110 protein-coding genes, 1 tRNA gene and 27 pseudogenes (2 of these 138 cut by a window edge) are annotated in these 105384 nt (G+C 72.9%); 79 read left to right on the top strand and 59 right to left on the bottom strand.

The window, feature by feature from the left end:
• The 10 genes and pseudogenes from ACQ86J_RS26540 to ACQ86J_RS26495 form a co-directional block, all read left to right on the top strand.
• A protein-coding gene (locus ACQ86J_RS26540) for a polyketide synthase dehydratase domain-containing protein (protein WP_431267886.1) crosses the window boundary here: on the top strand, window positions 1–703 show its end. It extends 1124 nt beyond the left edge of the window; the window shows 703 of its 1827 coding nt (coding positions 1125–1827); its start codon lies off the left edge, out of view; it ends in the stop codon at window positions 701–703.
• A complete protein-coding gene (locus ACQ86J_RS26535) occupies window positions 700–1155 on the top strand; it encodes an alcohol dehydrogenase catalytic domain-containing protein (protein ID WP_431267885.1) in 456 nt (151 codons plus the stop codon). Before ACQ86J_RS26540 ends, ACQ86J_RS26535 begins: the two co-directional genes overlap by 4 nt.
• Before the next feature lie 5 nt (window positions 1156–1160).
• Window positions 1161–2279: pseudogene (locus tag ACQ86J_RS26530) on the top strand (SDR family NAD(P)-dependent oxidoreductase); the annotation flags it as partial.
• 407 nt (window positions 2280–2686) lie between these two features.
• Window positions 2687–2776, top strand: a pseudogene (locus ACQ86J_RS26525) (phosphopantetheine-binding protein); the annotation flags it as partial.
• Window positions 2777–2779: 3 nt separating this feature from the next.
• The gene (locus ACQ86J_RS26520; RefSeq protein ID WP_431272751.1) at window positions 2780–2944 is read left to right on the top strand and encodes a hypothetical protein; all 165 of its coding nucleotides are present in this window, start codon (window positions 2780–2782) and stop codon (window positions 2942–2944) included.
• Window positions 2945–3187: 243 nt separating this feature from the next.
• Window positions 3188–4237, top strand: coding sequence for an aminotransferase class I/II-fold pyridoxal phosphate-dependent enzyme (locus ACQ86J_RS26515; protein WP_431267884.1), 1050 nt, complete (start codon window positions 3188–3190; stop codon window positions 4235–4237).
• A 482-nt stretch (window positions 4238–4719) separates the two neighbouring features.
• Window positions 4720–4815 (top strand): annotated as a pseudogene (locus tag ACQ86J_RS26510) (hypothetical protein); the annotation flags it as partial.
• A 62-nt stretch (window positions 4816–4877) separates the two neighbouring features.
• Window positions 4878–5228, top strand: a complete 351-nt coding sequence (locus ACQ86J_RS26505) for a hypothetical protein (protein WP_431272750.1) — start codon at window positions 4878–4880, stop codon at window positions 5226–5228.
• A 61-nt stretch (window positions 5229–5289) separates the two neighbouring features.
• Window positions 5290–5610 carry a hypothetical protein gene (locus ACQ86J_RS26500; protein ID WP_431272749.1) on the top strand — a complete coding sequence of 107 codons (321 nt, stop codon included), beginning with the start codon at window positions 5290–5292 and terminating at the stop codon, window positions 5608–5610.
• A complete protein-coding gene (locus ACQ86J_RS26495; RefSeq protein ID WP_431267883.1) occupies window positions 5607–6539 on the top strand; it encodes a capsule biosynthesis protein in 933 nt (310 codons plus the stop codon). The genes ACQ86J_RS26500 and ACQ86J_RS26495 overlap by 4 nt, the downstream gene beginning before the upstream one ends.
• A gap of 2 nt (window positions 6540–6541) precedes the next feature.
• On the opposite strand, the gene ACQ86J_RS26490 is transcribed toward ACQ86J_RS26495, so the two are convergent.
• Together ACQ86J_RS26490 and ACQ86J_RS26485 are read right to left on the bottom strand one after the other, a co-directional pair.
• A complete protein-coding gene (locus ACQ86J_RS26490) occupies window positions 6542–6754 on the bottom strand; it encodes a hypothetical protein (protein WP_431267882.1) in 213 nt (70 codons plus the stop codon).
• Between the two features lie 2 nt (window positions 6755–6756).
• A pseudogene (locus tag ACQ86J_RS26485) lies at window positions 6757–7586 on the bottom strand (aldo/keto reductase).
• A 36-nt stretch (window positions 7587–7622) separates the two neighbouring features.
• Between ACQ86J_RS26485 and ACQ86J_RS26480 the strand changes: the two are divergent.
• The 5 genes from ACQ86J_RS26480 (at window position 7623) to ACQ86J_RS26460 (ending at window position 10363) form a co-directional block, all read left to right on the top strand.
• Complete coding sequence (locus ACQ86J_RS26480; protein ID WP_431267881.1) at window positions 7623–8240, top strand: hypothetical protein; 618 nt, start codon at window positions 7623–7625, stop codon at window positions 8238–8240.
• A gap of 4 nt (window positions 8241–8244) precedes the next feature.
• Window positions 8245–8784 (top strand): sigma-70 family RNA polymerase sigma factor, encoded by a 540-nt coding sequence (locus ACQ86J_RS26475; protein WP_431267880.1) that lies wholly within the window; start codon window positions 8245–8247, stop codon window positions 8782–8784.
• Window positions 8781–9344 carry an anti-sigma factor gene (locus ACQ86J_RS26470; protein ID WP_431267879.1) on the top strand — a complete coding sequence of 188 codons (564 nt, stop codon included), beginning with the start codon at window positions 8781–8783 and terminating at the stop codon, window positions 9342–9344. Before ACQ86J_RS26475 ends, ACQ86J_RS26470 begins: the two co-directional genes overlap by 4 nt.
• A gap of 2 nt (window positions 9345–9346) precedes the next feature.
• Window positions 9347–9484, top strand: coding sequence for a hypothetical protein (locus ACQ86J_RS26465; protein WP_431267878.1), 138 nt, complete (start codon window positions 9347–9349; stop codon window positions 9482–9484).
• A gap of 99 nt (window positions 9485–9583) precedes the next feature.
• Window positions 9584–10363 (top strand): DUF4394 domain-containing protein, encoded by a 780-nt coding sequence (locus tag ACQ86J_RS26460; RefSeq protein ID WP_431267877.1) that lies wholly within the window; start codon window positions 9584–9586, stop codon window positions 10361–10363.
• Window positions 10364–10439: 76 nt separating this feature from the next.
• On the opposite strand, the gene ACQ86J_RS26455 is transcribed toward ACQ86J_RS26460, so the two are convergent.
• The 5 genes and pseudogenes from ACQ86J_RS26455 to ACQ86J_RS26435 form a co-directional block, all read right to left on the bottom strand.
• Window positions 10440–11366 (bottom strand): 3-keto-5-aminohexanoate cleavage protein, encoded by a 927-nt coding sequence (locus tag ACQ86J_RS26455; protein WP_431267876.1) that lies wholly within the window; start codon window positions 11364–11366, stop codon window positions 10440–10442.
• Between the two features lie 97 nt (window positions 11367–11463).
• On the bottom strand, window positions 11464–13728 hold the full coding sequence (locus ACQ86J_RS26450; RefSeq protein ID WP_431267875.1) for a xanthine dehydrogenase family protein molybdopterin-binding subunit: 2265 nt from the start codon (window positions 13726–13728) through the stop codon (window positions 11464–11466).
• Entirely contained in the window at window positions 13728–14090 is a 363-nt protein-coding gene (locus tag ACQ86J_RS26445; RefSeq protein ID WP_431272540.1) for a hypothetical protein, read from the bottom strand. Before ACQ86J_RS26445 ends, ACQ86J_RS26450 begins: the two co-directional genes overlap by 1 nt.
• 33 nt (window positions 14091–14123) lie before the next feature.
• Window positions 14124–14614, bottom strand: a pseudogene (locus tag ACQ86J_RS26440) (FAD binding domain-containing protein); the annotation flags it as partial.
• A gap of 133 nt (window positions 14615–14747) precedes the next feature.
• On the bottom strand, window positions 14748–15218 hold the full coding sequence (locus ACQ86J_RS26435) for a (2Fe-2S)-binding protein (protein ID WP_431267874.1): 471 nt from the start codon (window positions 15216–15218) through the stop codon (window positions 14748–14750).
• Between the two features lie 304 nt (window positions 15219–15522).
• On the opposite strand from ACQ86J_RS26435, the gene ACQ86J_RS26430 reads away from it, so the two are divergent.
• The 3 genes and pseudogenes from ACQ86J_RS26430 to ACQ86J_RS26420 all read left to right on the top strand — a co-directional run bounded on the left by ACQ86J_RS26430 (window position 15523) and on the right by ACQ86J_RS26420 (window position 17656).
• The gene (locus tag ACQ86J_RS26430; protein ID WP_431267873.1) at window positions 15523–16284 is read left to right on the top strand and encodes a TSUP family transporter; all 762 of its coding nucleotides are present in this window, start codon (window positions 15523–15525) and stop codon (window positions 16282–16284) included.
• 6 nt (window positions 16285–16290) lie between these two features.
• Window positions 16291–16797, top strand: a pseudogene (locus ACQ86J_RS26425) (amidase family protein); the annotation flags it as partial.
• Between the two features lie 58 nt (window positions 16798–16855).
• Window positions 16856–17656: an amidase family protein gene (locus ACQ86J_RS26420; RefSeq protein ID WP_431267872.1), complete on the top strand. Its 801-nt coding sequence runs from the start codon at window positions 16856–16858 to the stop codon at window positions 17654–17656.
• Between the two features lie 35 nt (window positions 17657–17691).
• Here the strand turns inward: ACQ86J_RS26420 and ACQ86J_RS26415 are convergent, their stop codons facing one another.
• The 3 genes and pseudogenes from ACQ86J_RS26415 to ACQ86J_RS26405 form a co-directional block, all read right to left on the bottom strand.
• Entirely contained in the window at window positions 17692–18150 is a 459-nt protein-coding gene (locus ACQ86J_RS26415; protein ID WP_431267871.1) for a hypothetical protein, read from the bottom strand.
• Window positions 18045–18923: a hypothetical protein gene (locus ACQ86J_RS26410; protein ID WP_431267870.1), complete on the bottom strand. Its 879-nt coding sequence runs from the start codon at window positions 18921–18923 to the stop codon at window positions 18045–18047. Before ACQ86J_RS26410 ends, ACQ86J_RS26415 begins: the two co-directional genes overlap by 106 nt.
• A 154-nt stretch (window positions 18924–19077) precedes the next feature.
• A pseudogene (locus tag ACQ86J_RS26405) lies at window positions 19078–19584 on the bottom strand (hypothetical protein); the annotation flags it as partial.
• Window positions 19585–19773: 189 nt separating this feature from the next.
• On the opposite strand from ACQ86J_RS26405, the gene ACQ86J_RS26400 reads away from it, so the two are divergent.
• Window positions 19774–20316, top strand: a complete 543-nt coding sequence (locus ACQ86J_RS26400) for a peptidoglycan-binding domain-containing protein (protein ID WP_431267869.1) — start codon at window positions 19774–19776, stop codon at window positions 20314–20316.
• A 69-nt stretch (window positions 20317–20385) separates the two neighbouring features.
• Here the strand turns inward: ACQ86J_RS26400 and ACQ86J_RS26395 are convergent.
• The 4 genes and pseudogenes from ACQ86J_RS26395 to sdhC all read right to left on the bottom strand — a co-directional run bounded on the left by ACQ86J_RS26395 (window position 20386) and on the right by sdhC (window position 23873).
• Window positions 20386–21167 (bottom strand): annotated as a pseudogene (locus ACQ86J_RS26395) (succinate dehydrogenase iron-sulfur subunit).
• A gap of 14 nt (window positions 21168–21181) precedes the next feature.
• A pseudogene (sdhA, locus tag ACQ86J_RS26390) lies at window positions 21182–22992 on the bottom strand (succinate dehydrogenase flavoprotein subunit).
• A gap of 20 nt (window positions 22993–23012) precedes the next feature.
• A pseudogene (gene sdhD / locus ACQ86J_RS26385) lies at window positions 23013–23410 on the bottom strand (succinate dehydrogenase, hydrophobic membrane anchor protein).
• Window positions 23400–23873, bottom strand: coding sequence for a succinate dehydrogenase, cytochrome b556 subunit (gene sdhC / locus ACQ86J_RS26380; protein ID WP_431267868.1), 474 nt, complete (start codon window positions 23871–23873; stop codon window positions 23400–23402). The pseudogene sdhD and the gene sdhC overlap by 11 nt, the downstream one beginning before the upstream one ends.
• A gap of 147 nt (window positions 23874–24020) precedes the next feature.
• Here sdhC and ACQ86J_RS26375 point away from each other — a divergent pair, with 147 nt between their 5' ends.
• Window positions 24021–24155 carry a hypothetical protein gene (locus ACQ86J_RS26375; RefSeq protein ID WP_431267867.1) on the top strand — a complete coding sequence of 45 codons (135 nt, stop codon included), beginning with the start codon at window positions 24021–24023 and terminating at the stop codon, window positions 24153–24155.
• An 89-nt stretch (window positions 24156–24244) separates the two neighbouring features.
• Here the strand turns inward: ACQ86J_RS26375 and ACQ86J_RS26370 are convergent, their stop codons facing one another.
• Window positions 24245–25558 (bottom strand): SMR family transporter, encoded by a 1314-nt coding sequence (locus tag ACQ86J_RS26370; protein ID WP_431267866.1) that lies wholly within the window; start codon window positions 25556–25558, stop codon window positions 24245–24247.
• Between the two features lie 74 nt (window positions 25559–25632).
• Here ACQ86J_RS26370 and ACQ86J_RS26365 point away from each other — a divergent pair, with 74 nt between their 5' ends.
• Window positions 25633–25872: a hypothetical protein gene (locus tag ACQ86J_RS26365; protein ID WP_431267865.1), complete on the top strand. Its 240-nt coding sequence runs from the start codon at window positions 25633–25635 to the stop codon at window positions 25870–25872.
• Window positions 25818–26495, top strand: coding sequence for an EamA family transporter (locus ACQ86J_RS26360; protein ID WP_431267864.1), 678 nt, complete (start codon window positions 25818–25820; stop codon window positions 26493–26495). Before ACQ86J_RS26365 ends, ACQ86J_RS26360 begins: the two co-directional genes overlap by 55 nt.
• 104 nt (window positions 26496–26599) lie before the next feature.
• Here the strand turns inward: ACQ86J_RS26360 and ACQ86J_RS26355 are convergent.
• The 5 genes and pseudogenes from ACQ86J_RS26355 to ACQ86J_RS26335 all read right to left on the bottom strand — a co-directional run bounded on the left by ACQ86J_RS26355 (window position 26600) and on the right by ACQ86J_RS26335 (window position 31322).
• A pseudogene (locus ACQ86J_RS26355) lies at window positions 26600–28371 on the bottom strand (ABC transporter ATP-binding protein).
• Window positions 28332–29607, bottom strand: a pseudogene (locus tag ACQ86J_RS26350) (CCA tRNA nucleotidyltransferase). Before ACQ86J_RS26350 ends, ACQ86J_RS26355 begins: the two co-directional pseudogenes overlap by 40 nt.
• A gap of 62 nt (window positions 29608–29669) precedes the next feature.
• On the bottom strand, window positions 29670–29921 hold the full coding sequence (locus ACQ86J_RS26345; protein ID WP_431267863.1) for a hypothetical protein: 252 nt from the start codon (window positions 29919–29921) through the stop codon (window positions 29670–29672).
• A 78-nt stretch (window positions 29922–29999) separates the two neighbouring features.
• Window positions 30000–30566 (bottom strand): NUDIX hydrolase, encoded by a 567-nt coding sequence (locus ACQ86J_RS26340; protein ID WP_431267862.1) that lies wholly within the window; start codon window positions 30564–30566, stop codon window positions 30000–30002.
• Window positions 30567–30741: 175 nt separating this feature from the next.
• Window positions 30742–31322 (bottom strand): annotated as a pseudogene (locus ACQ86J_RS26335) (DUF1285 domain-containing protein).
• A gap of 203 nt (window positions 31323–31525) precedes the next feature.
• On the opposite strand from ACQ86J_RS26335, the pseudogene ACQ86J_RS26330 reads away from it, so the two are divergent.
• The 11 genes and pseudogenes from ACQ86J_RS26330 (at window position 31526) to ACQ86J_RS26280 (ending at window position 39516) form a co-directional block, all read left to right on the top strand.
• Window positions 31526–32546 (top strand): annotated as a pseudogene (locus ACQ86J_RS26330) (AAA family ATPase).
• Window positions 32547–32632: 86 nt separating this feature from the next.
• Window positions 32633–32914, top strand: a complete 282-nt coding sequence (locus tag ACQ86J_RS26325; protein ID WP_431267861.1) for a DUF58 domain-containing protein — start codon at window positions 32633–32635, stop codon at window positions 32912–32914.
• Entirely contained in the window at window positions 32863–33456 is a 594-nt protein-coding gene (locus ACQ86J_RS26320) for a hypothetical protein (RefSeq protein WP_431267860.1), read from the top strand. Before ACQ86J_RS26325 ends, ACQ86J_RS26320 begins: the two co-directional genes overlap by 52 nt.
• A gap of 121 nt (window positions 33457–33577) precedes the next feature.
• Window positions 33578–34735, top strand: coding sequence for a BatA domain-containing protein (locus ACQ86J_RS26315; protein ID WP_431267859.1), 1158 nt, complete (start codon window positions 33578–33580; stop codon window positions 34733–34735).
• Complete coding sequence (locus tag ACQ86J_RS26310) at window positions 34681–34974, top strand: hypothetical protein (protein WP_431267858.1); 294 nt, start codon at window positions 34681–34683, stop codon at window positions 34972–34974. Before ACQ86J_RS26315 ends, ACQ86J_RS26310 begins: the two co-directional genes overlap by 55 nt.
• A gap of 72 nt (window positions 34975–35046) precedes the next feature.
• Window positions 35047–35364 carry a hypothetical protein gene (locus ACQ86J_RS26305; protein ID WP_431267857.1) on the top strand — a complete coding sequence of 106 codons (318 nt, stop codon included), beginning with the start codon at window positions 35047–35049 and terminating at the stop codon, window positions 35362–35364.
• Window positions 35365–35441: 77 nt separating this feature from the next.
• Window positions 35442–36341 (top strand): DUF4159 domain-containing protein, encoded by a 900-nt coding sequence (locus tag ACQ86J_RS26300; protein ID WP_431267856.1) that lies wholly within the window; start codon window positions 35442–35444, stop codon window positions 36339–36341.
• Window positions 36342–37190, top strand: coding sequence for a hypothetical protein (locus ACQ86J_RS26295; protein WP_431267855.1), 849 nt, complete (start codon window positions 36342–36344; stop codon window positions 37188–37190). It begins immediately after the preceding gene.
• Window positions 37082–38455 (top strand): hypothetical protein, encoded by a 1374-nt coding sequence (locus ACQ86J_RS26290; RefSeq protein ID WP_431267854.1) that lies wholly within the window; start codon window positions 37082–37084, stop codon window positions 38453–38455. Before ACQ86J_RS26295 ends, ACQ86J_RS26290 begins: the two co-directional genes overlap by 109 nt.
• Window positions 38455–38802, top strand: coding sequence for a hypothetical protein (locus ACQ86J_RS26285; protein ID WP_431267853.1), 348 nt, complete (start codon window positions 38455–38457; stop codon window positions 38800–38802). Before ACQ86J_RS26290 ends, ACQ86J_RS26285 begins: the two co-directional genes overlap by 1 nt.
• Before the next feature lie 36 nt (window positions 38803–38838).
• Window positions 38839–39516 carry a hypothetical protein gene (locus ACQ86J_RS26280; protein WP_431267852.1) on the top strand — a complete coding sequence of 226 codons (678 nt, stop codon included), beginning with the start codon at window positions 38839–38841 and terminating at the stop codon, window positions 39514–39516.
• A 54-nt stretch (window positions 39517–39570) separates the two neighbouring features.
• On the opposite strand, the gene ACQ86J_RS26275 is transcribed toward ACQ86J_RS26280, so the two are convergent.
• Window positions 39571–40149, bottom strand: coding sequence for a TIGR04282 family arsenosugar biosynthesis glycosyltransferase (locus tag ACQ86J_RS26275; RefSeq protein WP_431267851.1), 579 nt, complete (start codon window positions 40147–40149; stop codon window positions 39571–39573).
• Between the two features lie 81 nt (window positions 40150–40230).
• Window positions 40231–40971 (bottom strand): TIGR04283 family arsenosugar biosynthesis glycosyltransferase, encoded by a 741-nt coding sequence (locus ACQ86J_RS26270; protein WP_431267850.1) that lies wholly within the window; start codon window positions 40969–40971, stop codon window positions 40231–40233.
• A 427-nt stretch (window positions 40972–41398) separates the two neighbouring features.
• On the opposite strand from ACQ86J_RS26270, the gene ACQ86J_RS26265 reads away from it, so the two are divergent.
• Window positions 41399–42169, top strand: a complete 771-nt coding sequence (locus ACQ86J_RS26265) for a radical SAM protein (RefSeq protein ID WP_431267849.1) — start codon at window positions 41399–41401, stop codon at window positions 42167–42169.
• Here ACQ86J_RS26265 and ACQ86J_RS26260 read toward each other — a convergent pair.
• Together ACQ86J_RS26260 and ACQ86J_RS26255 are read right to left on the bottom strand one after the other, a co-directional pair.
• Window positions 42166–42606, bottom strand: coding sequence for a nuclear transport factor 2 family protein (locus ACQ86J_RS26260; RefSeq protein WP_431267848.1), 441 nt, complete (start codon window positions 42604–42606; stop codon window positions 42166–42168). The genes ACQ86J_RS26265 and ACQ86J_RS26260 overlap by 4 nt on opposite strands.
• Window positions 42603–43019 carry a cupin domain-containing protein gene (locus tag ACQ86J_RS26255; RefSeq protein ID WP_431267847.1) on the bottom strand — a complete coding sequence of 139 codons (417 nt, stop codon included), beginning with the start codon at window positions 43017–43019 and terminating at the stop codon, window positions 42603–42605. Before ACQ86J_RS26255 ends, ACQ86J_RS26260 begins: the two co-directional genes overlap by 4 nt.
• Before the next feature lie 143 nt (window positions 43020–43162).
• Between ACQ86J_RS26255 and ACQ86J_RS26250 the strand changes: the two genes are divergently transcribed.
• From ACQ86J_RS26250 to ACQ86J_RS26240, 3 genes are all read left to right on the top strand, one after another.
• Window positions 43163–43579 (top strand): cupin domain-containing protein, encoded by a 417-nt coding sequence (locus tag ACQ86J_RS26250; RefSeq protein ID WP_431267846.1) that lies wholly within the window; start codon window positions 43163–43165, stop codon window positions 43577–43579.
• Complete coding sequence (locus tag ACQ86J_RS26245; protein WP_431267845.1) at window positions 43580–44206, top strand: ribonuclease HII; 627 nt, start codon at window positions 43580–43582, stop codon at window positions 44204–44206.
• Between the two features lie 152 nt (window positions 44207–44358).
• Window positions 44359–45456, top strand: coding sequence for a site-specific DNA-methyltransferase (locus ACQ86J_RS26240; RefSeq protein ID WP_431267844.1), 1098 nt, complete (start codon window positions 44359–44361; stop codon window positions 45454–45456).
• Window positions 45457–45588: 132 nt separating this feature from the next.
• On the opposite strand, the gene ACQ86J_RS26235 is transcribed toward ACQ86J_RS26240, so the two are convergent.
• Complete coding sequence (locus tag ACQ86J_RS26235; RefSeq protein ID WP_431267843.1) at window positions 45589–46152, bottom strand: hypothetical protein; 564 nt, start codon at window positions 46150–46152, stop codon at window positions 45589–45591.
• Between the two features lie 174 nt (window positions 46153–46326).
• Here ACQ86J_RS26235 and ACQ86J_RS26230 point away from each other — a divergent pair, with 174 nt between their 5' ends.
• The 4 genes and pseudogenes from ACQ86J_RS26230 (at window position 46327) to ACQ86J_RS26215 (ending at window position 48814) form a co-directional block, all read left to right on the top strand.
• On the top strand, window positions 46327–46911 hold the full coding sequence (locus tag ACQ86J_RS26230; RefSeq protein WP_431267842.1) for an NAD(P)H-dependent oxidoreductase: 585 nt from the start codon (window positions 46327–46329) through the stop codon (window positions 46909–46911).
• Window positions 46912–46914: 3 nt separating this feature from the next.
• Window positions 46915–47106 (top strand): hypothetical protein, encoded by a 192-nt coding sequence (locus tag ACQ86J_RS26225; RefSeq protein ID WP_431267841.1) that lies wholly within the window; start codon window positions 46915–46917, stop codon window positions 47104–47106.
• A pseudogene (locus ACQ86J_RS26220) lies at window positions 47106–48013 on the top strand (cation:proton antiporter); the annotation flags it as partial. The gene ACQ86J_RS26225 and the pseudogene ACQ86J_RS26220, both read left to right, overlap by 1 nt.
• 36 nt (window positions 48014–48049) lie before the next feature.
• Window positions 48050–48814, top strand: coding sequence for an NAD-binding protein (locus ACQ86J_RS26215; protein ID WP_431272539.1), 765 nt, complete (start codon window positions 48050–48052; stop codon window positions 48812–48814).
• A 197-nt stretch (window positions 48815–49011) separates the two neighbouring features.
• Here the strand turns inward: ACQ86J_RS26215 and ACQ86J_RS26210 are convergent, their stop codons facing one another.
• Window positions 49012–49275, bottom strand: coding sequence for a hypothetical protein (locus tag ACQ86J_RS26210; RefSeq protein ID WP_431267840.1), 264 nt, complete (start codon window positions 49273–49275; stop codon window positions 49012–49014).
• Between the two features lie 36 nt (window positions 49276–49311).
• On the opposite strand from ACQ86J_RS26210, the gene ACQ86J_RS26205 reads away from it, so the two are divergent.
• Window positions 49312–49827: a hypothetical protein gene (locus tag ACQ86J_RS26205; RefSeq protein WP_431267839.1), complete on the top strand. Its 516-nt coding sequence runs from the start codon at window positions 49312–49314 to the stop codon at window positions 49825–49827.
• Window positions 49824–50477 (top strand): HWE histidine kinase domain-containing protein, encoded by a 654-nt coding sequence (locus ACQ86J_RS26200; RefSeq protein ID WP_431267838.1) that lies wholly within the window; start codon window positions 49824–49826, stop codon window positions 50475–50477. The genes ACQ86J_RS26205 and ACQ86J_RS26200 overlap by 4 nt, the downstream gene beginning before the upstream one ends.
• Here the strand turns inward: ACQ86J_RS26200 and ACQ86J_RS26195 are convergent.
• From ACQ86J_RS26195 to ACQ86J_RS26165, 7 genes and pseudogenes are all read right to left on the bottom strand, one after another.
• Entirely contained in the window at window positions 50474–50731 is a 258-nt protein-coding gene (locus ACQ86J_RS26195) for a hypothetical protein (protein ID WP_431272748.1), read from the bottom strand. The genes ACQ86J_RS26200 and ACQ86J_RS26195 overlap by 4 nt on opposite strands.
• Window positions 50728–51210 (bottom strand): enoyl-CoA hydratase/isomerase family protein, encoded by a 483-nt coding sequence (locus tag ACQ86J_RS26190; protein ID WP_431267837.1) that lies wholly within the window; start codon window positions 51208–51210, stop codon window positions 50728–50730. The genes ACQ86J_RS26195 and ACQ86J_RS26190 overlap by 4 nt, the downstream gene beginning before the upstream one ends.
• Window positions 51207–51293, bottom strand: coding sequence for a DUF4387 family protein (locus ACQ86J_RS26185; protein ID WP_431272538.1), 87 nt, complete (start codon window positions 51291–51293; stop codon window positions 51207–51209). The genes ACQ86J_RS26190 and ACQ86J_RS26185 overlap by 4 nt, the downstream gene beginning before the upstream one ends.
• A 107-nt stretch (window positions 51294–51400) precedes the next feature.
• A pseudogene (locus ACQ86J_RS26180) lies at window positions 51401–51517 on the bottom strand (DUF4387 family protein); the annotation flags it as partial.
• A gap of 3 nt (window positions 51518–51520) precedes the next feature.
• A complete protein-coding gene (locus ACQ86J_RS26175; protein ID WP_431267836.1) occupies window positions 51521–52879 on the bottom strand; it encodes an acyclic terpene utilization AtuA family protein in 1359 nt (452 codons plus the stop codon).
• A gap of 393 nt (window positions 52880–53272) precedes the next feature.
• Window positions 53273–53800: an LLM class flavin-dependent oxidoreductase gene (locus ACQ86J_RS26170; RefSeq protein ID WP_431272537.1), complete on the bottom strand. Its 528-nt coding sequence runs from the start codon at window positions 53798–53800 to the stop codon at window positions 53273–53275.
• Between the two features lie 43 nt (window positions 53801–53843).
• Window positions 53844–54143 (bottom strand): annotated as a pseudogene (locus ACQ86J_RS26165) (LLM class flavin-dependent oxidoreductase); the annotation flags it as partial.
• Window positions 54144–54399: 256 nt separating this feature from the next.
• On the opposite strand from ACQ86J_RS26165, the gene ACQ86J_RS26160 reads away from it, so the two are divergent.
• Genes ACQ86J_RS26160 through ACQ86J_RS26150 form a run of 3 tightly spaced genes read left to right on the top strand, consistent with a single transcriptional unit; the run spans window position 54400 to window position 57491 of the window.
• Window positions 54400–54897 (top strand): MarR family transcriptional regulator, encoded by a 498-nt coding sequence (locus ACQ86J_RS26160; protein ID WP_431267835.1) that lies wholly within the window; start codon window positions 54400–54402, stop codon window positions 54895–54897.
• Window positions 54878–56011: an HlyD family secretion protein gene (locus tag ACQ86J_RS26155; RefSeq protein ID WP_431267834.1), complete on the top strand. Its 1134-nt coding sequence runs from the start codon at window positions 54878–54880 to the stop codon at window positions 56009–56011. The genes ACQ86J_RS26160 and ACQ86J_RS26155 overlap by 20 nt, the downstream gene beginning before the upstream one ends.
• Entirely contained in the window at window positions 56004–57491 is a 1488-nt protein-coding gene (locus ACQ86J_RS26150) for a DHA2 family efflux MFS transporter permease subunit (RefSeq protein WP_431267833.1), read from the top strand. The genes ACQ86J_RS26155 and ACQ86J_RS26150 overlap by 8 nt, the downstream gene beginning before the upstream one ends.
• A 54-nt stretch (window positions 57492–57545) precedes the next feature.
• Here the strand turns inward: ACQ86J_RS26150 and ACQ86J_RS26145 are convergent, their stop codons facing one another.
• Window positions 57546–60002: a heme-binding protein gene (locus ACQ86J_RS26145; RefSeq protein WP_431267832.1), complete on the bottom strand. Its 2457-nt coding sequence runs from the start codon at window positions 60000–60002 to the stop codon at window positions 57546–57548.
• Between the two features lie 74 nt (window positions 60003–60076).
• Here ACQ86J_RS26145 and ACQ86J_RS26140 point away from each other — a divergent pair, with 74 nt between their 5' ends.
• Window positions 60077–60760, top strand: a complete 684-nt coding sequence (locus ACQ86J_RS26140) for a M20/M25/M40 family metallo-hydrolase (protein ID WP_431267831.1) — start codon at window positions 60077–60079, stop codon at window positions 60758–60760.
• Window positions 60655–61293: a peptidase dimerization domain-containing protein gene (locus ACQ86J_RS26135; protein WP_431272536.1), complete on the top strand. Its 639-nt coding sequence runs from the start codon at window positions 60655–60657 to the stop codon at window positions 61291–61293. Before ACQ86J_RS26140 ends, ACQ86J_RS26135 begins: the two co-directional genes overlap by 106 nt.
• Before the next feature lie 110 nt (window positions 61294–61403).
• On the opposite strand, the gene ACQ86J_RS26130 is transcribed toward ACQ86J_RS26135, so the two are convergent.
• Window positions 61404–61700 carry a hypothetical protein gene (locus ACQ86J_RS26130; protein WP_431267830.1) on the bottom strand — a complete coding sequence of 99 codons (297 nt, stop codon included), beginning with the start codon at window positions 61698–61700 and terminating at the stop codon, window positions 61404–61406.
• Complete coding sequence (locus tag ACQ86J_RS26125) at window positions 61667–62794, bottom strand: glycosyltransferase family 39 protein (protein ID WP_431267829.1); 1128 nt, start codon at window positions 62792–62794, stop codon at window positions 61667–61669. The genes ACQ86J_RS26130 and ACQ86J_RS26125 overlap by 34 nt, the downstream gene beginning before the upstream one ends.
• A gap of 449 nt (window positions 62795–63243) precedes the next feature.
• On the opposite strand from ACQ86J_RS26125, the gene ACQ86J_RS26120 reads away from it, so the two are divergent.
• Complete coding sequence (locus ACQ86J_RS26120; RefSeq protein ID WP_431267828.1) at window positions 63244–63741, top strand: DMT family transporter; 498 nt, start codon at window positions 63244–63246, stop codon at window positions 63739–63741.
• Here ACQ86J_RS26120 and ACQ86J_RS26115 read toward each other — a convergent pair.
• Window positions 63733–64692, bottom strand: a complete 960-nt coding sequence (locus ACQ86J_RS26115; protein WP_431267827.1) for an A/G-specific adenine glycosylase — start codon at window positions 64690–64692, stop codon at window positions 63733–63735. The genes ACQ86J_RS26120 and ACQ86J_RS26115 overlap by 9 nt on opposite strands.
• A gap of 56 nt (window positions 64693–64748) precedes the next feature.
• On the opposite strand from ACQ86J_RS26115, the gene ACQ86J_RS26110 reads away from it, so the two are divergent.
• The 7 genes and pseudogenes from ACQ86J_RS26110 to ACQ86J_RS26080 form a co-directional block, all read left to right on the top strand.
• Window positions 64749–65402, top strand: a complete 654-nt coding sequence (locus tag ACQ86J_RS26110; RefSeq protein WP_431267826.1) for a DciA family protein — start codon at window positions 64749–64751, stop codon at window positions 65400–65402.
• Window positions 65399–65524 (top strand): annotated as a pseudogene (locus tag ACQ86J_RS26105) (thioredoxin domain-containing protein); the annotation flags it as partial. The gene ACQ86J_RS26110 and the pseudogene ACQ86J_RS26105, both read left to right, overlap by 4 nt.
• 61 nt (window positions 65525–65585) lie before the next feature.
• On the top strand, window positions 65586–65894 hold the full coding sequence (locus ACQ86J_RS26100) for a DsbA family protein (RefSeq protein ID WP_431267825.1): 309 nt from the start codon (window positions 65586–65588) through the stop codon (window positions 65892–65894).
• Window positions 65895–66037: 143 nt separating this feature from the next.
• Window positions 66038–66082 (top strand): annotated as a pseudogene (locus ACQ86J_RS26095) (hypothetical protein); the annotation flags it as partial.
• 43 nt (window positions 66083–66125) lie between these two features.
• Window positions 66126–66770: a hypothetical protein gene (locus tag ACQ86J_RS26090; protein ID WP_431267824.1), complete on the top strand. Its 645-nt coding sequence runs from the start codon at window positions 66126–66128 to the stop codon at window positions 66768–66770.
• 64 nt (window positions 66771–66834) lie between these two features.
• Window positions 66835–67917, top strand: coding sequence for a hypothetical protein (locus ACQ86J_RS26085; protein WP_431267823.1), 1083 nt, complete (start codon window positions 66835–66837; stop codon window positions 67915–67917).
• Window positions 67918–69526: 1609 nt separating this feature from the next.
• Window positions 69527–70543 (top strand): annotated as a pseudogene (locus tag ACQ86J_RS26080) (hypothetical protein); the annotation flags it as partial.
• Window positions 70544–70547: 4 nt separating this feature from the next.
• On the opposite strand, the gene ACQ86J_RS26075 reads toward ACQ86J_RS26080, so the two are convergent.
• Window positions 70548–70688 carry a hypothetical protein gene (locus tag ACQ86J_RS26075; protein ID WP_431267822.1) on the bottom strand — a complete coding sequence of 47 codons (141 nt, stop codon included), beginning with the start codon at window positions 70686–70688 and terminating at the stop codon, window positions 70548–70550.
• Window positions 70689–70887: 199 nt separating this feature from the next.
• On the opposite strand from ACQ86J_RS26075, the gene ACQ86J_RS26070 reads away from it, so the two are divergent.
• Window positions 70888–72900 (top strand): ABC transporter ATP-binding protein, encoded by a 2013-nt coding sequence (locus ACQ86J_RS26070; protein ID WP_431267821.1) that lies wholly within the window; start codon window positions 70888–70890, stop codon window positions 72898–72900.
• Complete coding sequence (locus ACQ86J_RS26065) at window positions 72897–73988, top strand: TRAP transporter substrate-binding protein (protein ID WP_431267820.1); 1092 nt, start codon at window positions 72897–72899, stop codon at window positions 73986–73988. Before ACQ86J_RS26070 ends, ACQ86J_RS26065 begins: the two co-directional genes overlap by 4 nt.
• Window positions 73989–74029: 41 nt before the next feature.
• On the opposite strand, the gene ACQ86J_RS26060 is transcribed toward ACQ86J_RS26065, so the two are convergent.
• The 7 genes from ACQ86J_RS26060 to ACQ86J_RS26030 all read right to left on the bottom strand — a co-directional run bounded on the left by ACQ86J_RS26060 (window position 74030) and on the right by ACQ86J_RS26030 (window position 78352).
• Window positions 74030–75619, bottom strand: coding sequence for an ABC transporter substrate-binding protein (locus tag ACQ86J_RS26060; protein ID WP_431267819.1), 1590 nt, complete (start codon window positions 75617–75619; stop codon window positions 74030–74032).
• 153 nt (window positions 75620–75772) lie between these two features.
• Window positions 75773–76093, bottom strand: coding sequence for a hypothetical protein (locus ACQ86J_RS26055; RefSeq protein ID WP_431267818.1), 321 nt, complete (start codon window positions 76091–76093; stop codon window positions 75773–75775).
• Window positions 76087–76275: a hypothetical protein gene (locus ACQ86J_RS26050; protein WP_431267817.1), complete on the bottom strand. Its 189-nt coding sequence runs from the start codon at window positions 76273–76275 to the stop codon at window positions 76087–76089. The genes ACQ86J_RS26055 and ACQ86J_RS26050 overlap by 7 nt, the downstream gene beginning before the upstream one ends.
• Window positions 76275–76886, bottom strand: a complete 612-nt coding sequence (locus ACQ86J_RS26045) for a F0F1 ATP synthase subunit B' (RefSeq protein WP_431267816.1) — start codon at window positions 76884–76886, stop codon at window positions 76275–76277. The genes ACQ86J_RS26050 and ACQ86J_RS26045 overlap by 1 nt, the downstream gene beginning before the upstream one ends.
• 86 nt (window positions 76887–76972) lie before the next feature.
• On the bottom strand, window positions 76973–77197 hold the full coding sequence (locus tag ACQ86J_RS26040; protein WP_133288084.1) for an ATP synthase subunit C family protein: 225 nt from the start codon (window positions 77195–77197) through the stop codon (window positions 76973–76975).
• Between the two features lie 55 nt (window positions 77198–77252).
• Window positions 77253–78011, bottom strand: a complete 759-nt coding sequence (locus ACQ86J_RS26035; RefSeq protein WP_431267815.1) for a F0F1 ATP synthase subunit A — start codon at window positions 78009–78011, stop codon at window positions 77253–77255.
• Window positions 78012–78058: 47 nt separating this feature from the next.
• Window positions 78059–78352 carry an AtpZ/AtpI family protein gene (locus ACQ86J_RS26030; protein ID WP_431267814.1) on the bottom strand — a complete coding sequence of 98 codons (294 nt, stop codon included), beginning with the start codon at window positions 78350–78352 and terminating at the stop codon, window positions 78059–78061.
• Between the two features lie 261 nt (window positions 78353–78613).
• Between ACQ86J_RS26030 and ACQ86J_RS26025 the strand changes: the two genes are divergently transcribed.
• From ACQ86J_RS26025 to ACQ86J_RS25970, 12 genes and pseudogenes are all read left to right on the top strand, one after another.
• A complete protein-coding gene (locus ACQ86J_RS26025) occupies window positions 78614–78787 on the top strand; it encodes a hypothetical protein (RefSeq protein ID WP_431267813.1) in 174 nt (57 codons plus the stop codon).
• A gap of 151 nt (window positions 78788–78938) precedes the next feature.
• Window positions 78939–79487, top strand: a pseudogene (gene dcd / locus ACQ86J_RS26020) (dCTP deaminase); the annotation flags it as partial.
• A gap of 17 nt (window positions 79488–79504) precedes the next feature.
• Window positions 79505–80765 (top strand): annotated as a pseudogene (murA, locus tag ACQ86J_RS26015) (UDP-N-acetylglucosamine 1-carboxyvinyltransferase).
• A gap of 57 nt (window positions 80766–80822) precedes the next feature.
• Window positions 80823–81525: pseudogene (hisG, locus tag ACQ86J_RS26010) on the top strand (ATP phosphoribosyltransferase).
• Window positions 81522–82810 (top strand): annotated as a pseudogene (gene hisD / locus ACQ86J_RS26005) (histidinol dehydrogenase). Before hisG ends, hisD begins: the two co-directional pseudogenes overlap by 4 nt.
• 170 nt (window positions 82811–82980) lie before the next feature.
• Window positions 82981–83199: a translation initiation factor IF-1 gene (gene infA, locus ACQ86J_RS26000; protein ID WP_431267812.1), complete on the top strand. Its 219-nt coding sequence runs from the start codon at window positions 82981–82983 to the stop codon at window positions 83197–83199.
• 5 nt (window positions 83200–83204) lie between these two features.
• Window positions 83205–83794, top strand: a pseudogene (locus ACQ86J_RS25995) (Maf family protein).
• Between the two features lie 61 nt (window positions 83795–83855).
• Window positions 83856–84671 (top strand): annotated as a pseudogene (locus ACQ86J_RS25990) (ribonuclease E/G); the annotation flags it as partial.
• Window positions 84672–84765: 94 nt separating this feature from the next.
• Entirely contained in the window at window positions 84766–85014 is a 249-nt protein-coding gene (locus ACQ86J_RS25985; protein WP_431272747.1) for a hypothetical protein, read from the top strand.
• Window positions 85015–85069: 55 nt separating this feature from the next.
• Window positions 85070–85195: a DNA gyrase inhibitor YacG gene (locus ACQ86J_RS25980; protein WP_431267811.1), complete on the top strand. Its 126-nt coding sequence runs from the start codon at window positions 85070–85072 to the stop codon at window positions 85193–85195.
• A gap of 96 nt (window positions 85196–85291) precedes the next feature.
• A tRNA-Phe gene (locus ACQ86J_RS25975) sits at window positions 85292–85367 on the top strand.
• A 73-nt stretch (window positions 85368–85440) separates the two neighbouring features.
• Window positions 85441–87111, top strand: a complete 1671-nt coding sequence (locus ACQ86J_RS25970; RefSeq protein WP_431267810.1) for a putative bifunctional diguanylate cyclase/phosphodiesterase — start codon at window positions 85441–85443, stop codon at window positions 87109–87111.
• Here the strand turns inward: ACQ86J_RS25970 and ACQ86J_RS25965 are convergent.
• The 3 genes and pseudogenes from ACQ86J_RS25965 to ACQ86J_RS25955 form a co-directional block, all read right to left on the bottom strand.
• A complete protein-coding gene (locus tag ACQ86J_RS25965) occupies window positions 87029–87571 on the bottom strand; it encodes a CoA transferase (protein ID WP_431267809.1) in 543 nt (180 codons plus the stop codon). The two genes, ACQ86J_RS25970 and ACQ86J_RS25965, sit on opposite strands and share 83 nt — an antisense overlap.
• 82 nt (window positions 87572–87653) lie before the next feature.
• Window positions 87654–88034, bottom strand: a pseudogene (locus tag ACQ86J_RS25960) (CoA transferase); the annotation flags it as partial.
• Window positions 87935–88165: a CoA transferase gene (locus ACQ86J_RS25955; protein WP_431267808.1), complete on the bottom strand. Its 231-nt coding sequence runs from the start codon at window positions 88163–88165 to the stop codon at window positions 87935–87937. The gene ACQ86J_RS25955 and the pseudogene ACQ86J_RS25960, both read right to left, overlap by 100 nt.
• A 384-nt stretch (window positions 88166–88549) precedes the next feature.
• On the opposite strand from ACQ86J_RS25955, the gene ACQ86J_RS25950 reads away from it, so the two are divergent.
• Window positions 88550–89299 carry an amidohydrolase family protein gene (locus ACQ86J_RS25950; protein ID WP_431267807.1) on the top strand — a complete coding sequence of 250 codons (750 nt, stop codon included), beginning with the start codon at window positions 88550–88552 and terminating at the stop codon, window positions 89297–89299.
• 236 nt (window positions 89300–89535) lie between these two features.
• Here ACQ86J_RS25950 and ACQ86J_RS25945 read toward each other — a convergent pair whose 3' ends face one another.
• Window positions 89536–90093: a dienelactone hydrolase family protein gene (locus tag ACQ86J_RS25945; RefSeq protein WP_431267806.1), complete on the bottom strand. Its 558-nt coding sequence runs from the start codon at window positions 90091–90093 to the stop codon at window positions 89536–89538.
• 198 nt (window positions 90094–90291) lie between these two features.
• Here ACQ86J_RS25945 and ACQ86J_RS25940 point away from each other — a divergent pair, with 198 nt between their 5' ends.
• The 5 genes from ACQ86J_RS25940 to ACQ86J_RS25920 all read left to right on the top strand — a co-directional run bounded on the left by ACQ86J_RS25940 (window position 90292) and on the right by ACQ86J_RS25920 (window position 94064).
• Entirely contained in the window at window positions 90292–91755 is a 1464-nt protein-coding gene (locus ACQ86J_RS25940) for an MFS transporter (protein ID WP_431267805.1), read from the top strand.
• A gap of 203 nt (window positions 91756–91958) precedes the next feature.
• Window positions 91959–92321 carry a hypothetical protein gene (locus tag ACQ86J_RS25935; protein ID WP_431267804.1) on the top strand — a complete coding sequence of 121 codons (363 nt, stop codon included), beginning with the start codon at window positions 91959–91961 and terminating at the stop codon, window positions 92319–92321.
• Between the two features lie 69 nt (window positions 92322–92390).
• Window positions 92391–92894, top strand: coding sequence for a flavin reductase (locus ACQ86J_RS25930; RefSeq protein ID WP_431267803.1), 504 nt, complete (start codon window positions 92391–92393; stop codon window positions 92892–92894).
• A gap of 116 nt (window positions 92895–93010) precedes the next feature.
• Window positions 93011–93784, top strand: a complete 774-nt coding sequence (locus ACQ86J_RS25925) for a hypothetical protein (RefSeq protein WP_431267802.1) — start codon at window positions 93011–93013, stop codon at window positions 93782–93784.
• Window positions 93753–94064 (top strand): hypothetical protein, encoded by a 312-nt coding sequence (locus tag ACQ86J_RS25920; protein ID WP_431267801.1) that lies wholly within the window; start codon window positions 93753–93755, stop codon window positions 94062–94064. The genes ACQ86J_RS25925 and ACQ86J_RS25920 overlap by 32 nt, the downstream gene beginning before the upstream one ends.
• Here the strand turns inward: ACQ86J_RS25920 and ACQ86J_RS25915 are convergent.
• Complete coding sequence (locus tag ACQ86J_RS25915) at window positions 94021–95499, bottom strand: sulfatase-like hydrolase/transferase (protein WP_431267800.1); 1479 nt, start codon at window positions 95497–95499, stop codon at window positions 94021–94023. The genes ACQ86J_RS25920 and ACQ86J_RS25915 overlap by 44 nt on opposite strands.
• The gene (locus tag ACQ86J_RS25910) at window positions 95450–95665 is read right to left on the bottom strand and encodes a sulfatase-like hydrolase/transferase (RefSeq protein ID WP_431267799.1); all 216 of its coding nucleotides are present in this window, start codon (window positions 95663–95665) and stop codon (window positions 95450–95452) included. Before ACQ86J_RS25910 ends, ACQ86J_RS25915 begins: the two co-directional genes overlap by 50 nt.
• Window positions 95666–95736: 71 nt before the next feature.
• Between ACQ86J_RS25910 and ACQ86J_RS25905 the strand changes: the two genes are divergently transcribed.
• Together ACQ86J_RS25905 and ACQ86J_RS25900 are read left to right on the top strand one after the other, a co-directional pair.
• Entirely contained in the window at window positions 95737–96216 is a 480-nt protein-coding gene (locus tag ACQ86J_RS25905) for a hypothetical protein (RefSeq protein ID WP_431267798.1), read from the top strand.
• A 159-nt stretch (window positions 96217–96375) separates the two neighbouring features.
• Window positions 96376–96786, top strand: a complete 411-nt coding sequence (locus tag ACQ86J_RS25900; RefSeq protein WP_431267797.1) for a hypothetical protein — start codon at window positions 96376–96378, stop codon at window positions 96784–96786.
• Between the two features lie 215 nt (window positions 96787–97001).
• Here ACQ86J_RS25900 and ACQ86J_RS25895 read toward each other — a convergent pair whose 3' ends face one another.
• The 4 genes from ACQ86J_RS25895 to livM all read right to left on the bottom strand — a co-directional run bounded on the left by ACQ86J_RS25895 (window position 97002) and on the right by livM (window position 102001).
• On the bottom strand, window positions 97002–98066 hold the full coding sequence (locus ACQ86J_RS25895; RefSeq protein ID WP_431267796.1) for a branched-chain amino acid ABC transporter substrate-binding protein: 1065 nt from the start codon (window positions 98064–98066) through the stop codon (window positions 97002–97004).
• A 134-nt stretch (window positions 98067–98200) separates the two neighbouring features.
• Window positions 98201–98926 carry an ABC transporter ATP-binding protein gene (locus ACQ86J_RS25890; RefSeq protein ID WP_431267795.1) on the bottom strand — a complete coding sequence of 242 codons (726 nt, stop codon included), beginning with the start codon at window positions 98924–98926 and terminating at the stop codon, window positions 98201–98203.
• Window positions 98923–99807: an ABC transporter ATP-binding protein gene (locus tag ACQ86J_RS25885; RefSeq protein WP_431267794.1), complete on the bottom strand. Its 885-nt coding sequence runs from the start codon at window positions 99805–99807 to the stop codon at window positions 98923–98925. Before ACQ86J_RS25885 ends, ACQ86J_RS25890 begins: the two co-directional genes overlap by 4 nt.
• The gene (gene livM, locus ACQ86J_RS25880) at window positions 99794–102001 is read right to left on the bottom strand and encodes a high-affinity branched-chain amino acid ABC transporter permease LivM (protein ID WP_431267793.1); all 2208 of its coding nucleotides are present in this window, start codon (window positions 101999–102001) and stop codon (window positions 99794–99796) included. The genes ACQ86J_RS25885 and livM overlap by 14 nt, the downstream gene beginning before the upstream one ends.
• A gap of 201 nt (window positions 102002–102202) precedes the next feature.
• On the opposite strand from livM, the gene ACQ86J_RS25875 reads away from it, so the two are divergent.
• A complete protein-coding gene (locus tag ACQ86J_RS25875; RefSeq protein ID WP_431267792.1) occupies window positions 102203–102739 on the top strand; it encodes a carboxymuconolactone decarboxylase family protein in 537 nt (178 codons plus the stop codon).
• A 16-nt stretch (window positions 102740–102755) separates the two neighbouring features.
• Here ACQ86J_RS25875 and ACQ86J_RS25870 read toward each other — a convergent pair whose 3' ends face one another.
• The 4 genes in view from ACQ86J_RS25870 to ACQ86J_RS25855 are tightly spaced (at most 26 nt apart) and all read right to left on the bottom strand, a layout consistent with a single transcriptional unit that may run on beyond the window.
• Window positions 102756–103739 carry a cytochrome c peroxidase gene (locus ACQ86J_RS25870; RefSeq protein ID WP_431267791.1) on the bottom strand — a complete coding sequence of 328 codons (984 nt, stop codon included), beginning with the start codon at window positions 103737–103739 and terminating at the stop codon, window positions 102756–102758.
• Window positions 103736–103984: a hypothetical protein gene (locus ACQ86J_RS25865; protein ID WP_431267790.1), complete on the bottom strand. Its 249-nt coding sequence runs from the start codon at window positions 103982–103984 to the stop codon at window positions 103736–103738. Before ACQ86J_RS25865 ends, ACQ86J_RS25870 begins: the two co-directional genes overlap by 4 nt.
• Window positions 103966–105183, bottom strand: a complete 1218-nt coding sequence (locus tag ACQ86J_RS25860; RefSeq protein ID WP_431267789.1) for a hypothetical protein — start codon at window positions 105181–105183, stop codon at window positions 103966–103968. The genes ACQ86J_RS25865 and ACQ86J_RS25860 overlap by 19 nt, the downstream gene beginning before the upstream one ends.
• A gap of 26 nt (window positions 105184–105209) precedes the next feature.
• On the bottom strand, window positions 105210–105384 hold the 3' end of the coding sequence (locus ACQ86J_RS25855) for a hypothetical protein (RefSeq protein WP_431267788.1). 638 nt of this gene lie beyond the right edge of the window; the window shows 175 of its 813 coding nt (coding positions 639–813); the start codon falls outside the window, past its right edge; it ends in the stop codon at window positions 105210–105212.

Raw genomic sequence — 105384 nt, 5'->3', positions numbered from 1 at the left:
CGCCGCCCTGCTGCTGGCCGAGCCGCTGCCCGGCCCGCTGCTCGATTTCTGCTGCGGCCAGGACGCCGCCTGGTGGGCCGCGCCCGGCGGCGCTTCGCCGCTCCCAGGAGCGGAGGCCTGGACGGCCGCGCTGGCCGCCGCCGGCTGGACCGGGACCAGGACCGCGCCGCTCGCGGCCGCACCCTGGCCGGCGCTGCTGCTGGCGGCCCAGGCCCCGGCAGGCGCCGCGGTGCTGGCGGCGCCGAAGCTGCGGCGCATGGCGGTCTTCGCCGACGCCGCCATGGGCTCGCTGCCGCCGACCCTGGCTGCGGTGCTGCAGGCGCGCGGCGCGACCGTGGCCCGGCACGACCTGGCGGATGCCGCACGCATCCCCCCGCCATGCTGCAGGGCTGCCTGGTGGTGGCCCTCGCCGGCGGCGGTCCCGACCTGGCGGCGACGCTGGCCGCGCTCGGCCAGCTGGCCGCGGCGGCGGATGGCGCGGCGCTCGGCTTCCGCCTGGTCACCCGGGGCGGCCAGCAGCCGGATGCCGGCCGGCATGATCCCGCCGCCGCGGCCTGCTTCGCGCTCGGCCGCGTCCTGGCGAACGAGCATCCGGGCCTTAAGCCCCGCCGCATCGACCTCGACCCCGGCCTGTCGCCGGAAGCCGCGGCGCGGCGCCTGGCGGCCGAGCTGCTGGCCGAGGCCGACCAGGAAGCCGAGGTGACGCTGACCCGGGCGTCGCGGCTGGTGCCGCGGCTGCGGCCCGGCCTGCCGCCGGCCCCGCCGCCGGCCGGCCCGGCCCTGCTGCGGGTCGGCCAGCCCGGCCAGCTCGGCAGCCTGCACTGGGCGCCGCTGGCCCTGCCGGCGCCGGGGCCCGGCGAGGTGCTGCTGCGGGTCGAGGCGGCGGGAGTGAATTTCCGCGACCTGATGTGGGCCCAGGGCCTGCTGCCCGAGGAAGCCCTGCTGCCCGGCTTCGCCGGCCCAGGCCTCGGCATGGAATGCGCCGGGGTGGTCGAGGCGGTGGGCGAGGCCACCCCTTCCGTCCCGGCGACCGCGTCTTCGGCGTTGCGCCGCGGGCGCTGGCGACCCAGGCGCTCACCCGGGCCGAGGCGCTGGCCCGGCTGCCCGACGGCATCGACCCCACCGCCGCCGCCACCGTCCCGGTTGCCTTCCTGACCGCGGTGCATGCGCTGGAGGAGCTGGCGCGGATCGAGCCCGGCGAGCGCGTGCTGGTGCATGGCGGCGCCGGCGCGGTGGGGCTGGCCGCGCTGCAGGTGGCGCTGGCCGCCGGCGCCCGGGTCGCCGCCACCGCCGGCACCGTGGCCAAGCGCGCCTTCCTGCGTGCCGCCGGCGCCGCGCTCGTGCTCGACAGCCGCGACGCCGGCTTCGCCGACGCGCTCCGGGCCGAGTGGCCCGAGGGGGTGGATGTCGTGCTGAACTCGCTGGCCGGCGAGGCGATGGAACGCTCCATGGCCCTGCTGCGCCCCTTCGGCCGCTTCCTCGAGCTCGGCAAGCGCGACTTCGCCGAGAACCGCCGGGTCGCGCTGCGGCCGATGCGGCGCAACGCCACCTGGTTCGCGGTGGACGTGGACGAGCTGCCGCGGGCCCGCCCGGCGGTCGCCGCGCGGTTGCTGCGCTCGATCGCCGACCGGTTGGGTGACGGCCGCTTCCGGCCGCTGCCTGCCACCGAACATGCCGCGGCGGAAGTCGAGACCGCCTTCCGGACCCTGCAGGCGAGCGGCCATATCGGCAAGCTGGTGGTCCGCCCGCCGCCGCCCGCCGCCCTGCCGCTGCGCCTGCCCGCCCTGCAGCAGGCGGCGCGCGGCACCGTGCTGGTGGTCGGCGGCACCCAGGGCTTCGGCCTCGCCGCGGCGCGCTGGCTGACCGGCCAGGGGGTGCGGCACCTGGCGCTGTTCTCCCGCCGCGGCGCGGCGGCGCCAGGGGCGGAGGCGGCGGTCCGCGAGCTCGCGGCGCTCGGCGCCGACGCCTCCCTCATTGCCTGCGACGCCACCGATGCGGCGGCGCTCGGCCAGGCGCTGCGGGGGATCCGCGCCGCCCAGCCGCCGCTGCGCGGCGTGGTGCATGCCGCCGCGGTCATGGCGGATGGCGCCGCCGCCGCGCTGGACGCGCCGCGGGTCGCGCGCGTCCTCGCCGCCAAGCTGGCGGTGGCGGAGAATCTCGACGCGCTGACTGCCGAGGACAACCTCGCGCTCTTCCTGATGTTCGGCTCGGCGACGGTCACGGTCGGCAATCCGGGCCAGGCCGCCTATGTCGCCGCCAATGCGGGGCTGGAGGCGCTGGCGCGCCGGCGCCGTGCCGCCGGCCGGCCGGCCCATCTCGTCGCCTGGGGGCCGATCGCCGATGCCGGAATGCTGGCCGGGGATGCCGGGACGGCGCAGATCCTGCGCCGGCGGCTCGGCGCCGCGCCGCTGGCGGCCGAGGCGGCGCTGGCCGCCCTGCCGGCGCTGCTCGAGGCAGGCCCGGCGGTGCTGGGCCATGCGCGGCTGGCCTGGGGCGAGGCGCGGGCGGCGCTGGCGGTGCTCGCCGAGCCCCGCTTCGAGGCGGTCCGCAGCGCGGCGCCGCCGGCCGGCGAGGATGCCGGACTGCGCGCCCGGCTGCTGGAGGCGCCGGAAGCCGAGGCGCTGGTCCTGCTGCGGGGGCGCTGGCGGCCGAGCTGGGCCGCATCCTGCGGCTGCCGCCTTCCGCGGTGCCGCTGGAGGCGCCGCTCGGCGGGCTCGGCCTCGACAGCCTCGGCGGCATGGAATTGCGGCTCGGGCTGGAACAACGGCTGGGCCTGCCAGTGCCGCTCCTGGCGGTAACGGATGGCCTGACCCTCGACAGCCTGGCCCGCCGCCTGGCCGGGGCGCTGCGCAGCGCCCCGGTGCAGGAGGAGGCCGCGGTCGCGGCGCTGATGGCGGCGCATGAGCCGGCCGCCCCGGCCACGCAGGCGGTGCGCGCGGCATGACCCAGGGCTTCGGACTTTCCGCCACCGCCCGCGCCGCGCTGCTGAGCCGCCTGTCCCGCCGGCGCGGGGAGGAGGAGGCGCCCGGCCCGGCCGAGAGCCCGGGCCGCGACCTGACCACCCTGCCCGGGCTGCGCGACATCGAGATGGTGCGGGAGGCGGGCGCGGCGCTCGGCCTGGAGAGCCCCTTCTTCCGCCCGCATGAGGGCGTGGCCGGCGCGCGGACGCTGATCGGCGGGCGGGATCGTGAATTTCGCCTCATACAACTATCTCGGGCTGAACGGCGACCCGCGCATCGCCGCGGCGGCCAAGGCGGCGATCGACCGGCACGGCGTCTCCGCCTCCGCCTCCCGCCTCGCTTCCGGCGAGCGGCCGGTGCATGGCGCGCTGGAAGCGGCGCTGGCGGCGACATACGAGGCCGAGGCCTGCCTCGCCTTCGTCAGCGGCCATGCGACCAACGTCACCGTCATCGGCCAGCTGATGGGGCCGCGCGACCTGGTGCTGCACGACCAGCTCATCCACAACAGCGTCGCCGAGGGCACCCGGCTCTCGGGCGCGCGGCGCATCGCCTTCCCGCACAACGACTGGCGCGCCGCCGAGCGGGAGCTGGCGGCGCACCGCCGCCGGCACGGCCGGGCGCTGCTGGTGCTCGAGGGCCATTACAGCATGGATGGCGATGCGCCCGAGCTGGCGCCCTTCGCCGAGATGGCGCGGCGGCACGACGCGCTGCTGATGGTCGACGAGGCGCATGCGCTCGGCGTGCTCGGCGCGACGGGACGCGGCAGCTTCGAGCAGTCGGGCATCGCCCCCGGCGCGGTCGATATCTGGATGGGCACGCTGTCGAAGACGCTCTCGGCCTGCGGCGGCTATATCGCCGGCCGGCAGCCGCTGGTGGACCTGCTGCGGCATTCGGCGCCGGGCTTCGTCTATTCGGTGGGCCTGGCGCCGCCGCTGGCCGCCGCGGCGTTGGAATCGCTGGCGGTGATGCAGGCGGAGCCCTGGCGGGTGGCGCGGCTGCAGGCCAATGCGGCGCTGTTCCTCACGCTCGCGCGGGAGGCCGGCTTCGATACCGGCGGCTCGGCCGGCCGGGGCATCGTGCCGGTGATCCTCGGCAGCTCGGTGGCGGCGGCGCGGATGGCGGCGGCGCTGTTCGAGGCCGGGGTGAACGTCCAGCCCATCCTGTTCCCGGTGGTGCCGGAACGGGCCGCGCGGCTGCGCTTCTTCCTCTCGGCCGAGCATGCCGAGGGCGAGATCCGCGCCACGGTCGCGGCGATGGCCGCGGCGCGGGCGGCCTGAATGCCCGGCGGGAAGCAGGAAGGCCGGGGAGACGGTATCCTCCCCGGATCCTTCATCGATTTTTCCGGGGCCGGCACTTGCCGCGCGGCGGCTCCCGACTCACGAAAAGGAAGGGTGGGGCGCGGGGAGGGAATGGTTTTCCCTCCCCAAGCTTGCCTCTCCGCCGGTCGCCATCGAGGCCGGGACGGCCACTGACCGGTGCGGATCGCGCTCTTCACGCTGGAGGCCGCGCCGAGCGCCGAGGCGGTGGCGGCCCTCCTCCGGCAGCATGCCGCGCAGGTGGTGCTGATCGGCCGGTCCGCCCCTATCGGCCCGGCGCCGGCGGGCCCTTGCGGCAGGGCTGGCGCCACCTGCGGCGATCCGGGCCGCGGCTGCTGCCCTTCCTCTGGGCCAATTACGCCCTGCCCGGGCTGCGGCCGGGGCCGACCCGGCTGGAACGGCTCGCCACCGAATACGGCATCCCGCTGCACGACGTCCGCGACGTGAACGGGCCGGAGACGGCCGCGGCGCTGCGCGCGGCGCGGCCCGACCTCATCCTGTCCTGCCATTTCGACCAGATCTTCGCGGCCGGAACGCTGGCGCTGGCGCCTCGGGGCGGGATCAACCTCCACCCTTCCCTGCTGCCGCGGCACCGCGGCCGGTGCCGACGGTCTGGGCCCAGGCCGAGCAGCACCCGCGCTTCGGCGTCACGGTGCACCGGCTGGTGCCGCGCATCGATGCCGGCGGCATCCTCGGGCAGCGGGAGGTGGCGCTGCCCGCCGGCACCACGGCCAGCGCCGCCGCCCGGGCACTGCACCTGGCGGGCGTGCCGCTGCTGGCGGAGGTGCTGGCGGCGCTGGCGGCCGGGACGGCGACGGAGACCGCGCCCGGCCTGCTGCCCTATTGCCCCTTCCCGCCGCCGGCCCTGCTGCGGGCGGTCGCGGCGCGCGGCCGGCGGCTGGTGGATGGCGCCGACCTGCGCCGGGCCTGGGACAGCCTTTCCACGCCTTGACCGGTCCGGCACGCACCGGCAATCAACCGCGCCGAAAGGCGCGCCGGACCATAAAGAAAGCATGCCGCTCCTCCCGCCCGCGCCGCCGCGCCGGTTCCTCTTCCTGCAGGGCCCGATCAGCCCCTTCTTCGCCGAGCTCGCCGCCGGGCTGCGCGCGCTTGGCCACCAGACGCGGCGGGTGAACCTGTGCCTCGGGGACCGGCTGTTCTGGCAGGGCGGCGGGGCGACCGACTATCGCGGCCGGCCCGAGGACTGGCCGGGCTTCGTCGCCGGCACCCTGGAGCGGGAGCGCATCACCGACCTCGTCCTGCTCGGCGAGCAGCGGCCCTACCACAGGCGGCCATTGCCGCGGCCAAGGCGCGCGGCGTCGCGGTCACGGTGACCGACTACGGCTACCTCCGGCCGGACTGGATCGTGCTGGAACGCGACGGCATGGGCGCCGAGAGCCGCTTCCCGCGCGATCCCGCCAGCATCCTGGCCCTGGCCGAGGACTGCCCGGAGCCCGACCTGGCGCAGCGCTACGGCGCCGACTTCTCGCTGCAGGCGCGCTGGGACATGACCCACCACCTCGCCTCGCTCCTGCCCTGGCCCTTCCCGCACTACCGCAGCTACCTGCTGCACCACCCCATCCCGGCCTATCTCGGCACCGGGCTGCGGCTGCTGCGGCGGCGGGCGGACACGGCGCGGGCGGCGGCGGCGCTGGCCGCGCTGGCGCCGCGCGGGCCGCTGTACCTCTTCGCCATGCAGATGGAGAACGACTACTCCATCCGCGCCTATTCCGACTTCCCCGACAACGACGCGGCGCTGCGGGCGGTGCTGGCCAGCTTCGCCCGCGGCGCGCCGGGCGATGCGCGGCTGCTGGTGAAGGTGCATCCGCTCGACCCCGGGCTGAAGCGCTGGGGCGCGCGGCTCGGGCGCCTGGCGGCGGAGGCCGGGGTCGCCGGCCGGGCGCATCTGCTGGACGGCGCGCTCTCGGCCGACCCGGCGATCCTCGGCTGCCAGGGCGTGGTCACCATCAACAGCACGCTCGCGGTGCAGGCGATTGCGCTGGGCCGGCCGGTGATGGCGCTGGGGCGGGCGATCTACCAGGTGCCGGGCCTTGCCTGGCAGGGGAGGCCGGACGATTTCTGGCAGCAGGCGCCGCCGCCCGATCCGCTGCTGGCTTCGGCCTTCCTGCGCGGCATCGCCGCCTGCCTGCATGTCCGCGGCCGGTTCTACGGGCGGCCCGGCCTCGACGTGGCGGTGGCCGGGGCAGTGCGGCGGCTGCACCTGAACCTGGTGAACCAGCCGCTGCCCGATGAGCAGGAGTGAGCCTACTGGTCGAAGCCCCGCCGCTGGCTGAAGCGCATCAGCCAGACCAGCAGCCCGGTGATGCCGAGCGTCAGGACGACGCCGAGCAGCAGCGCCACCACGCCATGGAAGCCGATCTCGGTCCCCGCCACGGCATGCCAGCCGGTCCAGGCGGCGTAGCCCGCCAGGCCGAGCAGGAGCAGCAGCAGGCCGATGCTGGCCGCGCGCGGCAGCACGGCTACAGCATCGCCAGCCTGCGCTTGCGTTTCGGCGGCGGAAAGGCGGCGTCCAGCGCGGCTTCGTCCTCCGCCGTCAGGCGCAGGTCGCGCGCCGCCGCATTCTCCCTGACATGCGCGGCATCGGCTGATTTCGGGATGCTGATCACGCCGGGTGCCCGCAGCGTCCAGGCCAGCGCCGCCTGGGCCGGCGTCACCCCGTGCCGCGCCGCCACGCGCCCCAGCGCCGCGTCGCGCAGCAGCGCGCCGCCTTGCCCGACCGGCGAATAGGCCATCACCGGCATGCCCCGCTGCCGGCAGAAGGGCAGCAGGTCGTATTCCACCCCCGCGCCTGCAGGTTGTACAGCACCTGGTCGGTGGCGCAGTCGGCCAGCGCCGGGCCAAGCTCCTCCAGGTCGTCCACATCGAGGTTGGAAACGCCCCAGCGGCGGATCTTTCCGGCTGCGCGCATCCGCTCCATCGCCTCGACCGTATCCTCCAGCGGGATGGAGCCACGCCAGTGCAGCAGATAGAGATCGAGCGTCTCCACCCGCAGCCGCCGCAGGCTGCGGCCCAACGCCGCCTCCAGCTTCCGGCCGCCGGCATTGTGCGGATAGACCTTGGAGACGAGGAAGACCTCCTCCCGCCGCCCGGCGATGGCCTCGGCCACCACCTCCTCGGCGCCGCCCTCCGCGTACATCTCGGCGGTGTCGATCAGGGTCATCCCGAGATCGAGTCCGAGCCGCAGCGCCGCCGCCTCCCGCGCCCGGTCCGAGCCGCGCTCCCCCATATGCCAGGTGCCCTGGCCGAGGGCCGGGATCTCCGTGCCGTCCGGCAACCGCACAAGCGTCATTCCGCCATCTCCCGTCCTGCCGGTATCATCCCGGCCATGTCCCGCACCGCAAGCCTCACCCTGCTCTCCCTCGCCGCCCTGCTGCCAGGCCTGGCCTTCGCCCAGCCGGACCAGGATATCGGCAGCTGGCGCCTGGCCTGCCTCCAGGACCGGATGACCGACCGGGCCGCCTGCACCCTCCGCCACCGCGACTGGGTGGAGAAGCCGAGCGCCGGCACGCCCGGCCTGGCGCTCGAAGTCATCGACCGGCGCGGCCGCCTGATTCCCGCGGTCACCGCGCGGGAGCTGACGATCGAGGGCGCCTCGCGCGGCCTGCTGGCGCTGACCGGGACGGCGCAGCTGCGCTTCCCGCCCAACAAGCTGTTCGAGATGCCCTGCGGGCTCGAGGGCCGCAGCGTGGTCTGCGCCCCGCGGCCGGAGGATGCGGCGCGGGCCGAGCAGGAATTGCTCGCCGCCGACCGCGCCCTGGTCCGCATCGTCGGCGGTACCGGCCAGAGCAGCACGGCCGAGCCCGCCGAGCTGCGCCTGGCCGGCACCAAGGACGCCCTGGCCCGCTTCGCGCGGGAGGCGCCGCCCGACGCGGCGCGGGAGCCGGAGGGGCTGGACGGGCGAGAGATGCTGCAGCGGCTGTTCCGCTTCTTCGGGACCAACTGAGCCGATGCGGACGGAACCCACGCTGGCCGCGCTGCTGGTCTCGGCCGCCAGCGGCGACCGGGGCGCGCTGCGGGCGGTCTACGACCGGCAGTCGGTGCGGCTCTTCGGCGTCGCAAACGCCATCCTGCGCGACCGCGATGCCGCCGCCGACGCGCTGCAGGACGCCTTCCTGCGGGTCAGCGAGCGGGCCGGCCAGTTCGATGCCTCGCGCGGCGAGGCCTCGGCCTGGCTGGCCGGCATCGTGCGCCACGCGGCACTGGACCTGGCGCGGAAGCGGGGGCGGGAGCTGCCCTCCGACGACCCGGCGCTGGGCGACATCCCGGTGGCGCCCGAGGCGCTGGACGCGGTGGCGGCCAGCGCCGAGGGACGGCGGCTGCGCGACTGCCTGGCCGCACTGGACGAGAAGAACCGGCGCGGAATCCTGCTGGCCTTCGTGCATGGCCTGTCGCATGCGCAGGTGGCGGCGCGGCTTGAACTGCCGCTCGGCACGGTGAAGGCCTGGATCCGCCGCGGGCTGCTGCAGCTGCGGGAGTGCCTGGCATGATCCCGGCCGATCCGCAGGAACGCGAGGCGCTGGCCGGCGAATACGTGCTCGGCACGCTGGATGCGCGGCTGGCGGCGGAGGTCGCGGCGGCGCTGCCGAGCAACCTGGCGCTGCGCGAGATGGTCGCCGCCTGGGAGGCACGGCTGGCGCCGCTGATCGACCTTGCCCTGCCGGAGGCGCCGCCGCCCGACCTCTGGCGCAAGATCGAGGCGGCGCTGCCCGGGGCAGCGCCGGAGGCGGAACCCGCGCCGCGCCCGGGCCTCGGAAGTCGCTGGGCGCGGCTCTGGCAGGGCTGGGCGATCGGGGCGAGCGCGGTGGCGGCCGGCCTCGCCGGCTTCCTCCTGCTGCAGCCGCCGCCGGAGCCGCGGCTGATGACCGTGCTGCTGACCAGCCGCGACCAGCCGGCCTGGGTGGTGGAGGCGCAGCGCGGCGGCGCGCTGCGCCTCGCCGCGCTCAACCCGCAGCCGGTGGATGCCGACCGGGTGCTGCAATCATGGGCGCTGCCGCAGGGCGCGACGGCGCCGACCTCGCTCGGCCTGATTCCGCCGCGGGGGAGGTGACGGTGACGCCGGAGACGTTGCGGCCGCAGCCGGGGATGCTGATCGAGATCAGCCTGGAGCCGCCGGGCGGGTCCACCACCGGGCGGCCGACCGGGCCGGTGCTGTTCATCGGCCGGCTGAGCGCGGCCGAAAGCAGTTGATCGCACGCGTGTGACGATCGCGCCGCATCCGCTGGCGCTGCCGCTCCGTAACGCAGGCAACGGGGCCGAGGCGGTCCCGTCCGCTGAACGGAGACACCCATGCTTCGCACCTGCCTGCTCGCCGGCGTCGCCAGCCTTGCGCTCGGCGCCACCGCCAGCGCCGCCACGCTGGTCGGCCTGACCGCCGACAACCACCTGGTCCGCTTCGACAGCGAGACGCGCCGGGCCATGCCGGCGGTGAAGGTCACCGGCACCGAGGGGCGGCTGCTCGGGATCGATGTGCGGCCGGCCGACGGCAAGCTCTATGGGCTGACCGATGCGGGGCAGATCGTCACGATCGACGCCATGACCGGCCGCGCCATGCCGGTGAGCAAGCTGAGTGAGCGCTTCGAGAGCGGCGGCCGCGCCACCATCGACTTCAACCCGGTCGCCGACCGCATGCGGGTGATGGGCATGACCGGCACGAACCTGCGGGTGAATGTGGAGACCGGCGCGGCGACCAAGGACGGCATGCTGAAATATGCCGCGGGCGGGCCGCTGGCCGAGACGACGCCGCGCATCGTCGCCGGCGCCTATACCAACAGCATGGCCGGCGCGAAGGAGACCATGCTGTTCACCGTGGACTCGCTGTCCCGCACGCTGAACCTGCAGGCGCCGCCGAACGACGGCGTGCAACAGCCGAAGGGCGAGATCGCGCCGAGCCTGCCGGCCGGCGTCGCCTTCGACATCCTGTCGGACGGCATGGGCGGCAATGCCGCGTACCTGCTGGCCGGCAATGCGCTGCACAAGGTCGACCTGGCCTCGGGCAAGGCGATGCCGGCGATGATGGTGATGGGCCTGCCGCAAGCCGAGGTGATCGACATCGCGGCGATGAAGTAGCCGCGCCGCGGATCGCCCGGCCGCGCGCGGGCACAGGTGGCGGGGCGGCTGCCGGATGGGGCCGCCCCGTCTGCCTTCAGAACTTCACGCGGTCGCCGCCCTTCAGCGCCAGCATCTGCCGCGCCTCGGCGGGGGTGGCGATCTCGAGGCTCAGCTCCTCGAGGATGCGGCGGATCTTAGCCACCTGCTCGGCATTCGACTTCGCCTGCACGCCCTTGCCGAGCCAGAGCGAATCTTCGAGCCCTACGCGGACGTTGCCGCCAAGGATGCCGGCCATGGTGGTGAAGGGCATCTGGTTGCGCCCCGCCGCCAGCACCGACCAGACATAGTCCTTGCCGAAGAGCCGGTCCGCCGTCTCCTTCATGAAGAGCAGGTTGCGGTGCTCGGCGCCGAGCCCGCCGAGGATGCCGAAGATGGTCTGGGTGAAGAGCGGCGGCTCGACGATCTTTTTGTCGAGCATATGGGCAAGGTTATACAGGTGGCCGACATCGTAGCATTCGAACTCGAACTTCGTGCCGTGGCCCTTGCCCAGCTTCTCGACGATCTGCTCGATATCCTTGAAGGTGTTGCGGAAGATGAAGTCGGTGGTGCCCTCCAGGTAGGGCCGCTCCCACTCGTGCTTGAATTTCGGCACGCGGGCGGCGCTGCCGGAGATGTTGAAGTTCATGCTGCCCATGTTGAGCGAGCACATCTCGGGGCTCGCCTGCAGCGGTGCCGCCAGGCGCTCGTCCACCGTCATGCCGAGCCCGCCGCCGGTGGTGATGTTGATCACCGCATCGGTCGACTGCTTGATCACCGGCAGGAACTGCATGAACACCGCCGGGTCCGGCGTCGGCCGGCCGTCATTCGGGTCGCGCGCATGCAGGTGGATGATGGCCGCGCCCGCCTCGGCCGCGGCGATCGACTGCTCGGCGATCTCGGCCGGGGTGATGGGCAGGTAGTCCGACATGCTGGGCGTGTGGATCGCCCCGGTGACGGCAACGCTGATGATGACCTTGGCCATGGCCGGCTTCCTCCGCTTGAGGGCGGGGAATCTGCCCCGGCGGCGGGGCGGCGTCCAGGCATGGTCGCCCGGACGCCGCCCCAGGGAAAAGCCTCGCCTAGATCAGGCTCTCGATGCGGATCGGCAGCTCCCGCACCCGCTTGCCCGTCGCATGGAAGACCGCGTTGGCGATGGCGGCGTTGGTGCCGACATTGCCCAGCTCGCCCAGGCCCTTGATGCCCAGATCGTTCACCTGCCGGTCGGCCTCGTCGACGAAGAGCACGTCCACCTGCGGCACGTCGGCATTCACCGGGATCAGGTACTCCGCGATGTTGTCGTTGACGTAGCGGGCGCGGCCGCGGTCGATCTCGGTCGCCTCGTGCAGGGCGCTGCCGATGCCCCAGATCAGCCCGCCCATCAGCTGGCTGCGCGCCGTCCGCGGGTTGACGATGCGGCCGGCGGCGAAGGCGCCGAGGATGCGCGGCACCCGCACCTCCCGCGTGCGGGCATGCACCCGCACCTCGACGAACTCGGCGCCGAAGGCGGCCATGGCGCGGTCCTTGCCCTCCAGCCCGCCGCCCAGCGCCTGGCGGCCCTGGTAGAGCTTCTTCAGCGAGTCCGGCGGCAGGCCATGCGGGATGTTCTCGGCATAGACCTCGATCGCGCCGTTGCTGGCGCGGCCCATCGCCTCGGCGAGCGGCTCCGCGGTGCCGTCGGCGGCGCGCAGCGTGCCGTCCACCAGCCGCAAGCTCGCGGGATCGCGCCCCTTCAGCGGGCCTTCCTGCGCCGCGGCGGCCAGCCGGGCGCGGATCTGCTCGCAGGCCTGCATCACCACGGTGCAGACGCTGGCGGTGACATTGGAGCCGCCGGAGACCGGCGCCGGCGGCAGCTCGCTGCTGCCCATCTCCACCACCACCTTCGCCAGCGGCAGGCCGAGCCCTTCCGCCGCCGCCTGGGCGACGACGGTATATGTGCCGGTGCCGACGTCATGCGCCGCGGTCTGCACCCGCGCATGCCCATCCGGCGTCAGCGTCACGCGCGCCGTCGCGGCGCCGAGATGGGTCGGGTAGATGGTCGAGGCGCAGCCCCAGCCCACCAGCCAGTCGCCGTCCCGCATGCTGCCCGGCGCGGGGTTGCGCCGCTTCCAGCCGAAGGCCGCGGCGCCGGTGTCGAAGCACTGCATCAGGCCGCGGCTGGTCCAGGGCAGGCCCTTGATCGGCTCGTGCATCGTGTCGTTGACCCGGCGCAGCTCGATCGGGTCCATGCCGAGCTTCACCGCCAGCTCGTCCATCGCGCTCTCCAGCGCGAACATGTAGGGCACCTCGGGCGGCGAGCGCATGAAGCCCGGGGTATTGCGGTCGGCATGCAGGATGCTGACCTTGGTGCGGATGTTCGGGCAGGCATACATCCGGCAGGTCGTTTGGGTGCCCGCCACCTTGTAGGGATCGGGGCGGGAGGTGACCTCCACCCCCTCATGCACCAGCGCCACCAGCTTGCCGTCGCCGCCGGCGCCGAGCTTGACGTGCTGCCGCGTCTCCGCCCGGTAGGTGGCGATGGTGAAGCCCTGGTCGCGCGTCGCCACCAGCTTCACCGGCCGCCGCAGCCGGCGCGCCGCAACGGCGATGAGCGCGGTGCGCTGGGTCAGTGAGCCGCGCGAGCCGAAGGCGCCGCCGACGAAGGGGCTTTCCACCCGCACCAGCGACGGATCCATGCCGAGCTGCGCGGCGATCCCGTTGCGCAGGCCGTGGACATACTGGCTGCCCTCCAGGATGGTCAGCCGGCCATCCTCCCAGCTCGCCGTCGTGGTGAAGAGCTCGATCGGGTTGTGGTGCTGCGTCGGCGTGGCGTAGTCGGCCTCGATGGTCACCGCGGCGGCGGCGAAGGCGGCATCGGCATCGCCCACCGCCGGGTCCTCGAAGCTGCCCTTCGAGGCCTCCTTCGCCGTGACCTGCTCGGCGCCCTCGCTGCCGAAGCCGGCGGAGGGCCGCTCCTCGGCATAGTCGACGCGCAGCCGGTAGGCCGCCTCGCGCGCCTGCTCATAGGTCTCGGCCAGCACCACAGCGACAATGTCGCCGTCATGGTGAACCTGGTCGTCCTCCAGCGGGCGCATGGTCTCGGCGACATAGCCGCCGCCGGCGAAGAAGCCGGCGTCGCGCACCTCACCCCGCATGTTCCGGTGCGTCAGGATGTCGAGGACGCCGGCGACCTGGCGCGCCCCCGCCTCGTCGATCTCCGTCACCCTTCCGCGCGCGACGGCGCTGGTGACGAGGAAGGCCCAGGCCGGGTTCGGCACCGCCATGTCGGAGGCGTAGTGCGCCGTGCCGGTCACCTTGGCCCGCCCGTCCACGCGGACGGGGCTCTGGCCGATCATTCCCTCGGGCATCAGCCGATCTCCATCCGCTTGGCCTCGAGCAGCGCCCGTACCAGGGTACGGCGGCCGAGCTCGGGCTTGTAATCGTTCTCGCCATGGGTCTTCGCGTCGCGGAAGGCGGCTTCCGCGGCGCGTTCCGCGCTCGCCTCGTCCAGCACCTGGCCGGCGAGCGCCGCCTCGGCCTCCCGCGCCCGCCAGGGCACGGTGGCGACGCCGCCAAGGGCGATGCGCGCCTCGCGCACCGCCTCGCCGTCGAGGTCAAGCGCCACGGCCGCCGAGGCGGCCGCGAAGGCGTAGCTCTCACGGTCGCGCACCTTCACGTAGCGGGAGCGCTTCGCCCAGGCGCCGGCCGGGACGGCGAAGCCGGTGATCATCTCGCCCGGGTTCAGCGTGGTCTCGACATCCGGGCGGTCGCCGGGCTGGCGGTGCAGCTCGGCGAAGGGGATGCGGCGACCGCCCTGCGGCCCCTCGATCTCCACCGTCGCGTCGAGCGCGATGAGCGCCTGGGCGAAGTCGCCGGGATAGCTGGCGATGCACTGCTCGGAGGTGCCGAGCACCGCGTGCAGCCGGTTGTAGCCGTCGAGCGCCGCGCAGCCGGAGCCCGGGTTGCGCTTGTTGCAGGCGGCGTAGCTGACATCGCGGAAGTAGCTGCACCGCGTCCGCTGCAGGACATTGCCGCCGAGGCTCGCCATGTTGCGGATCTGCCCGCTGGCGGCGAGCATCAGGCTCTCGGCCACCACCGGGAGTCGCGCCTGACCGCGGTGTCGTCGGCGACCTGCGCCATGCGGGCGAGCGCGCCGAGCCGCAGCCCCTGCCCGTCCGCCTGGATGACGGAGAGCTTCGGCGCCAGGGTGTTGATGTCGAGCACCCGCTCCGGCCGCAGCACGTCGAGCTTCATCAGGTCGAGCAGCGTGGTGCCGCCGGCCAGCAGCATGGTCGGCACCGGCGCGCTGCGGCTGGTGGCAGATTGCGGGACGCCGCGCTGCACCGCGGCGGCATCCGGCACGCGCTCGTAGCTGAAGGGCCGCATCTCAGGCTTGCTCCATCTGCGGCTTCGCCTGCTCGATCGCGGCGACGATGTTCGGATAGGCGGCGCAGCGGCAGAGATTGCCGGACATGTATTCGCGGATCTCCTCGGGCTTCTCCGCATGTCCTTCCCGCACGCAGCCGATCGCCGACATGATCTGGCCCGGCGTGCAGTAGCCGCACTGGAAGGCATCGTGGTCGAGGAAGGCCTGCTGCATCGGGTGCAGCGCGCCGTCGGCGCCGGCCAGGCCCTCGATCGTCGTCACCTCGCGGCCCTCCGCCGCCGCGGCGAGCGTCAGGCAGGACAGCACGCGCTGGCCGTCCAGCAGCACGGTGCAGGCGCCGCATTGCCCCTGGTCGCACCCCTTCTTGGCGCCGGTCAGCGCCAGGTGCTCGCGCAGCGCATCCAGCAGGGTGACGCGCGGGTCGAGCGTCAGCGGGTGCGCCTTGCCATTGATGTGCAAGGTCAGCGTCATGTCGGGCCTCTCCTTCGGGGGCAGGCTGGGCGGGGCAGGCTGGGATGCGGACCGGCGCGGAGCCAGGAACGGCACCGCGGCACCGGCGCCCAGCAGGCCGCGCCGGCCGAGGCCGCCTTCGTCGGGCTGCGAGGTCATGAGGGGAAATGCTCCGGCGTCGTCCGGAAGCGCGAACGGCGCCGACCGGAAATGGTTGCATCGGGGGATGGGTTGCGGCGCTCGCACGCCTGCCATCGCTAACGAGGATCAGCACCGCGGGATGCGCCCCTTTCCGCCACCGGCATGGCGGGCGAGGATGCCGGCGATGGACCTCCTCCCTGCCCTGCCGAGCGGCGCAACCCTGGGCTGGCTGCTGACGGCGGCGCTTGCGGGCGGGCTGGCGCGCGGCTTCTCCGGCTTCGGCGCGGCGCTGATCTTCGTGCCTCTCGCCTCAATCGGGCTCGGCACGCGGCAGGCGGCACCGCTGATGCTGTTGCTGGAAATGCTGGCGGTGGCGCTGCTGACGCCGGCGGCCTGGCGGATCGCCGACCGGCGGGAGGTAGGCTGGCTGGCGCTCGGCGCGGCGGCGGGAACGCCGCTCGGGGCCGCCGTGCTGGCGCTGGCCGACCCGCTCGCGTTGCGCTGGGGCGTGGCGCTGGCGATCCTCGGCCTGCTCGGGCTGCTGGTCACGGGCTGGCGGTTCCGCGGCCTGCCGTCGCGGCCGGTCACGCTGGGCTTCGGCCTCGCCGGGGGCGTGCTGGGCGGCGTCGCCATGGTCAGCGGGCCGCCGGTCATGGCCTACCTGCTGGGGCGGGAGGGCACGGCGCGGCAGTTGCGGGCGGATTTCGCGCTGTACCTCGCGGCCGGCGCGGTCTTCGCCGGCATCGCCTACGCCGCCGCAGGTCTGCTGGACCTGGCGCTGGTCGCGCCGGTGCTGGTGGCGGCGCCGGTCTATTGGCTCGGCATCCTCGGCGGGACGCGGATCTTCGGCCTGGCGAGCGAGCGGGCCTTCCGCCTCGCCTGCTTCTGGATGATCGCGCTGGCGGCGCTGCTCAGCCTGCCGGCCTGGGACGGCATGCTGCGATAGGAGGGGATGATGGCCGGCTACTCACCGAAGGACTTCCAGGCGCTGCGCTGGCACGACGCTACGCGCGCCTTCCGCGACGGCACCGACACGCCGCGCGCCTATCTCGAGCGCTGCCTGGAGACGATCGCGGCGCGGGAGCCGGAGGTGCAGGCCTGGGTCGTGCGGAACGAGGCCGGGGCACGCGCGGCGGCGGATGCCGGCACGGCGCGCTGGCGTGCCGGGCGGCCGCTCTCGCCGGTCGACGGCATGCCCATCGGCATCAAGGACCTGCTCGAGACGCGCGACATGCCGACCGGGATGGGCTGCGTCGGCTACAAAGGGAACTTCCCGAAGCGCGACAATGCCGCGGTGACGGCGCTGCGCGAGGCCGGCGCGGTGGTGCTGGGCAAGACGGTGACGACCGAGCTCGGCGGGGCGCATCCGGGGCCGACGACCAACCCCTTCGATGCGCGGCGGACGCCGGGCGGGTCCTCCTCCGGCTCGGCGGCGGCGGTCGCGGCGCGGATGGTGCCGGCGGCGATCGGCACGCAGGTGGGCGGCAGCATCATCCGGCCGGCGGCCTATTGCGGCAATGTCGCGCTGGAAGCCGAGCCAGGGCGCGATCAATCGCGGCGAGAGGCGGGCGACGAGCCAGAGCACGCATGGCGTCCATGCCGGCTGCATCGAGGACATGTGGCTGGTGGCGATGGCGATCGTCTCCCGGGTCGGCGGCGATCCCGGCCGCGCGCCGCTCTCCGGCCCCGCCGCGCCGCCGGCGCCGCGGCGGCCGGAGCGGCTGGTGGTGATGGAGACGGAGGGCTGGGCCGAGCTCGACGCCGCCAGCAAGGCGGCCTTCGCCGCGCTGCTGGCGCGGCTGGAGGCAGCGGGCGTCACGCTCATCCGCCGCGGCGACCATCCGCTGGCGGAGCACTTCGAGCAGGGCATCGCCGAGGCGCGCGCCATCAGCGGCGCCATCACCGGCTGGGAGAACCGCTGGAACACCCGCAACTTGCTGGAGCAGGACCCGGACGGCATCAGCGCCCGGGCCAAGGCGGTGCTGGAGCGGGCGGAGGCGATGACGGTCGCCGACTACCAGGCGGCGCTGGCGATGCGGGCGGAGGCGCAGGCGCGCCATGCGCGGATCGCGCCGCTGGCGGATGCGGTGATCGCGCTGGCCTGTCCCGGCCCGGCGCCGGTCTTCGACGCGGAGTCGCCGCGCCCGACCGGCGACATCGCCTTCAACGCGCCGAGCTCGATGCTCTTCGCGCCCGTGGTGACGGTGCCCCTGCTGGCGGTGGACGGGATGCCCGTCGGCGTGCAGATCATGGGACAACCCGGCCAGGACACCGGGACGGCTGCCATCGCGCGGTGGCTGCAAGACTCGGAAAAATAGAAGGGGGCCCGGGGGATACCTCCCCCGACTCTTCCTTACTGCCGGAACTCCCGCCGCAAGGTCATCGCCGGGTTCCGGGTGAAGAACCCATAGGGCTTCAGCTCGATCCGGTGCCATTTGGTCGGCAGCACCGGCCAGTCCTCCGGCCGGGTCAGGTGATGGAAGCCCATCGTCGCCCAGACCACCAGGTCGGCATTCTCGATCGAGCGCCCCTGCGCGACGAAGCGCGGCAGCCCGTCGCCGCCCGGTGCCTGGTTCGGCCAGGGACCGGCCGCGTGCCGCTCCGCCGCGTCATGCGCGGTGACCCAGAGCGGCGCGCCGGTGAAGGCGGCGCGGCGCTGCGGGAAATCCCCGGCGTCCAGCAGCGAGGTCGCGCCATGGCCGAGGATCACCTCATAGCCCGGGTTGTGGCCGAGCGCGGTGGTGGTGCCGGGATTGACCACGCGCCAGATCTCCGGCCCGTGCCCGGGCTCGACCGCGCCCTCCTTCGCCATCGGGATGCGCTCCGGCTGCCAGAGGCTGCGGCGCGGCGTGCCGGAAGCGGCGGCGCGCGCGGCGTCAGCGTCTCGCGCAGGAAGCTGTTGGCCTGGCCGTCGACATCCAGGTCGAGGCGGAAGGAGATGTAGTGGTCGTGCCAGACGCCGACCGCGCCGGGCGCGACCAGGGTGCCGGTGGTGACCTCCGTCCCCGCGCCGGGATCCGTCATGCTTTGCGCACGGACGCCGCGCACCGCGTCCATGCCGGTGGCGCCGACATCGATGCGGATTTCGCCGCGCGTGGTGAAGACCCAGTCCATGACGTAGTCGTAGTTGACGACGGTCGGGATGCTGCGCACCACCAGCTCGACCTCCGGCCGGCCCTCATAGGTCCCGTCGACGATCTCGGCATGGCGCCAGGCGGGGGAGCCGGTGTTGCGTTCGAAGACGCAGAGCGCGCGCGGCAGGACCAGCGGCTTGCCGTCGTCGCCGGGCAGGGTGGCGTCGAGGAAGGCGGCATGCGCCGGGCAGTCGGTGCCGGCCTGCAATTCCGAGGACAGCGCGCCGAAGCCGTACTCGCCGATATCCATGTAGGACCGGTAGTACCAGGCCTCGGAGGCATCCATGTAGGGGACGAACATCTCCGAGGCATGGCCCTGGTAGAGCACCATGCGGTCGCGCCCGTCCTCCGCCCAGCGGGCGAGCGAGACGATCGGGCCGAAGCGGCGGTCGAGCCGGAGATGGAAGCGCCAGTGGTCCCAGGCGAAGCTGGTGGCCGGCGACGGTCGCATTGCCGCCCTGCGGCGCCGATTGCAGCACCGGCTTCATCGGCGCGCGGAGGTCGGGGAAGGAGGCCTCGTCGGCGCGGTCCGGCCCGGTGCGCACCGGGACGACGCCGGTGTCCACCACGCGAAGCACCGCGCCTGCGCCGAGATCGACGATGGCGAAGAGGCCCTCGATCGGCCGCCCATGCACGGTGGTGCGGGCGCCCGATGTCTCGTAGCAGGGCACGCGCAGCGAGCGGCGGCCGCGCTCCTCCGCCGTGCCGAACCAGCCGACGGTCAGCGGGGCGCAGAACAGCGTGTCGAAAGACGTATAGCCGCGCTTTCGCATCGCCGCCTGCCAGTCGGGATGGGCGATGGTCAGCTTCGCCGCCGTCTCCCATTCCTCCAGCAGCACGCCGGACTGGGCATCGGCGATGCTGCGCGGGCCGTCGACGCGGCCGGTCGCCAGCTCGACCTCGGCCTCCGCCAGGGCGGTGCCGCGGCGCAGCACGACATGGGCGCGGCGTGGCGGCGCAAGGTTGCCGAGGACGGCCGCCTTGGCCGGCTCGGCCAGGTCCACCGCGATGAAGCGGGTCGCGTCGTCGGCGGCGCCGGCGCCGCGCAGGGCGGCGACCGCCGCCTCGATCTCCGCGGCGCTCAGCGGGTCGAGCGGATGCGCCGCCGCCATGCCCCCCATTGCCAGCCATGCCGCCAGCCCCCAGCGTGCCCAGCCTGCCGTCATCCCGCAGCCCCCATTGCCCATACCGCCCGCATCACAGCCGCTTCGCCATCGAACCACGAGGGATTTCGCGTGTTCGGGCAAATGGTCTCGGAAACGGATGGGAAAGGATACGCGGCGATGCGAGGAGCGTCATGGATGGTGGCGGTGGCGGCGGTGCTCGCGGCACCGGTGCTGGCGCAGCAGGCGCCGGCGCTGCTCTACACCCAGCCGCTGGCGCCGGCGACGGTGACCGCGGTGCAGGAGAAGCTGCGCCAGGCCGGCACCTATACCGGTCGGGCCGACGGGGTCTGGGGCCCGGACAGCCAGGCGGCGCTGGAACGCTTCCAGGCGACGCATGGGCTGGTCGCCTCGACCCAGCTCAATCCCGCCACCGCCGCGACGCTCGGTTTGGCGCCGAGCGAGCTGCTGGCGGCCGGCCCCGGCGCCGGCCCCGCCCCCGGCACGCCCGCGGCGATGGCGACGGAGCCGCTGAACCCGGCGGCGGTGCGCAACATCCAGACCCGGCTGAAGGCGCTGAACTTCTACAAGGGCGATGTGGACGGCGCCTGGGGCGCCAGCACCCAGGCGGCGATCGAGCGCTTCCAGCAGGGCCGCGGGCTGCAGGCGACCGGGCAGCTGAACCCGGTGACGGCGCGGGAGCTGGGGCTCGACCCGGCGGATCTGGGCGCGGGGCGCTAGGCGGCCAAAGAGAAACCCCGCCGGGCTCGCGCCAGGCGGGGTTCATCGGGTCCGGACGGCGGCGGGGGATTAGCCCTCCCGCTCCACCATCATCTGCTTGATCTTGCCGATCGCCGCGGCCGGGTTCAGCCCCTTCGGGCAGGTCCGGGCGCAGTTCATGATGGTGTGGCAGCGATACAGCCGGAACGGGTCCTGCAGGTCGTCGAGCCGTTCGCCGGTCGCCTCGTCGCGGCTGTCGGCGATCCAGCGATAGGCCTGCAGCAGCACCGCCGGGCCGAGATAGCGGTCGCCGTTCCACCAGTAGGACGGGCAGGCGGTGGAGCAGCAGAAGCACAGGATGCACTCCCACAGCCCGTCGAGCTTCGCCCGTTCTTCCTTGGACTGGCGGCGCTCGCCATCCGGCGGCGGCGGCGTGTCGGACTTCAGCCAGGGCTCGACCGAGCGCAGCTGGGCGTAGAGCTGCGACAGGTCCGGCACCAGATCCTTCACCACCGGCATGTGCGGCAGCGGGCTGATCTTCACGTCGCCCTTCACGTCCTCGATCGGCTTGAGGCAGGCGAGGGTGTTCAGCCCGTCGATGTTCATCGAGCAGGAGCCGCAGATGCCCTCCCGGCAGGAGCGCCGGAAGGTCAGCGTGCTGTCGACCTCGTTCTTGATCTTGATGATCGCGTCGAGGACCATCGGGCCGCACTTGTCGAGGTCGATCTCGAAGGTGTCGGTGCGCGGGTTCTCCCCGAGTCGGGATCGAAGCGGTAGATCCTGAAGGACTTGACGTTCTTCGCGCCCGGGTCGGCCTTGTAGGTCTTGCCCTGCTGGATGGTCGAGTTCTTCGGCAGCGTAAAGGTAGCCATTGGGGCGTGCTTCCTTAGTAGACCCGGGCCTTGGGCGGGAAGACCTGGACCTCGTTGGTCAGGGTCCGCATCTTGACGTCGCGGTAGTCGAGCTTCACGGCGCCCTTGTCGTCGACCCAGGCGAGGGTGTGCTTCATCCAGTTCTGGTCGTCGCGCTCGGGGTAGTCTTCCTGCGCGTGGGCGCCGCGGCTTTCCTTGCGGGCCTCGGCGCCGTGGATCGTGGTCAGCGCGTTGCCAATCAGGTTGTCGAGCTCGAGCGCCTCGACCAGGTCGCTGTTCCAGATGAGGGAGCGGTCGGCGATCTTGATGTCGGCATAGCCGGCATGGACCTTGTCCATCTTCGCCACGCCCTCCTTCAGCAGCTCGGAGGTGCGGAACACCGCGGCATGCGTCTGCATGGTCCGCTGCATGTTCAGCCGCAGCTTGCCGACCGAGGTGCTGCCCTTGGCGTTGCGGACGCGGTCGAGACGGTCGAGCGCCGCCTGGCCGGCATTGGCCGGCAGCGGCGGCTGGGAGGCGCCCGGCTTGATCGTCTCGGCGGCCCGGTGCGCCGCGGCGCGGCCGAAGACGACGAGGTCGAGCAGCGAGTTGGTGCCGAGCCGGTTGGCGCCGTGCACCGAGACGCAGGCCGCCTCGCCCACCGCCATCAGGCCGCGGACCACGCGGTCCTGGTCCTTCGCCGTAGGGTTCAGGACCTCGGTGTGGATGTTCGTCGGGATGCCGCCCATGTTGTAGTGGACGGTCGGAAGCATCGGGATCGGCTCCTTCGTCACGTCCACGCCCGCGAAGATCTTCGCGGTCTCGGAGATGCCGGGCAGCCGCTCGTGCAGGATCTCGGCGCCGAGATGCTCGAGATGCAGGTGGATGTGGTCCTTCTCCGGGCCGACGCCGCGGCCCTCGCGGATCTCGACCGACATGGCGCGCGAGACGACGTCGCGCGACGCCAGGTCCTTCGCGGTCGGCGCGTAGCGCTCCATGAAGCGCTCGCCTTCCGAATTCGTCAGGTAGCCGCCCTCGCCGCGGGCGCCTTCCGTCACCAGGCAGCCCGAGCCGTAGATGCCGGTCGGGTGGAACTGGACGAACTCGTTGTCCTGCAGCGGCAGGCCGGCCCGCAGCACCATGCCGCCGCCGTCGCCGGTGCAGGTATGGGCCGAGGTGCAGGAGAAGTAGGCGCGGCCATAGCCACCCGTGGCCAGCACCACGGTCTGGGCGCGGAAGCGGTGGATGCTGCCGTCCTCCAGGCACCAGGCGGTGACGCCGCGGCAGACGCCGTCCTCGTCCATGATCAGGTCGAGCGCGATGTACTCGACGAAGAACTCGCAGTTATGCTTCAGGCTCTGCTGGTAGAGCGTATGCAGGATGGCATGGCCGGTGCGGTCGGCCGCGGCGCAGGCGCGCATCGCCGGGGTCTTGCCATAGTCCTGCATGTGGCCGCCGAAGGGGCGCTGGTAGATCCGCCCGTCCTCGGTCCGGCTGAAGGGCACGCCGTAGTGCTCAAGCTCGATGATCGCCGGGATCGCCTCGCGGCACATGTATTCGATGGCGTCCTGGTCGCCCAGCCAGTCCGACCCCTTCACGGTGTCGTACATGTGCCAGCGCCAGTCATCCTCGCCCATGTTGCCGAGCGCGGCGCCGACGCCGCCCTGGGCGGCGACCGTGTGGCTGCGGGTCGGGAAGACCTTGGTGATGCAGGCGGTCTTGAGGCCCGAGGCGCCCATGCCGAAGGTGGCGCGGAGACCGGCGCCGCCGGCCCCACCACCACCACGTCATAGGTGTGGTCGACGATGCGGTAGGCCCCGCGGGAAGGTGAGGTGATCGCGTTCATGGTCCGTGTCCCTATCCGCCTCAGACCGCGATCCGGAGGACCGCGAGCGCCGAGGCGATCGCCAACAGCCAACAGATGGCCTTGATCGCCAGAATGGAACCCATCTTGACCCATTCCTGGTTCGCATAGTCCTCCACGATCACCTGCATGCCTGCCGCGGTGTGATGGAAGGCGAGGGCGATGGAGGCCAGCAGCAGCACCGCGTTGACCGGGTGCGCGATCCAGGCCCGCGTCTCCTCATACGGGGCGCCGGCGAGGAGGCGGCCGAGAGCGCGAACCAGAGGGTCAGCGGCAACAGGGCGGCGGAGGTGACGCGCTGCATCCACCAGTGATGCGTGCCGCCCTTGGCGGAGCCGAGCCCGCGCACCCGGCCGAGCGGCGAGCGGAGCACGGTGTTCTTGGCGTATTCATTGGCCATGGTGGTGGATCCTCAGCTTCGCCCAGGCGATGATGGTGATGAGCCAGGTCAGCACGGTCATCACGGCGGTGGCGATCAGCACGGCGCGGCCGGACTTGTAGGTCGAGGGCAGGTCGTAGCCATAGCCGGCATCCCAGGCGAGGTGCCGGATGCCGTTCAGCGTGTGGTACCAGGCCGCGGCGGTCAGGCCGATCATCCCGAGCACGCCGAGCCAGGAGGTGAGGAACCAGGTCACCGCCCCGTAGGCGCCGGGCCCGGCCGCGGTCGCCACCAGCCACCAGACCAAGATCAGCAGGCCGACGGTCCAGACCACGCCGGTGATCCGGCCGGCGATCGACATGGCGCTGGTCAGCTGCATCATGTCGTACACCTGCAGGTGCGGCGACAGGGGCCGGCGGATGGGCGTGCCGTCCGTTCGGCGACCTTCCATGGTCGCCTCGCGCGAGTCCTGCATGATGGACATGGATGTCTTGCACTCCTGGGATTGGCCGCGCGCGGTGCGGCTTCCATGTGACACGCCTTCTATTGTGCCCTGCGGCAGAGCGTCAATTGCACCCGAGGCTGCAAGTAGGCGTGGACAAAGGGTTGTTAGGAATTTTATCCTTGTCCGATGTCCCAACCTCCGCCGCCGGACCCGCCGCCGCGCCCGCCCTGGCTGCAGAGGCTCCGCCCCTGGGCGGAGCTGCTGCACCGGCTGCTGGCCGCGATCGCCGCGGCGATCGCCATCTGGAAGGGGCTCGGATGAGGGTCACGCTCGCCGGCACCCTCCCTAAGCCCGGACGGCGGCGCCGGTTCGTTGCCGGCCGCGGTCCGTGCCGAATAAGCGGTGCCCGGTCAGGCCAGGATGAAGTCGCCGGCCTCCAGAACATGCCGGCCCACCAGCTCGATCTCCCGCAAGGGGGCCGGCAGCTGGGAGGCGTCGCCGAAGGGCGCGAGGAACTGCACCAGCGTCGTGCAGCCGTCGATCTCATACCGCACCTGCAGCGCCCGGCTGTCACCGAAGCCTTCCGTCCCGAGGAAGACGGGTGGCGGCTGCCCGCCCGGGTCCGGGAAAAAGTTCCGGTATGCGGCGAGATCGATCCGGTCCACCCCCGGCCGGAAATCGAGGATGACGTCGCGCTGCCCGGGCCCGGCGCCGGTATCGGCGGTGAAGCTGGTGCCCTCCGGCTCCAGGCTGCGGCCGAAGACGAATCGGTCCGCCCCGGCGCCGCCGATCAGCGCATCGACGCCGACGCCGCCGACCAGCGTATCCGCGCCGCGTCCTCCCGAGAGCAGGTCGTCGCCCCCGCCGCCGCGGACCAGGTCGTCGCCGGCCCCGCCGAACAGCCGATCCGGCCCGTCCGCGGCGATCAGGTTGCCGCTGCCGACCGGGCTGACATCGGAGGCGCCATAGCCCTCGATGGTGTCGTTGCCACCGCCGCCGAACACCGTATCCGCGCCGAAGCCGGCGATGACCCGGTCGTCGCCGGAACCGGCCAGGATCAGGTTGTCGCCCGGCCCGAGCGGACGGGCGCCGGGGAAGGGTCCGAAGTCGCCCGGCTGGAACGGGCCGCCGGAGCGGGGGATGTTGTCGCCGGCGAGGAGGTCGTCGCCGGCGCCGCCGAGGATGGTGTCGTCGCCCTCGCGGCCGATCAGGACATCCGCGCCGCCGCGGCCGAGGATGCGGTCGCTGCCCTGGTCGCCGGACAGCAGATCGGGCCCCGGGCCTCCCGTGAAGACAGGCATGGTTGCGTTCCTCCGGCGAGGCGGCGTCCGGCCGTCCCGCATGGGGCGGAAGCCCGCGGCCGGCCGGACGCGGCAGCCGGCCGGGACACGCCTCTGCGATCCGGCGCTCCAGCTCGCCAGCTTGAGGCCGGCGACCCCGCCGAGGATGAGCGCGAGGCAGAGGATCCGCGCGGCGCTGGCTGGGTCGCCCTCCACGCCCATGCCCCACAGCGCGGTGCCGAAGGCGCCGATCCCGACCCAGACGGCATAGACCGTGCCCATCGGCAGGACCTGCAGGGCGCGCGACATGCAGTAGAAGCTGACCGCCATGGCGGCGACCGTCGCGGCGCTCGGCCCGAGGCGGGTGAAGCCATGGGTGTATTTCAGCAGCACGGCCCAGACGATCTCGAAGCTGCCGGCGACGGCCAGCCAGACCCATGCCATTCGGTGCTCTCCCGGCTTGACAGCGGCCGGTTTCCCCGGCGCGGTGCGCGGCAGGAAACGCAGCCCAGGGCCGGATGACCAACGCCATTCTCTTCGCCCTGCTCTGCAACCTGCTCTATGCGGCCGGCTATGCGCTGGCGAAGTGGCTCTCCGGCAGCCTCGACCCGCTCGAGATCACCTTCCTCCGCAGCGCGCTGGTGCTGGTGGCGGCCATGGGCGCGACCGGCCCTCAGGCCCGGCGCGGCGGCGTCCTGGCGGCATGCGCTGGCGCCGCCGCAGGGCCTGGGACCAGCGGCTGGCCGCGCTGGCGCTGATCGCCTCCACCACCATCAGCGTCTTCGGCTATGCGCTGCTGCCGGTGACCGAGGCCTCGGCGCTGGGCTTCACCGGGCCGATCCTGCTGACCGCCTGCGGCGCGCTGCTGCTGCGGGAGCGGGTGGACGGCCGGCGCTGGGCGGCGCTCGGCTGCGGCTTCGCGGGCATGCTGGTGATGCTGCGGCCGGGCGGCGGGCTGTTCGCCGTCACCTCGCTGGTGCCGGTCGCCGCGGCGCTGGCCTATGCGCTGTACCAGGTGCTGGTGCGGCGGCTGCGCGGCGTGGCGGATGCGAACGACGCGCTGGTGCAGGGCGCGCTCTGCGGGACGCTGCTGCTGGCGCTGCCGGCGCTGGTGGTCTGGCGGATGCCCTCGGCTTCGGTGCTGGCACTGGTGGTGCTGTTCACCGCGGTGCAGACGGCGGCGCTGGCGGCGCTCGCCGCCGCGGTGCGGCGGGCCGAGGTCTCGGCGATCGCACCCTGGCATTATTCCCGGCTGGTCTTCGCCCTTGCCATGGACGCGCTGCTCTTCGGCCGGGTGCCGCCGGCCGGGGCGCTGGCGGGGGCCGCGCTGATCGCGGCGGGCGGGCTGGTGCTGCTGCGGCGGCCGGCGCAACCGGGCTGACGGCTCGAGCAGATCGCGGGAGGGCGTGAACGCCCGGACGCGTGACTCTGCTCGACAAACACTGTCACGGCCCGGATCGCGTTCAAGCAGGCGCGCAATCCGGGTTAGGCCGCCGCCACGACCTCGCCGCCGAAGGCCTGGGTCCGCACCAGCCTGGCATACAACCCATCCCCGGCCATCAGCGCCGCATGCGTCCCCTGCTCCACCGCGCGGCCGTCCTGCATCACCACGATCCGGTCGGCCTCGCGCACCGTCGCAAGCCGGTGGGCGATCACCAGCGTCGTCCGGCCCTGCCGCAGCCGGGCCAGCGCCGCCTGCACCAGCGCCTCGTTCTCGGCGTCGAGCGCGCTCGTCGCCTCGTCCAGCAGCAGCACCCGGGGGTCGCGCAGCAGCGCGCGGGCCAGCGCCACCCGCTGCTTCTGCCCGCCGGACAGCCTGCCGCCGCCGGGGCCGAGCGGCGTCTCGTAGCCCTGCGGCAGCGCCGCGATGAAGTCGTGCGCCGCCGCCGCACGGGCCGCCGCCTCGACCTCCGCCGCGGTCGCGCCGTGGCGGCCGCAGGCGATGTTGGCGAAGGCGGTGTCGTCGAACATCACCGCGTCCTGGCCGACATAGGCGATGGCGTCGCGCAGCGGCTCGAGCGTCACCGCCCGCAGGTCGGCGCCGTCGATCCGCAGCGCGCCCGCGGTCGCGTCATAGAGGCGCGGCACCAGCGCCAGCGCCGTCGACTTGCCGGCGCCGGAAGGCCCGACCAGCGCCACGGTCTGGCCGGGCTCGGCGGTGAAGCTCAAGCCCTCCAGCGCCGCATCCGGCGTGCCGTCATAGCGGAATCCGACATCGGCGAACTCCACCCTGCCATGCCCCGGCGGCAGCGGCGCCAGCCCCGGCGCGTCGCGCACCTGCCGCGGCACGTCGATCACGGCGAAGACGCGGGACAGGCCGGCCAGGCCTTCCTGCAGCGCGGCGTTCAGCGAGCCCAGCGCGCGGGCCGGACGGGCCGCGATCAGCAGCGCCGCGACGAAGCCGGTGAACTCGCCGATCGTCCCCTGGCCCGAGGATACCCGCCAGCCGACGAAGCCCAGCACCGCGGCGACGGCAAGGCCGCCGAGCGCCTCCAGCGTCGGGTCGAGGCTGGCGCGGGTGCGGGCGATGGCGAACAGGCTCTCGCGCAGCCGGGCGAAGGCGCGGCCGGCGCGGGCCTCCTCCTGCGCCTCCAGCCGGTAGGCGCGGACCACGCGGGCGGCGGCGAAGCTTTCGGTCAGCTGCGCCGCGGTCTCCCCATGCGTTCCTGCATGCCGCCCGAGGCGCGGCGGATGCGCTTGCCGAGGCGGAGGATCGGCACGATGGCGATCGGGTACATCGCCCCGGCGATCAGCGACATCTGCCAGTCCAGCCAGACCATCGACCCGACCAGGCCGATGACGGTCAGGATGTCGGCGGCGCCGTTGATCGACTTGGTCAGCGCCTCGCGGATCGCCGCCGCGTCCACGGTGAAGCGGGTGGCGTGGCGGGCCGGGGCATCGCGCACCACCATGGCCAGGTCGGCCCGGGTCAGGGCGCGGAACAGGTCGGCCTGCAAGGCCTCGATGACCCGGAGCACCACCGACTGCACCGCGACGGCCTGGCCGAGATGCGCCAGCGCCTTGGCGCAGGTGACGAGGATGATCACCAGCGGCAGCAGCCAGATCAGGTCCGGGTCGGCGGCATTGAAGCGGTCGAAGCCCTGCTGGATGACGATGGGGTAGAGCGCGGTGAGCCCGGCCAGTGCCAGGGTGCAGAGCACCGCCAGGGCGATGCCGTGGCGGTGCCGCGCCAGGTAGTCTCGCAGCAGGCGGCGGATCAGGGCGCGGGAGGAAGCGTCGGCGGGAAGGACGGCCATGGCGGCGGGGGTATCAGATCGCCGGGCCGGCGGCCAATGCTGCGCAGCCGCGCCCGGCAGGCGGCGGCATCGTCGGTGCAGCCGCGCTCCAGCCACCAGGCGCGGGTGGCGGCCAGCAGGCGGCCGACCGCCGGGCCAGGCGGCAGGCCGAGCGCGAGGACGTCCCGGCCCTGCAGCGGGAAGACCGGCCGCGGCAGGGCGCCGAGCCGCGCGGCGAGACCCGCCCAGTCCCCGGGCGGCGCGGCATCCCGGATGTCGCTGGCGGGATCCGGTCGGGCCGCAGCCTCGGCAGCGGCGCGGAGCCAGGGCGGACCAGCAGCGTTTCGGCATCGGCCTCGGCCAGCAGGCGGTTGAGCGTGGCCGGATCGGCCCGCCCCGGCAGGACGACGGCGCCGCGCGTATAGCCCTCCAGCCGCGCGGCCTCCTCGCCGGAGAGCCGCAGCCGCTGCGCCAGCGCCGGGAGGTTGGCCTCCGGCCGCAGCAGCGCGGCCAGGCGAGTCAGCGGGGATTGCGGCAGGCCGGAGGCGAGCAGCGCGCCGAGCCGGCCGAGCCAGACCCCCTCCGGCAGCACCGCCGCGAGCACGCCGGTCTCCGCCATCAGCGCCAGCGCGCCCAGCGGGTCGGGCGTCGCCAGCAGGCGCTTCAGCTCCATCCAGACCCGCTCGGCGGACAGCCGCGCGCCAGCCCCGGTACCGCGGCATGGATCGCCGCCAGCGCCGCCGGGTCCGGCGCCCCATGGCCGTAGCGGGCCTGGAAGCGGAAGAAGCGCAGCGCCCGCAGGTAGTCCTCGGCCAGCCGGGTCGCCGGATCGCCGACGAAGCGCACCCGCCCCGCCGCCAAGTCAGCCCGGCCGCCGAAATAGTCCCAGAGCGCGCCATCGGCGGCCATCGACATGGCGTTGATGGTGAAGTCGCGCCGCGCCGCATCCTCCCGCCAGTCGGTTGTCCAGGCGACTTCGGCATGGCGGCCGTCGGTCGCCACGTCGCGGCGCAGGCTCGTGACCTCGACCGGCTGGTGGTCCAGCACGGCGGTGACGGTGCCATGCGCCAGCCCGGTCTCGAAGACCTTCAGCCCGGCCGCGCGCAGCCGGGCGGCGACCGTCTCGGGCGGCAGCGGCGCGCCGATATCGACATCCTGCACCGCCCGCCCCGCCAGCACGTCCCGCACCACGCCGCCCACCGCCCGCGCCCCGGGCAGCGCCGCCAGCACCGCCGCCGCCGCGCCGCGCCACAGGATCTCCGGCGGCGGATGCCGCGCGGCGGGCGGGTCATGGCGCAGGACGCCGGTCTCCCGCAGGCTCACCGCGCCGGCTCCCGGTGCCCCGGCACCACGTGGCCATCGGGGCCGAGCGCCGCCGGCACATAGACCTCATGCGGCCGCATCGAGACCGAGAGGCCGAACCAGACCGCGAAGAGGAACATGAGCAGCACCCCGACCACCCCGGCCAGGAGGAAGCGCGGTCCCGGCTCGATCCCCGGATTGAGCCAGCGCCAGAGCGCGAAGGCGGCGAAGGGCAGCAGGAAGAGCAGGGATCTGATCAGGTAGGGCATCGGTGCGCCATGACAGGGGGATCATCATGCCACGACAACGCGGCAGGGGGTGTGCCGCCGCGCCGGTCCTCGGGGCGTTCAATGCCCGCGCAGCACCTTCGCCAGGTTGACCAGGATCGCCGCCGTCGCGCCCCAGATGTAGTGCCGCTCATGCGGCCAGACCCAGAAGGTGCGGGTCCGCCCCTTCCATTCCGCCGTCCGCCGCTCCGGCGCCTTGGGATCCAGGATGACCGAGAGCGGCAGCTTGAAGGGCTCCTCCACCTCGCGCGGGTCGGCGACGAGGTTCAGCGCGGCGGCGGCACCAGGGCGACCACCGGGAGTGATGTGGAAGCCGGTGCCGGTATGGTGTTCCGGCAGCCGCCCCAGCAACTCCGGCAGGCGGGGATCAAGCCCCACCTCCTCCGCCGCCTCGCGCACCGCCGCGGCCTCGGGCGTCTCCCCGGCCTCGATGCGCCCGCCGGGGAAGCTCACCTGGCCGGCATGGGCCGACAGCTTCGCCGCCCGCAGGGTCAGCAGGATGCCGGGCTGCGGATGCAGCACGATGGGTACCAGGACCGCGGCATGCTTCAGGGCCTCGGCCCGGAAGCCCTCGGAATCGTTGAACTCGGTCGCGCCGACCAGGGCAAGCGCCGCTGGGTCGGCCATGCGGGCCGCAATTTCCGCTGGTGTCACGCCGATGCAGGTCCTTATGTCTGGGCGAGGCTCGTCAGACCTTCGCACCATCCGGCGCCGCGGTCATCGGCGCCGCATGTCGAAGCGGCCGATTCAGACCTTCGCGCCCTCCGGCGCTGTGGTCATCGGCGCGCCTCGGCAGCCCGCATCATTCCGCCGCGACGTCCAGCGCCGGGGTCTCGTCGATCGGGAAGAAGACGCCCTCGCTCCAGACCCCGAGCACCTCGCGCCCATCCAGCATCTCGGTCTGGCCGAGCGCCACGAGCTCGTAGAAGACCGCGCGGTTGATCTTCGCCTCCAGCCCCGGGCGCACGGTGATGTAGGGCGCGGCTCGCGGGTCTTCGGGCAGAGATGCACGCGGATCGGGTGCTCGGCATCGGCGGTGACGAGCTGGTCGAGGTTGGTGCGGAAGGTCAGGCATTGCCGCGGCTTGCCGTCGCCGCAGTCGCAATCCTTCCACCACATCTCGACCGCGACGAAGGGGGCGTCCTCGACCTCGATCCGGCCGCGCTCCACCGGCGTCTCCAGCCAGTAGCTGCCATCCGCCTCGCGCCGCAGCACGCTGGCGAAGAGGCAGACCAGCTCCTTCCGGGCGATCAGCCCGCCCTCATGGTACCAGGCGCCGTTGCGGTCGATCCGGATCTTGTAGTGGCCAGCCTCGATGCTTCGCCCGCGGCGGGCCGGCCCCGGGGCTTGCCGCCGGGACAGCCGCGCCCCGATGCGGGCCATCCTCGGGCCTCATACCGTTCTGCACGCCTGCCTCCCCATTCACCGCTTTGTCCGGGACGCCCCTGGCCATAGGCTTGCCCATCCACATCTCTCGCACACGTCCGGGTGACGTCATGTCCCCGGGGCGTCGCCAGGGACGCGCCGCTGCCAATATAGGGATCGGGTCTGGGATGATTGAAGTGGCCGGGACCACGAAGGACAGCATGAACGGGAACTCGACCCCTGGAGCCTCCCCCGGCGGCGACCCCGCTTCCCTGGTGGCGGAGGTCGAGGCGCTCGGCGAACGCCTGCAGCGGGTGCGGGATCTCGGTCGGCCGCGTCATCTTCGGCCAGCAGGAGGTGGTGGAGCACACGCTCATCACCCTGCTCTCCGGCGGGCATTGCCTGCTGGTCGGCGTCCCCGGCCTCGGCAAGACCAAGCTGGTGGAAACGCTCGGCTCGGTGCTCGGCCTCGATGCCCGGCGGGTGCAGTTCACGCCGGACCTGATGCCGGCCGACATCATCGGCTCCGAGGTGCTGGAGGAGGCCGAGGACGGCCGCCGCGCCTTCCGCTTCCTGCCCGGCCCGGTCTTCTGCCAGCTGCTGATGGCGGACGAGATCAACCGCGCCAGCCCGCGCACCCAGTCCGCCCTGCTGCAGGCGATGCAGGAGCAGAAGGTCGCGGTCGCCGGCCACGTCCACCCGCTGCCGCTGCCCTTCCACGTCCTTGCGACCCAGAACCCGATCGAGCAGGAGGGCACCTACCCGCTGCCCGAAGCCCAGCTCGACCGCTTCCTGCTCGAGGTCGAGATCACCTATCCGGACGAGGCCGCCGAGCGCGCCATGCTGCTGGCGACCACCGGCGCGCGGGACGAGCGGCCGGTGCGGGCGCTGACCGCGGCCGAGCTTGATGGCCGCCCAGGCGCTGATCCGCCGCATCCCGGTCGGCGAAGGCGTGCTGGACGCCATCCTCCGCCTGGTGCGCGGCGCCCGGCCGGAGCATTCGGCCGATCCGATGGTGCGGAAGCAACTCGCCTGGGGGCCGGGCCCGCGCGCGGCCCAGGCGCTGATGCTGGCGACCCGGGCGCGGGCGGTGCTCGACGGCCGCCTCGCCCCTCGGTCGAGGACGTGCTGGCGCTGGCCCAGCCGGTGCTGCGCCACCGCATGGCGCTGAACTTCTCCGCCCGGGCCGAGGGCATCCAGGTCGCCGACGTGATCGAGACGCTGAAGGCCCAGCTTGGCTGACCCGGGCGGCGCAGGGCCGGGCAAGGCGCGCCCCCGGCGCCGCGGCGCTGCGCGCGGAAGCGCTCGGCGCCCGGCTGCCGCCGCTGGTGGTCGCCGCCGACCGCGTCGCCGCCACCGTGCTGCAGGGTGTCCACGGCCGGCGCCGGGCCGGCCAGGGCGACGCCTTCTGGCAGTTCCGCCCCTTCCTGCCGGGCGATGCCGCCGGGCGGATCGACTGGCGGCAAAGCGCCAAGTCGGATCGCGTCTTCATCCGGGAGACGGAGTGGGAGGCGGCGCAGACCATCGCGCTCTGGTCCGACGCCTCGCGCTCGATGGAATGGGTCTTCTCCCCGGCCGGCCGACCAAGCGGGACCGCGCCGACCTGCTGACCGCGGCGCTCGGGGCGCTTGCGCTGCGCGGCGGGGAACGGGTGCGGCTGATCGGCGGCGCCGGGCGCAGCCATGCCGGCCGGGCCGGGCTCACCGCGCTGGTCGAGACCATGACCACCGTCACCAAGTCGCGCGCCCTGCCTGCCCCGGACCACGGCCTGCCGCGCCATGCCCGGGCGGTGCTGATCGGCGACTTCATGGCGCCGCTGCCGGAGATCCATGCCGCGGTCGCGGCGCTGGCCGCCTGGCCTGTGCGCGGGCACATCCTGCAGGTGCTGGACCCCGAGGAAGAGACGCTCGGCCAGGGCAACCGCGCCTATGCCGGGCGTGTCCTGTTCGAATGGGGCGGCGCGGGCGGCCAGGCCATCCTGGTGCCGAGGGTCGAGGAGGCCCGCCCGGTCTATCTCGAGCGCCTGCGCCACCACCGCGAGGGGATCGCCGCCATCGCCGCCGCCGCGGGCTGGGGCTTCATGACCCATCACGTCGATCAGCCGCCACAGACGGCTTTGCTGGCCCTGTGGCAGGCCCTCGCGCCACAATAGGGGCTGACCGCATGGGCACCCCCGTCATGCAGCAAGGCAACCAGGTTCCGCAATTCGGGGTTGTGGCCGCTGGTCCTGCCGCTCCGGCCCGGATGCCCGCCGCTATCGTCACGGCTTCCCAATGCTAAGTCTTGGCCCCATCGCCTTCGCCGCCCCCTGGCTGCTGCTCGCCCTGCCGGCGCTGCCCGTCCTCTGGTGGCTGCTGCGGGTCACGCCGCCGGCGCCGCGCCGCATCGCCTTCCCCGCATTGCGGCTGCTGCGCGACCTGCCGGTCGCCCAGGAAACCCCGGCGCGGACGCCCTGGTGGCTGCTGCTGCTGCGCATGGTCGCCGCCGCCCTGCTGATCCTCGGCCTCGCCCAGCCGGTGCTCGGCCCCGGCGCCGGCGGCGCGGCCGGCCAGGGCACGCTGCTGCTGGCGGTGGATGATGGCTGGGCCGCCGCGGCCGACTGGCCGGCCCGCATGGCCGTGGCCGGCGGCGCGCTGGACCGCGCGGGGCGCGAGGGCCGCCGCGCCGCGCTGCTCGCCACCGCCCCTGCCGAGACCGGCGAGCCGCCCCGCGTCATCGGCCCGATGCCGGCCGGGGACCTGCGCGCCCGGCTGGCGGCGCTGCGACCCAAGCCCTGGGCGCCCGACCGCGCCGCGGCGCTCGCCGCCTTCCAGGCCTGGCGCGGCGCCAATCCCGGCGCGCTCTCGACCCTGCTGGTCAGCGACGGGGTGGAGCACGGCGCCGAGGCGGCCGGCCCCTTCCAGGCGGCCCTGGCCGGCGCAGGAAGCCTCACCGTGGCCATGGCCGAGGCTCGCCCGACCCGCCTGCTGCCGCCGCCGGTCGCCGAGGCCGACCGGCTCCGCCTGCGCGTCCAGCAGGTGCCGCTGCCCACCGCGACCGAGGCGCTGGTGCTGGCCCGCACCGGCGACGGCCGCGCCATCGCCCAGGCCAGCGTCGCCATCCCCGCCGGGGCGGCGCAGGGCGAAGGGGTACTCGAGCTGCCGGTCGAGCTGCGCAACCAGGTGGTCCGGCTGGAGATCGAGGGGGAGACCGGCGCTGGCGGCGTCGCCCTGCTGGACGAGCGCTTCCGCCGCCGCCCCGTCGGCCTGCTGCCGCCGCAGGAGGAAAGCGCCGACGCGCCGCTGATCGGCGATCTCTTCTACCTCGACCGCGCGCTCGCCCCTTCGTCGAGCTGCGGCGCGGCCCGCTCGACCGGCTGCTGGCCCGGCCGATCGCCGTGCTGGCCCTGGCCGACCGGCCGGTGGCCGAGGGCGCCGAGCGCGAGGCGCTGACCCGCTGGGTGGAGCGCGGCGGCACCCTGATCCGCTTCGCCGGCCCGCGCGTGGCGGAGCGCCCGGACCCGCTGCTGCCGGTGCCGCTGCGCGCCGAGCGCCAGCTCGGCGGCTCGCTCTCCTGGGAGCAGCCGCAGCGCCTCGCGCCCTTCCCGGAGAACTCGCCCTTCCTCGGCCTGCCGGTGCCGGAGGAGGTGACGGTGGAGCGGCAGGTCCTGGCCGAGCCCTCCCCCGCCTGACCGAGCGGACCTGGGCGCGGCTCGGCGACGGCACGCCGCTGGTGACCGCCGAGATCGCGTGGCAAGGGGCGCGTGGTGCTGTTCCACGTCACCGCCAATGCGGAGTGGTCGAACCTGCCGCTCTCCGGCCTGTTCGTGCAGATGCTGCGGCGGATCGTCGCACTCTCGGCCGGCATCCAGGGACAGGAAGGCGATGCGCCGCTGGCGCCGCTCGAGCTGCTGGACGGCTTCGGCCGGCTCGGCGCCGCGCCGCCGGCCGCGGCGCCGGTCGCCGCCTCGGCGATCGAGACCACCGTCGCCTCGCCGCGCAACCCGCCGGGCTGGTACGGCACACGCCGGGCCAGCGGGGCCAGGAGGATGCGGCCGATGCCGCCTATCGCCGGGCGCTGAACCTCGGTGGCGCGATCCCCGGGCCGCGCGCCGCGCCGCCGCCCCCGCCGGGCGCCGCGACGCTGGCCATCGGCGGCGTGCCGGCGGAGCGCGACCTCGGGCCCTGGCTGCTGGCCGCGGCGCTGCTGCTGCTGGCCGCCGACCTGCTGATCGGGCTGGTGCTGCGCGGGCTGCTGGCCGTCCCGCGGCTGGCAAAGGTGGGCGCGGTGCTGCTGGCGGTGCTGGCCGCGGCGCCGGCCGAGGCCCAAAGGGCGCCAGGGGCGCCGGCGGCCGAGAGCGACCCGGCGCTGGCCACCCGGCTCGCCTATGTCGTCACCGGCGACAGCGCGATCGACGAGACCCAGCGGATGGGCCTCGTCGGCCTGTCGGACTTCGTCAACCGCCGCACCGCCGCGGCGCTGGCCGACCCGGCCGCGGTGACGCCGGGGCAGGACGACCTCTCCTTCTACCCGCTGCTCTACTGGGTCATCCTGCCGGATGCGGCGCAGCCCGATCCGGGCGCGGTGGTCGCGCTGAACGACTTCATGCGCCACGGCGGCATCATCCTGTTCGACACGCGTGACGAGGGCAGCGGCGAGGGCTTCGCGCCGGGCGCCCGCGCGGCGCTGCGCCGCGTTACCCGCGACCTCGCCATCCCGCCGCTGGCGCCGCTGTCGGAGGACCACGTCCTCAAGCGGTCCTTCTACCTGTTGCCCGACCTGCCCGGCCGCTTCGCCGGCGGCCAGGTCTGGGTGGCGCGGGACCAGGACCGGGCCAATGACAGCGTCTCGCCGGTCATCCTCGGCGGGCATGACTGGGCGGCGGCCTGGGCGATCGACGCGCGGGGCAACAATCCCTTCGCCGTCATCCCCGGCGGCACGCGGCAGCGCAGCCTCGCCTACCGCTTCGGCGTCAACCTCGTGATGTACGCGCTGACCGGCAACTACAAGGGCGACCAGGTCCATGTGCCGGCCATCCTCGAGCGGCTGGGGAACTAGATGCAGCAGGCCTTCGCCGGGATCGACCTCTCCCCCGTCGTCCCGATCTGGCTGATTGTCGCGCTCGCCGTGGTGGCGGTGCTGGCGCTGGTCCCGGCCTTCTGGCGGCGGGCCCGCGGCGCGCCGCTGCGGGCGCTGGTCTTCGCGCTCATCCTGCTGGCGCTCGCCAATCCCCGCCTGGTGGAGGAGACGCGGGAGACCCGCCCCGACATCGCCCTGCTGGTCGTCGACCGCTCCGACAGCGCCCGCATCGGCACCCGCGCGGCGCAGGTCGAAGCGGCGCGCACCGCGCTGGAAGCCCGCCTGGGCCGGCTGCCGGAGCTGGAAGTGCGCACGGTGGAGGTGCCGGAGGGCGGCAACCAGGGCACCCGCCTGTTCGCCGCGATGGAGCAGGCGCTGGCGGAGATCCCCCGCGCCCGGCTGGCCGGCGTCATCGCCCTGACCGACGGGCAGGTGCACGACGTGCCCGCCGCTTCCCCATCGAGGCGCCCTTCCACGCCCTGCTGCCGGGCAAGCCGGGCGAGGTCGACCGGCGCCTCCGGGTCATCGAGGCGCCGGGCTTCGGCATCGTCGGCCGCAGCGTCGAACTGCGGGTCGCGGTGGACGACCTCGGCGTGCCGAACGCGGCAGGCGCGGCGCGGCTTTCCATCCGCCGCGACGGCGCGCCGCCCCGCGTCGAGAGCGTCCCGGTCAACCGCGAGCACCGCATCGAGATCCCCATCGAGCGCGGCGGCCCGACCGTGGTCGAGCTTGCCGCCGAGGCGCGGCCGGGCGAGGTGTCGGAGCTCAACAACCGCGCCGTCGTCACCGTCACCGGCGTGCGCGACCGGCTGCGGGTGCTGCTCGTGAGCGGGGAGCCGCATGCCGGCGAGCGCACCTGGCGCCGCCTGCTGAAGGCCGATCCGGGCGTCGACCTGGTGCATTTCACCATCCTCCGCCCGCCGGAGAAGGATGACCTGACCCCGCTGAACGAGCTGGCGCTGATCGCCTTCCCGGTGCGCGAGCTGTTCCAGGTGAAGCTGCGCGAGTTCGACCTCGTGGTCTTCGACCGCTTTGCCAATCGCGGCATCCTGCCCCCCGCCTATCTCCGCAACATCGCGGACTATGTCCGCGGCGGCGGCGCGCTGCTGATGTCGGTGGGTCCCGAATTCGCCGGGCCGGTCAGCCTGGCCGCGACGCCGCTCGGCGCCGTGCTGCCGGCGCGGCCGGCGGTCGGCGCGGGCCAAGGCGCAGGCATGTCCGGCGCGGCGGAGGGCGCCTTCCGGCCGATGGTGACGACACTCGGCGCGCGCCATCCCGTCACCGAAGGCCTGACCGGCGCCAATCCGGACGAGCAGCACGAGGCGTCCTGGGGCCGCTGGTATCGCAGCATGCGGGCCGACCAGCGCAGCGGCACGACGGTGATGGAAGCCGCCGGCGGCGCGCCGTTGCTGGTGCTGGACCGCGTCGGCGAAGGCCGCGTCGCCCTGCTGCTGTCGGACCATATCTGGCTCTGGTCGCGCGGCCATGACGGCGGCGGGCCGCAGGCCGAGCTGCTGCGCCGCGCCGCCCATTGGCTGATGCGCGAGCCGGAGCTGGAGGAGGAGGACCTGACCGCGCGGATCGAGGCCGGCCGCCTGCACGTCCAGCGCCGCAGCGTCGAGGCGGCGCCGCCGCCCGAAGTCACCGTCACCGCGCCCGATGGCACCACCCGCCGCGCCCCGCTGCAACCGGGCCCCGGCGGCCGCGCCACGGCGGAGCTGGCGGCCGAGCAGCCCGGCGTCTGGCAGGTCTCGGACGGCCGCCGCAATGCCTTCGTCGCCGCGGCGGCGGCCAACCCGCTGGAGGTCGCCGACCTCCGCGCCGACCCCGCCCGCCTCGCGCCGATCCTGACGGCGACCGGCGGCGGCGTCCGCTGGCTCGGCACCGCGCCCGAGCCGGTGCTGCCGGAGCTGCGCCGGGTCGGCCCCGGCCGCGATGCCCAAGGCGGGAGCCAGGGCGGCTGGATCGGGCTGCGGCGTAACGGCGACCACACGGTGACCGGCATCGCCGCCATGCCGCTGCTGCCGCCCTGGCTGGCGCTGCCCCTGGTGCTGGGCATCGCCGTGCTGGCCTGGCGGCGGGAGGGACGCTGATGCGACGGCTGCTGCTGCTGCTGCCCCTGGTCCTGGCGGCCTGCGCGAGCGAGCCGCCGCTCGAGGCCCGGCTGCAGCCGCTGGTCGGCAAGACCGAGGCGAAGCTGGTCCAGGCGCTCGGCGTGCCGAACGCGACCTATGCCGCCGGCGGCGACCGCTTCCTGCAATACGAGGACCAGACCAGCACCATCTATCCCGGCGATCCGTTCTGGGGCGGCCGCTACCGCCGCTTCGGCGGGCCGATCTATTCCCCGCCGCTGGTGATCACCCGCACCTGCGCCATCACCTTCGCCCTGCGTGACCAGCGGGTCGCCAGCTTCACCTTCCGCGGGAATGGCTGCCGGTAGCTGGCGGCGCACCGGAACCCGGAGTAAGCAGGCGGCATGCGCGCCCTGACCAAACTCCTGCCGCTCGCCCTGCTCGCCTGGACCGCCCTGCCGATGGGCGAGGCCGCGGCGCAGTTCGGCCGCGGCAGCACCACCAGCCGGGTGCCGCGTGACATGGGCACCGCGACCCGGCCGCCGCCGCCGGCGCTGCCCGGGCTGCAGAACCGCCGCGCCCCCGACCCGATCCCGGCCGACCCGACCCAGGTGCTCTCGCCCAATGCGGCGCTGTTTGATGCGATCAACCGTGGCGATCTGCCGGCCGCGCGCGACGCGGTGGCGCGCGGCGCCGACCTCGACGCGCGCAACGTGCTGGGCCTGACGCCGACCGATGCGGCGGTCGACCAGGGCCGCAACGAGATCATGTTCTACCTGCTCTCGGTGCGCGGCGGCACCCGTGTCGCCGGGCCGCCGGACGAGACGCCGGCCGCGCCGGCCAAAGCGGGCAAGCGGGGCGCCGCGGCCGCCGCCGCGGCGCGTCCTGCGGCGGGCGAGGTCGACCGCACCATGCCGATGCCGGCGCCGACGGTGCGCAACGCGCGGCTCTGGGCCGGGGATGGCGGCGCGGCGCAGCCGGATATCGGCTTCCTCGGCTTCGATGCGGGCCGCCCGGCCGGGGCGGTGGCGCCGGCCTCCGCGGCGCCGCGGCCGGCCCCCGCGCGACGGGGCCGGGGCTGAAAAGGGGCGGGGAGACAATATTCTCCCGCTGGGCGCACGCGCCCAGCCCTTCATCTATTTTCCCGGGTCCGGCATACGCCGCGCGGTGGCAGCCGACCCACAGGACGGAAGGGTGGGGCTCGGGGAGCGAATACTTTTCCCGCCCCAACCGTCCTGCTTGGTGACCGCCGTGAGGTCCGCCGCGGTATCCACGTCCCGCAGCCGTCGCAGCAGCGCCACCCGGCGGCCCGCGCAATTGGCCAGCGTGTCGGCCAGCGCATGCTCGCTCGACCAGCGCACCCCGGCGAAGGGCGTGGGCGGCCGGCGTGGGCCGAGGCCGACCAGCCAGTAGCCGCCATCCTCCGCCGGCCCGAAGACCGCATCGGCCCGGCCGAGCGCCCGGAAGGCCGCGGCGACATCCGCCCGGCCGAGGCCCGGGATGTCGCAGCCGACCAGCACCGCCCGGCGGTGGCGCCTGAGCGCCCGGCCCATGCGCTGGCCGAGGTCGCCGCCGCCCTGCCCCCGCATCGGCGATCCGGTCGGCCAGCGGATGCGGTCCGGCGTCACCGCCAGCTCCACCCGCCAGCGCCGGTCCCGCCCCACCTGGCGCAGCAGCCGGCCGAGCTGCCCGCGGTAGAAGCGCAGCGCCGCCATGGCGCCGATGCCGGCCGCCAGCCGCCGCTTCGACGGTGCCGAGCCGCGGCGCCCGGGCGAAGACGATCAGCGTGTCGCCCCTCACGAATAGACCCGGGCGATGAGGCGCGGCGGGACGCCGAGGAACCAAAGCGAGAGGCAGGCCAGGTTGCGCGCCGAGCGCCGCCGCCAGCCATCCCGCCGCCAGCGCTCGGCCGAGGTGAGCGCCGGGATAGGCAGGCCGGCGAGGCGGCGGCGGCCGAGCCGGCGGACCAGGTCGACATCCTCCATCAGCGGCAGCGGGCGATAGCCGCCGACCATATCGTATACCTTTCGGGACAGCAGCAATCCCTGGTCGCCATAGGGCAGCGCCAGCACCCGGCAGCGCCAGCCCACCGCCCGTTCCAGCCGGCGGGCCTGCGGCGAGGGGTCATCGAGGGCGAAGGCGAAATGCGCGGCGCGGCCGGCATTGGCCGGCACCGCCATGAAGCCCCGCGCGGCGGCGGCCCAGCCCGGCGCGGGCCGCGTATCGGCATGCAGGAAGAGCAGCCAGTCGCCCCGGGCCGCCGCGGCGCCGGCCGCCAGTTGCGGGCCGCGGCCGCGCGGCGCCGCGACCACCCTGGCGCCGGCGGCCCGGGCGAGGTCCGGCGTCCCGTCGGTGCTGCCGCCATCGGCCACCACGCGCTCCGCCCCCGGCCCGGCCTCGGCGCAGGCCGCCAGCGCCGCGCCCAGGCTGCGGGCGGCATTCAGCGTGGGGATGACGATGGACAGGGTTTTGTTCCAAGTATTCCTTAACCTTCTGTTCCCACCTTGTTCTTGACAGCGCCCCGTCGCACCCGGCAAGGTGCGAACGAACAGAATGGGAACTCCGCCATGCCGGATGGTCTCGACTTTTCTGCCGGGATGCTGGCGCCGCGCAAGGGCCGCGGCGCGATCTCGAACCCCGCGGTGCGGTTCGAAGGCACGGCGCGGGATTCCTTCGACGATGGCTGGGGGACGCTGGCCGACCTCGCCGACCTGCCGCCGCTGCCGACCACCCTGATGCGCGAGACGGCGAAGAGCGCGCTGGCCTGGAACGACAGCCCGGATATCGGCTTCGACCGCTCGATCAACCCCTACCGCGGCTGCGAGCATGGCTGCGTCTACTGCTATGCCCGGCCGAGCCACGCCTATGTCGGCTATTCGCCGGGGTTGGACTTCGAGACCAAGCTGCTGTTCAAGCTCGACCTGCCGGCGCTGCTCGAGAAGGAGCTTCAGCCGCCCGGGCTATGTGGCGAAGCCGGTCGCGCTCGGTGCCAATACCGACCCCTACCAGCCGGTCGAGCGAACCTTGATGATCACCCGCCAGGTGCTGGAGGTGCTGGAGCGCTTCGGCCATCCCGTCACCATCGTCACCAAGTCGGCCGGCGTCCTGCGCGACCTCGACATCCTGCAGCGCATGGCGGCGCGCAACCTGGTGCATGTCTGCCTCTCCATCACCACGCTGGATGCGAACCTCGCCCGGCGGATGGAGCCGCGCGCGGCGTCGCCGCTGCGGCGGCTGCAGGCGATGCGGGTGCTGGCGGCGGCGGGCGTGCCGGTCGGCGTGCTGGCGGCGCCGATGATCCCCGGGCTGAACGACGCCGAGCTCGAGCGCATTTTGTCCGAAAGCGCCAAGGCCGGCGCCACCCGGGCCGGCTATGTGCTGCTGCGCCTGCCGCTCGAGATCCGCCAGCTCTTCGAGGAATGGGCGGAGGCGCACTTCCCCGACCGCGCCGCGCGGATCCTGGCCCTGGTGCGGGAGACGCGGGGCGGCAAGGCCTATGACAGCCGCTTCGGCGTCCGGCAGACCGGCACCGGCGCCTATGCCGACATGCTGGCCCGGCGCTTCCAGCTGGCGGCGGCAAGCTCGGCCTCGGCGGGACCAATGCCCGCAGCCAGCCGCTGGATTGCAGCCAGTTCGCCCCGCCGCCTGCGGCGCGCGCCGAGGCGCGGCAGCTGGAGCTGCTGTAGGAGCCGGGCCGGGCTTTGTCCGAAAGCCGCGTTTCCGCGTTCCGGCTAGCGCGGCGCCGGCGCGGCGGAGACATGCAGCTCGGCGAAGCGCCAGCCATCCGGCCCGCGTTGCGCCGCGCCGCTCAGCCGGAGCTGGGCCGTCCGCTCCGGCCGGACCAGCCGGCACCAGGCGGAGACCAGCACGAGGTCGGGCGATGGCTGCCGCCAGGACTGCACCTCGCAGGTCATGGTCCCGGGGCTGGCCTTGGCCCAGGCCTCGGCGAAATAGCCGCGGGCGCCCTCCGGCCCGCGCAGCAGCCCCGGCACCGAGGAGCCGAAGAAGGCCGCGTCCGGCGCGAAGAGCGCGGCCTGCGCCGCGACGTCGAGCGTCGCGGAATTCGCGGCGAAGCGGTCGAGCAGCGCCTCGGCGCTGGCCGGCGCCGGTGCGGCCGCCGCGGTGCCGGCCGCCAGGACGAGGCCGCCGAGGGCCAGCGCCGCCCGGCTCATTCCTTCGGCGTCTGGGTGAAGAAGGGCCGGCCATCGGCGAAGATGTTCGGCTTCAGGAAGATGCCGAGGATGGTGGCACCCTCCTTCCCCGCCCAGGCGACATGGGTGTTGCCCTCCGGCCGCCAGACGAACTGGCCGGGCAGGCACTCGCCCTCCTCGTCGACGAAATGCCCGGCGAGGACATAGGTCTGCTCGATCGCGGTGTGCTCGTGCAGCGGCACCTCGGCGCCGGGCTCGAGCTCCATCAGCAGCGTCGCCATGCCGGAGCCGTCGCTGTAGAGCGTCTTGCACTTGATCCCGGCGAATTTGGTCGCTTCCCACGGCATGTTCGGCACGTCGAGGAAGACCGAGCGGGGCGAGACCTCGTCCTTGGTCAACCGCTTCCGCATGGGCTTGTTGGCACCATCGGGCATGGGACGCCTCCTGCTTCTTCTTGGGAGGCCGAGACTAGGCCGCCCGGCCCGCCGCTGGGAACAGGGAAGCGGCGCGCTTGTCGGCCCGCCGCGCCAGGACCTAGGGTTGCGGCCCACCAACGACACGGGGAAGGACACCAGCCATGGCCTCACGACGCGGATTCCTCGCCTGCGCCATCTGCAGCGCGGTCGGGCTGGTCGCCAGCGGCGTCGAGGCGCCGGCCCAGGCCCAAGGGGCACCGGCAGCGGGTGGCGTGGTGCGCAAGATGCTGAGCACCATCAACTACCCCGGCGACGGCAAGGTCTCCATCCTGATGACGCTGGAGGCGCCGGAGGGCACCGTCATCGCCCGCCACACCCATCCGGGGATCGAATCCTCGGTGGTGACGGAGGGCGAGCTGGAGCTCGAGGTGCAGGGGCAGCCCAGCAAGCGCTTCACCGCCGGCGAGGGCTTCCAGGTGCCGCCCGGCACGCCGCATGGCGGCAAGGTGCTCAAGCATGCCCGGCTGGCGATCACATATGTGGTCGAGAAGGACAAGCCGCTCGCCTCCCCCGCCTGAATGCCCGACTTCGCGCTGGAAGCGGCGGCCGGAGGCCGCGTCGCCGGGGTGGATGAGGCGGGGCGCGGCCCGCTGGCCGGCCCGGTCCTCGCCGCCGCGGTGGTCTTCCCGCGCGGGGTGCCGGCGGCCTTGGCCGGGCTGCTCGATGACAGCAAGCGGCTCACCGCGACGCGGCGCGAGCAGGCCTTCGCCGCGCTGCGCGAGGCCGCGGCACGCGGCGAGGCCGAGTGCGGCATCGCCGCCGCCTCGGCCGCCGAGATCGGCCGGCTGAACATCCTGCACGCCACCCATCTGGCGATGGCCCGCGCCATCGCCCGGCTGCGGCGGCCGCCGGATCTGGCGCTGATCGACGGCAACCGGGCGCCCGCCCTGCCCTGCCCGGTGCGCTGCGTGGTCGGCGGGGACGGGCTGAGCCTGTCGATCGCCGCCGCCTCGATTCTGGCGAAGGTCACGCGGGACCGGGCGATGGCGCGGCTCGACCCGCGCTGGCCGGCCTATGGCTTCGCCGGGCATGCCGGCTACCCCACCGCCCGGCACCGCGCGGCGCTGGCCGAGCACGGCGCCTGCCCGCACCACCGCCGCGGCTTCGGTCCGGTGGACCGGGCAGCCGTTGCCGCCCGGCGATAAGCCACACCCGGGCACCTTCCGGCCGTCCCCGCCCAGGCTTCGGTTGACCCGGCGACTCGGCGCGGCGATTGTGCGGATTCAGGGGATCTGCGCCCCGATCGCATCGATCCGGGCCACCCCGGCGGCAGCGGAGGCCAGCGCGCAGCAGCGGGATGAGGGATAGCGTGGGGACCGGGCTCGATCTGCCGCTCGACCAGATCATGGTCGGGGACTGCATCGAACTGATGCGCCGGCTGCCGCCGGCCTCGGTGCATGCCATCTTCGCCGACCCGCCCTACAACCTGCAGCTCAAGGGCGACCTGCGGCGGCCGGACGACAGCCTGGTGGACGGCGTCGACGATGCCTGGGACCGGTTCGACGACCTGCCGAGCTACGACGCCTTCACCCGCGCCTGGCTGACCGAGGCCCGCCGGGTCCTCCGCAAGGACGGCACCATCTGGGTGATGGGCAGCTACCACAACGTCTTCCGGCTGGGGACGGCGCTGCAGGACCTCGGCTACTGGGTGCTGAACGACGTCATCTGGCGCAAGTCGAACCCGATGCCGAATTTCCGCGGCCGGCGCTTCACCAACGCGCATGAGACGCTGATCTGGGCGGCGCGCGGCCCCGAAAGCCGCTACCGCTTCAACTACGCCGCCATGAAGTCGCTGAACGACGACCTGCAGATGCGCAGCGACTGGCTGATCCCACTCTGCACCGGCGCTGAGCGGCTGCGCGACGAGAAGGGCGGCAAGCTGCACCCGACCCAGAAGCCGGAAGCGCTGCTGCACCGGGTGGTGCTCTCCTGCACCATGCCGGGGGAGATCATCCTCGACCCCTTCCACGGCACCGGCACCACCGGCGCGGTCGCGCGCCGGCTCGGCCGCCGCTTCATCGGGCTCGAGCGCGACGCGCTCTATGCCGAGGCGGCGGCGGCGCGGATCGCGGCGATCGAGCCGATCTCGGAGACCGCGGCGCTGGTCACCGCCGGCAAGCGGGAACAACCCCGCCTGCCCTTCGGCACGCTGGTCGAGCGCGGCCTGATCCCGCCGGGGTCGATCCTGACCGACCGCGCCCGGCGCTGGAGCGCGACGGTCGCCGCCGATGGCTCGATCCGCTGCGGCCGGGCCCAGGGCTCGATCCACCAGGTCGGCGCCGCGGTGCAGGAGGCGCCCTCCTGCAACGGCTGGGCCTTCTGGCATGTCGAGCAGCCCGGAGGCCGGCTGCGGCTGCTCGACGAGTACCGCAGCGAGATGCTCGGCCAGGCCTGAGCCGGGCAGCGGTCGGAGCCGATCGCGGGAGGGCGCGCGCCCGGACGCGTGACGCTGCTCTGAAGATAACAAGCTACAGCGGCGCTGCGTTGCCTTGTGAACGCCGCGCTGCTGTAGCCCGCGGCCCGCGGGTCAGCGCACCGCTTCGACGGTGATGCCCTCGACCACCGCGACCTGCACTTGGTCGCCGCGGCGCAGGCGGCGGGCGAAGTCGCGCATCTTCTGGTCGCGCAGCGTGACGGTGCGCTGGTTGCCGGCCGGGCCGGTGAAGGTGACGGTATTGGCGCGGCGGTCCACCGCGTCGATCGTCACCAGCGCCCGCACGCCGCGCACATAGGCCGCGCCGGGCATGCTGCCGGGCGGCGCCACCTCGGCCATCTCGCCGGCCGCGGCGGGGGCGCGGCCATCCGGCTTGTTCATCGCCACCGCGACCGCCTGGGTGACCCGCGTCACCACCCGGTCGCCGGCCTTCACCTGCGGCAGGTTCCGCACGCGGTCGCCGAGGAACAATGTCGTCAGCTTGCCGTCCTCGCCGCGCAGGATGACCGAGCGCTCGCGCTGGTCCACCGCCTCGATGGTCGAGACGGTTTCGGCGCTGCGGGCGACGGCGGCGGGCTGCGGCTGGGCCGAGACGGCAAGCGGCACCGCCGTGGTTGCGAAGGCGGCGAGCAGGATTGCGGTCCGGGTGAAATGCATAGTGGGTCCCCTGGTTCTTTCGGCCGGCGGCGCAAGTTGTGCATGCCGCCGTTCCGACAGTCTCGCAGCCCGGAGGCGGGAAGGCCAGCGTCGGCGCAAGCGCCAGCAGAACGGCGCGCTTGACCGCAGCGGCAGCCGCAGCCGAGTTTCACGCTTCCCCGGAAAGGCCCCTGCATGCCCCAGCGCATCCTCGTGCTGCTTGCCCATCCCGCGCATCGGCGATCCCGCGCCAATGCCGCGCTGCGCGCCGCGGCGCGGGCGGTGGAGGGGGTGACGCTGCACGACCTGTACGAGGCCTATCCGGACTTCCTGATCGACGTGGACCATGAGCAGGCGCTGCTGCAGCGGCATGACGTCATCGTCTTCCAGCACCCGGTCTACTGGTATTCCTCGCCCGCCATCCTGAAGGAATGGCAGGACTTGGTGCTGGAACACGGCTTCGCCTATGGCCGCGCCGGCACCGCGCTGGCCGGCAAGGCGCTGCTCTCGGCGGTGACCGCCGGCGGCACCGAGACGGCCTATGGGCCGGAGGGGCTGAACCGGCATTCCCTCCTCGAATTCCTCCGCCCCTTCGAGGCGACGGCGCGGCTCTGCCGGATGCGCTGGCTGCCGCCCTTCATCCTGCACGGCACGCATCTGCTGGACGGCGCCGCGCTGGCCCGCCACGCGGCCGGGTACCGCGCTCTGCTGGAAGGGCTGCGCGACGCGTCGGCCGAGCCGGCGCCGCCGCCGCACCACCACGCGCATGGGGGGCATTAGGCGATGGAGGGCGGCTTCCTGGCGCAGGCCTTCGTCTATCTCTGCGCCGCCGTGCTGGCGGTGCCGATCGCCAAGCGGCTCGGCCTCGGCTCGGTGCTCGGCTACCTGCTGGCCGGCGTGGCGATCGGCCCCTTCGGCCTGCGGCTCGCGGGGGATGCCGAGGCGGCGATGCATTTCGCCGAATCGGCGTGGTGATGATGCTCTTCCTGGTCGGGCTGGAGTTGCAGCCGGCGCGGCTCTGGGCGATGCGCGGGCCGGTGCTCGGCGCCGGCGGGCTGCAGGTCGGGCTGACCGCCGCCGCCGTCGCCGCGATCGGCCTCGCCTTCGGCTTCGACTGGCGCATGTCGCTGGCCGCCGGGCTGATCCTGGCGATGTCCTCCACCGCCATCGCCCTACAGATCCTGGCCGAGCGGGGGCTGCTGAAGACCGGCGGCGGCGAGACCTCCTTCGCCGTGCTGCTGTTCCAGGATGTCGCGGTCATCCCGATCCTGACCGTGCTGCCGCTGCTGGCCCTGGCGCCGGCGGCCGGCCATGGCGGCGGCGCGCATGGTGGGGCAGGCTGGATCGAGACGCTGCCGCCCTGGGCGCAGGCGCTGGCGGTGCTGGGCGCGGTCGCCGCGGTGGTGCTGGGGGGTAGGCTGCTGACCCGGCCGGTCTTCCGGCTGATCGCCGAGACCCGGCTGCGGGAAATCTTCACCGCCTCCGCCCTGCTGCTGGTGATCGGCATCGCGCTGCTGATGCAGGCGGTGGGTCTCTCCCCGCGCTCGGCGCCTTCCTGGCCGGGGTGGTGCTGGCGGACAGCGAGTTCCGCCACGAGCTCGAAGGCGACATTGAACCCTTCAAGGGCCTGCTGCTGGGGCTGTTCTTCCTCTCGGTCGGGGCGGGGATCGACTTCGCCCAGGTCGCCGGGGCGCCGCTGACGGTGGCCGGGCTGGTCGTGCTGCTGGTGGCGGTGAAGGCGGCGGTGCTGGTCGGCCTCGGGCTGGCCGGGCGGCGACCGCGGCCGGAGATCCTGCTGACCGCCATGGTGCTGTCGCAGGGCGGCGAGTTCTGCTTCGTGCTGCTGGCCTTCTCGGTGCAGAACGGCGTGCTGCCGCAGGCCGAGGCCGGGCTGCTGGTTTCGGTCGTCGCCTTGTCCATGCCGATCACGCCGCTGCTGATGATGGCCTATGGGCGGCTCGCGGACCGGCTGGCGACCACCGACCTGCCGCCCGAGCCCGATGCGATCGAGCCGCAGGGCAGCGTGGTGATCGCCGGCTTCGGCCGCTTCGGCCAGATCGTCGGCCGCCTGCTGCTGGCGCATGGCCACGCGGTGACCGTGCTGGACCACGACATGGAGACGATCGAGCAGCTCCGCCGCTACGGCTTCCGGGTCTTCTACGGCGATGCCTCGCGCATCGACCTGCTGCAATCGGCCGGTGCGGCGGAGGCGGCGATCATCGTCGTGGCGACCGATGCGCGGGAGACGACGGACGGCATCGTCGAGGCGGTGCGGCGGCACTTCCCGCAGGCCCAGGTGCTGGCCCGCGCCACCGACCGCGGCCATGCCTACGAGCTGACGGAGGCCGGCGCGCATCTGGTGGTGCGGGAGACCTTCGGCTCGGCGCTGGAGACCGGGGTGGAGGCGCTGCGCCGGCTCGGCATGCCGGCCTACGAGGCCGAACGCGCGGGCCGGCTGTTCCGCCGGCACGACGCGCGGATGATGCAACGGCTGGCGCCGATGCGCGGCGATGACGGGCGCTACGGCGCGGCGGTGCGGGAGGCTTCGGCGCAGCTGCTGCAGGTGCTGGAGCGCGACCGCGAACGCGGCCGCGAGGTCTTCGACGAGGGCTGGGACACCAGCAGCCTGGTGGAGGAGGTGCGGCGCACGGCGCTGGAACGGAACGCCGCGGCCTCGGGGTGATGGCGACCGCGCGGACATTCGACGGGAACGGATGGTCGCGCCGGACCATTCCTTGCTTCGTGCCGGAGGAACGCCCCCTCCCCGGCACTCCAGGTGGAAGCCATGGTCGTGCATACGCGAACGCCCCGGCGAGACCACGATGCGGATCGGCCCCTGTCAGCCTCGGGCGAGGAGGACCGGCTGGCAGCGCTGCGCCGCTACCGCATCCTCGACACGCCGGAGGAGGAGCCGTTCAATCGCCTGGCGATGCTCGCCTGCGACCTTTTCGGCACCGAGATCGCACTGGTCTCCTTCATCGACGAGACCCGGCAGTGGTTCAAGGCCCGCATCGGCCTGGCTGCGCGGGAGACGCCGCGCGGCTGCGCCTTCTGCGCGCACGCGATCGCCGACGACACCGCCCGGATTTTCGTCGTGCCGGATGCCCGGGCCGACCCGCGCTTCGCCGACAACCCGCTGGTCACGGGGAGCCGCATATCCGCTTCTACGCGGCGGCCCCGATGCGGACGCCGGATGGGTTCGCGCTCGGCACGGTCTGCGTCATCTCCGCCATCCCGCGTCCGGACGGCATCACCGAGGCCGAGCGACGCTGGCTGGACGCGCTCGCCGGCCTGGCGGTGGACGAGCTGGAATTGCGCCTGCAGGCGCGGCGGGCGACCGAGGCTGCGGCCGGGGAGGCCAGGCTGCGCCGGGCGCAGGAGGCGGCCGGGGTGACCGCCTTCGAGGCGAGCGCCGAGGCCGGCCCCGATACCGCCCTGCTGCCGGCGCTGCGCCGGCTGTTCGGACTGGAGCCGGCGGCGCCGCTCGCCCTGCTCGGCCAGCCCGCCACCGCCGAGGCGGCGGAACGGCCGCGGCTGGAGGCGGTGGCCACGCGGCTCGCCGCGGCGGGGGCAGCTTCCTCGAGGAATTCCGGGCGACGCTGGCGGATGGCGGGCTGCTCTGGGTTCAGGCGGATGGGGAGGCGCTGCCCGAGGGGCCAGCCGGCTGGCGCGTCTCCGGCCTGCTGCGCGACGTGACGGAGCGGCGGCAGGCCGAGGACCGGCAGGTGCTGATGACGCGCGAGCTGGACCACCGGGCGAAGAATGCCCTGGCGGTGGTGCTGGCGGCGCTGCGGTTGACGCCGGCCGGTGACCCGCGCGCCTATGCGACGGCGGTGGAAGGCCGGGTTGCGGCGCTGGCCCGGGCGCATACGCTGCTGACGGAGCGGCGCTGGACCGGGACCGACCTGGCGGAACTGGTGCGCGGCGAGCTGCGCCCGGTGCTGCCGCCCGACCAGCCCGACCGCTTGCAAATCGAGGGCCCGGCCGTGCTGCTGGCGCCGCAGGCGGCGCAGCCGCTGGCGATCGCGCTGCACGAGCTGGCGACCAATGCGGCGCGGCACGGCGCGCTGTCCGGTCCCGCCGGGCAGGTCGCGGTGGGCTGGTCGATCGGACGGGAGGACGCGGCGCTGCACCTGACCTGGCGTGAATACGGGGGACCCAAAGTCGCCGGCGCACCGCAGCGCCTCGGCTTCGGCTGGCGGGTCATGCGGGCGTCGCTGACGGAGCAGCTGGGCGGTCGGCTGGACTGCCACTGGCCGGCAACCGGCCTGGTCTGCGAAGTGGCGCTGCCGGCGGCGCGGGTGCTGGCGGAGCCGGCCCGCCCGCCCCTTCGCCCGCCGGTCTAGGCCTTCCGCCGCGCCGCGACCTGCGCCCGGTAGTCGAGGATCCGTTGCTTCAGCCCCGGGCGGGCGGCGCTGCGCACCAGTGCGGCGAGGTCGGCATCCTCCTCCGGCCGCGTCGTGCGGCGGTGGAGGGCGGCGACCGTCTCCGGGTCCAGCCGTGCCGCCTCGGCCGCGGCGCGGGCGATCTCGGGCGCGATCGCCTCATCCCCCAGCACCGCGGTGGCGAGGCCGGCCATGGCGGCGGCCTCGGCCGTCACTTCGCGGCCCGCGAGCAATATCTCCCGCGCCCGGTCGCGGCCGACCATGGCGGCCAGGCGCGCGGTGCCGAGCACCAGGCCGAAGGCCGGGCCGGGAAGGCGAAGCTGGCGCCGGCGGCGGCGATGCGGCGGTCGCAGGCGGCGAAGAGGTCGGCGCCGGCGCCGAAAGTGCGGCCCGTTGCTACCGCGAGGGTCGTCACCGGCGCGGCGTGGATGCGCTGCAGGAGCTGCTCGATCCGCACCACCCGCAGCAGCAGGTCGCCATCCGAGAGCGTTTCCAGGTCGGTCAGGTCGAAGCCGGTGCAGAAATGCCGCCCCTCGCCGCGCAGCACCACCATGCGGGCGCCATGCGCGACGGCGCGGTCGAAGGCCTCGCCCAACGCCTCGACCAGCTCGGGGCCGAGCGCATTGCCGCGGTCCGGCCGGTTGAGGCTGAGCGTCGCCACGCCTTCGGCGCGGCTGGCAAGCACCAGGCTCATACCGGGATGTCGACGTCCAGCAGCGGCGCGTGCTGCTGCGCGCCGTAGACATCGGTATCGCCGATCTCCCCGGCCGGGACCAGCCGCGGCAGCGTCGCCTTGAAGGCGCGGCCGGCCGGATAGGGGTGAAGAGCACGTCGGCCTCGGCCACGCCGTAGAGCCGGGCGAACAGCTCCGGGCCGAGCACGCCGGTGGCCCGCACCCGCTCGAACATCGCGTCGTCGTCGAAGACCACGTCGATGGTCAGGTCGAAGGGGCCGGCGTTCTTGCTCTTGCAGACCTTGGCGATGTCCTTGATCAGCGCCATCGCTCACACTCGCTCATGTTCAATGGGGAACATCTCGTAGGGGTCGTCCGGCATGACGACATGCGACATGCTGAAGCGGAAGACCTCGCCCGCCGAGAGGTCGCTCGGCGAGAAGGGGATGGCCATGTTGCCCTCCTTGCAGAGCCTCCCGGGAAAGTCGCTGTGCAGCATGGAGGTCCGCGCCAGGGCGACGACGGCGCCGGCGATCTCGGCATCCTTGCCGACCACGTCGATCAGGAAGCCGATCTCGTGGCTGCGGATCTCCCGCACCGGCTCGCGCGCCGACATCACGCCATTGGCGCCGTAGCTGTGGATGGTCAGCACGTAGTCGTCCGGGGCGATGTCGAGGTCGCGCACCTTGCCCGCCACCAGCCCCCGCACCAGGCCGAGGAAATGGTCGAGCTGCGAGATCAGCACCGGGTCGCGCGTGCCGGCGAAGCTGATGGCGCGGTGGCCGAGCCGCTCGGCCGCCTCGATCTTCACCGTATAGGTCTCGGCCGGGGTCCAGCGCATGCCGGTCACCAGCGTCGCCTTGGGCGAGAGCGCCTCGAACCGGCAGTCGGAGGTGTCCAGCACGCCGCCCGGCTCGACATGGCGGATCGGGGACGGGTTCTCGTGCAGCGAATGGTTGGCGACCGACATCGGCGTGCAGGCGCGGTCGCCCATCGGCTCGCAGACCACCCCGTCCTCGCGCACCGTCACGTAAAGGCAGTCCGGCCCCTTCGGCAGCGCCGGGGCGGCGCCGCATTCCAGCATCTTGCCGGCATACCAGGCCTGGGCGGGGGGCAGCTGCGCCCGCATGGCGTGGGCCGCGAAGGGCGCCGGGTCCGAGCTGCGGCCGCCCAGCACCACCTGCGCGCCCTGGTCGAGCGCGCGCATGTAGGGCTCCGGTCCGCACATGCCGACGATGCGGGTGGCGCGATCGACAGTGCCTTCATCGAGCGGCGCCATGCGGCCGAGCGGCTGGGTGCGGCCTTCTCGGATGCGGCGGCGGATCAGGTCCTTCTCCTGCTCCGCATGGATCAGCGCCATGGGGAAGTGCAGCCCGTCCTCCCGCGCGATGTCGCGGACCATCTGCGCTACCAGCTGCAGGTGCGGCTCGCCGCCGGCGCCGCCGCAGGTGCCGACCACCATCGGCACCTTCTGCGCGACGGCGGCCCGCAGCATCAGCCGCAGGTCGCGCTTCATCGCCCGCAGCGAGACGAAGGGCTTGCCGCTGCCGAGGTAGTAGGGGCCGGGATCGGTGCTGCCGCCGTCGCAGCCGATCATGTCCACGCCACGCTCGAGCGCCGCGTTCAGCGAGCTTTCGGGATAGCCGTAGCCGAGGATGCCGGCCACCGAGACCATGCGATATTCACGCATCGCTTCAACTCCCTTGGATCCGCATGCTCGGCCGCCCCCGGGCGACCGGCCGCGCCAGGCCGAGATTCTCCCGCAGCGTCGTCCCGGCATAATCGGCGTGGAAGACGCCACGGCGCTGCAATTCGGGCACCACGAAACGGGAGAAATCCTCATAGGCGCCGGGCCGGTGCGTCGCCGCCACGACGAAACCGTCGCAGGCCTCCCCCTGGTACCAGGCCTCCATCTCGTCGGCGATATCGGCCGCGGTGCCGCAGAAGACGGGCATCTCGTTGATCGTGCCGCGCTGGCTTTTCTCGATGAAGTCGCGCGGGGTCGGGTGCGGCGTCCCGGCTGCCTGCACCACCCGGTCGCGCAGCGCATGCTGGCCGGTGATGCCGGCCATATCGGCATCGGTCAGCGCCTGATCGAGCGCGTGCTTCGAGAAGTCGAAATCCAGGATCTCGCCGAGCAGGCAGAGCGCATCCTCGGGCCGCGCCAGGAGTCCAGGTAGGCCCGCTTCTCCTCGGCGATCCCGCGCGTCTCGCCGACCACGGCATAGACCGGCGGCGCGACGCGCACCTGCGCCGGGTCCCGCCCAGCCGCGGCCACCGCCGATTTCAGGTCCTTGTACTGCGCCTGGGCCTGGCCGATCGACTTGTAGGCGGCGAAGACCAGCTCGCCCCATTTGGCGGCGAATTCGCGTCCCCGCCCGCTCTGCCCGGCCTGGATCACCACCGGATGGCCCTGCGGCGTGCGCGGCACGGTGAAGGGCCCGCGCGAGCGGAACCAGCGGCCTTCGTAGTCCAGCCGGTGCACCTTGCGCGGGTCGGCGAAGCGGCCGCCGGCGCCGCGGTCCACCACCAGCGCGTCGTCCTCCCAGCTCTGCCAGTGGCCGAGCACGCATTCGATGAACTCCGTCGGCGTGGTCGTAGCGCTCGTCATGCCCGGGATGCTCGGTGCGGCCCATGTTACGGGCCTCCGAATCGTTCAGCGAGGTCACCACGTTCCAGGCGGCCCGGCCGCCGATGACATGGTCCAGCGTGGCGAAGGTGCGCGCGACGTGGAACGGCTCGTAATAGGTGGTGGAATAGGTGCCGCCGAGGCCGAGATGCTTCGTCGCCAGCCCCATCGCGGTCAGCAGCGGGATCAGGTCCAGCTTGACGCTGCGGATGCCGTGCTCGACCGCCGGGCCGTGGTCGTCGCCGTAGATGTCGGGCATCGCCAGCCGGTCGTCGAAGAAGGCCAGATGGAACTTGCCCTCCTCCAGCGTCCGGGCGATCCGCATGTAGTGCTCGGCCGAGAGGAAATCCGGGATCGCCTCGGCATGCCGCCAGGACCCCGGGTAGTTGGAGCAGTTCTGCGCCTGGAGGAAGGCGATCAGGGTCATGTCGCGGCGCCTGCGGTCAGCCATGCCGTACACCCCTGCCCTTCCCTGGATCGTTCCCGCCGGCAGGATGCGTCCACCCGGCGCGCAGGGGTAGCCCCCGGCAGGCCAAAATATCTAGCTTCCTCATTATTCGGGGGCGTCCTAGTCTCCCCCGATGCGGGACGGCTCCACCCTCGCCCATACCCAGTGGCGCATCGGCATCACCATCGCCCAGATCGCCCGGCGCTGGCGCGCGCGGCTCGACCAGCGGATCGCCGAATACGGGCTGACCGAGGCGCGCTGGCTGGCCCTGCTGGCGATCTCCCGCGGCGGCGAGGGCATGACCCAGAAGGACCTCGCCGGCCGCCTGCTGATCGAGGGGCCGACCCTGGTCCGGACCCTGGACTGGCTGGAGGGCGAGGGGCTGGTCGAGCGCCGCGAGGCGCCGCATGACCGCCGCGCCAAGACCCTGCACCTGACCGCGAAGGCCCGGCCGCTGATCCACCGGATCGAGGCGGCGGCCACCGGTGTCCGGGCCGAGATCCTGGCCGGCATCCCGGAAGCCGAGCTGGCGCATTGCCTGGCGGTGCTGGAACGCGTGGCGGTCGGCCTGGCCGCGCCGGCCCCGCCCCCACCGGTCGCGGAGGCCGAGGATGGATGTCGGTCCGGCTAGCGGCCCCGCCCGCCTGCTCGCCCCGCCGCGGAACCCGGCGCGGCGGCTGCGCCTGCTCGGCTTGGCCGCGCTGCTGGCCGCGGTGCTGGCCGCTGGCGTCTGGTTCACCCACCGCTTCCTGACCCTGCTGGTCGTCGACGACGCGCGCGTCGCGGCGGACATGATCACGATCTCCTCCCGCGTGCCGGGCTGGGTCGCCGAGGTGACGGTGATCGCCGGCGACAGCCTCGGCGCCGGCAAGCTGCTGGTGCGGATCGACGACCGTGACCAGGCGCTGGCGCTGCGCGAGATCGAGGCCCGGCTGGCCAGCCTCGGCGCCAAGCGCGGCGAGCTGGAGGCACGGCTCGAGATGGTCGACCGGCAGACCGCCAGCCTGCAGGCCGTCAGCCGCGCCAAGCTGGACGTGGCCCGCGCGGCGCTGCCGGCGGCCGAGGCCGAGCGGATCTTCGCCGAGGCCGAGTTCGGCCGCGCCATGCAGCTGATGACCAGCGGCAGCGGCACGCGGCAGCGGCACGACCAGGCGCGCAGCCTGCTGGACGGGGCGCGGCAGCGGGTGCTGGGGGCGATGGCCGAGATCCAGACCGCCGAGGCGCAGACCGTCGCGGCCGAGGCGGCCCGGGCCGAGCTGGCGGTGCTGCGCCGCCAGCTGGATGCGCTGGAGCCGTCCGAGCGGGAATTATCGGCGCAGCGCGACCGCGCCGCGCTCGACCTGCGCGACCGCAGCATCCTGATGCCCTTCGACGGCGTGGTGGACCGCGTCTTCATCGACCCGGGCGAATACGTGGCGGCCGGCCAGCGCGTGCTGATGCTGCACAACCCGGCGCGGGTCCGGGTCGAGGGCAATGTGAAGGAGACGGAGATCCGCTTCCTCCGCCCCGGCACGAAAGTCGAGGTGGTGGTGGACGCCCTGCCCGGCCAGCGCTTCGCCGGCGTCGTGGAACGCATCGGCGGCGCCGCCACCAGCGAATTCGCCCTGCTGCCCAGCCCGAACCCCTCCGGCAACTTCACCAAGATCACCCAGCGCCTGCCGGTGCGCGTCGCGCTGCAGCCGCCGCCCGCGCCCGGCCTGCTGCGGCCGGGGATGATGGTGGAGATCGAGGCGACCCGTGACTGAAAGGACGCTCGAGGCGCTCGCGCAGCGCTTCGGCCCGTCCTACCGCTGGCTGGTGACCGTCACCGCGATCATCGGCACCGTCGCCTCGATCCTGTCCTCGACTATCGTCAATGTCGCGCTGCCCGACATCATGGGCGCCTTCGGCATCGGCCAGGACCATGCGCAGCTGCTGTCCACCGGTTTCCTGGCGGCGGTCACCGGCACCATGCTGATGAATGCCTGGCTGGTGGAGAGCTTCGGCTTCCGCGCCACCTATGCCGCCGCCGTCGGGCTCTTCCTGTTCGGTTCGGTCGTCGCCGGCGTCGCGCCGAACGAAGGGCTGCTGATCCTCGGCCGCATCCTGCAGGGCGCCTCGGCGGGCATGCTGCAGCCGCTGATGACGCAGATCGTCTTCCAGGTCTTCCCGCCGGAGAAGCGCGGCAGCGCCATGGGGCTGGCCGCCATCGGCGTGGTGCTGGCGCCGGCGCTGGGCCCGACGGTGGGCGGGCTGCTGGTCGACAATTACGGCTGGCGCAGCGTCTTCTTCCTGGCCATGCCGGTCGCGCTGGCAGGCCTGGCGATGGGCTGGGTCTTCATGCCGAGCGCCGTCTCGCCGCAGCGGCGGCGCTTCGACCTGCCGGGCTTCCTGCTGCTGATCTGCGCCCTGCTGGCGCTGTTCATGGGCCTGTCGAGCGGCCAGCGCGAGGGCTGGGCTGCCTCCCGGGTGGATGCGGAGCTGGGCGTCGCCGCGCTGTCCGCGACCGGCTTCGTGCTGTGGGAGCTGCGCTGCCCGGCGCCGCTGCTCAACCCGCGCGTGTTCGGCCATGTCGGCTTCGCCGGAGCCTTCTGCGTGGCGCTGATCTACGGCGCCAGCATCTTCGGCAGCACCTACCTGATCCCGTTGTTCGTGCAGACCATCCAGGGCTACACCGCGACGCGGGCCGGGCTGGTGCTGATGCCGGCGGGGCTGATCATGGTGGTGGTATTCCCCATCGCCGGCCGGTTGGCGGACCGGCTGCCGGCCTGGCAGCCGATGGTCGCCGGGCTGATGCTCTTCGCCTATTCCGCCTGGCTGCTGCGCGGCGTCGATACCGACATCCCCTTCTGGACCCTGGCGCTCTGGATCATGGTCGGCCGCGTCGGGCTGGGGCTGACCATGCCCAGCATGAATGCCGGGGCGCTGCGGGCGCTGCCGCCGCGCTTCCTCGGCCAGGGCGCGGGGGCGATCAACTTCGCCCGGCTAGTCGGCGGCGCGCTCGGGGTGAACCTGCTGTCCATCCTGCTGGAGCAGAAGACCGAGCTCCATGCCCAGACCCTGACCCCGACCCAGGATGGCGGCAGCGCGGCGACGCTCGAATTCCCTGCGCCTCACGCAAGGCCTGCTGCGGCAGGACGGGGTGCCGGGAGACGGAGCTGCTCGGCGGGTCCTACGACTACCTGGCGCGGGTTCTGGCGGCGCAGGCGGGGATGCTCGGCTTCCGCGACAGCTTCCTGGCGGTGACCATCGCCTGCCTGGTCGCGGTGCTGCCGGCCATGGCGCTGCGCCGCCGCCGGGTCAGCGCGGCGTGACCGGCACCACCGCCTCGTTCCGCCGCAGCGGCGGCAGGGTCCAGGGCGGGTCGTAGAACCAGTCCTCCGCCGCGCCGGCCGGCTGCCAGGGGCCGTCCCGCAGCGCCGCCAGCAGCGCGGCGCGCCGGGTGGCGACAGTGGAGGCACTGGGTATGCCGCTGTAGCGCAGCACGGCCATGGTCGCGGCCGGCACCTCGACGATCGTCACGCGCGCATCCTCGGGCTGCGGCAGGGTCTCGTGCGTGTAGCGGGCCGGCATGAAGAAGCGGATGGTCCAGCCCTCCGCCGCGGCCTCCTGCACCACCGGGGCGGTCATGGCGATGCGTTCCGGGGATTGTGCGACCGGCGCGGTCATGGCGATCCTCGCCTGGCCGCGATTCGCCCCGAAGATGAAGCCGGCGAGGCGGCGGAAGCCCTCGCGGCGCGCCGCCTCCTCGGCGGCGTCGGCGACGGTGGTCTCGGCCGCGAGGCGCGGGGCATAGCGGCGGATCTCCACCGGGCCCTGCTGGCCGATCACCTCGAAGCGCGGCTCCTCCGTCCCCGACCGCACCCCGATCACCGAGCAGGCGCCGAGCAGCAAAGCCGAGGCGGCGGAGAGCAGGCGTGGCAGCATGCGCGGCATTCCTTCATCGCCGCCAGAGATGGGCAGGCGCCTCCGCAGGTCCAGGGTCAGCGGCGGAGGACGACGGCCGCGCCGCGGAGGCCGGAGGCGGAGAGGCTGCGCAGGCGGTATTCCAGCGGGCCGGCCGGTGGCGCCGTGTCCGTCCATTCGGCGGCGCGCAAGGGCAGTGGCGCAATGCGGCGCCACGGCCCGGTGCCGGCCCGGCGATGGAGTTCGTAGCCGTAGAAGCTGGGGGACCGGTCCGGCCGCCAGCGCAGCAGCAGGTCGTCGCCGCGCGCCTCGGCACGCAGCCCCGCCGGTGCCGCGGGCGGCGCCGGGTCGAAGGGCGTCAGCCAGACCAGCAGCGTCGCATGCGGCGAGCTCGAGGTCGAGCGCCACACGCCCGTCTCGCGGCGCGAAGCCGGCGCGCAGCGGCGCCTGCACGCCAAGTTCCGCCACCGGGCGCAGCCGCCGTGCCGCTGCGGCGTCGATGCGGCCGGGCATCGCGCGCCCCGCCGCGGCGAAGGCGTTGGAAAGCCGGCCGTCGATGCGGAACACGGCCAGGTTCACCCGCGGCCAGGCGATGTCCTGCACCACCCAGCGCAGCCGCCGCGCCGCGCCCTCCTGCAGGGTCAGCAGCGCCGCGATGCCCGCCTCGCCGGTGGTGGTCATACGGTACAGCTCGGGCCCAGCCTCGATCTCCAGCACCCGGTCGCCCAGCAGCCGCAGCATCTCGTAGAAGCCGAAGACCGGCAGCTTCAGCAGGTCCGCCGGACCGGCATCCGTCCGTGTGAACAGCGCGCGGCGGCCATCGAAGGGCGCCCGCACCAGGTGCTGGTTGGCATTGTCCGCCGCCGCCAGGACGCGCTGTCCGTGCCGCAGCGAGAGCGCAGCGTGGGCAATGGCCGAGGCCGCCAGCCAGGACGGGAAGCGCTCGTCGAGCCGTGGCGCATAGGGGGCGTCGAAGCCGACCTTCATGTCGGCCTCGTCGTTCACCAGGTCGAGGCGGCGCCCGGGCACCAGCGCCCGGGCCATGGCGGCCGTGGCCTCCGCGGCCTCGACCAGCCGGGCCATGCGCGGCGCGCCCTCCGCCTCCACCCAGACCCCCTTGCGGTGGTAGCTGAGGAAGTCGCATGGCAGGTCCGGCGCGTCGCGCAGGAATTCGAGGAAGCGGCGCATCAGCCGCGGGCCCTCCTCCGGCATCCAGGCGATCACCGGGCCGCCGAGCCGCACCGCATGGCCGCCGTCGCGCACCGCCACCGCGGTGGCGCGATAGAGGTCGAGGTAGCGGTCGAAGTCGCCGGCCCAGAAGGGCGGCATGTTCGGCTCGTTCCAGACCTCCAGCCACCAGCGTGCGACTTCGGCCGCCCCGAACCGCGCCACCGCGGCATCGAGGAAGCCGCGCACCAGCGCCTGCCAGCGGGTGAACTCCGCCGGCGGGTCGATCGGCCGGGGCGCGACCGCGGCGGGGAAGAAGGCCAGCGGCAGGAAGGGCACCAGCCCGCGCGAGACCAGCGCCTCCAGCGCCGCGAGCGGCGCGGCGAAGTCCATCGGTGCCTCGGGGGCCGGCCAGGTGCCGCCGCTGCTCACCGGGAAGGTCGCCTCCCGCTGCCCCGCATTCAGCACGCCGAAGACCCGGACCGCGCCGAAGGCCCCGGGCGAGGCCGCCATGGCATCCAGCATCCGGACCATGCGCGGCTCGTCCAGCCAGTCGATGTCGAAGACGCCCACCATGTCGAAGTCGCCGCGGCGGAACGATCCCAGGGATGCCCGGGCCGAGACCATGCCGGGCGCCAGCCCCGCTGCCGCCAGCCCCGCCAGCACCGCCCGCCGTCCCGGCATCTCGTGCCTCCTCCCTGCTTGACGCCGGCCGCGCGGCGCGCAGGACTGCGCGCGCACGCCTCACGGGAAACGCCATGACCGCCGCAGCGACCATCGCCCGCATCCTCGCCGATCCGCGTTTCCGCGACGCCGTCGCCACGATGACACGCGAGCACGACCGCACCGTCGCCGACATCGTCACCCTGACCGAGATCCCCTCCCCGCCCTTCGCCGAGGAGCGCCGCGCCGCGGCCTACCTGGAGATGCTCCGCGCCCATGGGCTGGAGGAGGTGGAGCGGGACGCGATCGGCAACGTGATGGGCCGCCGCCGCGGCAGCGGGAACGGCCGGACCGTGGTGGTCGCCGCGCATCTCGACACCGTCTTCCCCGCCGGCACCGACGTGCGGGTGCGGCGGGAGGGGACGAAGCTGTATGCTCCCGGCGTCGGCGACGATACCCGCAGCCTCGCGGTCAACCTCGCCTTCCTCCGCGCCATGGACGCCGCCGGCATCCGCACCCGCAGCGACATCCTCTTCCTCGGCGATGTGGGGAGGAAGGACTCGGCGACCTGCGCGGCGTGCGGCACTTCTTCCTCGAGGGCCGCCACCGCGACAAGGTCGATGCCTTCTTCACCGTGGACAGCCCGGAGGTGGACCGCATCGTCACCGGCGGCATCGGCAGCAAGCGCTACCGCGTCACCTTCCGCGGCCCCGGCGGCCACAGCTTCGCCGCCTTCGGCCTGGTCAACCCGGCCTATGCCATGGCCCGCGCCATGCTGACGCTGGCCGGACTGGCGGCACCGGATGCGCCGCAGACCACGCATTGCGCCAGCGTCATGGGCGGCGGCACCTCGGTGAACGCCATCCCGAACGAGGTCTGGATGGAGGTCGACCTGCGCAGCCAGTCGGCGGCGGAGCTCGCCCGGCTGGAAGCCGAGTTCCTCGCCGGCGTCGAGGGCGCGACCGCGGCCGAGAATGCCGCCCGCTCGACGCGGGAGGGCGCCATCGTCACCGAGATAACCCCGATCGGCGACCGCCCGGCCGGCCATACCACGCCGGACGCCGACATCGTCCAGCTCGCCACCGCCGCGGTCGCGGCACGTGGCTACACGCCGCGGCACGAATACTCATCGACCGATGCCAACATCCCGATGAGCCTCGGCATCCCGGCGGTGAAGATCGGCTCGGGCGGCCGCGGCGGCCGGGCGCATTCGCTGGAGGAGTGGATCGATGTCGAGCCGGTGGAGAGCCTGCGCGGCATGTCGGCCAGCCTGGCGACCATCCTGGCGGTGGCGGGGATGGAGGAGGCGTAGGAAGGCTGGGGAGGGAAAAAGGCATTCCCTCCCCAGGCCCCACCCGTCCTTTCGTGAGTCGGGCGCGCCGCGCGGCGAGTGCCGGACTCACAAAATGGATGCGGCCACCCTCAGGGCGCGCCGTCCCAGACCAGCACCGTCAGCATCGCATGCCGCCGGTCGAGCCGCGGCACCTGCCCCGGCACCAGCCCCATCGCCTGTTGCGTCAGCAGGTCCCCGTCGCGCGGGTTCAGCACCAGCCAGACCCGCTTGCCCTGCCGCACCCATTCGGCGATCCGCGCATCCGGCACCCGCTCGGCCTCCGTCATGCCCTGCGGCGCGAAGGGCGCCAGCGGGATCAGCGGCGCGCCATCCGGCTGCCAGCGGTCCTGCTTCAGCCCGTCGAGGTAGTAGCCGAGGCCCAGCATGTTGGTCCGCGGCCCGAGCGCCACGACGTCGCGCGCGCCGAGCGCGGCCCGAGCGCGGCGCCGAGCCCGCGCCAATCCTCCTTGATCTGCGGCGTCACCGTCAGGATGCCGTGCAGGCCGAGCCCGGTCGCCACCACCAGCGCCAGCGCGAAGCCGCCGCGCAGCCAGGCCGGCGGCCGGGCGGAGACCAGCGCCATGGCCATCAGGATGGCGACCGGAACCGGGACGAAGACCGCGATCCGCGGGATGAAGAAGGGCGAGGCGAGCAGGCTCGTCCCCAGCGTCATCGCCAGGAACAGCGCCGCCGGCGCCGCCAGGAAGACCCAGGCCAGCCGCCCCGGCCGCGCCCGCCACAATGCCCAGCCGAACAGCGCCAGCACGACCACAGAGATGATGCTGGCGATGCGGAAGCGCAGCGCGAAGATCGGGTCGACCAGCAGCGTATTGGCCAGGTTGAACAGGCCGACCAGGTCCGGCCTCTCGATCCAGGCGATGTCGTAGCGGCCGGCCTGCGCCAGGATCGCACGGATCTCGGGGATTGCCAGCAGCACCACCGCCGCATCCACCGCCGCCAGCCGCAGCAGCGGTGCCCAACCAGCGCGCGCCTGCAGCAGCCAGAAGCCGGCGCAGAGGTTCAGCGCCGCCAGGGTGAAGGCCGAGGTCGCATGCGCATAGACCAATCCCAGCGCGGCGACGCCGTAAAGCGCAAGTGCCTGGCCCCGCCGCGCCGGCGCCGCGCGGCAGAACCGCACCAGCCCCAGCAGCGCGAGGCAGTAGAGCGCCGGGATCAGCGCATAGGCGCGCGCCTCCTGCGCGAACTGCATCTGCATCGGATTGAGCGCGAAGATCGCCGCCGCCAGCAGCGCCGTGCCCGGCCCGGCGAATTCCCGTGCCAGCCGCCAGACCAGCGGGATCGTCGCCGCCGAGAGCAGCGCGGAGAAGGACCGGATGGCGAGTTCGCTCGACCCGAAGGCCGCCGCCCAGGGCTTCAGCAGGGTGTAGTAGAGCGGCGGCGTGGTCTCGACCTCGAAGGCCTGGGCGCTCCAGAGGAAGCCCAGGCTCTCGCGCACCCAGAAGACGCTGAACAAGCTCATCCGCCCAGTAGGACGCGGCATCGATGCGGAACAGCTTCAGCGCCAGCGCCGCCAGGGTCAGCGCCGCCAGGGCCATATATGTGGTGCGCTCGCCGATCGCCGGCGCCGCCGCGGCGAATCCATCGCGGTCCATCAGCCGTCCGCTCATCGCACCATCCAGCACTGTGCCATGTCACCATGCCGCCAGGGCTTGCCAGCCATGCCGCTCCGCTCCGCTTGCCGGGCGCACCATGCCGTGGCAGGGGTGCGCCGGCGAATAAACGGATCGTCGGCAAGGCGATGCTCGCGCAACGGTGTCATGCGGCTTGTTGCGGGCGGCGCGTTCGCAAGTGTGGCGACGGCATCACCTTTCGCTTATTCCGGCAATTTGAGCCGCCGTTACAACGCCTTCGTGTCCGCCGCCAGGATGCGAAGGACGACATATTGACAGCACTGAATCGGAGAGTTGCGTGTCCCCCGCGAACCAGGAAGCACCGGCCGCCCAGCACTGGGCGGCGCTGGTGATCGCCATCATCGCGTCCCAGGCGGGACAGGTGCTGCTGAAGCTCGGCGCCAGCGGCCTGCCGCCGATGGAACACGACCTGATCGCCAGCCTGCTGGCGCAGTTGCTGCGCTGGCAGACCCTGGTCGGGCTCTGCTGCTACGGCAGCGGCACGATGTTCTACGTGGTGGCGCTGCGCCGCATCCCGATGTCGGTCGCCGCGCCCTGCACCGCGGTCTCCTACGTCTCCGCCACGCTGTTCGGCCTGCTGCTGTTCCACGAGACATTGTCGCCGACGAAGATCGCCGGTCTGGCGCTGGTCTGCCTCGGCGTGGTGCTGCTGGCCGAGATCGGCGGCAGGCGCCAGCCCGCCAGGAACCAGTCCATCCAGGACCGGGACGCCATGGCTCGGGCCGCCGCCGCCGGCCTCAGCCCGCCAGATCGAGCAGTTTCCGCATCACCGTAGGCAGCGCGCCGCCGGCCTCGGCCAGGGGCGCGCCTCCATCCCGGCGGGCGGCACGAGCCGCGGCAGACTGGCGGACAGCAGCAGCATCTCCAGCTCGAAATGGGTGAAGCCGTGCCGGGCAGTGCCCGGCACAAGGCGCCAGGCCAGCCCCGGCACGGGGGCGAACTCCTCCGCCTCTCCCAGCTGTCCAGGGCGCCTCGCGCCAGGGCGTGCCGGGCACTTCCAGCATGCCGCCCAGCAGCCCCGCGGCGGCCGGCGCCGCAGCAGGACCTGGCCGGCGGCATCGGTCAGCAGGAAATGCATCCCGTGCCGCAGCGGCCGCGCCCGCTTCGGCGTCTTGGCCGGCAGGCTTTCCTGGATTCCCTGGCGCTGCGCCGCACAGCCCTCCCGCCAGGGGCAGAGGGCGCAGGCCGGTGCCCGTGGGGTGCAGATGGTGGCGCCGAGGTCGAACAGCGCCTGGGCGAAGTCGCCGGGCCGCGCCCGGGCCTCGGCATCCGCCATGAAGCCCCCGGCCAGCGCCGCGAGCCGCGGCTTCGCCCCTGGAAGCGGTGCCGTCTCGGCCGTCAGCCGCGCCACCACCCGCTCCACATTGCCGTCCACCGGCACCACCGGCTGGTCGAAGGCGATCGCCGCGACCGCGGCGGCGGTATAGGCGCCGATCCCCGGCAGCGCCCGCAGCCCCTCCACCTCCTCGGGGAAGTCGCCGGCGGCGGCCACCAGCCGGGCGCAGGCGTGCAGGTTGCGGGCCCGGGCGTAGTAGCCAAGCCCGGCCCACTCCTCCATCACCGCCGCCTCGGGGGCGGCCGCCAGCGCCGCCACCGTCGGGAAGCGCGCGAGGAACCGGTCGAAGCGTGGCCCTACGGCGGCGACCGTGGTCTGCTGCAGCATCACCTCGGACAGCCAGACCTGATATGGGTCGGGCCGGTTGCCCCGGCTGCGGAAGGGCAGCACGCGACGGTGGCGGTCATACCAGGACAGCAGTGAAGCAGCGGGGGAAGGGCGGGCATATGGCCAAGGATAGCGACAAAGCCGGCGGCTTCATCCCCGCCCGTTCGCCCTATGGCCCGCGGCCGCTCGGCGCGCTGATCCCGGCGTTGACGAAGCCGGTCTTCCGCAAGCGCAGCCCGGCCGGCGCCCAGCTGATGGCCGACTGGCCCGGGGTGGTCGGGCCGGCGCTCGCGGCCGTCACCACCCCGCTGCGCTTCGCCGCCGGCACGCTGACCATCGCCTGCGCCGGCCCGGTGGCGATGGAGCTGACCCATCTGGCGCCGCAGCTCATCGCCCGGATCAACGCGCACTTAGGCAAGCCAATGGTGGAGCGGCTGCGCTTCGTGCAGCAGGCCCTGTCCCGCCCGCGCCGGTGGCTAGGCCGGCCCCCGATGCCCCCTCCCCGCCCCGGTCGAGCAGGCCGTGGCCAGGGTTCCGGGGGAGGAATTGCGCGCGGCGCTGGCAAAGCTCGGCCGGGGCGTCTATCAGGATCGCTCCTGACCGCCCGCCGCGGGCGGAGTCGATGCCAGACCCCGATGGAGGCCGCATGCGCCTGCCCCGCCGTACCCTGCTCGCCGCCACCGCCCTCGCGGCCGCCCCGCTGGCCGCCCGTGCCCAGGCCACGGACCCGCGCCTTTCCGAACGCGGCATCGGCAACCCGGGCGCCCCGGTGAAGGTGATCGAGTTCTTCTCGCTCACCTGCAGCCACTGCGCCGCCTTTCACCGGGACACCTTTCCCCGGGTGAAGCGGGACCTGGTGGAGCGCGGCGCCATCCGCCTGATCTGGCGCGACTTCCCGCTCGACCAAATCGCGCTCACCGCCGCCGCGGTGGCACGCTCCCTGCCGGCCGAGCGCTATGAGGGGATTCATCGGCGCGCTGCTCTCCAGCCAGGACCGCTGGGCCTTCACCCGCGGCGACCCGCTGGTCAAGCTCGGCAAGATGGCGGCGCTGGCCGGCATGGCGAAGGCGCAATACGACCAGGTGGTGGCGGACGAGGCGCTGAAGCGCGCTATCCTCGAGCAGCGCATGGCCGCGGAGAAGGAATTCAGCGTGCAGGCCACGCCGAGCTTCTCCTTCCAGGGCGGCGGCACCATCCGCAACCAGTCCGGCAACATGCCCTTCGACCGGTTCCAGCAACTGGTCCTGGAAGTGCGGCCGGTTTGAGCGAGGACCTCGCCGCGGGCCCGGAGGTCGCGGCCGCGGATACCGCTGCCGAGGCGGCCTCGCCGGAGGCGGCCCGCGCCGCCCTGCGCGCGACCCTGGCCCGGCTGCGCATCGCCGGCTTCAAGAGCTTCGCCGAGACCACGGTGGTCGAGGTGCTGCCCGGCCTGACCGGCATCGTCGGCCCGAATGGCTGCGGCAAGTCGAACGTGGTCGAGGGCGCTGCGCTGGGCGATGGGCGAGACCTCCGCCCGGTCGATGCGCGGCGGCGAGATGGAGGACGTGATCTTCGCCGGCACGGCGACCCGGCCGGGCCGCAACCTGGCCGAGGTCACCTTGTACCTCGAGGAAGCCGCCGGCCTCGCCCCGCCGCCGCATGCCGAGGCCGAGGATCTCGAGATCGTCCGCAAGATCGCCCGCGGCGAGGGATCCTCCTTCCGGGTGAACGGGCGGGAGGTCCGGGCGCGCGACGTCCAGACCATGTTCGCCGATATCGGCTCCGGCGCCCGGGCCTCGGCCATGGTCAGCCAGGGCAAGGTCGCCGCCATGATCGGCGCCAAGCCCGAGGAGCGCCGGCAGGTGCTCGAGGAAGCGGCCGGCATCAGCGGCCTGCGGGCTCGCCGGCATGAGGCCGAGCTCAAGCTGCGCCAGGCCGAGGCGAACCTGACCCGGGCCGAGGACCTGCTCGGCCAGCTCGACGTGCAGCGCGGCTCGCTGCAGCGCCAGGCCCGGCAGGCCAACCGCTACCGCAACCTGTCCGGCTTGGTGCGGCAGGCCGAGGCCGAGTGGCTGGCGCTGCTGCGCGCGCCGCGCCGGGGCGGCGCTTGCCGTCGCCCGCGCCGCCTTCGACGCCGCCGCTGCCACCACCCGCCGCGCTGAATCCGCGGCGGAAGCCGCCGCGATCCGCAGCTTCGAGGCGGAGAAGGCCCTGGCCCCCGGCCCGATGGGGCTGCGCGAGACCGAGGCCCGCACGCGCACCGCGCTGGAGCGCCGGCGCGTCGAGTCGGAAGGCCTTGAGGCCGAGGAGCGCCGGGCCCGCGAGGCGCTCGAGGCGGCCGAGGCGCGGCTCGCCCAGATCGAGCGCGATCTTGCCCATGCGGAAGGCGTCGAGGCCGATGCCGCCGCCGCCGAGCGCCGGCTGGCGGCCGAGCAGGCCGGGCTGGACTCCGCGGCGGCCAGCCTGCCCGGCCGGCTGGACGCGGCCGAGGCGGCGCTGCAGGAGGCTGCCGAGGCGGCCCGCAGCGCCGAGCGCGCCGCCAACCTGGCGACCGAGGAAGCCGCCGCGCTGGCAGCCCGGGTGAATGCCGCCGGGCAGGAGCTGGACGCGGCCGGGCAGCGCGCCCGCCGGCTCGGCGGGCAAAGGACCGCCCTGGCCGCGGAGCACGCGGCGGCGCTGGCGACGCGGATCGCCCCGGAGCGCGTCGTCGCGGCCGAGGCTGCGGCCCGCGCGGCCGAGCAGGATTTCACCGCCGCCCGCATGGCGCTGGCCGAGGCCGAGGCGGCCCGCGCCGCCGCCCAGGAAGCCCATGCCGCGGCCCGGCGCGAGGCCAGCACCGCCGAAGCCGAGGCCGGCCGTGCCGGCGCCGCCCTGGCCGAGGCCGAGCAGCGCGCCAGCCGGATCGCCGCGCAGCACGCGGCGATCGCCCGCGACCATGCCGCCGCGTCGGCCGCGCAGGTGCCAGCCGAGCGACTGGCCGCCGCACAGGCCACCGCCGCCGCGGCTGAGGCCGAGCTCGCCACCTGCCGCGCCACGCTGGAGCGGGCCGAGGCCGACCGCGCCGCGGCGCGCGAGGCGCATGCCGCCGCCCGGCGCCGCATCGCCGATGCCGAGGCGGCGCGGCAGCGCGCCGCCGCCGAGGCAGCCGCCGCGTCCCAGCGCGCCGAGCAGGCCCGCGCCCAACGCAGCCGGCTGGCGAGCCAGCTCGCCGCCGCCGAGGGGCGCTGCTGCCGGCGGAAGCCCTGGTCGCCGCGCAGGCGGAAGCCGCGGCGTCCGAGGCGGCGCTGGCCGCCGCGCTGTCCGCCGTGACCGAGGCCGAGGCCGCCCGCACCGCCGCCGCGACCGGCCACGGTGCCGCCCGCACCGCCGCCGCCGAGGCGGAGGGTGCCGCCGCCCGCGCCGCTGCCGAGGCGCAGGCGCTGGGCGAGACGCTGGCCGCTGGGGAGACGACCGGCAGCGCCGCGCCGCCGATCCTGGATGCGGTCGCCGTCCCGGCCGGGCTGGAAGCCGCGCTCGGCGCCGCGCTGGGCGAGGCGCTGGACAGCCCGGGCGACCCTGCCGCCGCCCGCCACTGGCGCGCCCTGCCGCCCTTCGCCGCGCCCCTGCCCTGCCCGCCGGCCTGCAGCCGCTGGCCGCGCTGGTCCAGGCGCCCCAGGCGCTGGCCCGCGCCCTGTCCCAGGTCGGCCTGCTGCCGGAGGGCGGCGACGGCGCCGCGCTGCAATCGGCGCTGGCCCCGGGCCAGGCCGTGGTGGCCCGCGACGGCGCGGTCTGGCGCTGGGACGGCCATACCGCCCGGGCCGATGCGCCCAATCCCGGTGCCGTCCGGCTGCAGCAGCGCAACCGGCTGCGCGCCGCCGAGGCCCGGCTGGCAGCTGCCCGCGGCGCGACCGAGGCGGCCCGCGCCGCGCGCCGCCGCGGCCGAGCGCGCCGAGGCCGAGGCCACCGCCGCCGAGGCTGCCGCGCGCGAGACCCGCCGCGCGGCCGAGGCGCGGCTCGCCGCCGCCCGGGCCGAGGCCAGCCGCCTGGCCGCCGCCACCGCCGAGGCGGAGAGCCGGCTGGGTGCGCTCGCGCCGCCGCTGCGCGCGCTCGATTCCGAATGCGCCGAGGCGGAGGCCGCCGCGGAGGCAGCCGCCACGGCCCTGGCCACTCTGCCGGGACCGGAGGCGGCGATCGCGGAATACGACGCGGCGGCGCTGGCGGAGACGGCTGCGGCGGCCGCCGAGGCCGAGGCCCGCGACGCCCGCGCCGAAGCCGAGATGGGGCTGCAACGCAGCCGCGGCGCCGCCAACGCACTGGCCGCCGCCGCGGCGCAGGCGGAAAGCCGGCTGGGTGCCCTGGCGCCGCAGCTCGAACGCCTGCGGACCGAGCAGGCCGAGGCCGAGGCGCGGCTGCAGGCGGCCCGCGCCGCCATGGCCGGCCTGCCTGCCGTCGAAGCGCTGCGGGCCGCGGCCCGCGACGCCGCCGCGCGCGAGGCCGCGGGCCTCGCCACCGAAGCCGCCGCCCGCGCGGCGCGCGCGGCGGCCGAGGCGGCGCAGCAGGCGGCCCGGGCGGAGGCCGCCCGGCTCGGCACCGCCGCCGCCCAGGCGGAGAACCGGATCGAGGCCCTCGCGCCGCAGCTCGCCCGGCTGGAGACGGAGGCGGCCGAGGCCGAGGCGGCGCTGGCCCTGGCCCGCGCTGCGCAGGCCGAGCTGCCCGATCTGGCGGCGATCCGCGCCGGGGTGGATCAGGCGCGCGAGGCGCTTTCCGCCGCGCGGGTCGGCGAGGTCGCCGCGCTGGAAGCCCTGGCCGGGCTGCGGGCCGACCGCGAGCGCATCCGCCGCCCGCCGCGAGGGCGGCCCTCGCCGAGCAGGCCGACTGGGCCACCCGCCGCACCGACGCGGCCGGGCGGCGGGAGGCGCTTGCGGCCCGCGCTGCCGAGGCGCGGGCCGAGCGCGACGGGCTGGCGGCGCTGCCGGACGCCGCGGCCTCCCGCCACCGCCAGGCCGGGACGGCGCTCGCCGAGGTGGAGGCGGCGCATGCCGCCGCCGCCCAGGCGCTCGCCGCCGCCGAGGCCGAGCGCCAGGCCGCCGGCGAGGCTCGCCGGACAGCCGACGCCGCCTTCGCCACGGCGCGCGAGGCGCAGCTACGGGCCGAGGGCGCCGCCGAGCAGGCGACGACCGCGGCAGAGGCGGTCGAGGCCCGGGTGGCGGAACGGCTGGGCGAGAATGCCGAGCTGCCGGCGCCGGAGGAGCTGACCGACGCCGCCGAGGACAAGGCCCGGCGCAAGCTGGAGCGCCTGGCGAAGGAGCGGGAGGAGATGGGCCCGGTCAACCTCCGCGCCGATGTCGAGATGGCGGAGATCGAGGCCCGCGTCGCCGACATCACCCGCGAGCGCGAGGAGATCGGCGCCGCCATCGCCAAGCTGCGCGGCTCGATCGGCCACCTGAACCGGGAAGGCCGCGAGCGGCTGCGCGCGGTCTTCGACCGGGTGGACACCGAGTTCCGCGCCCTGTTCGGCCGGCTGTTCGGGGGCGGGCGGGCGCATCTGGCGCTGGTGGGCTCCGAGGATGCGCTGGAGGCCGGGCTCGAGATCTATGCCGAGCCGCCGGGCAAGAAGCTCTCGGCGCTGTCGCTGCTCTCGGGCGGTGAGCAGGCGTTGACGGCGCTCTCGCTCATCTTCGCGGTCTTCCGCTGCCACCCGGCGCCGGTCTGCGTGCTGGACGAGGTGGACGCGCCGCTGGACGATGCCAATGTCGAGCGGCTCTGCGACCTGCTGGACGGCATGGCGGCGGAAAGCGGCACGCGCTTCCTGGTGGTCACGCACCACCCGCTGACCATGGCGCGGATGCACCGGCTGTATGGCGTGACGATGCAGGAACGCGGCGTCAGCCGGCTGCTCAGCGTCGATCTCGGCCGTGCGGTCGAGATGGTGGAAGGCCAGCAGGCGGCCGGCTGACGCTTCAGATACGGTGGAACAGGCGCAGGATGGCCAGCGCCGCCACCGCGGTGAACAAGCCCTGCGCCAGCATCATCGGCAGCGCCCCCGGGCCGCTGACGCGGAGATGCGCCGCGGTCCGCGCCCGGCCGCGCGCCGCCTCCATCAGGCGAGGCGGAGAACAGGGCGGCGTTGCGGTCCATGGGATTGGACGGGTCGCGCATGCGGCTGATTCCTGTGGGTTGCACTCGGCATCGTAGGGTCGGACCCTGAATCCCGCGTTGACCTTGCAAGTTCCCGGCCGGATCGCCGCTTCGTCACGGGATTTCGCTTGATCCGCGGGCGCGCAGGGCGGTTCCTGCAGCATGCCCCTGCGCCCCTTCCGACTGTTCGAACGCCTGATCGACCCCGTGGCGCCGCCCGGCGAGGCCGCCGGCCGCCTGCTCGGCAGCCCGGTGCCGGAGACGCCGCCGCCCCATACCCTGCCGGGTTTCTACTGGCACTTCCTCAAGCAGACCCGGGCGCTCTTCGTCGCGCTGTTCCTTGCCGGGCTGCTGGTGGCGCTGATGGATGCCGCCATCCCGACCATGATCGGCAAGCTGATCGGCCTGCTGACCACCCATGCGCCGGACCGGCTCTGGGCCGAGGCCTGGCCGGTGCTGGTCGGCATGGGCGCCCTGGTACTGGTAGGCCGGCCCTCGGCCCTGTTGCTGCAGAACCTGATCACCCAGCAGGGCATCAACGGCAACGTCACCTCGCTCATCCGCTGGCAGAGCCACTGGCAGGTGGTCCGCCAGGGCCTGCCCTTCTTCCAGGAGGATTTCGCCGGCCGCATCGCCAACCGGGTGATGCAGGCCGGGCCGGCCCTGCGGGAAAGCGTCGTCCAGGTCATCAACGCCGTCTGGTACATCCTGGTCTACGGCACCGCCGCGGTGCTGCTGCTGGCGCAGACCGACTGGCGGCTGGCGCTGCCGATCCTCGCCTGGTTCCCGGTCTATGCCCTGCTGCTGCGCTTCCTGGTGCCGCGGATGCGCGACCGCTCGCGCGAGGCCTCCGCGCAGCGCAGCCTGCTGACCGGGCGGATCGTCGACAGCTACACCAACATCCAGACGGTGAAGCTCTTCGCCCGGGCGCGGGAGGAGGACGCGTTCATCCGCGACGGGCTGCTCGGCCTGACGGCCGCCTTCCAGCGGCAGATGCGTCTCGTCACCTTCAACGGCTTCGCCCTTGCCACGCTGAACGCGGCGATGATCACGGCGATGGCCTCGGTCGCCGTCTGGCTCTGGACGCAGGGGCGCATCGAGGTGGCCGCGGTGGCGACGGCGCTGCCCATGGCCTGGCAGATCGCCAACATCTCCGGCTGGGTCGCCTTCAATGTCACCTCGATCTTCGAGAACCTGGGCGTGGTGCAGGAGAGCATGAACTCCATCGCGGTGCCGCCGACCGCGCCCGACCCACCCGGCGCGGTGGCGCTGCGGGTGCCGCGAGGCGAGATCCGCTTCGAGCGGGTCCGCTTCGCCTATGGGCGGGAGACCGGGGTCATCCAGGGGCTCAAGCTGCGCGTGGCCCCCGGCGAGCGGGTCGGGCTGGTCGGCCATTCCGGCGCGGGCAAGTCGACCCTGGTGAACCTGCTGCTCGGCTTCTTCCGGCCGGAGGAGGGGCGGATCCTGATCGACGGGCAGGACATCAGCGGGGTGACGCTGGAGAGCCTGCGCGCCGCCATCGGCGTGGTGACGCAGGACACCGCGCTGCTGCACCGCTCGATCCGCGACAACATCCGCTACGGCCGGCCGGAGGCGAGCACGGCGGAGATCGAGGCCGCCGCCGCCCGCGCCCATGCCGATGCCTTCATCCGTGACCTGGCGGACTGGCGCGGCCGCAGCGGCTACGACGCGCATGTCGGCGAGCGCGGCGTGAAGCTGTCCGGCGGCCAGCGGCAGCGCGTTGCCATCGCCCGGGTCCTGCTGAAGGACGCGCCCATCCTGGTGCTGGACGAGGCGACCAGCGCGCTGGATCTCGGAGGTGGAGGCGGCGATCCAGGAACAGCTGGAGACGCTGATGGAGGGCAAGACGGTGATCGCCATCGCCCACCGGCTGTCCACCCTGTCCCGCATGGACCGGCTGGTGGTGCTGGACCATGGCCGGATCGCCGAGGAAGGCACCCATGCCGGTCTGCTGCGGCAGGACGGCGTCTATGCCCGGCTCTGGCGGCAGCAGAGCGGCGCCTTCGCCGACGTCTGAGGGCGGGGGGCGGAGGGCGGAGGGCGGAGGGCGGAGGGCGGAGGGCGGAGGGCGGAGGGCGGAGGGCTCCGTTGCGCCGCAGGGCGGTTCCGCGCAATCTGCCGCCCCCCAACCCCAGGGAGAAACACCCAGAATGAATCGCCGCCGCCTTATCGCAAGCGGCGCCGCCGGCGCCGCCGGCGCCGCGACGCTCGCCACGCCGAACCTGGCCTCCGCCCAGCCGCGGATCCGCTGGCGCTGCCCAGGCAGCTTCCCGAAGTCGCTCGACACCCTGTTCGGCACGCAGGAATACATCGCCCGGCGTGTCTCCGAGCTGACCGACGGCGCCTTCCAGATCCAGGTCTTCGGGCCCGGCGAGGTGGTGCCGGCGCTGCAGGTGCTGGACGCGGTCGGCGCCGGCAATGTCGAGTGCGGCTTCACCAGCGGCTACTACTACCTGGGCAAGGACCCTTCGCTGGCGATCGTCACCTGCCTGCCCTTCGGCATGTCCTCCCGCCAGCACTGGGCTTGGCTGACCCATGGCGGCGCGCGGGATCTGTATGCCGAGGTCTATCGGGACCAGGGCGTGGTCGGCATCCCGGCCGGCAATACCGGCGCGCAGATGGGCGGCTGGTTCCGCAAGGAGATCAAGAGCGTCGAGGACCTGAAGGGGCTGAAATTCCGCGTCGCCGGCTATGGCGGCTCGGCGCTGCAGAAGCTCGGCGTGATCCCGCAGCAGCTCGGCGGGCCGGACATCTACCCGGCGCTGGAGCGCGGGGTAATCGACGCCGCCGAATGGGTCGGGCCCTATGACGACGAGAAGCTCGGCTTCCACCGCATCGCGCCCTACTACTACTACCCCGGCTGGTGGGAGTACTCGCCCTCGGTCGACCTGATGGTCAATGCCAAGGCCTATGAGGAGCTGCCGGCGCAGTACAAGGCGGTGCTGAACGCCGCCTGCACCGAGAGCTGGCACTGGATGGCGGCGCGCTACGACGTGCTGAACCCGCCGGCGATGCGCCGCCTGATCGCCGGCGGCGCGCAGCTCCGCGCCTTCCCGCGCGACGTGCTGCAGGCCTGCTACAAGGCGTCGCAGGAGTTGTTCGCCGAGATCGGCGCGCAGAACCCGCGCTTCAAGCGGCTGCACGAGAAGTGGGACGCCTTCCGCATAGAGCAGACCCAGTGGCTGCGGGTGGCGGAGGACAGCCTCGGCAACTTCCTGGCGGTGCAGACCGCGCAGCGCTGACGCAAACGGCCAGGGAGCGCTGCTCCCTGGCCCCTGCCGCCTTACTTCGTCTGCAGCCGGACGTGGCGCAGCTGGAAGTAGTTGTCGGCGGTCTGGACCACCTCGGCATTGTTGCGCGCGGCCCAGACGATCTGCTGCTGGTGCAGCGGGATGTACAGCGCCTCCTCGCGGGTGATCTTGCCGACCTCGGAGATCATCGCCTGGCGCTTCGCCGCGTCGGTCTCGACCGCGATCAGGTCGGTGAGCTCGTCGATCCTGGCATTGGTCAGGCCGCCATTGTTGAAAACGCCGCGCGCCTTGCCGTCGCGGGACGCGATCAGGTTGTAGATCGCGTTGTGCGCATCGCCGGTCGCCGGGGTCCAGCCCAGCATGTAGAAGCTGGTGTTGTAGCGCGGCCCGTTGACCTCGGCGAAGAAACGGGCGCGGGTCTGGGCGTTCAGGGTGACCCGCACGCCGATGCGCGCCAGCATGGAGACGGCGGCGGTGCAGATCGCCTCGTCATTCACGTAGCGGTCGTTCGGGCAGTCCATGGTGACGCCGAAGCCGTTGGGGTAGCCGGCCTCGGCCAGCAGCTTCTTGGCGCCCTCGATGTCGACCGGCAGGCGCGTGTCGTCCGCCGGCAGGTAGCCGTTCACGCCCGGGCCCCACATCAGGCCGGTCGGCTTCGACTGGCCGCGCATGACGGTGCGCTGGATGGCATTGACATCGATCGCCTGGTACATCGCCTTGCGGACGCGGACGTCCTGGAAGGGGTTCTTGCCCTTCACGTCGCTCTTCAACAATTCCGGCCGCTGCTGGTCCATGCCGAGATAGATCGTCCGAAGCTCAGGCCCCTGGATGATCCGCACGCCCTGGGTATTGCCGATCCGCGTCACGTCCTGAGGCGGCACGGTGTAGACGAAGTCGACCTCGCCCGAGAGCAGCGCGGCGACGCGGGTCGCATCGTTGGCGATGATGTTCAGCTCGGCCCGCTCGATGTTGTGGGTCGGCTTGTCCCACCAGCCGGGATTGCGCTCGAGCACCGTCTTGCGGTCGGGCTCGCGGCTGACCAGGCGGAAAGGCCCGGTGCCCATCGCGTTGCGGGTGGCGAAGCTTTCCTCCTTGCTGGTCAGGTCGGCCGGCTTGGTGGCGTTGTTCTTCTCCGCCCAGGCCTTGGACATGATGCCCCAGGTGGTCAGCTCCTGCAGCAGGATCGGGTTGGGTGCGAGGGTCTCGATCTCGACGGTGGCATCGTCGACCTTGCGGACCTCCTTCACCGAGGCGAGCACCGCCTGCAGGTTGGACCCCTGGGCGCGCACGCGCTGGGCGCTGAAGACCACATCCTCGGCGGTGAAGGGCGTGCCGTCGGAGAACTTCACGCCCGGGCGCAGGTGGAAACGCCACACGGTAGGCGAGGGCTGCTCCCAGCGCGCGGCCAGCGCCGGCTCGACCTGCATCTCCTTGTTCCGCCGCACCAGCGGCTCGTAGATGTTGGAGTTGAAGGTCAGCAGGAAGGTCTCGTTCCGGCCGTAGGGATCCATCGGATTGACGTCGCCGTCATTCGCCCAGCGGAAGACCTGGGCGCCAGCCGGCGCCGGGATGGCGAGCGCTGTTCCGCAGAGCAGCGCGGCAGCAAGGGCAAGACGTCGCATTATGGATTTATCTCCCAGCACCTGAAGGCGCTGGACGTTATCCCGACTGATGCGATCCGCAAAGCCAGCTGGGCCCGGAACGCGAAACGGGGGCCGCGAGGCCCCGTCCATCCACCCGGCGCGGGGCCGGGGCCACGATAGCGCAGCTTGGGCTCAGGCGCGCAGGGCGCGCGGCAGGTCCGTGACGGCGGCGTCGATCAGCTTCGCGTCCGCATCCGGCGTCATGCCTTGAGCGATGACGTTGCGCGCCGCCGCGGTGGCGATCTCCGCCGCCGCCTGGCGCACCTCGGCCACCGCACCGGCCTCGGCCGCCGCAATCCGGTCCATGGCCATCCGCTCGCGGCGCTTCGCCGCGGCTTCCGCCTCGGCCGCCGCCGCTTCGCCGACCCGCTGCGCTTCGGCATGCGCCCGGCGCAGCATCTCCTCGGCTTCGGCGGCCGCCGCGGCGCGATCGGCTTCGGCCTGCTTCAGCATGGCCTCCGCTTCCTCGCGCAGCCGCGCGGCCTCGGCCGCTCGGCCCGCACCTTCTCGGCGCGCGCATCGAGCATCCCGGTCATCTGTCCCCAGGCCTTCCGGCCGACCAGCAGCAGGAAGATGACGAAGCTGACGCCGACCCAGAACTTGGGATCGAGCCAGAAATGTTCGTAGTGGTGCATCAGGCCCGCCCCCGCGCTGCCAGTTCGGCGCCGACCGCCTGCTCGACCGCGGCGCGATCGGCCAGGCCGGTGAGCCGGGTGACCAGCGCTTCCGCCGTGTCGGCGGCAACGCTGCGCAGCGCGCCCATCGCGCTGTCGCGCGAGGCGGCGATGCGCTCCTCGGCGGCGGCGATCTGCGCGTTCAGCCGGGCATTCAGCACCTCGGCCTTCGCGGCGGCCTCGGCCTGGGCCTGCTGCGCCGCATTGGCGACGGAGGCCTGGGCCTCGGCCCGGGCCCGGGCGGTCCCGGCCTGGTGCTCGGCCATGGCGGCATCGGCACGCTGCTTGGCGGCCTGCGCCTGCTCGAGGTCACCCTCGATGCGCGCCCGCCGCGTCTCCAGCACGCTGCCCACCGCCGGCAGCGCATACTGCGCCATGACGTAGTAGAGCACGCCGAAGATGATGAAGAGCCAGACGATATTGGCGATCAGGTAGCGCCCCTGGTCGGGGTGCCCGAAGGCCAGCTGCGGCATGCCCGTCACCGGCTCGCCGGCATGGGTGTCGGCCGCGAGGGCAAGGCGGGGTGCCAAAGCCAGCAACGCCACCGTCGCGGTCAGGACCCAAGGCTTCAAGGCCCGAGGGCTCACGGCAAATCTCCTCGCCTGATTGGACGCAGAAAGGCGCCCGCCGGGTTGGGCGGGCGCGCCATCCGGCCGTCTCAGGTGAACAGGATGAGGAAGGCGATCAGCAGGGCGAAGAGCGCGACGGCTTCCGTCAGCGCGAAGCCCAGGATGCCGATCGGGAAGACCGCGTCGCGGGCACCCGGGTTGCGGGCCACGCTCGACACCATGGCGGAGAAGATGTTGCCGATGCCGATGCCGACGCCGGCGAGGGCGATAACAGCGAGACCGGCCCCGAGGGCCTTCGCGGCGAGAACGTCCATGTGAAGCAGTCCTTCCTTGTGTGCTGAAGGGGTTGGTTGGGGTCAGCCCGACAACTCAGTGCAGGTGCACCGCGTCGTGCAGGTAGATGCTGGTCAGGATGGCGAAGACGTAGGCCTGCAGGAAGGCCACCAGCAATTCGAAGCCGATCAGCGCGATGTTCACCGCGAGCGGCAGGGTCGCGCCGAGGATGCCCAGCACCCCGGCGGCGGAGCCGATCATCACCACGAAGATCGCGAAGACCTTCAGCATGACGTGGCCGGCAACCATGTTGGCGAACAGTCGGACCGAAAGGCTGACCGGGCGCGAGAGGTAGGAGATGATCTCGATCGGGATGATCAGCGGCGCCAGCACCTTCGGCGCGCCTTCCGGGAAGAAGTAGCCGAAGAAATGCGTGCCGTGGATCAGCAGCGCGATGACCGTCACCACCACGAAGACCAGCGCCGCCAGCCCGAAGGTGACCGCGATGTGGCTCGTGAAGGTGAAGCCGTAGGGCACCATGCCGAGCAGGTTGCCGAACAGGATGAACATGAAGAGCGAGAAGACGAAGGGGAAGTACTTCTTGCCCTGGTCGCCGACCTGGCCGACGACCAATTCATGGACAGATTCGTAGCTGCTCTCGGCCAGGGCCTGCAGCCGGCCCGGCACGATGGCGCGGCTGGAAACGCCCCACAGCATCAGGGCGGTCACCAGCCCGACGGCCAGCAGCATGTGTGCAGTCGACTGCGTGAACCCCACAGCATTGCCGACGGCCCCAAGCACGGGGGTCAGCTCGAACTGGCTCAGCGCGTCGATCGATTTGCCTTCGGCGGCCACTTTCGGCTCCCAGCACCCGTTTGCGCCGCGCGGTCAGGCACGGCGCGTCATCGACCAGCGCCGCGGCGTGGACTGAACAAGCGATAGACGTTCAGAATCCCGGCGGCACTGCCCATGACGAAGAACAGCAGGAAGAGCCACGGCCAGGTCCCGAGCCAGCGGTCCAGCACAATCCCGAGGAAGACGCCAACCCCGAGGGCCGACACCACCTCGACACCGGCGCGGAAACCGACGCCCCAAGGTCCTGAGTCAGGCGAGCCCCGGGTGGCCTGCGGCTTGTCCAGCCCCCTGCGGGTCCTGGCCTCGCGCAACCGCTCCTCGAACCCGTCTTTCTCGCTCACCGCGCTCCTCCTCCGGCTCCCCGTCGGAAGGCACGTGGCTGCTACGGCACACCCCGCGACCTGTCAAGCAAGCGCGACCCGCAACCACGGCCATCCGGCATGCATGTGGCATCGACGCCAGCACGGAAAAAGCCTTGCGGATCAGTCCGCCGCGCGTCGTGCGCGGCGGCGCTTCTTCCGCCTGCCGGCCGCGCGGCGCAGCGTCCCGGACCACGCCGCCAGGCGTTGACGCCCGCGGCCCCGCCGGGCGATCCCTGGCGCATGGCGAAGCCGCCCGATCCCAACCCCGGCTCCGATCCGGCCAAACCCGAGCCGGACCCCAAGGCCGAGCGCGAGGCACGGCTTGCCGCGGCGCTCCGGGCCAATCTCCGCAAGCGAAAGGCCCAGGCCCGGGCGCGCGAGGCCCCGCCGGAAAAGCCCGGAGACCAGGGCTAGGCCCAAGGCGGCGGGCCGGGGGCCAAGGCATGCTTCCGGTTGCCGCTGCCCGGCGGCCGGGCTAAGGGGGCAGCCAATCCCGGGGCGCCCTCGGCCCAACCGATAGCCCAGCCGGGGCCGCGCTGCCCCCCCACCCCGAAGGCCCGCCGCCATGTCTATCATGCCCGACCACTGGATCCGCCGGATGGCGGCCGATCACGGCATGATCGAGCCCTTCGTCGAGGCGCAGCGGCGCGAGGGCATGATCTCCTTCGGCCTGTCCTCCTACGGCTACGACGCCCGCGTGGCGGACGAATTCAAGGTCTTCACCAATGTCGACAACGCCCTGGTCGACCCAAAGAACTTCGCCGAGGACAGCTTCGTCACCCGCCGCGGGGAGACCTGCATCGTCCCGCCGAACTCCTTCGTCCTCGCCCACACGGTCGAGTATTTCCGCATCCCGCGCGACGTGCTGGTGATCTGCCTCGGCAAGTCCACCTATGCCCGCTGCGGGCTGATCGTGAACGTCACCCCGCTGGAGCCCGAATGGGAAGGCCAGGTGACGATCGAGATCAGCAACACCACGCCGCTGCCCGCCCGCATCTACGCGAATGAGGGAATCTGCCAGTTCCTGTTCCTGCAGGGTTCGGCGCCGCCCGATGTCAGCTATGCCGACCGGGCCGGGAAATACATGCACCAGCGCGGCGTCGCGCTGCCCAAGCCTGTAAGGATCGCCGCATGGACCGCATCCGCATCCGCGGCGGCCGGCCGCTTGAGGGGCGCATCCCGATCAGCGGCGCCAAGAACGCCGCGCTGCCGCTGATGGCCGCCGGCATGCTCTCGGACGGGCCGCTGCGCCTGCTGAACGCGCCGGATCTGGCCGACATCGGCACCATGGCGGGGCTGCTGCGGCAGCACGGCCTGACGGTCGAGCATGACAAGGCGACGCGGGTCATCACCCTCTCGGGCGCCGCCAGCAGCTCTCGAGGCGCCCTACGACCTTGTCCGCAAGATGCGCGCCTCGGTCCTTGTGCTCGGCCCGCTGCTGGCCCGGTTCGGGGAGGCCAAGGTCTCCCTGCCCGGCGGCTGCGCCATCGGCACCCGCCCGGTCGACCTCCACCTCAAGGGCCTCGAGCAGATGGGGGCCGAGATCGATATCAGATCCGGCTACATCCTGGCCAAGGCCCCCCGCGGCCTGACAGGCGCCCGCATCCTCTTCCCCCAGGTCTCGGTCGGCGCGACCGAGAACCTGCTGATGGCCGCCTGCCTCGCCCAGGGCGAGACCGAGTTGGTCAATGCGGCGCGCGAGCCGGAGATCGGCGACCTCGCGGAATGCCTGATGCGGATGGGCGCGCGGATCGAGGGCATTGGCACCGACCGGCTGCGCATCGAGGGCAGCACCACGCTGGGCGGCGCGTCGCACCGCGTCGTGCCGGACCGGATCGAGGCCGGGACCTTCGCCATCGCCGCCGCCATCACCGGGGGCAAGGTGCTGCTGGAGGGCGCCCGGCTCGACCATCTCGGCGCCACCGCGCGCATCCTGCGCGAGGCCGGGGTCGAGGTGACCGAGCGGCCGGAGGGCCTCCGCGTCTCCCGCCTGAACGGGCTCTCGGGCGTCGACGTGATGACCGAGCCCTTCCCCGGCTTCGCCACCGACATGCAGGCGCAGTTCATGGCGCTGATGTGCGTCGCCGAGGGCGCCTCGATGATCACCGAGACGATCTTCGAGAACCGCTTCATGCATGTGCCCGAACTCATGCGCATGGGCGCCCGGATCAACTACCACGGCCATTCCGCCATCGTCCGCGGCGTGCCGAAGCTCTCCGGCGCGCCGGTCATGGCGACCGACCTGCGCGCCTCGGTCTCCCTCATCCTCGCCGGCCTCGCCGCCGAGGGCGAGACCATCGTCAACCGCGTCTACCACCTCGACCGCGGCTACGAGCGGGTGGAGGCGAAGCTCGCCGCGGTCGGCGCCGACATCCAGCGGGTCGCGGCCTGACATGCCTGACATGAGCGTGTTTCGCGCCCCCACCCCGCCGCAGTGCTAGGCTCTTCCATGGACCTGCCCATCACCGAAACCGCAGCGCTGGCCACGGCGGATGCCGGCCCGCTGATCCTCGCGGTCCCCAAGGGCCGCATCCTGACCGAAGCTCGGTCCCGTCTTCGCCCGCGCCGGCGTCACCCCGGCGCAGGACCTGATCGACGAGGACAGCCGGCGGCTCCGCTTCGAGAGCTCCGACCCCGGGCTCGACATGGTCCGGGTCCGGCCCTTCGATGTCGCCACCTTCGTTGCCTTCGGCGCGGCGCATATCGGCATCTGCGGCGCCGACGTGCTGATGGGATTCGACTACGACCAGATCTACGCGCCGCTCGACCTCGGCATCGCCAAGTGCCGCGTCTCGGTGGCCGAACCGGAGGCGACCGCGGGCCGCGACGATGCCAGCCGCTGGTCGCGGGTGACCGTCGCCACCAAATACCCGAACATCACCCGGCGCCACTTTGCAGCCCGCGGCGTGCAGGCGGAGATCGTCTCCCTCTCCGGCGCGATGGAGCTCGCCCCCTCGCTCGGCCTGTCGCGGCTGATCGTCGACCTAGTCGCCACCGGCAGCACGCTGAAGGCGAACGGGCTGGTGGAGACCGAGGTGATCGCCCAGGTGACATCGCGCCTGATCGTCAACCGCACCGCGCTCAAGACCCAGCCGGAACGCATCGGCGCCTGGATCGCCCGCTTCCGCAACGCCCTGGCCGCCGCGGCATGATCCGGCTCGACACGCGCGCGCCCGGCTTCGCGCAGGCCTTCGATCTGCTGCTCGATCAGGCGAGGGAGACCACGGCGCGGGTCGATGCCGCGGTCGGCAATATCATCGGCGCGGTGCGGCGGGACGGCGATGCCGCCCTGCTTGACCTGACCGCCCGCTTCGATGGCTGGCAGCCCGCCGATGCCGCGGCATTGCGGGTGACGGCCGGGGAGATCGATGCGGCGACCGCCGGGATCGAGCCCTCGCTCATGGCCGCCCTCGATCTCGCCGCCACGCGGATCGAGCGCTTCCACCAGGCGCAGCTGCCGCGCGACCTGGAACTGCCCGACCCGGCCGGGCTGACGCTCGGGATGCGCTGGAACGCGCTCGACGCCGTCGGGCTCTATGTCCCCGGCGGCAAGGCGGCCTACCCTCCTCCGTCCTGATGAACGCGCTGCCGGCCCGCGTCGCCGGGGTCGGGCGCATCGCCATGGTGGTGCCGACCCCGGGCGGCGCGCTCAACCCGCTGGTCCTCGCCGCCGCCCGCCGCGCCGGAGTGACCGAAGTCTACCGCATCGGCGGCGCCCAGGCCGTCGCCGCGCTGGCCTGGGGCACCGCCAGCATCGCCCCGGTGGATCGCGTGGTCGGGCCCGGCAATGCCTATGTCGCCGAGGCCAAGCGCCAGGTCTTCGGCAGGGTCGGGATCGACAGCATCGCCGGGCCATCCGAGGTCGTGATCCTGGCCGATGCCTCGAACGACCCGCGGCATGTCGCGGTGGACCTGCTGGCCCAGGCCGAGCACGACGAATCGGCCCAGGCGATCCTGATCACCGACGATGCCGGCCTCGCCGCTGCCGTCGCCGCCGCGGTCGAGGCCGAGCTCGCCACCCTGCCGCGCGGCGCCATCGCCGGCGAGAGCTGGCGCCGGCATGGCGCGGTGATCCGGGTGGCAGACTGGGCGGAGGCCTATCGCCTGACCAACCGCCTCGCACCGGAACACCTGCAGCTGATGCTGCCGGACCCGCGCGCGGCGCTGGCCGAGGTGCGCCATGCCGGCGCCGCCTTCCTCGGTCGCTACTGCCCGGAAGCGATCGGCGACTATGTCGCCGGGCCGAACCACGTGCTGCCGACCGGTCGCACCGCTCGATTCGCCTCCGGCCTCTCGGTCTACGACTTCCTCAAGCGCACCACCTGGGTGGAGGCGAGCGCGGCGGGCCTCGGCGCCATCGGCCCGGCCGCGGTGGCGCTGGCCGAGGCGGAAGGCCTGCAAGCGCATGGCCGGAGCGTCGCCCTGAGGCTGGGCTGAGGCGCGCCTGGCCGGCTTGCCTTGACCCGCCTTCCCCGCCCATCATGTTGCCGCCGCACAGTCAATCCCCCGGCAATCCCCGGGCGCGTGCCGCCGGTCCCCCTCCGCCACGCGCGCGGTCCAAAGCAAGGTGACGTGGCGTCCCGCGCCACGCGCAAATAAGGTTTCGAATGTCAAAAGAGGATATGATCAGATTCAGCGGCACCGTGGTGGAGCTGCTGCCCAACGCGATGTTCCGCGTGAAGCTGGACAACGAGCACATGGTCCTGGCCCATACCAGCGGGAAGATGCGCAAGAACCGCATCCGCGTGCTGGCCGGCGACCGCGTTAACGTCGAGATGACGCCCTACGACCTGACCAAGGGCCGCATCACCTTCCGCTTCAAGTAAGCGCCTTGACCGCTGAGCGACCGCCCCTGGTGCTGGCCTCCGCCAGCCCGCGGCGGCTGGACCTGCTCGCCCGGATCGGCGTCCTGCCGGACCGCGTCCTGCCCACCGATATCGACGAGACCCCTCGGAAGGAGGAGCTGCCGCGGCAGCTCGCCGCGCGGCTTGCGGCTAGCAAGGCCGCCGCCGCGGCCGCCCTGGCGCCGGAGGCGCTGGTGCTGGCGGCGGATACGGTCGTCGGCCTCGGCCGGCGCATCCTCGGCAAGCCAGCCGATGCGGCTGAGGCACGTCGCTTCCTCACCCTGCTCTCGGGCCGCCGGCACCATGTCTATACCGGCGTCGCCCTGCGCGGCCCGTGGACGGCACGCTGCGGACCCGGCTGGTGGATACCGCCTTGGCCTTCCAGCGGCTGACCGAGGCGCAGATCGAGGATTTCATCGCCAGTGGCGAATGGCAGGGGGTGGCCGGCGGCTACCGAATCCAGAAGCGGGCGGAAGTCTTCGTGCGGTTCCTCTCGGGCAGCCATTCCAACGTGGTGGGGCTGCCGCTGTTTGAGACGGCGCAATTGCTCAGGGGCGTGGGGTGGTTAAGGCCCTGAAGGCCGAGGGGAAGTATCCCTCCGGACCCTCTTCTATTTTTCCGAGTCTGGCGCGCGACCGATGAAAACCATCCTGGCCTCGGCTTCACCGGGCGAGATGCGGGTGGCGCTGCTCGATGACGATACCCTGATCGAGGCCTGGATCGAGCGGCCGGGACGACCGGATGGGGTGGGCGACCTGCATAGGGCGCGGGTCTCGGCGCTCGCGCCGGCGATGGCGGGCGCCTTCCTCGCCATGGCGGGTGGCGAGACGGGGTTCCTGCCGGAATCCGCCATCGGCGCGGCCAGGCAGCCGATCGGCAAATCGGCCAATGAGGGGCAGATGATGCCCGTCCGCGTCATCTCGCGCGGCGCAGGGCGGCAAGGGGCCGCGGCTGACGGCGCGGCTGACCGCGGCCGAGGCCGCGCTCGCCGCCGCCGCGCCACCCGGCGGCCCGGCCCTGCTCGCCCGTGGCCCGGAGGCCGCGCTGCGCCTCGCCCGCGTTCATCCGCAGGCGGAGATCCGTACCGACAGCGCCCCCTCGCCGCCCGGCTGCGCGCTGCCCTTGGCTCCGCCCGCGTGGCGCTCAGCCACGCGCCCGTCCTCGACGACGCGCTGGAGGCCGAGTTCGACCAGCTCGCCGGCCCCGAGGTACCGCTGCCCGGCGGCGGAAGGCTGCTGCTGCACCCGACCCCGGCGCTGACCGCCATCGATGTCGATGCCGGCAGCGCCGCCGGCGGCCGCGACCCGCAGGCACAGCTCCGCCTTAACCATGCCGCGGTGGCCGAGGCGGCACGGCAGATCCGCCTGCGCAACCTGGCCGGGCCGATCCTGCTCGACCTCGCGGGCCTGACCCCGAAGCGGCGGGAGGCGCTGGCCGAGCCGCTGGCCCGAGCTCTCGCCGCCGATCCGCTGGCGCGGCTGCTCGGCCTCGGTCCGCTCGGCCTGTTCGAGATTCTCCCGCCAGCGCATCCATCCGCCGCTGCACGAGGTGCTGGGCTGGCCCCCGGCGCCGCTCACCTTCGGGCTCGCAGCGTTGCGCCGCGCCGCCCGCGAAGCCGCGCTGCGTCCCGGCCGCCGCTGGGCGTTGCAGGCGGCGCCGGTGGTCATTGCCGCGTTGCGCGACCTGCCGGGCGCGCTGGCCGAGGCGGAGGCCGCGATCGGCACCCCGCTGCAGCTCCACCCCGACCCGGCGCGTTCGCCCGCCCGGTCCGAGATCGAGGAGGCCGCCCTTGGCTGACCCCGCCCCACCGCCGCGCCCCATTCGTCGCTGCGCCGTCTGCAGCAAGCCGGTGATGCCGGATAACCCGTTCCGTCCCTTCTGCTCGGCCCGCTGTCGCCAAGTGGATCTCGGCCGCTGGCTGGCGGGCGACTACGCCATCCCGGTGAAGCCGGAGGACCAGGACGGCGACGACGTCTGAGCGACAAAACCGCACGAAGCCGGGTGGACAGGCCGGGCGGCTTCCGCTATTTCCCGCGGCCTCTGCCGGCGGCCCTCACGAGGGCCGATCGCTTGGGCCCAGGTAGCTCAGTTGGTAGAGCATGCGACTGAAAATCGCAGTGTCGGTGGTTCGATTCCGCCCCTGGGCACCATCCCTTCTCCGCGCTAGGCCTTTTTCAACCAGTCGCCTGGATACTCCCGTCATCGCAACGGGATCGCCGACCCATGCCCTGGACCTCCATCCAACCGCTGCCGGCCCGGCCTCGCCGCAGCGCACGCGCCCTCTGGGCGGCGGCGCTGGCGGGACTCGGGCTCGGCCTGCCGGGCGGGTTCGGCCTGGCGGGTGTAGCGCCGGGCCTGCCGACCGCCCTGGCCCTGCCACTGCTCGGCGTGGCCGCGCTGCTCGCCCTGCCGCGGCTCCGGCGGCCACCGGTGGCGCCGGCGCCCGACCCACTGACCGGCCTGCCCGATGCCCCGGTCTTCCGCACCTCGTTGATGACCGCCTTGGCCGAAGCCCTGCCGGGCCGCCCGCCAGCCATCCTCAGCCTGGAACTGGATGGCTTCGCTGCCATCCGCGACACCTTGGGGCCGGAAGGCGGCGATGCGCTGCTGCGCCAGGCCGCCGCCCGCCTGGTCGCCACCGCCCGCGCCGACGACCTGGTCGCCCGCACCGGCCAAGCCGAGTTCGCCGTGTTGCAACGGGTTGGCACGCAGCCGGACGCCGCCGCCCGCTTCGCCGGCCGCCTGGTGCGGGAGCTATCGCGCCCCTACGCGCTGGACGACCGGCCGCTGATCTGCGGCGCGGTGGCCGGCATCGCCATCGCCGAAGCGGGCGTGCAGGTGGACGACCTGCTGGCGCAATCCGGCATGGCGCTGCGCCGGGCCCGGGCGGAAGGCCAGGGCACCACCCGCTTCTTCGAACCCGGCATGGACACCGCGCTGACCGCCCGCCACGCGCTGGAAGGCGCCTTGCGCCAGGCCGCGGCGGCCGAGGATTTCCTGCTGCATTACCAGCCGGTCTTCGCGGCCCGGAGCCGTCGGCTGCTCGGCTTCGAGGCGCTGCTGCGCTGGAGCCATCCGGAACGCGGCGCCGTCTCCCCTGCCGAATTCGTCCCGGTGCTGGAGGAGACCGGATTGATCCTGCCGGTCGGTGCCTGGGTGCTGCGCACCGCCTGCCGCGAAGCCGCGCGGTGGCCGGAGCCGATCGGCGTGGCGGTCAACCTCTCGCCGGTCCAGTTCCGCCGCGGGGAGGTACTGGGCGACGTCCGCGCGGCGCTCGCGGAAAGCGGCCTGGCACCGCACCGCCTGACGCTCGAGATCACCGAGGGACTGCTGCTGGAACACACCGACGCCGTGCTCGACATGCTCAGGCAACTGCACGGCCTCGGCGTCTGCATCGCACTAGACGATTTCGGCAGCGGCTATTCCAGCCTGGCCTATCTATGGCGGTTCCGCTTCGACACGCTGAAGATCGACCGCGCCTTCGTGCGGGAGGTGCGGCGGGACGGCAAGGCCGCGGCGATCGTCGAGATCCATCATCGGTCTCGGCCACAGCCTCGACCTCCGCATCACCGCCGAAGGGGTGGAGACGGAGGAACAGCTTGCCGCCCTGTCCGGCGTCGGCTGCGACGAGGTACAGGGCTTCCTGCTCGGCCGGCCGATGCCGCCCGAACAGGCTGCGGCGCTCGCCAAGGGTGGCGGGCTGGCGACATCGGCGGCGGTCGGGGCGGAAGCCACCAGGCCGATCCTGGCCTGAGCCTATCAGGGCGATACCGGCCCGGCCATTCTCGACCCTTCGGCTGCGTCCCATGGGCTAACGCTTCAGGATCGCCTCGGTATGTTCGCCGAGCTTCGGCGCCGAGGTGGCGGACCAGGGCCGCTTGCGGTCGAAGTTGATCGGCAGGCCTACCACCCGCACGCCGCTTTCCGGCAGGGTCTGGACGATGTCCACTGCGGCGGATTGCGCGCTCGCCGCGACCTCACCGATATCGTTCACCGGCGCGCAGGGGACGCCAACCGCCTCCAGTCCCTCGATCCAATGCGCGCGGGTGTTGCCCCGCAGCACCGCGGCGATCAGCGGCACCAGCACGGCGCGGTTCTTCACCCGCTGCCGACTTTTCGCGAAGCGCTCGTCCTCCGCCCATTCCGGATGCCCCAGCACCTTGGCGCAACGCGCCCAGAGCCGGTCGTTGCCGGCGGCGAGGCAGATCGGCCGGTCGGCGGTCTCGAAGACCTGGTAGGGGACGATCACCGCGGCGCCGGTGCCGTGGCGCTTGGGAACCTCGCCGGTCGCCAGGTGCTGGTTCACCTGCCCCTCGACCCAGAAGACCGAGGTCTCGAAGAGCGAGGTATCCACGAGAGCACCCGCGCCCGGTGCGGTCGCGCTGCCGCAACGCCGCCAGCGCGCCGATGGTGCAGAACAGACCGGTGGCCTTGTCGTTGATCGAGGCGCCACAGAAGGTCGGCGGATCATCCGGCCGCCCGGTCATGCTCATCATCCCGCCATAGGCCTGCAGCAGCGGGTCGAAGCCGGGGTTCAGCCGCATCGGCCCCTGGTAGCCGAAGGCCCAGATCGAGCAGTAGACGAGGCGCGGATGCCGCTCGAGCATCGCCTCCGGCCCGATGCCGATCTCGTCCACCACCCCGGGGCGGAGGTTCTGGATCAGGATGTCGGCGGTCTCGCAGAGCCGGTGCAGCGCCTCGACATCCTCGGGCTTCTTCAGGTCCAGCACCACGCTGCGCTTGTTGCGGTTCTGGCTGTAGAAATAGAGGCTGGTCTCGCCGTCCGGCCCGAAGGGCGAGGCCCCAGATGCGCGCATCGTCGCCGCCGTCGAGGCTTCTCGATCTTGATCACCTCGGCGCCCATGTCCGCCAGGATCACCCCGGCCAGCGGCCCGGCCAGCGCCTGGCCCACCTCGATCACCCGCACGCCGTCCAAGGGCAGGCCCATCGCTTCCTCCATGCTTTGGCGGCCAGGATAGGGGCGGCTGGCATGGGGTGGCGAGAGGGGTAAGCTCGGCCCGGGAAACGTCCTGGGGAACCGCCCGCATGAGCAGCACCGCCTTCCAGCACTACGTGCCCGTCCGCGAGGAGTGGCTGGCCCGCCGCACCGAGGAGGCGCTGAACCCGGCGCTGCCGATCGTCGACCCGCACCACCACCTCTGGGACCGGCCGGACTGGCGCTATCTGCTGCCGGACCTGCTGGCCGACACCAACCAGGGCCACACCATCGTCTCGACCGTCTTCGTGCAGTGCCGCGCCATGCACCGCGCCGGCGGGCCGGAAGCCTACAGGCCGGTCGGCGAGACCCGAGTTCGTCAACGGCATCGCGGCGATGAGCGCCTCCGGCGGCTACGGCCCGACCCGGGTCTGCGAGGGCATCGTCGGCCATGTGAACCTGCAGATCGGCGCCGAGGCGAAGGCTGTGCTGCAGGCGCATATCCAAGCCGGCGGCGGCCGCTTCCGCGGCATCCGCCACATCACCGCCTGGGACCCCGACCCAGCGATCATGAACCCGGCCTATACCCCGCCCAAGGACATCCTGTTCCGCGACGACTTCCGCGCCGGGTTCGCCCAGCTCGCCCCGCTCGGCCTCAGCTTCGATGCCTGGCTCTACCACCCGCAGATCCCCGACCTGACGGCGCTGGCGCGGGCCTTCCCGGAGACGCCGATCGTGCTCGACCATGTCGGCGGCCCGCTCGGCATCCGCGGCTATGCCGGGCAAAAGGACGAGGTCTTCCGCGCTTGGCGCGCGCCGCCATGGCGGAGCTCGCCACCTGCCCCAATGTCTGCATCAAGCTCGGCGGCCTCGGGATGCGCATCAACGGCATGGGCTTCGAGGAGAAGGCCGAGCCGCCCTCCTCGGACGAGATTGGCTGCCGCCTGGAAGCCCTGGATCGACACCACGATCGGCCTCTTCGGCGCCGACCGCTGCATGTTCGAGAGCAACTTCCCCGTCGACAAGGGCAGCTACAGCTACGGCGTCTTCTGGAACGCCTGCAAGAAGCTGGCGGCCGGCGCCTCGGCCGCCGAGCGCACCGCGCTGTTCAGCGGCACGGCCAGCCGGTTCTATCGGCTGGGGTAGCACGAAGGAGGCGGCACGTTGCCGCCCCCAGGCCCCCCCCGGGCGGGCCGGTTCAGACCTCCGCGGCCTGCGGCACTGCCGCCCCCGACCCGATCAGCCCAGCACCTTGGCCAGCAGCTCCGCCGTGCGGCCATTGGCGATGGTCGCGGCGCGGGCGTCCCAGGCATGCCCGCCCATGCGAGCGAAGGCATGGTCGACTCCGGGATAGACATAGGCGCTGGCCTGGGGATGGCCCTTCAGCCCCTCCAGGATCTTCGCCTGAGCCTCGGGGGGACGAACTTGTCCTTCTCGGCAACGTGCAGGATCAGCGGCGCCTTGATCTTCCCCGCCTCGCCCAGCAGCCCTTCGATGCCGACGCCGTAGTAGCTGACATTGGCATCCGCATCGGTGCGCGCCGCGGTCATGAAGGCCAGCCGCCCGCCGAGGCAGAAGCCCATGGTGGCCACCTTGCCGTTGGCGCCCTCCATCTGGCGGGCATGCGCGATGGTGGACTTCAGATCCTCGACCGCCTTGTCCTGGTCCATGCCCTGCATGAGCTTGAAGGCCTTATCCCATTGCGCCTGGCCGGCATCGGGGTCGAGCTGCACGCCCTTCTCCTGCCGCCAGAACAGGTCGGGGCTGATGGCGATGAAGCCCATCTCGGCCGCCCAGTCGGAGAGCTGCCGCATGGTGGCGTTCACGCCGAAGATCTCCTGGATCATGACGACGGCGCCGGCCGGCCGGCCCTTCGGCATGGCGACATAGGCGGCGAACTTGCCGCTGCCATCGGCCGCGGCGATCTCGATCTCGGACATCGTCCCCTCCTCATCCAAGCATGATGCGCGGCATCTAACCACCGCCGCCGCGGCTTGCCATGCCCCCTGGACGCGAAGTCCCGCCCTGGTCGGCGGGCTCCGGACGCCGTGACCCGGATGCCAGCCGGGCCAGGAAGCCCACCTGCCCCGGCAACCGATCGGCATCCCGCGACTTTCCTCCCCTGAGGAGAACGCCCCATGCGCGACACGCCGGGCCCGGCCACGGGCGACCGCTTCGAGACCGACGTGCCCGCGCGGCTCGACCGGCTGCCCTGGAGCGGCTTCCACTGGCGCGTCGTCGTCGCGCTCGGCATCACCTGGGTGCTGGACGGGCTGGAGGTGACGCTGGTCGGCAGCCTGGCCGGCGCCATCCACCAGAGCCCCTCCCTTGCGCTGACCTCGACCCAGATCGGCCTGACCGCCTCGGCCTACCTGGTCGGCGCCGTGGTGGGCGCGCTCGGCTTCGGCTACCTGGCCGACCGGATCGGCCGGCGGCGGCTCTTCTTCGTCACCCTGATTGTCTACATGCTGTCCAGCATCGCCACCGGATTCGCCTGGGACTTCTGGTCCTTCGCGCTGTTCCGGGCACTGACCGGGGCTGGCATCGGCGGCGAATACGCCGCGGTGAACTCGGCGATCCAGGAACTCATCCCGGCCCGCTACCGCGGCACCACCGATCTCTGCGTCAACGGCACCTTCTGGGGCGGCGCGGCGATCGGCGCGGTGGTCGCGCTGGTGGTGCTGGATCCGGCCATCGTCGATCCCGAGATCGGCTGGCGTGGCGCCTTCGTGGTCGGCGGCGCGCTGTCCCTGGTGGTGCTGCTGCTCCGGCGCCACCTGCCGGAGAGCCCGCGCTGGCTGATGCTGCACGGCAAGCCGGAGGAAGCCGGGCGGATCGTCGGCGAGATCGAGCGCGACGTGGAGGCCGCCAGCGGCCCGCTGCCGCCACCTTCCTACGGCAATGTCGTCCTGCACAAGCGCGGCGCCGCCTCGCTCGGCGACATCTGGAAGACCATGTTCGGCACCCACCGGGACCGCGCGGTGCTCGGCCTGGTGCTGATGTCCTGCCAGGCCTTCTTCTACAACGCGGTCTTCTTCACCTATGCGCTGGTGCTGACCAAGTTCTATGGCATCCCGGCGCACCATGTCGGCTGGTTCATGCTGCCCTTCGCGCTCGGCAACCTCGCCGGGCCGCTGCTGCTGGGCCGGTTCTTCGACACCATCGGCCGCAAGCCGATGATCACCGGAACCTATGCGCTGTCCGGCCTGCTGATGGCCGGGACTGGCCTAGCCTTCGCCGCCGGCTGGCTCTCGGCCTGGGAGCAGACGGCGGCCTGGACGGTGATCTTTTTCTTCGCCTCCGCCGCGGCGTCGGCGGCCTATCTGACGGTCGGCGAGAGCTTCCCGCTGGAGATGCGGGCGATGGCGATCGCGCTGTTCTATGCGATCGGCACTGCCGTCGGCGGCGTGGTCGGCCCGACGCTGTTCGGCTGGCTGATCGAGAGCGGCGAGCGCGGCCACATCATGTGGGGCTACCTGGCCGCGGCGGCGCTGATGCTGGTGGCAGCGGCGACCGAATGGCGGCTTGGCTTCGCCGCCGAGGGCCGGTCGCTGGAGGATGTCTCGACACCGCTTTCGGCCCAAGGGCCGGCAGGCGGCTAGGGAAGGATGTCGGGGGAAGCTGCGGTTGCGGAGCCTGCGGCACCTCCGGTCCTGCAGGCGTCGCCATGCCACCGGTCATTTCATAAGAATCGATGAGCAACGGCCCGATAGGCCCTTCCAAAAGGATTGCAACTCCGGCTCCGGATCCTATAACCAAGATCACAACCGATGGTTGCCAGTTTCTGAAACGGGAAACGTCCGGGATGCGCGACGGCCTGCATGACACGGAATGGGATTGCATCCCGGGCGGATACGACCGCGCTGCGGCCGATTCCGCGCTGGTCGCAACTGCCCCCCGAATCGGCAACCGCAAGCTGCGCCATTGGGTCGTGCTCGCGCTGGTGGCCCTCCTGGTGCCAATGCCGAATCCTCTGCTGTGCGAGGACGGCGCCTCCCGCGGCATCCCACGAGAAGCGATGTTCTCCTTCTCCCCAGTGGAGATCCTGCTGCCGCCCGTCGATGTCTCCCTCGCCAGGCTTTCCGCCGAATCGGCCAGCGCCAGTTGCTGGGTTCAGCAGTTGCGGCCGCAGGGTCCTGGCTGCGCGGAGCCTGCCGCGGCCCGCTGAGTCGCCCCAAGGGTGCCGATTCCCCCGCCCCGTGCTTTACTCGTGCCAAGCATTGGGGCCGCATCGACGATGACCGTTACCCGCCAGGATTTCCGCGACGCCATGGCCCGGCTTGGTGCCGCGGTGAACATCATCACGACCGGCGGGCCGGCCGGGCGCGGCGGCTTCACCGCCAGCGCCGTCTGCAGCGTGACCGACGAGCCACCGACCCTGCTGGTCTGCATGAACCGCGGCGCCACCGCGGCGCCGATCCTCAAGGCGAACGGCACGGTCTGCGTCAACGTCGTCGCCGCGGCGCAGAAGGACACCGCGATGGTCTTCGCCGGGGTGACGAAATGCCCGATGGAGGAACGCTTCCTCGCCGGCAACTGGGCAACCGGTGAGACGGGCGATCCTATGCTGGAAGGCGCGGTTGCGGCCTTCGACTGCCGGGTGACAGAGATCATCGAGAAGGGCACTCACCTCGTGGTCTTCGCCGAGGTCGAGCAGATTCGGCAGGGCAGCGAGGCGGATCACGGGCTGATCTATTTCGGCCGCGACTATCACCCGGTGGGCGCACTGACGGACGGCTGACGCAAGCTGCCGGATCGTCGCCTCACGAAAAAGTTGCCTCTGATCGGTATTTTGTATACGTTCGATTGAGCGCGATGCAATGCAGCACGCGACCACCGGATGAGTATCGCCGATCAATGACCGAATCAGTCTTCTACGCCACCGCCGCCGGCGGCACCGTCGATGCCTCCGCCTTCACGACCCCGGTCGTGTTGCGCGGCACAGACGGCGATGACCGCCTGATCGGGGGCACGGGCGCCGATCGCCTTGCCGGGGGCCTGGGCCATAACGAGATCATCGCCGGGGCCGGCAACGACCAGATCCACACCGTGCTGTCCCCCTTGGCGCATGACAGCATTGATGGCGGGGCCGGCACCGATTCGCTCTACATCGCGCTGACCAGCGACCAGTACACGCCCAGCGTGCGGCTGGCGCTCTCGGACCTGAAGACCTTCATCACCTCGACCGTCGTCGAGGATCCGACGGCGCATTTCAGCAACGCCACCCTGCACCTCGACCTGACCGGCGTGGAGCGCGCCTTCATTCGGCTGGACGGCGTGGTGACCGACCTCGCTCATTTCAGCCTGCCGGCGTTTTCCCAGGCGGCGCCGCCGGGTGCCGACGTGACGGTGCGTGCGACCGATGCGCTCTATGACCATGCCGAGAACGTCTCCGGCCTCGGCGCGACCACCCCGGTCGGCATCGATCTCGGAACCGGCACCGGCCGTGCGGTGACGATCTCCGACGTCGTCGGCGAATTCTCCTTCGGCGAGGGCATGATGGCGACCGGGCCGGACGGGTCGGACCTGTTCGCCGGCGCCGGCACCGCGATCAACCCGGCCGCCGGCCTGGCCGAGGCTGGTGGCGCACAGCAACGGCATGCTGGTCGGCGTCTTCCTCGACGGGCATGAGCAGGATGCCGGCCACCACGCCCCGGCGACGCTGGATTTCACCAGCATCGGCGAGAACTTCGCCAGCCTGGCGCCGGCGCTCGACCAGCCCTTCTTCGTCGGCGACGGGCTGGACTCCGCCGGCCATACGCAGGCCTTCCTGGTGCCGGATGCGGCCCGGATCCTGGTGCTCGGCGTGCTGGACGGCACCGGCTTCCACGACGCAGCCGGCGCCTATGCCGACAATTCGGGCTTCGTCACCGCGCATGTCGCGGTGCAGGACAATGTCTGGGCCGGCTAGGCCGGCTTCGCCCGCCGGGGTTCCTCCCCGGCGGGCGCCTCCACTCGCCGAGGAAGACGCCGGCCTTCTTGTGGCTGTCGGTCCGCTGCTCCGCCTCGGCCCAGGTGATCGTCGTGCGGGACTTCAGCCGGGTGAACCACTGCAGCAGCCGGTGCCGCATGGCATCGCGCACGCCGACCAGCGTCCTGTCTTCGCCAAGGTCGTGGAACTCGCCCGGATCCTGTCGCAGGTCGAAGAAGCGCGGCCGCAAGCCGCCGGTCCAGTGAATATATTTCCAGCGATCGGTGCGGACCATCCAGGCCATGTGCTGCCCGGTGGCATAGCCCAACCGCCGCCGCGCGCCACGAAAGGTCCAGTCCAGTTCGCTGACCGCGCAGTCGCGCCAATCCTCGCCCTGGCTGCCGCGCAGCGCCGGCACCAGCGAACGTCCCCTCCACCACATGGCTCGCGGGGTCGAGGCCGAGCGCATCGAGGATGGTGGGCACCACGTCCACCGCCTCGACCAGCCGGGGTCCTCCGTGCCGCGCGTCGCATCCGCCGCCTCGGTCGGGTCGTAGACCAGCATGGGCACGCGCTGGACGCAGTCGTGGAACAGCTCCTTCTCGCCCAGCCAGTGGTCGCCCAGGTAGTCGCCATGGTCGGCGGTGAAGATGACCAGCGTGTCCCGCCAGCGGCCCAGCCGCTCCAGCGTCGCCCAGACCCGGCCGAGGTGGTCGTCGACCTGGCGAATGAGGCCCTGGTAGGTCGGCCGCACCGTCTCGATCGCCACGTCCTGCTGGAAGCTCTGCGCCACCTCCTCATCCTGCCAGGCGCGGAACATGGGATGCGCGCCGGGGCCGCGCTCGGCTTCGTGGCGCTGCACCGGCAGGCAGTGCTCCGGCTTGTACATGGCGTGGTAAGGCGCCGGCGCGATGTAGGGCCAATGCGGCTTCACATAGGACAGATGCAGCACGAAGGGGTCGTCCCCCTGGGCCTCGAGGAATTCGATCGCGCGGTCGGTGGTATAGGCGGTCTCGCTATGCATCTCCGCCACCCGGGCGGGGTAGCGGGCATTGCGCATCTTCCAGCCGGACAGCGGCGTGCCGTCTGGCCCATCCACGGCGATGACGAAATCCGTCCAGGGGTCGCGGCTGGCATAGCCCTTCGACCGCAGCCAGTCGGCATAGGCGCTGTCAGGTTCGCCATGATGGCCGTCATGCCGGTCGACCAGCCGGAACCAGCCCTCCTTCAGCAGGGTGGACAGGTCGTTCTGGCCGTCGAGCGCGAGCCGCCGCATGCCATGCGCGTCTGGCAGGACATGGGTCTTGCCGGCCAGCGCCAGGGTCCGGCCGCTCTCGCGCAGGTGCCAGCCCAGCGTCACCTCCCCCACCGAGAGCGGCACGCGGTTATGGGTCGAGCCATGCGAGGAGACGTAGCGCCCGGTGTAGAAGGACATCCGCGACGGGCCGCAGGATGCCGGACTGCACGAAGGCATAGGGGAAGCGGACGCCGCGCTTCGCCAGGGCATCGATGTTCGGGGTCTGCAGATGCGGGTGGCCGGCGCAGGACAGATGGTCCCAGCGCAGCTGGTCGCACATGACGAACAGGACGTTGCGGATCATCGGCTTTCCCCGGCGCGATCAACCGGCGCGCAGTCTGCCCGCGCCGCGCGCGGCTGGCGAGGCTGAGCGCGATGGAGGCCGAACAGGCGCTGCTGGCGGCGCTGGACCTGGCGCATGCGCCGCCGATGCCGCACCCCCTGGCCCGGCTCCTGCACCGCCACAACGAGGAAGCGGTGGACCGCCGCTTCGCCGCGGCCGCGGTGACCCTGGCGGAGGCGGCTGAGATGATCGCCGCGCTGGCCTGGCGGATGCCGGCCGCGGCGCTGGTGCCGGCCAGGGCCTGGGCGCTCGCCCGGCTGGAACAGCATGGCGCGGTCGGCATCCCGCCTGCCCTGCCGCGGGCCCTGCTGCGCGGCCTCGGCGGGCCCGATGCGGCCGGGCCGGAGACCGCGCTGGGGCGTGCTCAGGCCCGCCAGGCCTTCCGCGAATCGGCCTGGGGGATCGGCCTGGCCCGGGTGCCGCTGCTGCCGCTCGGCCTGCATTGCCTGCGCCCTGGAACCTGCCGGCGCGCTGGGGCTTCCGCAGCGCGCCGCAGGCGATGGAGGCGCTGAACCCCTTTGCGCTGGCCGCGCATCACCTGCCGGTGGTGCTCTCAGCGCTGGAGGAAGGCTGGGCTGGCTATGCCCCGTCCCCGGCGATCCATGCGGTGACCACGCCGAGCGGCCGGCGGCTGCTGCGGCGGAAGGATGGCGGTGCGGTCTGGAACCACCATGCCGGACCGCACTGGGGAGGAGGATGGCCTGGCGTCCCTCCGCCTCGACCTCGAGATCATGGCCCGCCGCTTCGAGCGGGCCTGCGCCGCGCCGGGGATGCCGTTGCGGGTCTTCTTCCTGGTGACCGAGTCGATGCCGGATGCGGCGCTCGCGGCCCAGGTGCTGGGGGCGCTGCGGCGGCGGGTGCGGGAGGGACGGATCGGCCTGTTCCTGCTGCACAACCCGGTCGAGGGCGAGGCAGCAAGGCCGGAGCGGATCGGGCCGGAGGTTGTGTTGCTGCGCGCGCCGCGGCCCCGCCCGGACTATGAGTGGCACCTGCCGGGACATTTCGACAGCCCGGCTGGTTTCGCTTTCGAACACCGCATCGCCGCCGCCCTGCGCGACGCCATTACCGGCTGGCAGGCCTGAGAATTGCGAAGGACCCCGGCGGTGTCCCGCCGAGGCCCTTCCATTGTATCGGGCGTTACCGCCCCGCGTGGCTCAGGAAGCCATCCCCGCAGTGGCGGAGACGATGATCCAGGCCGCGGCTGCGGCGTCCACCTGCGAACAATGAGACACTGGATCACCTCCTTTCAGTTGTTGACGATGGCAGGAAGTTGGGCGCTCGGCCGCCCCGCTTCAAGCTAGATTTCGCTGTAGGCGCCGTTCTTCCACACGTAGAACACATAGTCCGCAACGGTTACGTCGCCCTTCTTGTCGAAGCTGATCGGACCCAGCACGGTCTGCCAGGGGCCGGAAGCCTTCATGGCATCGGCGATCTTCTTCGGGTCGACGCTCTTCAACTTCTCGGCCGCGGCGGCCCAGATCTGCACCGCGGCATAGGTGTAGAGGACATAGCCCTCCGGATCGACGTTCTTCGCCTTGAAGCTCTGCACCACCTTGGCCGCCGCGGGACGGTTGCGCGGGTCGCTCGGGAAGGTCATCAGCGTGCCCTCGCCGGTGGCGCCGGTGATCTGCCAGAAGTCCTTGGTGACCAGGGCGTCGCCGCCGATCATCGTCACCGGCATGCCCTGTTCCTTGGCCTGGCGCAGGATCAGCCCGGCTTCGGTATAGTAGCCTCCGATATACATCACCTCGACCCCGGCCTCCTTCATGCGGGAGACCAGGGCGCTGTAGTCGCGCTCGCCCGGCGTATAGGCGCTGAACAGCACCTCCTTCGTGCCGGCGGCGTTGAGCGACTTCCTGGTCTCCTCGGCCAGGCCCTTTCCGTAGGCCTGATTGTCATGGAGGATGGCGACCTTCTTGCCCGGAAAGGTCTTGGCGATATAGGCGCCGGCCACTTGGCCCTGCTGGTCGTCCCGGCCGCAGACGCGGAAGGTGTTCCAGCTGCCCTCGTCGGTGTATTTCGGATTGGTGCTGGCCGGGCTGATCTGCAGCACGCCTTCCTCGGCATAGACCTTGCTGGCCGGGATCGAGCTGCCCGAGCAATAGTGCCCGGCGACCATCACCACCTTACGGCCTGCCATCTGGTTGGCGACCGAGACCGCCTGCCGCGGGTCGCAAGCGTCGTCGCCGAGTTCCAGCTCGATCTTGCGGCCGAGCACGCCGCCGGCGGCGTTCAGGTCGGCCACCGCCTGCTGGGCGCCGATCTTCATCTGGTCGCCCGCCGCGGCATTGGAGCCGGTGAGCGGCCCGGCGCAGGCGATGCGGATCGGTGCCCCCTGGGCGAAGGCCCCGGTGGTTCCCATGGCCACCGGCAGCGCCGCTGGCGGCCTGGAGGAGCGTCCTGCGCTTGAGCATCCCTGTCTCTCCTTTTGGTTCCGGCCTAGCCCAAATCCGGGCCGGCCACTTGCGGCAGGGTAACGGACCCGGCCGCGTATTGTCAGCCGTGGCCGCCGCCCAGATAGGCGTCGCGGATTTCCGGCCGGGCCAGCAGGGCGCGGCCCGGCCCTTCCATGGTGATCCGGCCGTTCACCAGCACATACCCGCGGTGCGCCAGCCGCAGTGCCTGGTTGGCATTCTGCTCGACCAGCAGCACGGTCAGGCCGGTCTCGGCGTTCAGCAGGCGGATGGCGTCGAAGATCTGCTTCACCACCAGCGGTGCGAGGCCGAGCGAGGGCTCGTCCAGCAGCAGCAGCTTCGGCTTCGACATCAACGCCCGGCCGATGGCCAGCATCTGTTGTTCCCCGCCCGAGAGCGTGCCGCCGCGCTGCCAGAGCCGCTCCTTCAGCCGGGGAAAAAGGGCGAAGGCCTGCTCCATCTGCGCCCCGGGATCCGCTTTGGTCAGCGCCTCGGCGCCCATCAGCAGGTTCTCCCGCACTGTCATGCGCGGGAAGATCCGGCGGCCCTCCGGCGACTGGGCCACGCCGCGGCGCATGATGGCATGGGTCGGCTGCCCCGTGATGTCCTCGCCGGCGAGGTGGATGCGGCCGCCGCGCGGCTTGGGCTGGCCGCAGATGGTCATCAGCAGGGTCGACTTGCCGGCGCCGTTGGCGCCGATCAGCGTGACGATCTCGCCCGGCTGGACCTGCAGCGAGACCTCGTCGAGCGCCTGCACCGCGCCATAGCCGGCGGAGACGCGATCGACCTCGAGGAGCGCGGTGCTCATGCCTCGGGCTCCTCGTCCTCGTCGCCCTCGCCGAGATAGGCGGCGATCACCTTGGGGTCGGCCCGTACGGCGGCGGGCGCGGCATCGGCGATCAGCTTGCCGTGGTCGAGCACCACCACGCGGTCGGAGATGCGCATCACCACGCCCATGTCGTGCTCGATCAGCAACAGGGAGGTGCCCTGGCCACGGATCGCCAGCAGCAGGCGGGCGAGTTCGTCCGATTCGCGCGGGTTGAGCCCGGCGGCGGGCTCGTCGAGGCAGAGCAGCGCAGGTTCGGTGCACATGGCACGCGCGATCTCGAGCCGCCGCTGCGCGCCGTAGGGCAAGGCACCGGCCGGGTCGTCGGCGCGGTCGAGCAGGCTGGTGGCGGAAAGCCAGTGCCGCGCCAGCTCGACCGCCTGGCGTTCCGCCTTCGGGTAGCGCGACAGGCCGAGCACCGCGCCGATCCCGAAGCCGGTCGCCGCCATCAGCTTGACATGCTGCGCCACCAGCAGGTTCTCGAGCGCGGTCATGCCGGGAAACAGCCGGATGTTCTGGAAGGTGCGGGCGACGCCCGCGCGCGCGATGCGGTGACCGGGCAGCAGATGCAGGTCGACCGGCAGCTCGCTCGCCCGGTGCAGCCGGATGGCGCCGCCGGTCGGCCGGTAGAAGCCGGTGATGCAGTTGAATAGCGTGGTCTTGCCGGCGCCGTTCGGGCCGATGACGGCGGTGATCTCGCCGCGCGAGGCGGCGAAGGAGACCCCGGACACGGCGGTCAGCCCGCCGAAGCGCATGGTCAGGTTGGCGACCTCGAGGATCATCTCCCGATGCACGCGGCGGTCGCCGGTCATCCTCCGGGTGAGGCCGTCATCCTCGGCCCGCTGCGGTTCATCGGCCGGCATCACCCGCGCCCCTCGCCGACCAGGTCGCCGCCGATGGCGCGCTTTTCCCCAAGCGCGATGGAGGGGTCCGGGTGCCGACCAGGCCGCGCGGCCGCAGCACCATGATCGCCACCATCGCGCCGCCGAAGACCAGCATCCGCCACTCGTCCAGGCCGCGGAACACCTCGAAGCCGCCGATCATCACCAGCGCCGCGATGGCGACGCCGATCTGGCTGCCGAGGCCGCCGAGGACGACGATCGCCAGGATGATCGCGCTCTCGATGAAGGTGAAGCTCTCGGGGCTGATGAAGGCCTGCCGCGTGGCGAAGAAGGCGCCGGCGAAGCCGCCGAACATGGCGCCCAGCGCGAAGGCGGTCAGCTTCGTCGTGGTGATGTTGATGCCCAGCGCCCGGCAGGCGATCTCGTCCTCGCGCAGCGCCTCCCAGGCGCGGCCGAGCGGCTGGCGGCGCAGCCGCAGCGTGACCCAGTTGGTCAGCAGGGCGAGGGCGAAGATGACGTAGTACAGGAAGATGACCCGGTGGCTCGGCGAGGGCTCGATCCCGAAGAAGCCGGCGAAGCTGCCCTCCCCGCCCGCCATGCTGAAGGGCAGGCCGAAGAAGCTCGGGCGGGGGATGCCGCTGATGCCGTTCGGGCCGTTGGTCAGCTCGGTCCAGTTCAGCAGGACCACGCGGATGATCTCGCCGAAGGCGAGCGTGACGATCGCCAGGTAGTCGCCGCGCAGCCGCAGCACGGGGAAGCCCAGCAGGACGCCCCAGAAGGCGGCGAGAATGCCGGCCAGCGGCAGGCAGATCCAGAAGGACAGGCCGAAATACTGCGCCAGCAGGGCATAGGAATAGGCGCCGATGGCGTAGAAGGCGACGTAGCCGAGGTCGAGCAGCCCGGCCAGGCCGACCACGATGTTCAGCCCCCAGCCGAGCATGACGTAGGTCAGCACCAGGATGCCGATATCGAGCTCGTAGCGGCCGACACCGGGGATGAAGGGCAGCACCAGCGCCGCGGCCAGCAGGGCCGGGGCCAGCAGCTTGCCCAGCCGCTGCAGCCGCGCCGTCCAGGGTCCCGGGGCGGTGCTGGCCCGCAACGCGCGGCGGCCGGCCAGCGTGGTGATCGCCAGCCGCCCGACGAAGACGATGCCGCAGAGCAGCGCGACCTCGAACCAGCGCTGGCGGAGGATGAGGCCGCCCTCCGGTCCCACGTCGGTCCGCAGCCCGACCAGCATGACGAAGAGCCCGAAGGCGACGGCGGCGGCGATCGCCGCGTCGCGGATGGCCTGTACGGGAGTCATACCTTCTCGACCTCCTGCCGGCCGAGCAGCCCGGTGGGCAGGAAGATCAGGGTGACCACCAGGATCGAGAAGGCCGCGACGTCCTTGTACTGCGCGCTGAAATAGGCCGACCAGAAGGTCTCGATCAGGCCGATCAGCAGCCCGCCCAGCACCGCCCCGGGAAGCGAGCCGATGCCGCCCAGCACCGCTGCGGTGAAGGCCTTCACCCCGGCGAGGAAGCCGATATAGAAGTCGATGACCCCGTAGCGGATCATGTAGAGCGTGCCGGCCACGGCCGCAGAGCGCGGCGCCGATGACGAAGGTCAGGCTGATTGTCCGGTCGGTGTCGATTCCCAGCAGCGCCGCCATCTTGCTGTCCTGCTCGCAGGCTCGCATGGCGCGGCCGAGCGGCGTGCGGGTGACAAGAACGGTGAAGACCGCCAGGACGCCGAGAGTGACGGCGATGATCAGCATCTGAATATAGGAGAACTGCACGACGAAGGGACCGTCGCGCATCACCTCCACCCCGCCCGGCACCAGCGTGCCGATCGGCTTGACCCGGGCGCCCTGGCTGACCTGGACATAGTTCTGCAGCACGATGGAGATGCCGATGGCGCTGATCAGTGGCGCCAGCCGGAAGCTGCCCCGCAACGGTCGGTAGGCGACGCGCTCGACCGACCAGCCGTAGAGCGCGGTGAAGGCCATCGAGACCAGCAGGACCAGCAGGATCGCCGCCGGCCCGTCCATCATCCCGCCGAGCTGCAGCAGCAGCACGGTGATGAGCGCGATGAAGGCGCCGATCATGAACACGTCGCCATGGGCGAAGTTGATCATGCCGATGATGCCGTAGACCATGGTGTAGCCCACGGCGATCAGGCCGTAGATCATCCCCAGGCTGATCCCGTTGATCAGCTGCTGCAGCGCATAGGCCATTCTGTCTCCCGGCCAATAAATCCCTGTTGGCGGCCACGCTAGGGCAGGTGGTGCGGGTTGCGAAGGGGGCCAGGGGTAAGCCGGGGGTGTTGCCGCCCCGCCGCGCCCGGGGCGACAATGCCGTCGAGCCCCGAGGAGGAAACCCATGCCAAGTGATACGAGCCTGCCGGCCGACGACGGCCGCGCCGGCCGCCTGCCCCCTTGCCGCCCGAGGCGCTGACCCCGGAACAGCAGCGCATCGTAGAGGGCATCGTCGCCGGCCCGCGCGGCGGGCTGCGCGGCCCCTTCCCGGCCATGCTCCGCAGCCCGGAGGTGGCCGACCGCTTCCAGAAGCTCGGCGAATACTTGCGCTTCGACAGCTCGATCCCGACGGCGCTGAACGAGCTGGCCATCCTGGTCACCGCGCGGGAATGGTCGGCGCAGTACGAATGGTACGCGCACCACCTGCTGGCGATGAAGGCGGGGTTGCCGCCGCATATCGCCGAGGCGGTGGCGGAAGGCCGCAAGCCGGACGGGATGGATGCCGACCAGACCCTGGTCTGGCAATTCTGCACCGAGTTGCACAAGACCAAGCAGGTCTCGGACGCGACCTATGCCGCGGCGAAGGACCGCCTCGGCGAGCGCGGCATCATCGATCTGATCGCGGTCAGCGGCTATTACGTTGCGGTGGCGATGACCCTGAACGTGGCGCAGGTGCCGCTGCCGCCGGGCGTCCCGGTGCCGCTGAAGCCCCTCTAGGCACGGGCGGCGGGGCTTACCGCCGCTCCCTGCCCGGCCTTGGGTAGTTGGCGACCATCTTCTCCGCCAGGTCGTGATAGGCGTCCAGCGCCGCCACGGCCGCGCCGCGGTCGCCCGCCTCGGCCAGGGCGGCGACCCGGTCCAGCCCGCCGCGCAGCGCCGTGTAGTCCAGCGGGACCAGCTTGTGGCGGTCTGGCCTTGCGGCCAGACGCCGCGTGTCGCCCTCGGGGAAGCCGCGCTCCACCCGGCGCATCTCGGCATTCACGGTATCGACCACGAAGCGGGTCAGCGCCGCGTCGCCGCGGACCAGGGTCTGGTCGAGCAGACCGACATAGGTGGCGAGTTCGCCCATCTCCAGCCGGAAGGTCGCGGGCTGGTTCGCATCCTCCGCCGCGCCGGCGGCAGCCAGGAAGGCGAGGATATCGGCCCGCTGGCCAGGCGGCAGGGCGGGCACGTGGCCGGCGACCGCCGCCTCCAGGTCCGGCCAGCGGCCATCATGGCCATAGGGCGCGCTGTCCGCCACGTTCAGCAGCGTCGGCGTGCGGAAGCGTCCCTCGGAGCCGACGTCATGCGCGCGGCCATCGGTGAAGGCGGTGCCGGGGACGTGGCAGGTGGCGCAGGCGCCGGCGAAGGCCGCCTCGCCGCGCGCCTCGGCCGCCGTGGCGCCCGGCGCCAGCCGGCCTTCGCCGGTGATGCGGGCGTTCGGGATGAACTCGAACTCGCCCATGTAGGCGACCAGCGCGTCGAGGATGACCGGCGCCGGCTCCGGCCCGGCAGATTCGTTGACGATCACGTGGCGCGCGAATTCCCGCAGCGAGGCGATGCGGCCGTCCCGCCCATAGGGCGCGAGATAGCGGATGCCGCGCAGGCTCGGGATGTCGACATGGTTCTCGACCCCGTCCTCGGCGCCTGGGTTGAACAGGCTGCCGGTCGGGTCGAGCCCGCCCTTCCGCGCGGAATGGCCGGGGATGTGGAAGTCGGGGTTGGCGTGGCCGTTCACATGGCAGGGATGCAGGACAGCCCGGCCTGCCGCGCCGCCTCCCCATAGAGCAGCGGGGAGGAGAAAGCGGTGTTGCCGAGCGCCACGATGAAGCTCTGCTTCCCGCCCGCGACCTCGCTGCGGAGGATCTGCGCCGGGAAGCGGTCGACGGAGGGGTCGATGCTGGACCCATCGGGCAGCGCCGCCGCGCCCAGCAGCACCGTCGCGGCGCAGACCGCCGCGCGCTTCAGAACTTCCAGGCCCATCCCACCAGCCCCCCGAAATCATTCGCCGCGTCGCCGGCTTCCCGCAGCCGCCGCCAGCCGACCGTCACCGAGGCGCTGCGCAGGATCGGCAGCGGCGCGACGAAATAGAGGTCGTAGGTAACGCTCGCCGTCTGCTGCACCCGCGTGCCGCGCAGGCCCTCGGCCCGGTCCTCGTTGCGGTTCGCCAGGTAGGCATAGGACACCGTCCAGGGCGCCCGGCGCAGGTCCATGCCGGCGGTCAGGTACTCGACCGTGCGGTCGCGGTAGCCATCCGCCTGGTCCTTGTGGACATATTCGGCGAAGGGCGCCGCCTCCAGCCGCTGCGGCAGCGGGACGGTCCAGAAGGCGCCGAAGGACCAGGCCTGCTCGGTCGCCGCCCGGCCCGCCTCCACCGCATCCTGCCCCGGCTTCCGCGCAGCCCAGGAGGCGGTGTAGCCCGCCAGGCCGCGCGGCATCGGGATGCCGTAGCCGGCCAGCGAGGCCACCGTGCCGCCGGAGAAATCGGTGTTGTCCGCGCCGCCGGTGCTGCGCCGGTTGCGCCAGCGCCAGTCGGTGCGGGTCACCTCCTCGCCGGTCACCGGATCGACGCTCGTCCTCGCCTGAGCCCAGCGCGGATTGAAGCCGGAATAGGAGAGCGCGCTGCGATCGGCCTCGAACATCTCGACCTGCAGGTTGTGCGAGCCGATCGCCCGGGTCAGCCCGAGCACATCAGAGGCCCAGAGCCGCGCGCCGACGCCGATCTTTTCCGTCAGCTCGTATTCCCGGCCGAAATCGGTGCCGTAGAGGCCGGGCCCACGATCCCAGGCGCTGCCGAAGCGCGGATGGATCTTGCCGCCGAAGACATCGAGGACGCCGCGGCTCCAGGTCAGGTACAGCTCGTCGGCCCAGAGCGTCTGGTCGCGGAAGACGCTGCCCTTGCCATCCGCGGCGCTGCCGGCCTGTTCCAGCCGAAGCACGCCGTTCACCGCGAAGCCGTAGGGCAGCAGCAGGTAGGCGGCCGCCAGGGATTCGGTGAAGAGGTTGCCGTTGGCCGGCGTGGCCCGGCGCTTGCCGTTGACGTCGAGCTCGAGCGTCGCCTGCACCTCGCCGCCGAAGACGATGTCGTCGCTGCCCCCGCGGGTCTGCGTGCCGGTGCGGTCGGCGACGCCGGGGCCGACATTGCGCATCTGCGCCTGCGCCGAGCCTGCGAGGAGCAGCAACGCGGCCCCGATGCGAAGCGCAGCCTTCACGCCTGCACGCGCGCCGCGATCGCCTGGATCCGATCGGAGCGGCTGCGGACCGAGCTGACGCTGGTCGGCAGCCGGCCGGGCGGCAACAGCTCCGCATAGGCGAGCTTGCGCAGCTCCTCCAGCACCCCGGCCGCCTCCGTCCATTCCGCCGGCGCCCGGCCGGAGGCCTGC

Source organism: Dankookia sp. P2, from assembly GCF_050632255.1.
In the GTDB taxonomy this organism is placed as follows: domain Bacteria; phylum Pseudomonadota; class Alphaproteobacteria; order Acetobacterales; family Acetobacteraceae; genus Paracraurococcus.
The sequence above is the reverse complement of the archived record's forward strand: the minus strand, read 5'-3'. Positions and strand labels throughout refer to the sequence as shown.

What these genes read in the sequence shown, in the direction of transcription:
- ACQ86J_RS26500 (WP_431272749.1), top strand. Translation starts at nt 5,290, where the DNA reads ATGCCGCTCCTCCCGCCCGCGCCGCCGCGCCGGTTCCTCTTCCTGCAG.
- ACQ86J_RS26480 (WP_431267881.1), top strand. Translation starts at nt 7,623, where the DNA reads ATGTCCCGCACCGCAAGCCTCACCCTGCTCTCCCTCGCCGCCCTGCTG.
- ACQ86J_RS26475 (WP_431267880.1), top strand. Translation starts at nt 8,245, where the DNA reads ATGCGGACGGAACCCACGCTGGCCGCGCTGCTGGTCTCGGCCGCCAGC.
- ACQ86J_RS26470 (WP_431267879.1), top strand. Translation starts at nt 8,781, where the DNA reads ATGATCCCGGCCGATCCGCAGGAACGCGAGGCGCTGGCCGGCGAATAC.
- ACQ86J_RS26460 (WP_431267877.1), top strand. Translation starts at nt 9,584, where the DNA reads ATGCTTCGCACCTGCCTGCTCGCCGGCGTCGCCAGCCTTGCGCTCGGC.
- ACQ86J_RS26455 (WP_431267876.1), bottom strand. Translation starts at nt 11,366, where the DNA reads ATGGCCAAGGTCATCATCAGCGTTGCCGTCACCGGGGCGATCCACACG.
- ACQ86J_RS26450 (WP_431267875.1), bottom strand. Translation starts at nt 13,728, where the DNA reads ATGCCCGAGGGAATGATCGGCCAGAGCCCCGTCCGCGTGGACGGGCGG.
- ACQ86J_RS26445 (WP_431272540.1), bottom strand. Translation starts at nt 14,090, where the DNA reads ATGATCACCGGCTTCGCCGTCCCGGCCGGCGCCTGGGCGAAGCGCTCC.
- ACQ86J_RS26435 (WP_431267874.1), bottom strand. Translation starts at nt 15,218, where the DNA reads ATGACGCTGACCTTGCACATCAATGGCAAGGCGCACCCGCTGACGCTC.
- ACQ86J_RS26430 (WP_431267873.1), top strand. Translation starts at nt 15,523, where the DNA reads ATGGACCTCCTCCCTGCCCTGCCGAGCGGCGCAACCCTGGGCTGGCTG.
- ACQ86J_RS26420 (WP_431267872.1), top strand. Translation starts at nt 16,856, where the DNA reads ATGTCGCGCTGGAAGCCGAGCCAGGGCGCGATCAATCGCGGCGAGAGG.
- ACQ86J_RS26415 (WP_431267871.1), bottom strand. Translation starts at nt 18,150, where the DNA reads ATGGCGAAGGAGGGCGCGGTCGAGCCCGGGCACGGGCCGGAGATCTGG.
- ACQ86J_RS26410 (WP_431267870.1), bottom strand. Translation starts at nt 18,923, where the DNA reads ATGCGACCGTCGCCGGCCACCAGCTTCGCCTGGGACCACTGGCGCTTC.
- ACQ86J_RS26400 (WP_431267869.1), top strand. Translation starts at nt 19,774, where the DNA reads ATGGTGGCGGTGGCGGCGGTGCTCGCGGCACCGGTGCTGGCGCAGCAG.
- sdhC (WP_431267868.1), bottom strand. Translation starts at nt 23,873, where the DNA reads ATGTCCATCATGCAGGACTCGCGCGAGGCGACCATGGAAGGTCGCCGA.
- ACQ86J_RS26375 (WP_431267867.1), top strand. Translation starts at nt 24,021, where the DNA reads ATGTCCCAACCTCCGCCGCCGGACCCGCCGCCGCGCCCGCCCTGGCTG.
- ACQ86J_RS26370 (WP_431267866.1), bottom strand. Translation starts at nt 25,558, where the DNA reads ATGGCATGGGTCTGGCTGGCCGTCGCCGGCAGCTTCGAGATCGTCTGG.
- ACQ86J_RS26365 (WP_431267865.1), top strand. Translation starts at nt 25,633, where the DNA reads ATGACCAACGCCATTCTCTTCGCCCTGCTCTGCAACCTGCTCTATGCG.
- ACQ86J_RS26360 (WP_431267864.1), top strand. Translation starts at nt 25,818, where the DNA reads ATGCGCTGGCGCCGCCGCAGGGCCTGGGACCAGCGGCTGGCCGCGCTG.
- ACQ86J_RS26345 (WP_431267863.1), bottom strand. Translation starts at nt 29,921, where the DNA reads ATGCCCTACCTGATCAGATCCCTGCTCTTCCTGCTGCCCTTCGCCGCC.
- ACQ86J_RS26340 (WP_431267862.1), bottom strand. Translation starts at nt 30,566, where the DNA reads ATGGCCGACCCAGCGGCGCTTGCCCTGGTCGGCGCGACCGAGTTCAAC.
- ACQ86J_RS26320 (WP_431267860.1), top strand. Translation starts at nt 32,863, where the DNA reads ATGGGTCTTCTCCCCGGCCGGCCGACCAAGCGGGACCGCGCCGACCTG.
- ACQ86J_RS26315 (WP_431267859.1), top strand. Translation starts at nt 33,578, where the DNA reads ATGCTAAGTCTTGGCCCCATCGCCTTCGCCGCCCCCTGGCTGCTGCTC.
- ACQ86J_RS26295 (WP_431267855.1), top strand. Translation starts at nt 36,342, where the DNA reads ATGCAGCAGGCCTTCGCCGGGATCGACCTCTCCCCCGTCGTCCCGATC.
- ACQ86J_RS26285 (WP_431267853.1), top strand. Translation starts at nt 38,455, where the DNA reads ATGCGACGGCTGCTGCTGCTGCTGCCCCTGGTCCTGGCGGCCTGCGCG.
- ACQ86J_RS26280 (WP_431267852.1), top strand. Translation starts at nt 38,839, where the DNA reads ATGCGCGCCCTGACCAAACTCCTGCCGCTCGCCCTGCTCGCCTGGACC.
- ACQ86J_RS26275 (WP_431267851.1), bottom strand. Translation starts at nt 40,149, where the DNA reads ATGGCGGCGCTGCGCTTCTACCGCGGGCAGCTCGGCCGGCTGCTGCGC.
- ACQ86J_RS26260 (WP_431267848.1), bottom strand. Translation starts at nt 42,606, where the DNA reads ATGAGCCGGGCGGCGCTGGCCCTCGGCGGCCTCGTCCTGGCGGCCGGC.
- ACQ86J_RS26255 (WP_431267847.1), bottom strand. Translation starts at nt 43,019, where the DNA reads ATGCCCGATGGTGCCAACAAGCCCATGCGGAAGCGGTTGACCAAGGAC.
- ACQ86J_RS26250 (WP_431267846.1), top strand. Translation starts at nt 43,163, where the DNA reads ATGGCCTCACGACGCGGATTCCTCGCCTGCGCCATCTGCAGCGCGGTC.
- ACQ86J_RS26245 (WP_431267845.1), top strand. Translation starts at nt 43,580, where the DNA reads ATGCCCGACTTCGCGCTGGAAGCGGCGGCCGGAGGCCGCGTCGCCGGG.
- ACQ86J_RS26240 (WP_431267844.1), top strand. Translation starts at nt 44,359, where the DNA reads ATGAGGGATAGCGTGGGGACCGGGCTCGATCTGCCGCTCGACCAGATC.
- ACQ86J_RS26235 (WP_431267843.1), bottom strand. Translation starts at nt 46,152, where the DNA reads ATGCATTTCACCCGGACCGCAATCCTGCTCGCCGCCTTCGCAACCACG.
- ACQ86J_RS26230 (WP_431267842.1), top strand. Translation starts at nt 46,327, where the DNA reads ATGCCCCAGCGCATCCTCGTGCTGCTTGCCCATCCCGCGCATCGGCGA.
- ACQ86J_RS26225 (WP_431267841.1), top strand. Translation starts at nt 46,915, where the DNA reads ATGGAGGGCGGCTTCCTGGCGCAGGCCTTCGTCTATCTCTGCGCCGCC.
- ACQ86J_RS26215 (WP_431272539.1), top strand. Translation starts at nt 48,050, where the DNA reads ATGCCGATCACGCCGCTGCTGATGATGGCCTATGGGCGGCTCGCGGAC.
- ACQ86J_RS26205 (WP_431267839.1), top strand. Translation starts at nt 49,312, where the DNA reads ATGCGGACGCCGGATGGGTTCGCGCTCGGCACGGTCTGCGTCATCTCC.
- ACQ86J_RS26190 (WP_431267837.1), bottom strand. Translation starts at nt 51,210, where the DNA reads ATGAGCCTGGTGCTTGCCAGCCGCGCCGAAGGCGTGGCGACGCTCAGC.
- ACQ86J_RS26175 (WP_431267836.1), bottom strand. Translation starts at nt 52,879, where the DNA reads ATGCGTGAATATCGCATGGTCTCGGTGGCCGGCATCCTCGGCTACGGC.
- ACQ86J_RS26170 (WP_431272537.1), bottom strand. Translation starts at nt 53,800, where the DNA reads ATGACGAGCGCTACGACCACGCCGACGGAGTTCATCGAATGCGTGCTC.
- ACQ86J_RS26160 (WP_431267835.1), top strand. Translation starts at nt 54,400, where the DNA reads ATGCGGGACGGCTCCACCCTCGCCCATACCCAGTGGCGCATCGGCATC.
- ACQ86J_RS26155 (WP_431267834.1), top strand. Translation starts at nt 54,878, where the DNA reads ATGGATGTCGGTCCGGCTAGCGGCCCCGCCCGCCTGCTCGCCCCGCCG.
- ACQ86J_RS26145 (WP_431267832.1), bottom strand. Translation starts at nt 60,002, where the DNA reads ATGCCGGGACGGCGGGCGGTGCTGGCGGGGCTGGCGGCAGCGGGGCTG.
- ACQ86J_RS26140 (WP_431267831.1), top strand. Translation starts at nt 60,077, where the DNA reads ATGACCGCCGCAGCGACCATCGCCCGCATCCTCGCCGATCCGCGTTTC.
- ACQ86J_RS26130 (WP_431267830.1), bottom strand. Translation starts at nt 61,700, where the DNA reads ATGCTGGGCCTCGGCTACTACCTCGACGGGCTGAAGCAGGACCGCTGG.
- ACQ86J_RS26125 (WP_431267829.1), bottom strand. Translation starts at nt 62,794, where the DNA reads ATGAGCTTGTTCAGCGTCTTCTGGGTGCGCGAGAGCCTGGGCTTCCTC.
- ACQ86J_RS26110 (WP_431267826.1), top strand. Translation starts at nt 64,749, where the DNA reads ATGGCCAAGGATAGCGACAAAGCCGGCGGCTTCATCCCCGCCCGTTCG.
- ACQ86J_RS26100 (WP_431267825.1), top strand. Translation starts at nt 65,586, where the DNA reads ATGAGGGGATTCATCGGCGCGCTGCTCTCCAGCCAGGACCGCTGGGCC.
- ACQ86J_RS26090 (WP_431267824.1), top strand. Translation starts at nt 66,126, where the DNA reads ATGGGCGAGACCTCCGCCCGGTCGATGCGCGGCGGCGAGATGGAGGAC.
- ACQ86J_RS26085 (WP_431267823.1), top strand. Translation starts at nt 66,835, where the DNA reads ATGGGGCTGCGCGAGACCGAGGCCCGCACGCGCACCGCGCTGGAGCGC.
- ACQ86J_RS26075 (WP_431267822.1), bottom strand. Translation starts at nt 70,688, where the DNA reads ATGGAGGCGGCGCGCGGCCGGGCGCGGACCGCGGCGCATCTCCGCGTC.
- ACQ86J_RS26070 (WP_431267821.1), top strand. Translation starts at nt 70,888, where the DNA reads ATGCCCCTGCGCCCCTTCCGACTGTTCGAACGCCTGATCGACCCCGTG.
- ACQ86J_RS26065 (WP_431267820.1), top strand. Translation starts at nt 72,897, where the DNA reads ATGAATCGCCGCCGCCTTATCGCAAGCGGCGCCGCCGGCGCCGCCGGC.
- ACQ86J_RS26060 (WP_431267819.1), bottom strand. Translation starts at nt 75,619, where the DNA reads ATGCGACGTCTTGCCCTTGCTGCCGCGCTGCTCTGCGGAACAGCGCTC.
- ACQ86J_RS26055 (WP_431267818.1), bottom strand. Translation starts at nt 76,093, where the DNA reads ATGCTGAAGCAGGCCGAAGCCGATCGCGCCGCGGCGGCCGCCGAAGCC.
- ACQ86J_RS26050 (WP_431267817.1), bottom strand. Translation starts at nt 76,275, where the DNA reads ATGCACCACTACGAACATTTCTGGCTCGATCCCAAGTTCTGGGTCGGC.
- ACQ86J_RS26040 (WP_133288084.1), bottom strand. Translation starts at nt 77,197, where the DNA reads ATGGACGTTCTCGCCGCGAAGGCCCTCGGGGCCGGTCTCGCTGTTATC.
- ACQ86J_RS26025 (WP_431267813.1), top strand. Translation starts at nt 78,614, where the DNA reads ATGGCGAAGCCGCCCGATCCCAACCCCGGCTCCGATCCGGCCAAACCC.
- infA (WP_431267812.1), top strand. Translation starts at nt 82,981, where the DNA reads ATGTCAAAAGAGGATATGATCAGATTCAGCGGCACCGTGGTGGAGCTG.
- ACQ86J_RS25980 (WP_431267811.1), top strand. Translation starts at nt 85,070, where the DNA reads ATGCCGGATAACCCGTTCCGTCCCTTCTGCTCGGCCCGCTGTCGCCAA.
- ACQ86J_RS25970 (WP_431267810.1), top strand. Translation starts at nt 85,441, where the DNA reads ATGCCCTGGACCTCCATCCAACCGCTGCCGGCCCGGCCTCGCCGCAGC.
- ACQ86J_RS25955 (WP_431267808.1), bottom strand. Translation starts at nt 88,165, where the DNA reads ATGGGCCTGCCCTTGGACGGCGTGCGGGTGATCGAGGTGGGCCAGGCG.
- ACQ86J_RS25950 (WP_431267807.1), top strand. Translation starts at nt 88,550, where the DNA reads ATGAGCGCCTCCGGCGGCTACGGCCCGACCCGGGTCTGCGAGGGCATC.
- ACQ86J_RS25945 (WP_431267806.1), bottom strand. Translation starts at nt 90,093, where the DNA reads ATGTCCGAGATCGAGATCGCCGCGGCCGATGGCAGCGGCAAGTTCGCC.
- ACQ86J_RS25940 (WP_431267805.1), top strand. Translation starts at nt 90,292, where the DNA reads ATGCGCGACACGCCGGGCCCGGCCACGGGCGACCGCTTCGAGACCGAC.
- ACQ86J_RS25935 (WP_431267804.1), top strand. Translation starts at nt 91,959, where the DNA reads ATGCGCGACGGCCTGCATGACACGGAATGGGATTGCATCCCGGGCGGA.
- ACQ86J_RS25930 (WP_431267803.1), top strand. Translation starts at nt 92,391, where the DNA reads ATGACCGTTACCCGCCAGGATTTCCGCGACGCCATGGCCCGGCTTGGT.
- ACQ86J_RS25925 (WP_431267802.1), top strand. Translation starts at nt 93,011, where the DNA reads ATGACCGAATCAGTCTTCTACGCCACCGCCGCCGGCGGCACCGTCGAT.
- ACQ86J_RS25920 (WP_431267801.1), top strand. Translation starts at nt 93,753, where the DNA reads ATGCTGGTCGGCGTCTTCCTCGACGGGCATGAGCAGGATGCCGGCCAC.
- ACQ86J_RS25915 (WP_431267800.1), bottom strand. Translation starts at nt 95,499, where the DNA reads ATGTCCTTCTACACCGGGCGCTACGTCTCCTCGCATGGCTCGACCCAT.
- ACQ86J_RS25910 (WP_431267799.1), bottom strand. Translation starts at nt 95,665, where the DNA reads ATGATCCGCAACGTCCTGTTCGTCATGTGCGACCAGCTGCGCTGGGAC.
- ACQ86J_RS25905 (WP_431267798.1), top strand. Translation starts at nt 95,737, where the DNA reads ATGGAGGCCGAACAGGCGCTGCTGGCGGCGCTGGACCTGGCGCATGCG.
- ACQ86J_RS25900 (WP_431267797.1), top strand. Translation starts at nt 96,376, where the DNA reads ATGCCGGACCGCACTGGGGAGGAGGATGGCCTGGCGTCCCTCCGCCTC.
- ACQ86J_RS25895 (WP_431267796.1), bottom strand. Translation starts at nt 98,066, where the DNA reads ATGGGAACCACCGGGGCCTTCGCCCAGGGGGCACCGATCCGCATCGCC.
- ACQ86J_RS25890 (WP_431267795.1), bottom strand. Translation starts at nt 98,926, where the DNA reads ATGAGCACCGCGCTCCTCGAGGTCGATCGCGTCTCCGCCGGCTATGGC.
- ACQ86J_RS25885 (WP_431267794.1), bottom strand. Translation starts at nt 99,807, where the DNA reads ATGCCGGCCGATGAACCGCAGCGGGCCGAGGATGACGGCCTCACCCGG.
- livM (WP_431267793.1), bottom strand. Translation starts at nt 102,001, where the DNA reads ATGGCCTATGCGCTGCAGCAGCTGATCAACGGGATCAGCCTGGGGATG.
- ACQ86J_RS25865 (WP_431267790.1), bottom strand. Translation starts at nt 103,984, where the DNA reads ATGGGCCTGGAAGTTCTGAAGCGCGCGGCGGTCTGCGCCGCGACGGTG.